This window comes from Ruegeria sp. BH6 (assembly GCF_056538105.1).
In genome coordinates this window covers 55,751-164,581 of the sequence record NZ_JBQFSR010000010.1, presented here as the reverse complement: position 1 = coordinate 164,581, position 108,831 = coordinate 55,751, and the positions used below count along the sequence as shown (strand labels likewise).

The window sequence follows — 108,831 nt, the reverse complement described above, 5'->3', positions numbered from 1 at the left end:
GGTCATACGCTTTGAAGTCACCGAAATACTTGGTGATTGCTGCGGTCAGCGTGGTTTTACCGTGGTCAACGTGCCCAATCGTGCCGATGTTGACGTGCGGTTTTGTACGCTCAAACTTTTCCTTTGCCATGATGGCCTCCTTTTTCGGTAATGAAGGGAGCGCGTTAGCCGCGCTCCCTCAAATCTTCGCTTATGCGTATTTCGCCTGAATCTCGTCCGAGATGTTCTGCGGAACCGGATCGTAGTGGTCGAACTGCATGGTGAACTGGGCACGACCCGACGACATCGAACGCAGAGTGTTGATGTAGCCGAACATGTTGGCCAGCGGAACAAACGCATCGATGGCGATCGCGTTGCCGCGCGGCTCTTGTCCAGACACCTGGCCCCGACGCGAAGTCAGGTCGCCGATGATACCGCCGGTGTATTCTTCCGGGGTGATCACTTCGACCTTCATGATCGGTTCCAGCAGTTTTGCGCCAGCTTTGCGCATGCCTTCACGCATACACATCCGCGATGCGATTTCGAACGCCAGTACGCTCGAGTCAACGTCGTGGAACTTACCGTCCAGCAGGGCAACCTTGAAGTCGATCACGGGGAAGCCAGCCAGCGGGCCGCTATCCATGACCGAATTGATGCCTTTTTCAACACCCGGGATGTATTCCTTCGGAACGGCACCACCAACGATGCGGCTTTCGAAGGAATAGCCTTCGCCCGGCTCGGTCGGCTGGATCTCCAGCTTGACTTCGGCGAACTGACCCGAACCACCCGATTGTTTCTTGTGGGTGTAAGTGTGTTCGACCGGCATCGAGATGGTCTCACGGTATGCCACCTGCGGTGCACCGATGTTCGCCTCGACCTTGAATTCGCGCTTCAGACGGTCCACCAGGATGTCCAGGTGAAGTTCGCCCATGCCCTTCATGATGGTCTGACCCGATTCCAGGTCGGTTTCCACACGGAAGGACGGGTCTTCGGCGGCCAGACGGGCCAGACCCTGGGACATCTTCTCTTGGTCGCCCTTGGTTTTGGGCTCAACCGCGATCTCGATCACCGGATCGGGGAAGGTCATGGTTTCCAGAACCACCGGATCCTTCGCGTCACACAGGGTATCACCGGTGGTGGTGTCTTTCAGACCCGCCAGCGCGATGATGTCGCCTGCAAACGCTTCTTCGATCTCTTCCCGGTTGTTCGAGTGCATCATCATCATACGACCGATGCGCTCTTTCTTACCTTTGGTCGAGTTCAGGATCGAGTCACCCTTGTTCATGGTGCCCGAATAGATCCGAGTGAAGGTCAGCGAGCCAACGAAGGGGTCGTTCATGATTTTGAACGCCAGGCCCGAGAAGGCCATGTCGTCGTCTGCACGACGGGCGATGTCACGAACTTCTTCCTCGTCGCCGGGCTTGAAGCCCATGTAATCAACAACGTCCAGCGGGCTAGGCAGATAGTCGATCACAGCGTTGAGCAGCGGCTGAACGCCTTTGTTCTTGAACGCCGAACCACCCAGAACCGGAACGAACGCGATTTCCAGAGTACCTTTGCGCAGCAGGGCGCGCAGGGTCGGAACGTCGGGCTCATTGCCTTCCAGGTATTCCATCATCGCGTCGTCGTCCATTTCGACGGCCGCTTCGATCATCTTGCCGCGCCATTCGTCAGCCATGTCTTTCAGGCTGTCGCGGATCGGAGCTTTGATCCAGCTTGCGCCCAGATCTTCGCCCTGCCACAGCCACTCTTCCATGGTGACCAGGTCGATCAAGCCTTCCAGCTCGGACTCGGCGCCGATCGGAATACCAACCGGAACAGCACGTGCGCCGGTGCGGTCTTCGATCATGTTGACGCAGTTGAAGAAGTCAGCGCCGATCTTGTCCATCTTGTTGACGAAAACCATACGCGGAACCTTGTAGCGGTCAGCCTGACGCCACACGGTTTCGGTCTGGGGTTCAACACCGGCGTTTGCGTCCAGAACGCAGACGGCACCGTCGAGAACTGCCAGCGAACGTTCAACTTCGATGGTGAAGTCAACGTGGCCGGGAGTGTCGATGATGTTCAGGCGGTGCTTAGGCGTTTCTGCGGTCTGACCGTCCTCGGTGCGTTCCCAAAAAGTGGTGGTCGCAGCCGAAGTGATGGTGATGCCGCGTTCCTGCTCCTGCTCCATCCAGTCCATGGTGGCTGCACCATCGTGCACCTCACCGATGTTGTGGGATTTACCAGTGTAATACAGGATACGCTCCGAGCAGGTGGTCTTACCTGCGTCGATGTGCGCCATGATACCGAAGTTACGGTACAGTTCGAGCGGATATTCGCGTGCCATTGGTCTAAGCCTCTTGGATTACCAACGATAATGGCTGAAGGCTTTGTTCGCCTCGGCCATCTTGTGGGTGTCTTCACGCTTTTTCACGGCAGTACCGCGGGACTGTACAGCGTCCAGCAGTTCACCGGCAAGGCGTTCTTCCATGGTGTTTTCGTTGCGGGCGCGTGCAGCCGAGATCAGCCAACGGATGGCCAGGGCTTCGCGGCGCTCGGGGCGTACTTCGACCGGAACCTGGTAGGTTGCACCACCAACGCGGCGCGAGCGAACCTCGACCGACGGTTTGATGTTGTCGAGCGCTTCGTGGAACACTTCGACCGGTGCGCGCTTGATCTTGCCTTCAACGCGATCAAACGCGTTGTAGACGATGCGCTCTGCGACCGACTTCTTGCCGTCGATCATCAGGTTGTTCATGAATTTGGTCAGTACCTTGTCGCCAAACTTGGCGTCAGGCAGGACTTCGCGTTTTTCGGCGGCGTGACGACGTGACATATCAGCCTCTCCTTCTTACTTGGGACGCTTCGCGCCGTATTTCGAACGACGCTGCTTACGGTCTTTGACGCCCTGAGTATCCAGAACACCGCGCAGGATGTGGTAACGCACACCGGGAAGGTCTTTTACACGGCCGCCACGGATCAGAACAACCGAGTGTTCCTGCAGGTTGTGGCTTTCACCGGGGATGTACGAGATGACCTCGAACCCGTTGGTCAGGCGCACCTTGGCAACCTTACGCATAGCCGAGTTCGGCTTTTTAGGTGTGGTGGTGTACACGCGGGTGCAGACGCCGCGTTTCTGCGGGCACTGCTCCAGGTGCATGGACTTCGAGCGTTTTACTTTGGGCTGTCGCGGTTTGCGGATCAGCTGTTGAATAGTTGGCATTCCGGTTTCTTCCCCGTTTTGCAACACACATGACATGCACGCGCGTTGCGTGCGGTTAAACTTGCTGCACTTATGCGTCCACAAGCGCAAAACCCGCGAGCGTTCCCATTCCGAGGTGAACGTCGCGGTTGGTTATCAGAGGGCGCGAACTGCAAAATTGTTCAGGCCTTGACCAGTCCATTACTGAAATCGGTTATGGGGCGGCCCCCGGTACCGAGATAGCGCGCGTAATAGGGGGAGTCGGAGCAAGTGTCAACAGTGCACCCGTATGGGTGTCTCACCGGTCTGTTTATGCGGGAATATCAGGCCCCTTCCGGGATTTCCAGCACCGCAGCCGTTGCGACACCCTTTTCGGGAAGGCATAGTCTGTGCAACACGCTGCCCCACGGATCAAATATGCAAATCATCGGCCTGTGCCGCTTTTCCTATCCTGCCTATGGTGGCTTTCAAGTCGAACATGAAACGATCGAAGAACGTCGGCGGTACCTTTACAACCCCGCCCGCCTAGAAGAACGCTTTCGCCTGTTCGAAACCACTACACTGCCCTGCCTTCGAGAACAGACCAACGAGGATTTTCAGTTTCTCATCGTGATCGGTGATTGCCTTCCCAAACCCTCTCTGGATCGATTGCGCGATCTAACCGCCGGCATGCCACAGGTTCAGATCATCGCCCGCGCTCCGGGTCGACATCGCAAGGTGATGAAAGAGATTCTGAATGCCGCCCGCAACGACCCCAGCGACCCTTGCGTTCAATTCCGCCATGACGACGATGATGCCGTGTCAGTGGATTTTGTCGAACGTCTGCGCCTTGCCGTCGACGAGAGCAATGGTCTGATGGAGAACAACCGAACGGTCGCCATCGACTACAACAAGGGCTTTCTGGCCGAATTCGGGACAGATGGCATTCAGGCTGCCCAGGTTATGCGCCCCCTGTTGGGGATAGGCTTTGCGATGCATGTACGTGGAAATTGCGAGCAGACAATTATGAATTTCGCCCATCACCGGATCGGGAATTTCATGCCGGTCATCAGTTACCCTGACGCGCCGATGTGGGTGCGCACGCTCAACCAGTTTAACGATTCACGCAATGCGCGTGACACTAAGACTGAGCTGTTGCCTCTGACACCCGAACAAGAAGGTGAATTCATCGCCCGCTTTGCGATAGATCAGAACCTTGTGCGTCAAGTTCACTCGGCGGGCTGCGTCTGACGTTCGCGGAATAATGTGAACAGCCCTGCCCCAACGACCAGCGTTGCCCCGAACATGGTAATCGTGTCCGGCCATTCCCCGAAAATGAGCCACCCCAGCCCCAGAGCCCAGATCAGGCTGGAGTATCGGAAGGGCGCGACGAACCCGACCTCGCCTACGCGCATGACCATGACGCTGAACAAATAGCCCCCAAGTACGAACACCGCTGCCGATGCCACCATTAAACCAGCACCGACCGGCACCGGTTCCCAACCTGTTGCCACCGTGGCAATCCCCGCTGACACGGTAATCGTCAGGGACGTCGCCAAGGTAACCGCCAGCGAGGGCACATGCACCGACATCCGCCGCGTAATCAAATCCCGCGCCGTGACCGAGGCCACCGCAATCAAGGCATAGATCGCGTATATGCTGAACCCATCGGGGCCGGGCCGCACAATCAACAGCATCCCGACAAAGCCCAACACAATCGCCAGAACTCGTCGCCACCCGATCTGTTCGCGGAAAAACAGCACTGCGCCCAGCGTGACCGTCAGCGGCAGGGCCTGCAGCACTGCGGTCACGTTGGCCAGCGGCATATGCAGCAACGCGGTCAGAAAAAAGAACGTGGCCGACAGCTCGGCCAGACACCGGATCACCACCAGCCATTTGTCGTGACGCGGGAAATTCAGATGCAATGCCCCCAGATGACGCGCCAGCAGAAACACCAAAACCGTCGCCAAAAATCCGCGCATTGCTACCATCTGAAACAACGGCACCTCGGCACCTGCCGCCTTGATCAGAGCATCATTGATGGTAAAGGCGGCCATGCTGCCCATCATCAGCAGCGCGCCTTTCACGTTTGGAGTCATGGTTAAAGAATCCGGTCGAAAGTCGATTGCTGCATTGGCTCAATCGATCGACTTATTGTCAACGCAACTTAGTAGGCGAACAGGAAAATTACGTCTCAACTTGCCGGACACAATCTAATCGCCCTCAAAATCCAAAGACGCGCCCGCCGCCGATACCTTCGACGGTCACCCCGGCACTTAGGTTATGCGTCGCGATCAGCCCTCCGGACATGTTTAAAACCCCAAGCCGGTTGCCGTTTTGAAGTGCAACATAGAGCTCACGGCGTTCAGCGTTGATCCCGAGGCCAAAGCGCTCAATCTGCAATGCCGCGCCAACCGAGGGGTTGGTTGGGCGAATGACCCTTTTGGTGGTGCCGTTCAGATCAATCTCGGCAATCAGACGATTACGAATAAACAACACGTAGAGGGTGCCGGTATTTTTGTCGAAGGCCAGCCCGCCTATCGGTCCTTGTGGCTGCGCAAGCCTGATATGGCGCACGAACTGCCCGTCGCGCGTCAATTCTGAAATCATCAGACCGTTTGGATGATCCAGGAAAAGATGACCGTCTGCACCCCGAATAGCGAGCCCGCATTCCTTGATCGGGAAGTCGTCAGGAGTAACCCCTCCGCAACCGGCCGGTACGCGCTGCGCCGAAAAGGTGCGTAGAACGCGGCCATTTCGATCAAGTTCCTGCAACTGTGTACCGGGGAGATTGCGCAGGAAAATCCGCCGCCGCGGCTGGTCATAGGCAAGACCCACTATCGAAGCGGAAACTGGAATAAGCCGTGTGGTACCATCGGGAATTTTTACTTCCCGAGACGGCTGCCCCTGCGGCATCCCGACATAGGCGTAATCACTACATGCCGCCAGCAGGCCAATCCCCAAAACCGATAATGCACGAGACAATTTCAATACAGCTCTCATAATTCAAATCTCCGGTGGATTTGTGCGCGAGACGTAAAAAACCATACCATGAAAAGGGTTTTTCTAGAATAAAACTGCTCATATTTATTTGCGCCGAACCGAGCCGCACAGTCTGCGACCCATCCCTTGCCATTGTCAGCGCTTCAATCCAGGCAAAGGGCACAGGCGGCCACCCAAAGAAAAAGGCCCCGCGAAATCGCGGGGCCTGATCTTTGGATTATCGTAGTCGCTTACTCGCGGCTTTCCGGGGTTTCCACCAGAACGTCCAGCTCGTCTCCAACCATGTCGTCTTCGACAATCGGGGCAGCCAAGGCAGCGGCCGCTTCGGCCTCTTCCCGGCGGGCTTCGATCACGACGTTGTCGCGCGACTGGGCAACCTGACGCACAGCCTGGGTTGCACCACCTGTACCGGCAGGGATCAGGCGACCGACGATGACGTTCTCTTTCAGGCCAACCAGCTTGTCCTTTTTGCCCTGTACTGACGCTTCGGTCAGCACGCGGGTGGTTTCCTGGAACGACGCCGCCGAGATGAACGAACGCGTCTGCAGCGAGGCTTTGGTGATCCCCAAGAGGATCGGTTCGCCCTGAGCCGGACGGCCACCGCGCGAGAGGGTCTTCTCGTTGGCTGCGTCAAACTCCTGCTTGTCGACATGTTCGCCTTTCAGCAAGGTGGTGTCGCCTGAATCCAGGATCTCCCACTTCTGCAGCATCTGGCGCACGATGACCTCGATGTGCTTGTCGTTGATCTTCACGCCCTGCAGACGATAGACGTCCTGCACCTCGTCGATCATGTAATCCGCCAGCGCTTCGACACCCATGATGGACAGGATGTCATGAGGGGCCGGGTTACCATCCATCAGGTATTCGCCTTTCTGGATAAAGTCACCTTCCGCGACCGGGATATGTTTGCCCTTGGGAACCATATATTCGATCGTTTCCATCGACTCATCCGCCGGTTCGATGCTGATGCGGCGCTTGTTCTTGTAGTCGCGGCCAAAGCGCACGTAACCATCGGCTTCTGCGATGATCGCGTGATCTTTCGGACGTCGGGCTTCGAACAGTTCGGCCACACGCGGCAGACCACCTGTGATGTCCTTGGTCTTGGCACCTTCGCGCGGGATACGCGCGACAACGTCACCGGCTTCGATCTGCTGGCCATCTTCGACCGACAGGATCGCATCCACCGACATCGGATAGTGAACCGGGTTGCCAGCATCGTTGCGGACCGGCTCGCCATCTTCACCGACCAGAATGATCTCGGGCTTCAGATCGCTGCCTTTGGGGGCCGCACGCCAGTCGATCACGATCTTCTGAGTCATGCCGGTTGCGTCGTCGGTCTCATCGCGGACAGCGATGCCCGAAACGAGGTCAACGTATTTCGCAGTACCGGCTTTCTCGGCGATGATCGGCAGGGTGTAGGGATCCCACTCGAACAACTTGTCGCCACGGGCCACTTTGGTGCCATCCTTGACGAACAGCTTGGAACCGTAGCCCAGCTTGTGGCTGGCACGCTCTTCGCCATGTTCGTCCTTGATCACCATCTTCATGTTCCGGCCCATGACCAGACTTTCGCCTGCGGCATTGACCAGGATCTGCGGGTTCTCGAAGGAAACGACACCGTCCTGGCTGGCTTCTTGGAACGACTGCTGACCACCTTGCGCAACACCACCAATGTGGAAGGTCCGCATCGTCAGCTGTGTACCGGGCTCACCGATGGACTGGGCGGCGATGATGCCGACAGCCTCACCCGTGTTCACCATGGTACCGCGCGCAAGGTCACGACCGTAGCAGGTCGCACAGACGCCTTCCTCAGACTCACAGGTCAAAGGCGAGCGGATGCGCATGGACGCAACACCGGCTTCGTCAATGGTGTCGGCCATACGTTCGTCGATCAACTGACCAGCGGCCACGATCACCTCATCCGTACCCGGACGCAGAACGTCATCGGCAGAGACTCGGCCCAGCACACGTTCAGCCAGCGAGGCAACAACCTCACCGTCGTTCACCGCAGCTTCGGCGGTGATCGCACGCTCGGTTCCGCAGTCGATCTCACGAACGATGCAATCCTGCGCCACGTCTACCAGACGACGGGTCAGATAACCTGAGTTCGCCGTCTTCAGAGCGGTATCAGACAGACCCTTACGGGCGCCGTGGGTCGAGTTGAAGTATTCAAGAACGGTCAGGCCTTCCTTGAAGTTCGAGATGATCGGCGTCTCGATGATGTCACCGTTCGGTTTGGCCATCAGGCCGCGCATACCGCCCAGCTGTTTCATCTGAGTGACCGAACCACGCGCACCGGAGTGGGCCATCATGTAGACTGAGTTCGGTTCCTGCTCGGAACCGTCCTCTGCCCGATCCGAGGATGAGATCGTGCTCATCATCGCTTCGGTCACGCGGTCGTTACACTTCGACCAGGCATCGACAACCTTGTTGTACTTTTCGCCCTGAGTGATCAGGCCATCCATGTACTGCTGTTCAAAGTCCTTCACCTGACCGCGGGTGTCATCAACGATGCCCCATTTGTCATCCGGAATAACCATGTCGTCCTTGCCGAACGAGATGCCCGCCTTGAACGCTTCTTTGAAGCCCATCGACATGATCTGGTCACAGAAGATAACCGACTCTTTCTGACCGCAGTAGCGATAGACGGTGTCGATGACCTGCTGCACTTCTTTCTTCCGCAGCAAGCGGTTGACCAGCTCGAACGGCGCTTTGTTGTTCATCGGCAGCAACGCACCCAGACGCAGACGGCCCGGAGTGGTTTCATAACGCTTCTGAACTTCGTTGCCTTCGTCGTCGATCTGCGTGATCCGCGCGGTGATTTTCGAGTGCAGATGCACCTCACCCGCGTCCAGCGCGTGCTGGACTTCTTCGATCGAACCAAAGACTTTGCCTTCGCCCGGCATGCCTTCGCGTTCCAGGGTCACATAGTACAGACCCAGGATCATATCCTGCGACGGAACGATGATCGGCGCACCGTTTGCAGGCGACAGAACGTTGTTCGTCGACATCATCAGAACACGGGCTTCCAGCTGGGCCTCAAGGCTCAGCGGGACGTGAACCGCCATCTGGTCACCATCGAAGTCGGCGTTAAAGGCCGAACAGACCAGCGGGTGCAGCTGGATGGCTTTACCTTCGATCAGGACCGGCTCGAACGCCTGAATGCCAAGACGGTGCAGCGTCGGCGCACGGTTCAGCATGACAGGGTGTTCGCGGATCACCTCATCGAGGATATCCCACACTTCGGGACGCTCTTTCTCGACCAGTTTCTTCGCCTGCTTCACGGTCGAAGACAAACCTTTGGCTTCAAGGCGCGAATAGATGAACGGCTTGAACAGCTCTAGCGCCATCTTCTTGGGCAGACCACACTGGTGCAGCTTCAGCTCGGGACCGGTCACAATGACCGAACGGCCCGAGAAGTCGACGCGCTTACCCAGAAGGTTCTGACGGAAGCGGCCCTGCTTACCTTTCAGCATGTCTGACAGCGATTTCAGCGGACGCTTGTTGGCACCGGTGATCACGCGGCCACGACGGCCGTTGTCGAACAGAGCGTCAACGGATTCCTGCAGCATCCGCTTTTCGTTGCGGACGATGATGTCAGGCGCGCGCAGCTCAATCAGACGCTTCAGACGGTTGTTCCGGTTGATGACGCGGCGATACAGATCGTTCAGATCCGAGGTCGCGAAACGGCCACCATCCAGCGGAACCAGCGGACGTAGTTCCGGCGGAATAACCGGGATCACGGTCATCACCATCCACTCAGGCCGGTTGCCCGACTCGAGGAAGGATTCGACAACCTTCAGACGCTTGATGATCTTCTTGGGCTTCAGTTCGCCGGTTGCTTCGGCCAGATCAGCGCGCAGCTGCTCGGCTTCGGCTTCCAGATCGATCTGGGCCAGCATCTCACGGATGGCTTCTGCACCGATATTCGCGGTGAACGCGTCCATGCCATAGGCATCCTGCGCATCCATGTACTCTTCTTCGGTCAGCATCTGGCCGTAGGTCAGGTCGGTCAGACCGGGCTCGATGACGACATAGTTTTCAAAGTACAGAACGCGTTCCAGATCGCGCAGCGTCATGTCCAGCATCAGACCGATGCGGGACGGCAGCGATTTCAGGAACCAGATATGTGCGACGGGCGCGGCCAGTTCGATGTGGCCCATACGCTCGCGGCGGACTTTCTGCAGGGTGACTTCCACGCCACATTTCTCGCAGACAACGCCGCGATATTTCATCCGCTTATATTTGCCGCAAAGACATTCGTAATCTTTGATCGGGCCAAAGATACGCGCGCAGAACAGACCGTCACGCTCGGGCTTGAACGTCCGGTAGTTGATGGTTTCGGGTTTCTTGATCTCACCATAGGACCAAGACAGGATCCGTTCAGGGCTGGCCAGCGAGACCTTGATCTCGTCGAAAACCTTAGGCGGCGTCAGCGGGTTGAACGGGTTATTGGTGATTTCCTGGTTCATTTTGATACCTCAAATTTTGCGGAAGGGGGGACGGGAGGAAGAGCCGAGGCCCTTACTCCTCAACCTCCGCATCCAGGAGTTCCATATTCAGGCCGAGGCCACGGACTTCTTTCACCAGAACGTTGAACGATTCCGGTACGCCCGCTTCAAAGTTATCCTCGCCCTTGACGATCGACTCATAGACCTTGGTCCGGCCGGCGACGTCATCCGATTTCACGGTGAGCATCTCCTGCAGGGTGTAGGCGGCGCCGTAAGCTTCCAGAGCCCAGACTTCCATCTCACCAAAGCGCTGACCACCGAACTGCGCCTTACCACCCAGCGGCTGCTGGGTAACCAGGCTGTACGGCCCGGTCGAACGCGCGTGGATCTTGTCGTCCACCAGGTGGTGCAGTTTCAGCAGGTATTTGATGCCCACGGTCACCGGACGTGCGAATTGCTCACCGGTGCGACCGTCGAACAGGATCGACTGACCGCTTTCCGAGAAGCCCGCACGCACCAGCGCATCGTTGACGTCAGCCTCTTTGGCACCATCAAAGACCGGGGTCGCGATCGGAACACCGCGGGTCACGTTGCCCGCCGCCTCGATCAGGTGACCCTCGTCCATGTTGGCAATGCCTTCTTCATAGACATTCTCGCCATAGGCCAGCTTCATCGCTTCGCGCACCGGGGTCAGGTCGCCGGAACGGCGGTATTCACCCAGAGCTTCGTCGATGTTCAGACCCAGACCGCGCGCGGCCCAACCCATGTGGGTTTCAAGGATCTGACCAACGTTCATACGCGACGGCACGCCCAGCGGGTTCAGACAGAAGTCAACCGGAGTACCATCGGCCAGGAACGGCATGTCTTCCATCGGGACAACCTTGGAGATCACACCTTTGTTCCCGTGACGACCGGCCATCTTGTCGCCCGGCTGCAGCTTACGCTTCACGGCAATAAAGACTTTGACCATCTTCATCACACCCGGCGGCAGGTCGTCGCCACGGCGGACCTTCTCGACCTTGTCTTCGAAACGGGCGTCCAGAGCACGCTTAAGCACTTCGTACTGCTCGTTCAGCGCTTCGACGATCTGTGCGTCCTTCTCGTCTTCCAGCGCCAGTTGCCACCACTGACCACGGGTCAGGGTTTCCAGCAGATCCTCGGTGATTGCCGAGCCTGCCTTGACGCCTTTCGGGCCTTTGACAGCAGTTTTACCCAGGATCAGGCCTTGCAGACGCGCATAGATGTTGCGGTCCAGGATCGCCAGCTCGTCGTCCCGGTCACGGGCCAGACGCTCGACTTCCTCACGCTCGATCTGCAGCGCACGCTCGTCTTTCTCGACGCCGTGACGGTTGAAGACGCGAACTTCGACCACTGTACCGTAATCGCCCGGCTTCACGCGCAGCGAGGTGTCGCGCACGTCAGATGCTTTTTCACCAAAGATGGCGCGCAGCAGCTTTTCTTCCGGGGTCATCGGGCTTTCGCCCTTCGGAGTGATCTTGCCGACCAGAATATCGCCCGGCTCAACATCCGCACCGATGTAAACGATGCCCGCCTCGTCGAGGTTACGCAGCGCTTCTTCACCGACGTTCGGGATGTCGCGGGTGATCTCTTCCGGGCCCAGCTTGGTGTCACGGGCGGCGACTTCAAATTCCTCGATATGGACCGAGGTAAAGACGTCATCGCGCGCGATACGTTCACTGATCAGGATCGAGTCTTCGTAGTTGTAGCCGTTCCACGGCATGAACGCGACGACCACGTTTTTACCAAGCGCCAGTTCACCGATATCGGTGGACGGACCATCGGCAACAACCTCGCCTTTCATGACGGTGTCGCCCACTTTCACCAGCGGACGCTGGTTGATGCAGGTGTTCTGGTTCGATCGCTGGAATTTGCGCAGACGATAGATGTCAACGCCAGCGTCGCCCAGTTCCAGATCTTCGGTGGCACGGATAACGATACGCTGGGCATCGACCTGGTCGATGATGCCGGCGCGTTTCGCCTGGATCGCAGCGCCCGAGTCGATCGCAACCTTTTCCTCGATCCCGGTACCGACCAGCGGTGCCTCGGCCCGCAGCAGCGGAACCGCCTGACGTTGCATGTTCGAGCCCATCAGAGCGCGGTTGGCGTCGTCATTTTCAAGGAACGGAATCAGCGATGCAGCAACCGAAACCAACTGTTTCGGCGACACGTCGATCAGGTCCACATTCTCGCGCGGAGCGAGGGTGTAGTCACCGGCCTGACGGGTCGAGACCAGATCGTTGATGAACTTGCCGTTCTGATCCAGCGTCGCGTTCGCCTGCGCCACGGTGTGACGCATTTCCTCGGTCGCGGACATGTAGTGAACCTCATCGGTCACCTCGGCGTCTTTGACAACGCGGTAGGGTGTTTCGATGAAGCCATACTTGTTCACGCGGGCAAAGGTGGCCAGCGAGTTGATCAGACCGATGTTCGGACCTTCCGGCGTTTCAATCGGGCACATCCGACCATAGTGGGTCGGGTGAACGTCACGCACCTCAAAGCCCGCACGTTCACGCGTCAGACCACCGGGGCCAAGCGCCGAGAGACGGCGTTTGTGGGTGACTTCCGACAGCGGGTTGGTCTGGTCCATGAACTGCGACAGCTGCGACGAGCCGAAGAATTCGCGGACAGCAGCAGCAGCCGGTTTCGCGTTGATCAGGTCCTGCGGCATGACGGTGTCGATCTCGACTGACGACATACGCTCTTTGATCGCGCGCTCCATGCGCAGCAAGCCGACGCGGTACTGGTTTTCCATCAACTCGCCGACCGAACGGACACGGCGGTTGCCGAGGTGGTCGATGTCGTCGATGTCGCCCTTACCGTCACGCAGCTCCACCAGCGCCTTGATGCAGGCCACAATGTCTTCGCGGCGCAGGGTGCGCAGGGTGTCCGGCGCGTCCAGAGCCAAACGCATGTTCATCTTCACACGGCCAACGGCGGACAGGTCATAACGCTCGCTGTCGAAGAACAGCGTGTCGAACAGGGCCGAGGCCGCTTCGACGGTGGGCGGCTCGCCCGGGCGCATGACACGGTAGATGTCCATCAGCGCGCTTTCGCGGCCCATGTTCTTGTCCTGCGCCATGGTATTGCGCATGTAGGGGCCAACATTGACGTTGTCGATGTCCAGAACCGGGATGTCGGTGATACCTGCGTCGATCAGCTCTTTCACTGTGCCGCCGATCAACTCGCCGTCCTTGTCGTATTCCAGGGTCAGCTCATCACCGGCTTCGACATAGATCGCGCCGTTTTCTTCGTTGATGATGTCCTTGGCGACGAACTTGCCGACGATGTGATCAAAAGGAACCAACAGGTTGGTGACGACGCCTTCTTCGATCAGCTTCTTGACCGCGCGAGGAGTGACTTTCTTACCTGCTTCAGCAATCACTTCACCGGATTTGGCGTCGACCAGATCATAGGTCGGGCGGGTGCCGCGCACTCGCTCGGGGAAGAACGGCGCGATCCAGCCCTTTTTCTTGTCCAGCTTGTAGGACACGGTGTTGTAATACGCGTCCATGATCGCTTCTTGATCCAGACCCAGCGCATACAGCAGGGTTGTCACAGGCAGTTTGCGGCGGCGGTCGATACGGGCGAAAACGATGTCCTTGGCGTCGAACTCAAAGTCCAGCCAGCTGCCGCGATACGGGATGATGCGGCAGGCAAACAGCAGCTTGCCCGAGGAATGGGTTTTGCCCTTGTCGTGGTCAAAGAACACACCGGGCGAGCGGTGCATCTGGGACACGATCACACGCTCGGTACCATTCACGATGAAGGTCCCGTTCGGCGTCATCAGGGGCATATCGCCCATGAACACGTCCTGTTCCTTGATGTCTTTTACCGACTTGGCGCCGGTATCTTCGTCGACATCAAACACGATCAGACGCAGAGTGACCTTCAGCGGCGCGCTGTAGGTCATGTCGCGCTGCATGCACTCTTCGACGTCGTATTTGGGTTTTTCCAGATCGTATTTCACGAACTCCAGAACGGAGGTTTCGTTGAAATCCTTGATCGGGAAAACCGACTGGAACACACCTTTGATGCCTTCGCCGTCAGTGGGCTGCTCTGCATCGCCGGAGCGCAGGAAAAGATCATAAGAAGATTTCTGGACCTCAATGAGGTTCGGCATCTCCAGCACTTCGCGGATTTTGCCGTAATATTTCCGAAGACGTTTCTGGCCAAGGAACGTTTGAGCCATGTCAGATGTCACCTTTCGATGTTCTCAGCGGGCAAAGACACCGTCGGGCCCCGGCGCCTTGCACATTCGAGACGACACGTCCGGATCAATTCGTGGCCACCGTCCCGAAGGCAGCCTCCCGATCCGAAAACCGCGTCTTAGAAAACGCCCCCGTTCATGAGGCCCTTTCTAAGACAGGTTCGGCTGGACCCGGATTTCTCCGGGCCCAGCCAAATATTGCGGCGCATCAGCGATGCGCCAGACAACGGGCTTAGGCCAGTTCGACCTCGGCGCCAGCTGCTTCCAGCTTGCCTTTGATCTCTTCGGCTTCGTCTTTCGACACAGCTTCTTTGATCTTGCCGCCAGCTTCGACCAGCTCTTTGGCTTCTTTCAGGCCCAGACCGGTGATGCCGCGAACTTCTTTGATCACGTTGATTTTCGAAGCGCCGGCGTTCTTCAGAACGACGTCGAATTCGGTTTTTTCTTCCTCAGCTGCGCCACCGGCGTCGCCACCAGCTGCGACCATTACGGCGCCGCCAGCTGCGGGCTCGATGCCGTATTCGTCTTTGAGGATGGTTTTCAGTTCTTGTGCTTCCAGCAGGGTCAGACCCACGATGCTTTCTGCGAGTGCTTTCAGATCAGCCATTTTATCAGCTCTTTCCGTTTACAGTGTGTGTTCCAACGTCAGGGTATTCACCCTACGCAGATCATTCAGTGCCAACCGCTTACGCAGCTTCCGCCTTCTCTTCGATGGTGGAAAGGATGCTTGCGATGTTGCTTGCAGGTGCGCCAATCGCGCCGGCGATATTCGAAGCAGGTGCGCCAATGCAGCCCACGATCGAAGCAATGAGCTCCTCGCGAGACGGCATTTTCGAAACTGTTTCGACGCCTTTGCGGTCCAGAGCGTTCTCACCCATTGCACCGCCAAGAATCTCAAAATTCTTGTTATCCTTGGCGAAGTCCTCGGCCACCTTGGCTGCTGCCACGGGGTCCTCGGAATAGGTCAGAACGGTCATCCCTGTCAGCAGGTCGGCCATGCTTGCACACGGCTTACCCTCAAGGGCGATTTTGGCGAGCCTGTTCTTGGCAACACGCACGGCGCCACCCGCGTCACGAGCACGTGCGCGAAGGTCCTGCATCTCGGCAACTGTCAGACCGGCGTAGTGCGAAACCACTACGACGCCAGAGCTTTCGAAGATTTGGCCGAGTTCCTCGACCACTTTCTCTTTCTGGGCTCTATCCACAGTTCTCTCCAAGTTAGGGGTGATACCTCACCCCGGCTCATATTTGCCGAAGGGTTAACCCCGGCGTTCAGGTCCGTTGTTACGGGATTGGCCAAAACTCGCCCGAGGATCGTGACCCTCAGAATTCTTTGGTCTTACCCGTCTCAGGCAGGGAATTAAGGGGCCGAATGGACCCACCCACCGTCTTGGACGAAACAAAATAAAGCGCACGACGAATCGCACGCTTTATTCCGCAGCTCTATTTAGGCCAGATGGCAGGGGTTTCCAAGGGGTAAATTGACCGTTCCAACCGGATTGCTTCACCGCCCAGATCCGTCGTGCAAAACCCAAAGCCAGCCATCACAGCATTGACATGACACCAGCCCTGAGGTCCATTCGATCCGCACAGTGAAAAGCCACATAGAACGACGCATTTGAATGCTGGATCTTTCCGATACTGAACAGACATTCGCTTCAGAGTGTGTGGCCGAGTTTTCACGGCGCAATCCTGTCGGGCCTGTGAAGAAAGTCGAATGCGTCTATCGCTCGCACGCGTTTCCGGATTCGCGTCTGGTCTTGAAAATCACAACCGGAATTGAAAGCTTTGCGCTGAAAATCGACAACAACTCTCCCACCACTGGAAGGCTGCGGGATGAGTTCAGCCTGCTAACCGATCTTCACCAGCATTTTGAAAACAACCCGTCATCGCAGGTTATCCGCCCGATTTACCTGTCGCCATCTGAAACCTTCTTTGTCACCGAATTCATCAACCGGCCAACCGCGGTCGACCTGATCTATAACAGCAAGAACGAAAATCAGGTTGCCCAGATTTTTCGCCGTGCTGGATCATGGTTGAATGATCTTCATGACCGCCACCCCCCGGCGAGCTATGCATTTCGGCCAAAATGGATGACGGACAGCATTCGCGACCTGTCAACTACAGTGCCCTATGATATCGCGGGCACAAGTCGGAAAATGGTAAACGTCATGCTGGCCGAAGCTGCTCGCCTGAAGGGCATTCAGGATATCCGGGTCTTTTCGCATGGAGATTTTCACGGGCAGAACCTGATTGTCGGGCAGGGAAAAACGATTGGCCTGGATTTTACTGAATCCCGCGAAAAGCTGGCCGTGTACGATATTGTCGACTTTCTAAAGGCAGATATTTTTCGCGACGGGGCCGGACCCGATGTGGATCGCAGCGGTATTCTCAGAAAAAACAAGGATATGTTCTTTCGCCGTTATCGGCATCCCATCAACATGGAAATTCTGGATTACTGCATCCGGGGACGGTTGTTGAAGGACTGGCTGGCGTTGTGGCAACCCAACCACGACTGTAGCCCGTTTGAGGAAGACAAACGACAGCGGTTGGGCAATCGCTTGAAAGTTGTGTTTCAAGGATAATGAGACTGTTGCGGTAACCGTCCCAGTTGACAATTATTTGTGCGGTATTTTGAAGAACCCGGTTGACGCATCCACCCAACCAATTTCTTATCTTTCAGCAAAATTTCGCGTGGCCTTCGTCGCCTTTGGCCCAACATAACAAGTACAAAAGAGGAATAATCGCGCAGATGGTTCTCCGCAGTTTTTTCGCTCAGGACAGTGCCAGTCTAATCGCCACATTCGTTCCGGCCGGGGGCGATGCCAATGACATTGTCGTCGGTGGATCTATTATCAACAACTCAGACACACCGGACGGCACCATTTTTGCCTATTCGGGTGGATTTGGCACTACTGTCACACTGGACGACACCAGCGGCAGCCCGGATATATTCGACGACGATCAGGAAACGGGCCACATCATTACTGATGGCGGTGGCATCGTCACAAATGGCACACAGGTTGAATCTGAGTCCGTGATCACCGTGCGGGCTCTGGACATTAACGGAAACCCAACCGGACCCGAGATTGACATCTACGTGTTTTCCCAGAACGGGGTCACGCAGGACGTTTGGGGCTATAGCACGTCGGCCCCCCTGGTGCCGGGAACCTCTTATGTCAAAATCAGCGGCTCAAACGCGGGGTCGTCGCCCTATACGGATTTCATTACGTGCTTTGGCCTGGGAACCCTGATCGAAACCGAAGATGGTGACGTCGAAGTGCAGAACCTGAAAAAGGGTCAGCGCGTCTGGACCCGGGATGGCGGGCTGCAACCGATCCTGTGGATCGGAACGACCGAGGTTCATGGCCATGGCGCGTTCGCTCCGGTCGTGATCGAAGCTGGCGCCATCGGAAACACGCATGAGCTTGTGGTCTCGCAACAGCACAGGGTCCTGATACAGTCACCGGCAACCGACATGCTGTTTGGCTCGTCCGAAGTGTTCGTGGCCGCGAAGCACCTGTGCGGCCTTCCCGGCGTTTCGATCCGTGAGACGGACCGCATCACCTATACGCATTTCATGTTCGACCGGCATCACATTGTGCGATCAAACGGCGCGCTGACGGAAAGCTACTATTACGGCGATACTGCCAAATATTCCCTATCATCCCCGCAAAGGGCGGAAATCCTCGCGCTTTTCCCATCGGTTGAAGAGATCGGAAATGCGTTCCAGCACACGGCCGTCAAGACAATCGGGGCGCATGAAGCCCGCGTATTGCGCACATACCTCTGATCACGCGGACCGCAAAAATGAAAAACCCGGGTCGCATATGCAACCCGGGTTCTTTTTCTAAGCGCTTGGCTGGGGCTTATTCGCCGGCCGCAGCCGCCACATCCAGAGTCACGCCGGGGCCCATGGTCGAGCTCAGCGCGATTTTCTTCATGTAGGTGCCTTTGGCGCCCGACGGCTTGGCCTTGGCCACGGCCGAGATGAAGGCACGGACGTTTTCGACCAGCTTGGCTTCGTCGAACGACGCTTTGCCAACGCCGGCGTGTACAACGCCGCCTTTTTCCGCCTTGAACTGAACTTCACCACCCTTGGCTGCTTCAACGGCCGCTTTCACGTCCATGGTAACAGTGCCGACCTTGGGGTTCGGCATCAGGTTGCGGGGGCCCAGAACTTTACCCAGACGGCCAACGATCGGCATCATGTCCGGGGTGGCAATGCAGCGATCGAATTCGATGGTGCCGCCCTGAATGGTTTCCATCAGGTCCTCTGCGCCGATGATGTCCGCGCCTGCTTCTTTCGCTTCGTCAGCCTTGGGGCCACGTGCGAACACAGCAACGCGCATCGCTTTGCCGGTGCCGTTCGGCAGGCCGACAACGCCACGAACCATTTGGTCCGCGTGACGGGTGTCAACGCCCAGGTTCAGAGCGATTTCGATGGTCTCGTCGAACTTCGAAGTGGCGTTGCCTTTGACCAGGGAAACAGCTTCTTCGACCGACAGGTTTTCCTTGCCAGCGACAGCTTCGCGCGCAGCGCGGGTACGTTTACCAAGTTTTGCCATCTTACTTCACCTCGATGCCCATAGAGCGGGCCGAGCCCAGGATGATCTGCATTGCGCCTTCGACGTCGTTGGCGTTGAGATCTTTCATTTTGGCTTCGGCGATTTCGCGAACCTGCTTACTGGTCACGGTTGCCACGGTCTCGCGACCTGGGTTTTCCGCGCCACGAGGGCGGTTACGCTTGCCGACCGGCTTCAGGCCAGCTGCTTTTTTCAGGTAGTAAGACGCGGGCGGCGTCTTGATGTCCATGGTGAAGGACTTGTCCTGATAATAGGTGATCACGGTCGGGCAAGGTGCGCCCTGCTCCATATCTGCGGTCTTGGCGTTGAACGCCTTGCAGAATTCCATGATGTTGATGCCGCGCTGACCCAGCGCCGGACCAACTGGCGGCGACGGGTTCGCCTGACCTGCAGGAACCTGCAGTTTCATTGTACCAGCAAGCTTCTTGGCCATTTGGTTTTCCTTTCAACGTAGATAGGACGCGTCCTACCCGGTTTATGTTGCGTGGTCCGATCCGGGATCGCGATCCCAGCAACCTCCCACGAGAGAATCTCGCCCGAAGACGATAGAGGCGGCATGTATAGGGGAATTGTGGGGTTGGCAAGAGGTTGGCGTTACAGTTTGGCATCACCGCTTTGGGCCCGAAACACGCGTACTCATCTCTGCCTGTCTCCTCAACTGCAAGACCGATTAGCGCCACAAATTCTTCCTCGGACTGGCGTTCTGTGGCAGACTGGCACTTTCAAGGCGCAGGAGGGATCGGAAAATGAACGGGTTTGGGTCGCCGAAGAAAACACGGGAGTTTCACAACCACCACTTTGACTCCTCCATGTGGAACGATTTCGAATTTCGTAATGACGATATCATCATCGCTACCTATGCAAAGTCTGGAACGACTTGGGTTCAGCAAATCGTCGCTCAGCTGATATTCAACGGCGCTGAAGACCTCGACGTCGCCGAGATGTCGCCGTGGCTTGACCTTCGGGTCCCGCCCAAAGAGGTCAAGTTACCAGCAGTCGCGTCGCAAACGCACCGACGCTTCTTAAAAACGCATTTACCGGTGGATGCGCTCGTTTTCTCAGAACAAGCCAAATACATATACATTGGGCGCGATGGGCGTGACGTAGTATGGAGCTTTCACAACCATCATTCGAACGCGAATGACACTTGGTATGAAACTCTGAATGATACGCCCGGCCGGGTAGGCCCACCGATCGAACGACCAACACGAGATACCGTTCAATACTTCAGGGAATGGCTGGAGAAGGATGGTTACCCGATGTGGCCTTTCTGGGAAAATATTCGAACCTGGTGGGAGATTCGCGATCAGCCCAACGTGCAACTTATCCATTTCGAAGCGCTCAAACGCGACATGCCGGGGGAAATTCGCCGCATCGCAAATTTCCTGGACATCGAGATTGACGAAAGTCGTTGGGATGCGATCCTCACGCACTGTTCCTTTGACTACATGAAAGCACATGCAAGTAAATCCGTCCCTGGAGGCGGTATTTTTTGGGATGGCGGCGCAGAGACATTCATCCACCGCGGCGTGAACGGTCGTTGGCGTGAGATTCTCCCTGAAGAGGACAAAGCCCGCTATGAGGCCAGAGCCTTGGAGGAGCTCGGGCCGGAATGCAGCAGTTGGCTAGCCTTCGGAAAATAAGAGCATCACTGGCACCACCTCGTCGAAACCCACGAAAGGGCCATCATTGACGGAGGCCCAGAGAAGACAAACGATTACCCCTATGTTCCCAATTTCCTGATTGAGGCCCAATAACGCCTCAGCGAAGGTCGAGATTTGCGGAACAAATCAATTAATCCTAATACTTGAGTTGCTTAAGAAACGAAGGCGGGTATCTTGGTGCAACTTGGACACAAATGAGGTGGTCAGGGATGGGGTCATCTCGACTTAACAAAGGACTGCTGATCTGTGTACTGGTCGCTATGCTGCCGGGTTGTGGCAGCAAGGCCGAAGACCAAAAAGCTCTGGACGCCGAAACCAACGCGGTCACAAAATCCAATTCGTCCGTAACGACAGGGATTGATCCAGCCACCTATGCCGGTCGCTTTCAAATCAAGCTAACAAAAGAAGTACCCCTGCGCGACATTCCGGTTCCCTTTACCGTTTACGGCGGTCTAGAAGAATCCAGCCCAACCCGATTGCGGTTGAAGGCCTTCATGGATCTGCGTGGGCTACAGGAAAAGGCCCCTCAAATCCTGACTGGCCCTTTGGAAGAAACCTGCAAACGTCAGATTTACCTTGAGATCCGAGACGTTACCGCCATAGGTGACACCGTAAAGGTCGAAGGTTCCGCCCGCGCGCAGTTTACAAGGTGCAACCGGCGTGAAGAACCGGGCTTTCGTTATTTTGGAGCAACCGTGGACGCGGTCGCTGTCGCCAAGGCTGAGGTGAAAGGCCAATGCCTAACATTCAGCATTGAAAGCGCCGACCTCAGCCCGCGCGGGTTCATCGGCGCTGTTTCCAACCTCTTTGGTTTGACCAACCGCATCAACGACGCAGTTCTGGAAAAGGGTGGTGAGTTTCTGGCAGCCCATCCGGTTTGCCCGCCACTGCCCGACGAATTCTCTGTTCTCGAACCGGTCTACGAATCAGGAGGCACCCGCGAAATCGCTCCGGGCGGGATGGGGGCGGCTGTTGTCGGATCTGCCGATGTCAGCGCCGGGACAATCGTCAAAGTCCTGGGTGGGCTGAAGGAACTTGGCGTATTGGAGTTTGCTGAATGAGACACTGGTTGATTTTCCCGGTCTTAATGGCAGCCGTTCTGGACGCCCGGGCACCAAGCGCGCAACAAGTGGACTTTGTCGTCGACGCGACATTGCCAGTTCGTGATACAGAGCTGCCCTATACGCTTGATCTGAACCTCGCCGCTGTTGCGCCGACACGGATCGGGGTGGGCGCGCTTCTTGATCTGCGTGAAATACAGAAGACTGTGCCTGAGCGACTAGCTGACAACGCAATAGTCGACAATTGCGGCCTGCAAGTCCGGCTGGATGACTTGAGTTTTGGGGCCCAAGGCGATGCGATTGATCTGGATGGGGATGTAACCATCACGATCTTTGAATGCAGCCGAACCAGTGAGCGCAATTTTCAACGGGGTGAGCAAAAAAAGGCTATCCTGGCGAACATGTCCACCGAAGCGACAGTCGAACTGCGTGACAATTGTGCCTATTTCAAACTCATTGATCTTACACTGACGGCCCCCGAAGAACAGCGAGAGCAACTTCTGGATGATGATACGCTGGACTCTGTAAAGGAACTGATGCTGGCCGCTGTAGATCTTGTATTGAACGATACCCCTTTGTGTCCGAAGTTACCGGCAGAACTCGCGTCACTTGACCCGGTTTATGACAATGGCGGACCCAAAGAGATCGGAGAAGGTGGGCTTGGTGTCTTCCTTGAAGGATCGGTGGATGTCAGCCCTTCGACCATTCTCGATATTCTGACGGTCCTTCAACGGCAAGAACTGATCCCCGGCCCGCCGTAACTGCAAGGTGATCCTTGTCGTTGAGAAAACCACCTTGGACTTCTGAACTGACAACTGGTTCGCCAAAACAAAACGCCGCGGTGCTCGTGGCATCGCGGCGCTAAAATCTTGCTGAAGTAGCTATCAGCTCTGCTTTGTAACCTGCGTGAAGTCCAACTCGACCGGGGTCTCCCGACCAAAGATCGAGACCGAAACTTTCAGCTTCTGGGCTTCGTCGTCGACACCCTCGACCATGCCGTCGAAATCCTCGAACGGGCCGTCGTTGACCTTGACCTTCTCGCCCACTTCGAAGGTGATCATCAGCTTGGGCGCTTCTTCACCTTCCTGAACGCGGTTGAGGATTTGATTCACTTCGGCATCGCGCATCGGCATCGGGCGGCCTTGCGGACCCAGAAAGCCGGTGACGCGGTTGATCGAGTTCACAAGGTGATAACCCTGATCGGACATTTCCATATGCACCAGCACATAGCCGGGCATAAAGCGGCGTTCGGTCGTGACCTTCTTGCCCCGGCGCACTTCGATCACCTCTTCGGTGGGCACCAGAACTTCGTCGATATCGTCCTCAAGGCCCTGCTCGGCCACCGACGTGCGGATCTGCTCTGCGATCTTCTTTTCGAAATTCGAAAGAACGCTGACCGAGTACCACCGTTTCGCCATGAACCTGTCGTCCTTGTTTGCCTTCGGTGCGCTGGCAATGCCGCAAGCACCGTCATTGAAATTCTGTCACGTCACCCGGAATAAAAAGCGGCGCGCAGCCCGAATCGCCGCACGCCCATTCCGAATAGTACCGCGTCAACTACTCTGACATTGCGCGCTGTGCAAGGGGGCAGTGGCGTTTCAGCCCGCCCAAACCAGTTTAACTGAATGCACCCAGGATCAGTTGCAATCCGCCGCGAATGCCCAGATCAACCAACGCAAAGAACACGGCAGTCAGCGCCGCCATGATGAACACCATGACCGTGGTCAGCAGCACCTCACGCCGGGTCGGCCAGACGACCTTTGCAACTTCGGCGCGGACCTGCTGAATGAACTGGATCGGATTCATAGTTGCCATTTGGCTTGGTTCTCTCTGCTAGCGGATGAGCCGGACATAACCGGGCATTGCGGCAATTTCAAGAGCGCTTGATTGCCATGTGTCAGGGCTTGGGCTTGTCGTCCCATTCATCACTCAGGATGCGCCGAGAGTCACCCTCGGGGTCGTCATATTGGTTCGAGCGGACGGTATACACAAAGGCCACAAGTCCAACCCCGCCCAAAAACAGGGAAATCGGAATCAGATAGGCCAAAACTTCCATAGCAGCTACCTCAGACGCAGGGCGTTCAGGGACACGGTGATGGACGAGGTCGACATCGCCAGCGCCGCAATCAGAGGCGTGGCAAGCCCAGCCACCGCCAACGGCACCGCGATGATATTGTAAACGGTGGCAATACGAAAGTTCTCGCGAATCCGTTTGGTCGCCTTCACGGCCGTATCACAGGCATCGGCAATTGGGGCCAGATCATTACCCAACAGCACGATATCCGAGGCCACCCGCGCCGCGTCCAGCGCCGATGCGGGCGAGATCGACACATGCGCCGCTGCCAACGCGGCGGTATCGTTCAGACCGTCGCCGACCATTAGAACATGTCGGCCCTGATCGCTCAGCTCCTGCACACGCGCGGCTTTTTCTTGCGGCAAAGCCTGCGCGACCCAGTGTTCGATCCCCAACTTTTCAGCCAGCGCCTGAACCGCGCCTTCTGTGTCACCCGAAATCAGGATGACCTCTTTGCCTGCGTCGCGGAAGGCTTGAACCGCCTCGGCCGCGCCGGGGCGCAGACTGTCCGAATACTGGAAGCACACAGGCGCCTGCCCTGCGACGGACAACCATGCTGCGGTCTGATCACCCTCTTGCGCACCCGTCCACGCTGCCCGGCCCAAACGCACGCGCTGATCTCGATAGGTGCCTTCGGTGCCGTAACCCGGAACTTCGGTGATATCTTTAAGACGGGCCGGTTTGACCCCCGCATCGCGTGCCGCGGTGGTCAATGCAACGGACAGCGGGTGCGAGGAGGCCTCGGACAGCGCCAAGGCCACTTCAAGGTTTGTGCGGGCATGATCGCCCAGGTTGATCAGTTCGGGCGTGCCCGAGGTCAGCGTACCGGTTTTGTCGAACACCACCGTATCCACCTCGGCCAGACGTTCCAGGGCTGTGGAATGTTTGATCAGCATCCCCTTGCGGAACAATCGCCCCGAGGCTGCCGTTGTCACCGCAGGCACCGCCAGTCCCAGCGCACAGGGGCAGGTGATGATCAACACCGCAGCTGCAATGTTCAGCGCGGTGCGGATATCGCCGGAATAGATGTACCAACCGAGAAAGCTGAGTGCCGCTAGGATGTGTACACCCGGCGCATAAAGCTTGGCTGCCTTGTCCGCCAACGAGGTATAGCGCGACCGGCCCGATTCAGCGATGGCGACCAGATCGGCCATACGATGCAGCGACGTATCCTCACCCACCGCTGTCGCCCGAATGGTCAGGGGGCCAGTCAGATTAACCTCACCAGCGCTGACCGCCATACCCACTTGCGCAAAAACAGGCAGGGTTTCCCCGGTCAACAGGGACCGATCAAGCTCTGACTGCCCCGACACAATTTCGCCATCCACCGGCATACGCCCACCGGGCCGGACAAGGATCAGATCGCCAACTGCAAGGGTGGCTACAGCCACTTCTTCCTCGACACCGTCGACCAGGCGGATAGCACGCGGTACTTCTAGTGCGGTCAGTTCTTCGGCCGCGGATCGGGCGGCATCGCGGGTGCGGTAATCCAGATACCGCCCTGCCAGCAGGAAGAAGGTCAGCGTCAGCGCGGCATCGAAATAAGCGTGTTTGCCGCTGAGCGCGGTTTCCCAAAGCGATGTGATCAGCGCCAGCAGGATGGCTAAAACAATCGGAACATCCATGTTCAGGCGTTTGACCCGCAGGGCGCTCCAGGCGTTGGCAAAAAAGGGCTGCGCCGAAAAGGCTATGGCTGGCAACGCAATGGCCGCGGAAATCCAGTGGAACATATCGCGCGTGGCATCCGATGCGCCCGACCAGACCGACACCGACAGCAGCATCACGTTCATCGAAGCGAAACCGGCCACCGCCAGCCGCATCAACAGATCGCGACCGGCCTTATTGGCCCGCGTCGCTGACAACGAACCTGGGTCCAGCTCGTGCGCTTCATAGCCCGCCCGTTCCAATACAGGAATAAGATCGGCTGCACGCAGATCAGGCGACGCTTTGACCATCGCCCGCTTGAGTGTCAGGTTCACCCGCGCGTCCTCGACCCCCGGATAGGCGTTCAGTTCCCGTTCGACCGTGGCAATACAAGCCGAGCAATGAATGCCCGGCAACGATAACGCAATCTGAGCATCCTGTGGGATGGGCCGCGCCGGTTCCGCCGGGCTGGCGATACAACCGGGGCAGGCCGCAGTGCCGGATGTGAACTGCGTCGTCATCCCATCACCCTTTTACGTACAACGGCACACGCTGGGCAAACTCTGCACCCGCGCTATCCTTGGCAACCAGCCGTATGTTCCAGTTGCCTTTGCCCAACGATACCGGCGTTGCATAGGCCTGACCGTCAAAGATAAATTCGGGCGAGAAATCATCTTCGACATGGGTGGCGCGACCCACAACCGCCTGCAACTCGGCCACTTCGACCGGAGCTCCGGTTTTGTCAGTGATATGCAGGATCAACAAGCCGCCAGACATTTCGGCACGAATGGTCCAGCCCAGAGCCTGATGTTCCTTCAGACGGTCGTTGAACTCCTGACTGGCGACATAAGAGTTTTTGACCTCAAGCCCCGGAAAGGTTTTGACCGCGCTATAGGCCAGTACGAGGTTTACGGCGATAATCACGCCAAACGCGGCGACGAAAATGGCCAGAGCGTGCTTACCGGTAAATTGACGCTCGGCCATACTAGTTCCCTCGTCCGTTGAAAGTGGTGTCTTTATAGGCACGTTCACCGCTTTCCAGATCCTCGACCCAGATGCGCACCGAAGTTGCATCCGCAGCCGCCGGCCCGGTGTCGCCCGCAGAAACGATGTAGACGCGGGTCAATTGTGCCGTATCTGCCGTGACATTGACAATCTCACCTTCGACGCCCTCGATCTGAATCTGCAAGGCAGGATCACCCGCCAGGGACAATTGGAACGCCCGGTCCTCACCATGCTTGTTACGCAGGCGCACATCATAGGTATTGCGGATTGTTCCGTCGGACAAAGTGACAAAGGTCGGGTTGCGCACGGGCGCCACGGTCAGATCAATATCGGACCGGATAAACAGTGCAAACAACAGCGCAAGGCCAACCAGGGCCCACAAAGCCGTATACAGGATCGTCCGCGGACGCAGGATGTGTTTCCAGACGTTGATGGGTTGCTCGCCTGCCCGTTCATGAGCTTCGTCGCTCAGCGCCATATAGTCGATCAGGCCACGCGGCTTGCCGATCTTGGCCATCATGTCATCGCAAGCGTCGATGCACAGCGCGCAGGTGATGCATTCCATCTGCTGCCCGTCGCGGATGTCGATCCCAACCGGGCAAACATTCACGCAAGCCATGCAGTCGATGCAGTCGCCCAGCTCGGAATCGGTAGTACGCTTACCCTTGCCGCGCGGTTCACCCCGCCATTCGCGGTACCCGACGACCAGAGTGTCCTCATCCATCATAGCGGCCTGAATACGTGGCCACGGGCAAGCATAAATGCAAATCTGCTCGCGGGCGAAGCCGCCGAAAAAGAACGTCGTACCTGTTAAGATCAGGACCGTTGTATAGGCAACCGGATGAGCGTTTCCAGTGACCAGATCCCGCATCAGCGTAGGGGCATCGGCAAAATAGAACACCCAGGCCCCGCCGGTTGCCAGACCGATCAGAAACCACGCCGTCCATTTCGTGATACGCAGGCGCGCCTTGCGCAAATCCAGCTTTTCCTGCCGGTGCAGTCGCAATCGGGCGTTGCGATCGCCTTCGATCCAGCGCTCAACCAGAATGAACAAGTCCGTCCACACCGTCTGCGGGCAAGCATAGCCACACCACACGCGCCCCAACGCAGAGGTAAACAGAAACAGGCCCAGACCGGCCATGATCAACAGGCCTGCCACGAAATAAAATTCATGCGGCCAGATTTCGATCCAGAAAAAGTAAAAACGCCGGTTCGCCAGATCCAGCAGCACCGCCTGATCCGGCAGGCTTGGGCCGCGGTCCCATCTGATCCAGGGCGTTACATAATAGATGCCAAGCGTAACCGCGAGGATGATCCATTTCAGGTTTCGAAATGGCCCGGACACGCGCCGGGGAAAGATCGGCTCCCTTGCAGCGTAAAGGCTGGGGGCAGGGTCGGAATCGCTCACAAGCAGGCTCCAGATGTGGCTGTCTTTTAGGCGTCTTTTTCCAGATCACAAAAGCAGTCACTTTGACATGGGTCAAAAGCGCATCACGCAGACACCTTTTGTCACACCATACCAGCTTGCCGCCTGAGCCAGCTAACAAAAATTTTGACAGCCGGGCGCAGTGGCGCATCCCCTGTAACAATGTGGTATCCACGCGCGCCAGGTTCGCGAAACAACTCGATGATGCGACCCGCCTGAATATCAGCTTCGACAAAATGTCGCGCCGTGAATGTCACACCCTGACCAGCGCGCAGCCCCTCAAGCACCAGATTGCCGGGCAACAAGATTCGCCCAGCCCGCGGGCCGTGTTCAACCCCGCGGCGGGCCAGCCACGATGTTGCCTCTGTAGTTCCAAGCTCTTCCAACCAAGGCAGTTGGCTAAGCTCATCCGGAGTAATGGTTTCCCGGCCTCCCAGTAGCGACGGCGCAGCAACTATCACGATCGGACTTTGCAACAGAGGCTCTGCATTCACCCCCTGCCAGTATCCATCCCCGTATCGGATCGCCACATCCACACCACCCGGACGCAAACTGGCAAGGTCAGGCGAAGGGTCCAGCGCCAAGGGTATATCAGGATACTCGGCCTGAAACGCCGGCAAGCGGGGCATCAGCCAGGACACGGCAAAAGATGCCGTCAAGGATACATGAACCGGGCGATCTTCGGCGATATGCGTCAGATCCGCTACGGCTGCCCCGATCGCGCCAAAACCCAGATGTAAGGCGCGGGCCAGCCTTTCACCCTCGACCGTCAACGTCATGGACTTACCGCTGCGGTCCAGCAGGGTCACCCCAAGGTGTTTTTCCAAGGCGCGCAATTGCTGGCTGATGGCAGCGTGGCTGACATTTAACAGGACCCCGGCCTGCACCACATTTCCTGCTTCCGCAAAGGCATGAAAAGCCTTCAGCGATGCAAGGGGTGGCATTGTCATCCAATTCATATGTAAGCCTAGGTTACATTACTCAATGGCAATTGAGTCGCATATTCCTCGCAAAACATCAATCCTGAGTGCAATCAGACCCAACTTAAGGAGAGATCAGATGCTATCGATTCTTGCACGTACATTCATGGTCGCCACCCACACGGATGGGCTAACGACACCGCAAAACCGCGAACACCGCCCCGAGGGCAATTGGTGGAGGAGAACCACGCGCGTCACACGTTCCCGTGCGAAATGACGGGCCCTCTGGACCCGATCAAAACAGAGAACTAATCTGAACTTGTAGCACCGGCTGTTCAGGAAACGCGCGAACAGATGGAACAGCCGGTGCCTAACCTTCGGGCGGCGAACCGTCCGAAGGTATTCTTTTGCCGTTACTGACCGCCACCCAATTGGTGGACATAAGCTGTGACCGCGCGAATCTGCGCGTCGGTCAGACGGTTTTCCCAGGATGGCATCACGCCAAAGCGGCTGTTGGTGACCGTTTCGGTCAAAGCCTCTTCGCTGCCGCCATAAAGCCAGATTGCATCGGTCAGGTTCGGTGCGCCCTGAGTGATATCACCGGTGCCGTCTTCGCCATGACATACTGCGCAGTTGTCCTCGAAAACAACTTTGCCCGCCTGCGCCGCCGCATCATCAGTCTGAGCGTTGGTCAGCGACATGACATACTGCACCACCTGAGTGATTTCGTCCTGTTCCAGAATCTCGCCAAAGGCCGGCATCTCAGAATAGCGCGCATCGTCGCTTTCTTCATTGCGAATACCATAGGCAACGGTCATCTCGATATCCTCGAGCGACCCTCCCCACAGCCAGGCATCGTCCAGCAAGTTCGGGAAACCCGGCGCACCCTGCGCGCCCGAGCCGTGACACTGCGCACACCAGGTACGGAACACCGCACCGCCTGCGTTCACCGCGTATTGCTGCAACTCGGCATCTTTCGAGATATCCTCCAGCGGCGTTTCAATCAGCTTAGTATTCCACGGCGCATTGGCCTCCTCGAACGAGATCATCTCTTCCTGCACAAGTGCTCGGGAAGACCATCCCATGACACCAGCCGTTGCAGACCGAACCAACGGCCAAGCCGGATACATGATCGTATAGATCACGCCCCAAACAATGGTTGCGTACAAGACCCACAGCCACCAGCGGGGCATCGGATTGTCAAATTCCTCAATTCCGTCCCAGCTGTGGCCGGTGGTATTCGGATCACCCGGCTGTTTTTCAGGTGTTTTGCTCATTTCCTCGCCTCCTTGACTTCGGCGGGTTTATCTTGATGCCGGAAAGGGATGTTGGCGGTATCCTTGTATTCTTTGCTGGCACCGGGGCGGAAAACCCAGATCACGATGCCTACAAAGAAGGCAAACAGCACAAGTAACATCCAGCTATCCGCGAACTGCCGTAAGAGAGTATATTCTTCCATCACACTCTCCTGTTATCGGCTTGCGTCCGGGGTGAAGGTCGAGAAATCAACCAACGTGCCCAGCATCTGAAGGTAAGCAACGAGCGCATCCATCTCGGTCAACTCAGATTGACCATCGAAATTGCGGACATTGACCTTGTCGCCATAGCGTTCCAGCAATCCGTCATAGTCGCTGTCCGGATCCGCCTGCGCCCGGAAATCCGCCTGTGCCTGCTCGAGCATCTCGTCTGTGTACGGCGTGCCGACCACAGAATTGGCAGCCATGACATCACCGATATACTTACCGTCGATCTTCCGATGCTCGAGGAAGCCATATTTCGGCATCACCGATTCAGGCACCACCGATTGCGGATCACGCAGGTGGTCCACCTGCCACTGGTCCGAATAACGGCCACCGACACGAGCGATATCTGGCCCGGTACGCTTGGAGCCCCACTGGAATGGGTGATCATACATCGATTCAGCCGCCAGCGAGTAGTGACCATAGCGTTCAACTTCGTCCCGCATCGGGCGGATCATCTGACTGTGGCAGACATAGCACCCTTCGCGGATGTAGATGTCACGCCCGGCCAATTCGAGGGGGGTGTATGGGCGCATGCCCTCTACCTTCTCGATGGTGTTCTCAAGATAGAACAGCGGGGTGATTTGTACGATGCCACCGATGGTAACGACCAGAAAGCTGAAGATCAGCAGGAGGGTCGCGTTGGTCTCGAGGATCTTATGTTTGTCGAGAATTGCCATTGCTCCGGCCCTCCTTATTCAGCCGGGACCGCGACGGACAGGCTGGCCTCTTTGGCCGGCGCTTTCCGTACAGTCATCCACAGGTTGTAGCACATGATCAGCGAGCCAGCGACGAACATCACGCCACCCAAAGCACGCACCACATACATCGGGAACTTGGCAGCCACGGTGTCGGCGAACGAGTTCACCAGGAAGCCGTTGGCATCCACTTCGCGCCACATCAGACCTTCCATGATGCCGGTGACCCACATCGACGCGGCGTAAAGCACGATGCCGATGGTAGCGAGCCAGAAGTGCCAGCTGACCATCTGCAGCGAATACAGACGCTCACGCTTCCACAGGACAGGCACCAAGAAGTACAGCGCACCAAAAGTGATCATGCCGTTCCAGCCCAGCGCGCCCGAATGCACGTGACCGATGGTCCAGTCGGTGTAGTGCGACAGCGAGTTCACTGCACGGATCGACATCATCGGGCCTTCAAAGGTGGACATTCCATAGAAGCCGACCGAGATCACCATCATCCGAATAACCGGATCAGTGCGCAGCTTGTCCCATGCACCCGACAGGGTCATCAGACCGTTGATCATTCCACCCCAGGACGGCATCCACAGCACGATCGAGAACACCATGCCCAGCGTCGAGGCCCAGTCAGGCAGCGCGGTATAATGCAGGTGGTGCGGACCGGCCCAGATATACAGGAAGATCAGAGCCCAGAAGTGGATGATTGACAGTTTATAGCTGAATACCGGACGCTCGGCCTGTTTCGGGATGAAGTAATACATCATTCCCAGGAAACCCGCAGTCAAGAAGAAGCCCACAGCATTGTGGCCGTACCACCACTGGATCATGGCATCCTGCACACCAGACCAGACTATAACCGATTTCGAACCCCAGATGCTGACCGGGATGGTCATGTTGTTGACCAGATGCAGCATGGCGACAGTCACGATGAACGCGAGATAGAACCAGTTCGCCACATAGATGTGGGGTTCCTTCCGCCTGACGATCGTTCCAAGGAAAACGGCCAGATAGGCAACCCACACAATGGTCAGCCAAAGGTCAACATACCATTCAGGCTCGGCATATTCTTTGGACTGAGTGCCACCCAGAACGTAGCCGGTCGCTGCCAGTACAATGAACAGCTGATAGCCCCAGAACACGAACCACGCCAGATTGCCGCCCCAAAGGCGCGCGGCGCTGGTGCGCTGTACCACATAGAACGAGGTTGCGATCAAGGCGTTACCGCCAAAGGCAAAGATCACCGCCGATGTGTGCAGCGGACGCAAACGACCAAAGTTCAGATAGCCCTGCGCCCATTCGAAGTTCAGCGCTGGAAAAGCCAGCTGAAACGCGATGAAAGTCCCTGCAAGGAACCCGACCACGCCCCAAAAGGCAGTTGCGATCACGCCATAGCGGATCACGCCATCCATGTATTCACCCGAACGGTCTACAAGAATATCTGGCTCGTCGGTGTTTCTAAGCGTCCAGATGAACAAACCACCGGCGATCAGCATCACCAGAATCGAATGCACCTGATACGCCAAATCGCGTGCATAGTTGGACCCGATCGCAGTGAACACCACAACCAGACCAAGCACGATCAGCTTGATGTAATTTGACATATTGCGTCCCTTTGCCATGCCCCACGTGATTCTTGTATATCGCAGGACCCTTTTGACTGGTTGCCGTTTTGTCGAACGGCGGCCAGAATTACTTTGATCTGTGTCAAGACAATACACTGATTTCTGTGACAATCGTAAACTGACAACTGGGCCATAGGGCCGCAGGTACATGAGCCTGAAAGACAAGAGGTCAAAATGGCATACAAATCTCTTCTCACGGTGATGACAGACACGAACCACAGTGACGCGCCTCTGGCCCAGATGGCCGCTCTGACTGCTTCGCAAGACGCGCATGCCGAGGCTTTGTGTCTGGGCGTCGACCGCAGCCAGACGGGATATTACTACGCCGGCGCAAACGCCCTGATACTTCAGGAAACACTGAGCCGCGCGAATGCCGAAGCCGAAGAGGTACTGGCCTATGCCAAAGACTATCTGGGCAAGACTGGAATCCGCTGGTCCGCCGAAAGCGGTGTTGCCCAGATCTCGGATATCGGGCGCCACGTGGCGCACCGCGCGCGGTTTTCCGATCTTGTCATTCTCCCGCAACCTTACGGACCTGACCGCGACGCCGAGGCCGAACCCATTGTCGAAGCTGCCATGTTCGAAGGTCACGCGCCTGTTCTAGTCGTTCCTGACGATGCAACCCCGTTCGCACGACCGGGCAACATCCTGATCGGCTGGAACGAGAGCGTCGAGGCCATGCGGGCCATCCGCCGCGCCCTGCCGTTTCTGACGCAAGCCGATCTGGTGCGCATCGTCGTGATTGATCCGCCGCGCCACGGCCCCGACCGCTCGGACCCTGGTGGGATGCTGTCGCAGATGCTGGCCCGCCATGGCGTGAAATGCGAAATCGACGTGCTGAGCAAGACCATGACGCGGGTATCCGATATCCTGAACCGCCACGCCGCAGATACCGAGGCAGACATGATCGTGATGGGGGCCTATGGGCACTCGCGGTTCCGCGAAGCCATTTTGGGCGGCGCGACACGGAACATGTTGGAACAAGCCACAGTACCGGTGTTCCTGGCTCACTAGTATAGGCCGTTACAGAAAACCGCCCCCTGGGGCGGTTTTTACTTTTTCACCAATCCGATCAGGAACAGCAGGATGATCGCGCCGATGGTGGCAAAGAAAATAGATGAAAAGACACCACCGCCCACAGCAAAGCCCAGCGCGGGAAAGATCAGACCGGCCAGAAACGCGCCGACGATGCCGACGATGATATTGCCCATCAGGCCAAAGCCGCGGCCTTCCATGATCTTGCCCGACAGCCACCCGGCGATCGCGCCGATGAACAGCATCGCCAGAATGCTACTGAATCCCATGACTTACTCCTGAGGTCTGCTTCAAATGACCCCAGTTAAACATGGCCAGCCGATCCAGTCACGCTGCAAGCGTGTCAGACCAGAAAACCTCCATCCGAGTCGTCGCCTGCCTCTTCCATCAGGCGGCCCATATCCGGAATCGTCACGTGGCGTTTGCCTTCCAACGTGATGACCTGATCCTTTTTCAGGGCCGAGATCTGCCGACTGACTGTTTCCAGCGTCAGCCCAAGGTAGTCCGCCATCGCCTCGCGGGTTAGCGGAAGGTCAAACACGATCGGCCCCGTGTTTCCCTTTTGATTGATCGACGCATCGCGCCGGGCGATAATCGACAGCAGGCTGGCAATCTTTTCTCGCGCAGTCTTGCGCCCCAGCACCAACATCCACTCGCGCGCGGCGTCCAGCTCGTCCAGCGTCATTTGCAACAGCCGGTGTGCAATATGCGGGGTATTGCTCATCAAGTCTTCGAACGGCTTCTTGCGAAAACAACACATGACCAGATCGGTTGTTGCCAGCACATCATATGGCGCAGAATCGCGGCCTGGCCGCCCGACGAAATCACTGGGCAGCAAAAGGCCGACCATTTGGGTGCGACCGTCTTCCATTGTCTGGGTCAGCGAGGCGATGCCTGACACGACAGAGCCCACAAAATTCATCTGATCCCCCGACCAGATGATCGTCTGACCCGCCTCAAAACTGCGATAGTATTTGATGCCTTCAAGCTCTACCAGCTCGTTCGCATCACAGTGGGCGCATACTGCACGATGCCGGATGGGGCAATCTCCGCAGTTTGTATGGTCGAATTTGAGTATCGGTGTCATGCACGTTTCCACTTGATCTCGGTCAAAGCATCTAGACGGTCCGTCCCTTAAAGCTATCGCCATGATAGTGAAACCACAATTGGCCAAGCTTGGACTATTTGACGCGAAAGTCCCGCGTTATACAAGCTATCCCACCGCCCCCCACTTCAGCAATGACGTGGGGTCAAGCCTTTATTCCGACTGGATTTCCGGCCTGAAGCCGGGCAGCGAGGTGTCGTTGTACATCCATGTCCCGTTCTGCCGCAGGCTGTGCTGGTTCTGCGCCTGCCGCACGCAAGGCACCCAAACCGACAACCCGGTGATTGCCTATGTGGACGTTCTGAAAGCCGAGCTTGACCTGCTGGCTGAACGCCTGCCCGAGGGAATTACCCTGTCGCGCCTGCATTGGGGTGGCGGCACGCCAACCCTGTTGAACCCGGATCTGATGCGGGATCTGGCCGCGCGGATTCTGGATGTTGTACCGCTGGGTCCGAATGCCGAGTTCTCGGTCGAGATCGACCCAAACGAGATTGATGAGGCCCGTCTGGACGCATTGGCCGAGGCCGGGATGAACCGCGCCTCAATCGGGGTGCAGGATTTCGACGACGAAATTCAGAAGACCATCGGGCGTATCCAAAGCTATGACGTCACACGCAAAGCCGTGGACATGATCCGCGCCCGTGGGATCAGCAGCCTGAATGCGGATATCCTGTATGGCCTGCCGCACCAGACCAAATTGCGGATGACGGAAAGCGTGCAGAAACTTCTGTCGCTCAGCCCGGATCGTGTCGCGCTATACGGTTATGCCCATGTGCCATGGATGGCCAAGCGGCAGCAACTGATCCCCTCAGATGCCCTGCCGACCCCCGAAGAACGTCTTGATCTGTTCGACACCGCCCGCCGCCTGTTCATGTGGGATGACTATGCCGAGATCGGCATTGACCATTTCGCCACGCAGGATGACGGCCTGACCCATGCGCTCAAGGCCGGGCGGTTAAAGCGGAACTTCCAGGGCTATACCGACGATCAGGCCGAGGTTCTGATCGGGGTTGGTGCCAGCTCTATCTCGCGCTTTCCGCAAGGCTATGCCCAGAATGCGCCCGCAACATCTGCCCATACCAAGGCGATTCGCGAAGGGCGGTTCTCGACCTCACGCGGGCACTTGTTCAAAGGGCAGGACGTTCTGCGCGCCCGGCTGATCGAAGCGTTGATGTGCGATTTCCAGATCAATACAGCCGAGGTTCTGTGCAATCACGACATCACTGGGCCAGAGTTGCAGGCTATGTATCAGGCTGCCAATACAGCCTTTGACGGCCTGCTGCGGATCACCGAAGATGGCTTGTTCATCCCGCCCGAGGCCCGGCCGCTGACCCGCATGATTGCCCGCAGCTTTGACGCCTATGACCTGAGCTTGGCCGGCCACAGTTCGGCAATCTGACATCAAGGCAGGTCAGGGCTTGACGCGGCGGGTCGGTTTTTTCCACACTTGCAGGGCGGGCGGAACCCGCCCGCACCCGAGGCAGGCCCAATACCAGACAGTTCGCGCCAACGCATTTGCGTAAGGCTATCCCTTTCGTGCAGCCGATCTGCAATTTGAAAGAGGGACAGCACCCATGCGCGTTTTCACCGTCCTCGGCCCCAGCCAATCGGGCAAAACCACTCTGGTCGAGGCCATCAGCCGCCTCGACGGCCGGTCCACCACATTCGACGTATCCGGAACCGTGCATTTGCACGGTTTTTCTTATTTAGACGAACCCTGGTGCGCCATTGATGTCGATGGCGGCGGCGATAATCTGGCCTATGTCGGCCCTGCCATGGCAATCTCGGACGCCGCCGTGGTGGTCGTGCCGCCCGACCCGCTGGCCGCCGTTCTGTGCGCCCCATATCTGCGACTGGTCGAAGAGGCTGGCATTCCCTGCTTCTTGTTCATCAACCGTATGGACAACCCCAATGGCCGGATTCGCGACATCATTGCGGCGTTGCAGACCTATTGCACCCACCACATCGCTCTACGTCAGGTGCCGATCCGCGAGGGCGACACGATCGTCGGTGCGGTTGATCTGATCTCGGAGCGGGCCTGGAAATATCAGGAAGGCCAGCCCTCAGCCCTGATCGAATTGCCGCAATCGGTCGAGGACCGCGAACAGGAGGCCCGCACGGAATTGTTGGAAACCTTGTCAGATTTCGACGACAACTTGCTTGAGCAACTGATCGAAGACAAGCAACCGCCCAGCGCCGAGGTTTACGATCTGGCCGCACAAGTGCTGCAGAACCACCAGCTGATACCCGCCTGTTTGGGCGCGGCCAGCCATGGAAACGGGCTGACTCGTTTGATGAAAGCCCTGCGGCACGAGGCCCCGGAGTTTGACATAGCCGCCGGGCGCGACGAAGCGGCAGAAAACGCCCGCGCGATCGCTGGCTTCGCGGATGTAAAAAAACATATCGGCAAGATCGTCGTTCTGCGCGGGCTGGGCGCAGGTGTGAAAGCGCATGAGAATCTGGGCGGCGAAACCGTCGGCAACCTGACTACGCTGGACGCCAAGACACAGATTGCCGAGCTACCAGCTGGGCAAATTGGGCTCGCCGTGAAATCCGATCACCTAAATCCCGGCAATCTCTATGACAGTTCTTCGGCGACCCCTCTGCCCGAATGGGCCGGCTCGCACCCGGCAGCGCATCGTCAGATCGTGTCGCCCACCCATGAGCGAGACGACGTGCGCCTGTCTAACGCACTGACCCGTCTGGTCGAGATCGACCCCGGCCTGCATTTGGAACAGGACGAACTTAGCGGTCATGCAATTCTGGGTTCACAAGGTCCGCAACACATGCGTCGTGTCACCGCCAAACTAGATGAGGATTTCGGGATCGAGATTACTGCCGACGCGGTCGAGACCGCTTATCGCGAAACCATTCGCGCACCCGTCGAACACCGTCACCGCCACCGCAAACAATCTGGTGGGGCTGGACAGTTCGCAGACGTAGTAATCTCGGTTGCGCCAATGCCGCGGGGTTCGGGGTTCCAGTTCGAGGAAATCGTAAAGGGGGGCGCGGTGCCCAAGAACTATATTCCATCGGTCGAGCACGGCGCCAAGGATGCGTTGGTGCAGGGGCCCGAGGGCTTTCCGGTGGTTGATGTGAAAGTTACGCTTAGCGATGGCAAGCACCACAACGTGGACAGCTCGGACTATGCCTTCCGTACCGCAGGCAAGAATGCTGTGCGTGAGGCCCTGCCACAGGCCAAACCAGTGGTCCTGCAGCCGATCCTGAGTGCCGAAATCCACCTGCCGTCGGATTTTGTAGGCGATCTGGTTCCGACCATAAGTTCGCTGCAAGGCCAGGTTCTGGGCTTTGAAGGCAATCCCAACGCCTCAGGCTGGGAGATCTTCAACGCCCAATTGCCCGCCGTGGCCGAGGACGAGTTGCACCGAACCCTCGCCAGTGCCACACGCGGCACCGGTTGGGTCAAGCTGAGCTTTGATCACTATGAAGAGCTGCGCGGACCACTTCCGAAAAGTTCAGCGCGCGAGGCCGCCAACGCACAGTGAAATTCTCAAAAAACCTCTGACCGGCACCCCGGTCAGAGAATACACAGGAGGGCCGCCCCGCATTTCAGGTTTGTTATTTAAAGAGGAGCCGCAGTTATGGCGTATTCAACAACCGTCCTGACGACATTTGTAGTCGCGGCCATTTTTCTGGCTGCCGGGGAAAGCCTTGCCAAGGGGAAACCCAAAGGCGCAAAACGCACTGACCCACAAACGATAGCTCAGCTCTATTCCGGCAAGACAACAAATTGGAGACTTGGAGGGTCGTTCTATTGGGCTCCTAACGGCACCTTACAGGGGATAGGGCAAAAAGAAGGCGCCGTTGGCATTGGGCGATGGTACGTCACAAACAGAGGTAAACTGTGTAACGAGACTGACTGGTACTGGTTCGAAAACGGGGCGAGGCAATACAAACGTTTCGAAGAATGTTGGGAGTTTGTGACAGCCCCGGACGGAACAATCTGGGAGAGGTTTATCCCTGAGAAGTCAAACTGGTATCGCCACAGTATCCGTTCGCAAGTCAGAGGCAACCCGCACCAAAGAAAGTTCAACAAATTGAAGAAAGATCTGGGTCTATAACCCTTTGCCGCGCGGGTAGGAACTCACCCTACCCCGCTGCCGCAATCAGTTCACGGGTATAATCTGTCTGAGCATTTTCGAACAAATCTTCAGCCGCACCCATTTCGATGACATCTCCGTTCCGCATGACAATCACATTGTGAGACATCGCCCGGACCACCTTCAGGTCGTGGCTGATGAACAGATAGGCCAGCCCGTATTTCCGCTGAAGATTGCGCAAAAGATCAACGATCTGCACCTGCACCGTCATGTCCAGCGCGCTGGTCGGTTCGTCCAGTACCAGTAGCTTGGGCCGCAACACCATGGCGCGCGCTATCGCGATACGCTGACGCTGTCCGCCCGAGAATTCATGCGGGTATCGGTCCATTGCCGCCGGGTCCAACCCCACTTCGGTCATCACCTCGGCCACCAATTCGCGCGGGGCACGGTGGGGGTCGACCTTATGGATCGCCAAGCCCTCGGCAATGATCTGCATGCAGGTCATCCGCGGGCTAAGGCTGCCAAACGGGTCCTGGAACACGATCTGCATGTCTTTGCGCAACCGCCGCAACTCTCGCGTGGACCAGCGGCGCACGTCCTGTTCGCGGAAAGTGATGGCGCCTTCGGACGCAATCAGGCGCATGATCGCCAGCGCCAGCGTCGTCTTACCAGACCCGCTTTCACCGACAATGCCTACCGTCTCGCCCGCGCGCACGCTAAGCGTGGCGTCGTTCACTGCCTTCACATGGCCCACGGTCCGTTTCAAAAACCCGCGCTGGATCGGGAACCAGACCTTCAGGTGATCGGTACGGGCGACCTCTTCGGCCTCGGGGGCGACGGGGTCGGGATGACCCGAGGGCTCGGCCCCCAGCAGTTTCTGCGTATAGGGGTGCTGCGGGTTGTTGAAGATCTCGGCAGTGGCGCCGGTCTCGACGATCTCACCATCCTTCATCACGCAAACCCGGTCGGCGATGCGCCGCACAATTCCCAGATCATGGGTGATGAACAGCATCCCCATATTCTCTGACTTTTGCAGCTCGGCCAACAACTCCAGAATCTGAGCCTGAATGGTCACGTCCAGGGCAGTTGTCGGTTCATCCGCGATCAGAATGTCGGGCTTGTTGGCCAGCGCCATTGCGATCATGACCCGCTGCCGCTGCCCGCCGGACAACTGGTGTGGATAGCTGTCCAACCGATCCTGCGGATCACGAATCCCCACCTTGGTCAGCAGTTCGACAATACGTGTGCGTGCCGCATCTCCGCTCAGACCCTGGTGCAGGGCCAGCGATTCTGCCATCTGCTTTTGGATTGTGTGCAGCGGGTTCAACGAGGTCATCGGCTCTTGAAAAATAAAGCTGATATCATTGCCGCGCACGTCCATCAGCTTGTCTTGCGAGGCGCCGATCATCTCATCACCGTCATAGGTGACCGAACCTTCGACGATAGCACTGTCCCCCAGCAACGACACGGTGGACAATGCCGTAACCGACTTGCCTGATCCGGATTCCCCCACAAGTGCGACGGTTTCCCCCCGGTCCACGGTGAACGAAACACCTTTGACCGCCGCGCTCACCTGCCCGTCCTGCTTGAACGAGACCTTGAGATTTTTCACATCCAAAAGGCTCATGAGAAGGTCTTTCTGGGGTCAAACGCATCGCGAACGCCTTCAAAGATGAAGACCAGCAGCGACAACATGATGGCAAAGGTGAAGAACGCAGTGAAGGCCAGCCAAGGTGCCTGCAGGTTCTGTTTCGCCTGCAAGGTCAATTCCCCCAGCGACGGCGCCGAAGACGGCAAGCCAAAGCCCAAGAAATCCAGCGAGGCCAATCCGCCAATGGTGCCAGTGACGATGAAGGGCATGAATGTCAGCGTCGCAACCATCGCGTTGGGCAGCATGTGGCGGAACATGATCGTCATGTTGCCCACGCCCAACGCCCGTGCCGCGCGGACATATTCCAGATTGCGCGCGCGCAGGAATTCGGCCCGGACAACGCCGACTAATCCGGTCCAACTGAACAGGATCATCAACGCCACCAGCAGCCAGAAACTTCGACCCAGAATGGCGAACATGATGATGATCACGTACAGCGAAGGGGTGGCCGACCAGATCTCGATGATGCGCTGAAAGACCAAATCCAACCAGCCGCCGAAAAAGCCCTGAATTGCACCGGCGAAAATGCCAATCAGGCTGGCGGCCCCTGTGACCATCAATGTGAACAGGATCGACAAGCGGAAGCCATAGATGACCCGAGCCAACACATCGCGCTTGGTGTCATCGGTTCCCAACAGGTTCTGCCCATTGGGCGGCAGCGGTGCGGCCCCCGGACGATCCACACTGGTGTTGAAGGAATATGGAATCAGCGGCCAGATCGCCCAACCGCGTTCAAACCCCTCGGCCTGAAAGGTCCCGTCTTTGATTTCGTCAATGATCCCTTCTGGATCGTCGAAACACTCCTCAAGCCCGCCGCTGTCGATCAGACACTGCACCTCGGGATCGCGATAGATTGCTTCGGTTTGGAAATCCCCGCCGAATTCAGTTTCCGGGTAAAAATTGAAGATCGGCGTGTAAAACTCACCCCGGTATTTCACCAGGATCGGCTTGTCGTTCGCGATGAACTCGGCAAACAGCGAGATACCGAACAGTACCGAGAAGATGATCAGCGACCAAAAAGCCCGGCCATTGCGCCGGAAATTACGCCACCGGCGCTGATTGAGGGGGGAAAGCGCCATTTACCCCTCCCGCTTTTCGAAATCGATGCGCGGGTCAACCAGCACATACATCAGATCGCTGACGATACCGACGACAAGACCCATCAGGCCAAAGATGAACAGCGTGCCAAAGATCACCGGGTAGTCGCGTGCGACTGCTGCCTCGAACCCCAGACGGCCCAGACCATCGAGTGAGAAGATCGTCTCGATAATGATCGAACTTCCGAAGAAGACGCCAATGAACACCGCCGGAAAGCCTGCGATCACGATCAGCATGGCATTGCGGAACACGTGGCCATACAGCACCCTGCCCTCGCTCAAACCTTTTGCGCGAGCGGTCATGACATATTGCTTTTTGATCTCATCCAGAAACGAGTTTTTGGTCAGCAGCGTCAGCGTCGCAAAGGCGGAAATCGTCAGGGCAATGACCGGTAGTGTGATGTGCCAGAAATAATCCGCGATCTTGCCGATCAGGCTAAGGCTGTCCCAATTGTCCGAGGTCAGCCCCCGCAGCGGGAAGATTTGCCAGTAGGACCCACCGGCAAACAGCACCAGCAGCAGGATCGCAAACAGGAAGCCGGGAATGGCATAGGCCACAATGATGGTGCCACTGGTCCAGGTATCGAACTTTGAACCATCCTTGACCGCCTTGCGAATACCCAGCGGGATCGACACCAGATAGGCAATCAATGTGGACCACAGGCCCAGCGAGATTGAAACGGGCATTTTTTCCAGCACTAGATCAATCACGCTGATCGAGCGAAAATAACTCTCGCCGAAATCCAACGTCATGTAGTTGCCCAACATGTCAAGGAACCGTTCGACCGGAGGTTTGTCGAATCCAAATTCCTTTTCCAACTCTTCGATAAATTCGGGCGGCAATCCGCGCGCGCCGATATAACGGTCATTCACGCTGCTGGTTTGCTGCTCGATATCGCTGCCGCCGCCTGCGATGCCTTCGAACACGTCACCGCCCCCTTGCATCTGGGCGATCATCTGTTCAATCGGACCACCGGGGACAAACTGAACCAGCGTGAAATTGACGATCATGATCCCAAGCAATGTGGGGATGACCAGCAACAGGCGTCTTAGAATATATGCTCCCATGGGGGCGGATTACCTCAACGCGCCCGAGGATTTCAACTCGGCTTCTTTCTCGGCGTTGATCCACCACAGGTCTTCCACGCCCAACGCATAGGGTGGCAGGTTTTCCGGGTATTCGTACATGTCCCAATACGCGACCCAATATTTGCCCAGATACCATGTTGGAACCATGATCCGCTTAGCCCTCAGAACACGGTCCAACGCGCGGACATTGGCGAAAAGCTCCTCACTTTCGGTGGCGGCAACGATGTTGTCGATCAATGGTTCAATATCGGGACCATGCGCACCCGACGGGTTGAATACGGAATACGAGGCCGCCTCGGTCCCGAATTGCTGATACAGGCCAGTCGAAGGCTGCAGTGATTTCGGATACCCGCCGACGATCATGTCAAAATCCCGATCCCGGCGGCGTAGCGTGAACTGGGCATTGTCCACCCGGTTATACAGCGCGTCGATACCCATTGCCCGCAGGTTGTCGACAAAGGGCTGAACAATGCGGTCCAGCGTCGGCTGGTCCGACAAAAACTCGATCGACAACACTTCACCCTTGTCGTTCCGGCGAATGCCGTCATCACCAACCAGCCAACCGGCCTCGTCCAACAGCTTCATCGCCGCGCGCAGGTTGCGACGGTCGTTCTGACGCGCCGGGCGCGATTCATGGGCGCTGACCGGTTCCTCGGTTAGAACGTCCGGGTCCAACGCATCGCCGAGGCTTTGCAGCACCTCCAATTCACGCCCTTCGGGCAGGCCAGTCGCCTCAAGGTGCGTGCCTTCCCAGAACGAACTGCGCTGTTGGAACAACCCGTACTGCAGGCTTTCGTTGGTCCATTCGAAATTATAACCAAGCTGGATGGCTTCGCGAACACGCGGATCCTGCAACTGTGGGCGATCAAGATTCATGATGAAGCCCGACGCAGATGGCACGTTTCCATTCGCCAACTCGTCCCGAATGACTGAGCCGTTCGCAATGGCCGGAAAATCATAGGCGGTCGCCCAGCTTTTCGAGTTGTTTTCCTGCCGCAACGTGAACGTACCTGCCTTGAATCCCTCCATCGCGGCAATCGAGTCGCTGAAATACTCGATCCTGATGGTGTCATAGTTGTTGCGACCCACGTTTACGTTGACCTGATCGCCCCAATAATCGGGGTTGCGTTTGTAAACGATGCGCCGGTTGATGTCATAGCTGTCCAGAACATAGGGGGCCGAACCAACCCCCTGAACCAAACGCGGTTCATCCAGACGCCGATTTTCCGGGTCTGCTTCGAACCAGGCTTTGGAAAACACCGGCGTTCCGCCCACCTGCGAGATCAATGCCCGGCGCGAGATATCCGGTGCGAAATAGAATTTGACCCTATGTTCATCCAGTGCCTCGGCGCGTGGGATACGTTTGCGCACCGCATCTGCATAAGATTTCAGCCCCTGATCCAGCAGCAGATTGTGGGAAAACACAACATCCTCGGCTGTCACGGGGCTGCCGTCGGAAAACCGGGCCTCGGGCCGCATGTTGAAAATAACCCAATCCTGACTTTCGGGGTATTCTAGGCTTTCGGCCAGCAACCCGTAATAGGCCGCGGGCTCATCATAGGATGGAACCAGCAGGGTTTCATATTGGTCAGCAGACCGCGCACCCGCGCGCCCTTTCCGCGTAAACGGGTTCAAGCTAGAGAACGTGCCCTGCGCCGCATAAGATAGCTCTCCCCCGCGCGGGGCGTCGGGGTTCACATAGTCGAAATGAGCGAAACCTTCGGGGTATTTCAGATCGCCGAATTCCGAGAATCCGTGGCTTTTAATTATCTTTTCTTCCGCAAAAAGTTGAGCCGAGGTCAGCATGACCACAATCAACCCAAACATCAAAGCGTGCGACCAACCCTTAATATCCACCGAGCGCGCCTGTGCAGTAAGTCGATTGGATATCATTTTGCTCATCCTCTGGGTCGTTGTGTCTTTTATCTTGTTCGCGCCAGCTAAATGACCAGCACTGTCAGGTTCAAGTTTAGAATGCGTGAACACTTTGTGAAGTTTTTCTTAGGCAAAAAAAAGCCGCTGCGCGAGGCAGCGGCTTTGAAAATCATGCTTTGATCAAAGGATCAGTTGCCGATGGTCTGCAGATACGCGATCAGATCGGCGCGCTCTTGCGGTTTCTTCAGACCGGCAAAGCTCATCGAAGTACCCGAGATGTAAGCACTTGGGCGCTCGAGGAACGCATCCAGCGCTTCGGGAGTCCAATTGCCGCCATGGGCCTGCATCGAGGCTGAATAGCCGGTGAAGCCGTTGGCAGATGCAACCGGGCGATCTACGACACCGTACAAGTAGGGGCCGGTACCGTTTGCGCCGTCCTCCAGCTTGTGGCAGGCGGTGCATTTACGGAAGACACGGGCGCCTTTTTCCGGATCGGCGGCGGCCAGCATATCTTCGAAGACCACTTCTTCACCGTCGGCGCTTTCACCAGCGCTTTCGGTTTCGATAATGTAAGAGGCTGTCTCGCCATGCCCATCCGCATGGTAAAGAACTTCGGCACCCCATTTGGCCAGAAGAAGCACCAGGAAGGTGCCAAACAGGCCTGCGGCGGCCTTGGTAACTGTCATCGTGTCGAACATTGATCGCGAGTCCATTTCAGCTGTCTGCGGGGTGTCTAAGGCTTCCCCTTGCAAGAGGCAAGGTATAGACACCGCGACTAAACGCCCAATTGTAGAACTTGTTGCACGGAATCGACCAAATGAGCAATCGTATCGCATTTCAGGGAGAACCAGGCGCCTATAGCCACGAGGCCTGCCGCAATGCACGCCCCGATATGGAGGCCCTGCCCTGCCGTACTTTCGAAGATGTGATCGAATCGGTTCGGTCAGGCGAAGCTGATCTGGCGATGCTGCCGGTCGAAAACACCACCTATGGCCGGGTGGCCGATATTCACCGCCTGCTGCCCCATAGTGGGCTGCACATCATTGATGAGGCCTTCGTACGCGTGCATATCAATCTGCTAGCCGTCCCCGGGGCAACGCTTGAAGATATCACCGAGGCGCATTCGCATTTGGTTCTACTGCCGCAATGCGCAGGCTTTCTGAAAGAACACGACATTCGCGGCCGCGTCAGCCCCGACAACGCGCGCGCCGCGCGTGAGGTCTCGGAGCAAGGTGATTTGCATTCTGCGGCACTGGCCAGTGAGCTGGCGGGCGAAATCTATGGGCTGAACGTGCTGGCCCGTCACATCGAAGATCAGGACAACAACACCACGCGGTTCCTGGTTATGTCGCGGCAGGCGGACATGTCCCGACGCGGCCCGCATGGCATGATCACCAGCTTCGTGTTTCAGGTGCGCAACATTCCGGCTGCGCTGTACAAAGCGATGGGCGGCTTTGCCACCAACGGTATCAACATGACAAAGCTGGAAAGCTATATGGTCGACGGGTCATTCACCGCGACCCAGTTTTATGCCGATATCGTCGGGCACCCCGAAGACCGCAACGTGCAGCTGGCCATGGAAGAGCTGGAGCATTTCACCACCAATGTCGAAGTACTGGGCGTCTACCCGGCAGCGCATTCGCGCGGGTAAGCGCCTGGTTTCATCCAACTGTGTAGGCTTTGCACACAGCCCCTTCGTGTGATCTGTAATCGATAAACCCCATTGCGGAGTAATAGGCCAAACCTTCGGCGTTACTCGCCGCAATGGTGGCGTCGATGGCGGGAATGCCCTGCTCTTTGGCAACCTTCAATGTTGCCTGAAACAAGGCCCGCCCCACCCCGCAACGCGCGGCCGAGGGTCGAATGTGGGTACCGATGATTCCCCAGCCGACTTGTACTCCGTAAGGATTGGCTGCGACCGCCCGTTTCATGGACTGGAAACCCAAAATTCGGGTTTCTATGAGTGCCAAGACACATGTCAACTGATCCGGGTGCCCGACATAGTTCGTCAGTACAAAGCCCGGGTCACTCGGTCTTGTGCGTTTTCCGGCAGCAGTGATTTCACGCAACACGTCTGAAATGCCTTGGACGTCGTCCCAACCGGCCTGTCGGATGATCAAATTGTCCATTTGCCTCCTGTCAGGAACCGTGCAGATGGCGTTCTTCCATCTCGCGCGCGAACTCGCTGAGCCGCAGTTGGAATTGTCGTCGGAACCGCGACTGGCCCAGTCTCAGTGACTGCAGCAACAACCGGGCCGGCAGCGTTTTCGCCGCCAGCGCCATCTCGACACTCAAGCGGGTGCGGCGCTGCGACAAGGCCAGAAACTCGACAGTTGTTGTCCCGTTCATGCCCTTGCTTGCTGCCTGAAACCTCATCAAGGCAGGCGGGTCGCATTCAGCCATCTCAATCGCAACATGGCGGGGCTTGCCACGCAGGTTGAACTCGGTTTCCCACTGCGTACCGGGCACAACACCCATATGACCCGACATGCGCCTTACTTCGATCCCCCGGCGCATGGCCATGCGTTCGAACCGCTCAAAGTCAGCGACCATTTCGAACACCGCATTGATCGGGGCTTCGATATCTTCGCGTGCTGTAAACTGCATGATGGTTCGTGGGCCTCTTGTCTATTGGCCTAGTATTTTGTCAGTCCAGCGTATCCGCAAGCCAGTTTTGCAGCAGGAAATGCGCAATGGCCCCCTTGCGAGCTGGCAGCAGGACCGGGTGTTCCCCGGCAAAGGCCTGCATCATCTCGGGCTTGCTGACCCACATTGCATCTTCGATTTCCACCGGATCAATGGTGATCTCGCGCGACAACGCCTCACCCGCGCAACCAAACATCAGCGAGGCCGGGAATGGCCAGGGTTGGCTGGATAGATAGCTGACCGGGCCAACCGGCACGCCTGCCTCTTCCATCACCTCACGTCGAACCGCTGCCTCAAGCGTTTCTCCGGGTTCGACAAATCCAGCCAGCAGGGAATACATCCCTTCGGGCCAGCCCGGTGATCGCCCCATCAAAACCGAATCCCCATGGGTGATCAGCATAATGACCACCGGATCGGTGCGCGGAAAATGCTGCCCACCGCATTCGGCGCAACTGCGCTGCCATCCAGCTTGGGATACTTCGCTGGGTGCCCCACAACGGGCACAGAACCGATGCGTTTCGTGCCAGCCAATAACGGCCTTGGCGGCCGCAGCCAATTCCGCATCGCGGGTAGACAGTCGGGTCATGATCCGGCGCAACTCAGCAAAGACATGGCCTGTTGGCAGGTCCGGGTGCTGCTGTTCCGACGGGTCGATAAAGGCACCGACCTGCGACATGTCCAGCCCCTCGGGGGACCAGCCCGAGATATCCAGCGCAAAAACCGGATCACCGTCTGAAAGTCCCAGAAATACAGGTTCTTCAATACTGCCGCCCGGGCCGTTTTGTACCAGTCCGTGGGTCATGGGAATCAACCCCAGGCGGTCCAGTGCTTCCCCCTGAACCAGCGGCTTACCACGCCACAGCAACAGGCAGGTCGCTTGCGGATGCGCGCGCACCTGCGCCAAATGGTCTGCATTCCCTCGAATATGCGCCGCGCGATCAAGGCCCGAGCTGCCAAATGTCACCAGTTCCGCGTGTTTCATAGGATTTCCCTTGGGTCGTCGGCACAGGGCTGCCACGGCTGCCCTTTTGTTGCAATGCCAATGTTGCAATGCCAATTCGCACCACCCGAAAACTTGAAGTCGTAAATTGACTGAAAGCACGCTATGCAAGTTGCATTTATTATACTTTTTGGAGAAAATGATTAACATATAACCGCCAGAAGTAGAAATTTGACACATCCCCTTCTCCCGCCCCGCGCACCAATGAAGATACGGGTTCTGGCAACATCCGATCTGCATATGAATCTATGCGGCTTCGATTATTATTCGGACACCCCCGACCCCTCAATCGGATTTACCCGCACCGCCAGCCTGATCCGCGCAGCCAGGTCCGAGGCCGAAGCGCAGGGTGCTCTGGTGGTTCTGTGCGACAACGGAGATTCACTGCAAGGCACGCCACTGGGGGAATGGGCGGTTCAATCCGAAAATGCACCGCACATCCTGATGCAAGCATTTTCCGAGCTGGGTTATGACGCAATCGGCCTCGGAAATCATGATTTCGGCTTTGGGCTGGAAACGCTGGACCGTGTAGTTGTAGATGCTGCGTGCCCGGTGATTTGCAGCAATGCACACCGACAAGACGCCCCCTCCTGCTGGCAAGATCATGCGATTTTGAATCGAGAAATAAAATTTTATGATCAACATGTTACACTGAAAATTGGTGCGTTCTCAGTCCTGCCACCGCAGACAGCCAAATGGGAAGCACACTTGCTGCAAGGCAAGGTCGTCATCGAAGATATCCTGACTTGCGCCGCACAAAAAGTGACGAATCTGAAAGCGCAGGGTTGCGATTTGATCCTTGCATTGGCGCATACAGGGATAGGGTCGGCCGAACCGGAAACGGGATTGGAAAACGCCGTCATCCCGCTGGCTGGTATCGAAGGAATTGATGCGCTGATTGCCGGGCATTCACATCTGACACTGCCCGGAAACGCACATGACGGGATTGAGCACGTCGATGCAAATCGGGGTCTGGTTCACGGAAAGCCGGTGGTCATGCCCGGTGCGTCCGGGTCATTTCTGGGGGTGATCGACCTGACATTGGACAGGGCGGGAAATGGCCATTGGACCGTTCAGGATCATCGCGTCAGTCTGCGTTCGATATGCCCAACCAAACCCGACGGCTCACCCAAGCTTATCCAGGAAGACCCTGTTTTGGCGCGCCTTTTCGCCCGGGGCCATTCGGAAACCCGGCGGCGCACGGCGCAACCCGTTGGCCAGACCGATCAGCATTTGCACAGCTATTTCAGTTTTTGCGCCCCGGACAGAGGTTTGGTTCTGACCGCCGCGGCCCAGGCAGCAGCCCTGCGGCCCTATCTGCAGGACACGTCATTTGCGGATTTTCCTGTTCTGTCCGCGACCGCGCCTTCAAAGTTCGGGGGGCGTGCCGGCCCCCGGTTTTTCACCGACGTCCCGCCCGGCCAGATATGCCTGCGCCATGTCAACGACATGTATGCGTTTCCCAATGAGCTGCAGGCGGTAGTTGTCACCGGAGAGCAGATCAGCGACTGGCTTGAGATGTCTGCAGGCGTGTTCAACCAGATTACGCCGGGACATCAGACCACATTGGTCGACATCAACAGGGCGGGGCATAATTTTGATATTATACAGGGGCTTACTTATCAATTTGATCTCTCTCAACCGGCTCGGTTCGACGCTGGCGGTCACTTGATCGACCCCGTCAACCGGCGCATTCGCAACATTCGCTTTGACGGCCAACCGATGGCCGCCGATCAACGGTTCGTCGTCGCACTGAACAATTACCGTGCCAATGGCGGGGGTCACTTTCCCTTTGTTGATCAGGCCGAGCCCATCGCGCTGCCGAACCTGCCTGTTCAGCGCGTCTTGCAGGACTATCTGTCCGGCGCACTGCCGCAAGATCCCTTGCAATATGCGTCCTATCCTTTTGGCTTTGCCTCGATGCAGGGCGCGACTGCGCTATTAAGAACCGGCCCGAAGGCACAAACCCACATTGCCGAGCTTGAAGAATATGACCCCCACGTCGTCGGAGAAGACGATGAGGGCTTTTTGCTGATCCGTTTGACGCTCTGACGGGTTGTGTTTCCTGCGCCCGTTGCCTATATCAGACCCCGAGAGGTTGGCGCGGGCGAGCGCCTCGCCAACCTGGTCAGGTCCGGAAGGAAGCAGCCACAACGAGCCCCGCTTGGGTCGATGTCCAACCTCTCACTTAAACTTCCGACATTGAATTGTTGCGAACAGGCCTAGGCAATCAACCGTGGCCAGACAGCCGAATTGCGCCGGGCAAAGGCACCGATATGGCCAACCTCGGACAGTCCGAACTCGGCCGGAGACAACAAATGGCGGCGTGCGTTGGGCCCGTACAGATCAGCCAGCCGCCAGACCGCGTTCTTTGGAACCAGATCGTCATCCTCAAAGCTGAACAGATCCACTGGTGTGTCTGACTGTGCCCAGCGGGCCTCGGGCAAGGACACGCCGATTTCGGGCAGGTAGTTGCGCGGCGCAGTACACCAGCGGCGCCACTGCCAATAGACGCTGGCAGGCAGGTTCGATCCGAATCCTAGTGCCTTGCCCGGCAGGTAACCCAGCGCTTTTACGGCCAGGGGCGCGTGTCCGTACCAAAACAGCAAAGCCAACGCCCGATAAGGCCAGGGATGGTCCGACACAGTCACCGGCCCGGCGCAGACGCAGATCATACGGTCGATCTGATCAATATCGGGTTGAATCGGCCCCAGCATACCGCCGACGGAATGGCCGATGCTCCAGTGCTGCGCGTCGGGGTATCGCCTGCGCATCTCGGCCCGAGCCGCAGGCATGTCGATCAGCGCCCAATCCGCCATCGTGGCCTGAGCTGACTTCAATGGCCTGCTCTGCGAATGACCGAAATCGCTGTAATCATAGGTCAGACAGGCAATGCCATGTTCCGCAGCCAACCAGCGTGCGAAATGCTGATAATAGTCGCGCGGCACTCCGGTGGCGCTGTGGATCACCACTGCGATCCCAGGTTCGGCCACCGGCAGGTACAGCCGAGCCGACAGTTGGGTCGAACCAGAAGGAAACTGAAAATCCTCGGTTAAAACAGCTTGTGCGGTATCCAGCATGGCGCCCTCAATCTGAACCGATTAGTTCACCACCCCAAACGGCATCTTTTGCCACCCTAAGTCAATCCTGTTTCCGCATGACCACGCGTCCACTTTGCCCCACCAAAAGGCGGCTTGACTCAGGTCACCCCTACCCGCTAGCGATTGGGTGATGGTTCTCGTCCCCGGTCCCCGGGGCGGGATGAAAAGGGAACACGGTGCGGTTCTGCCCGGAATACCGGAACGAACCAAGGCCGCGACTGCCCCCGCAACTGTAAGCGGTGAGCAATGCCGAAACACCACTGGCCGCAAGGCTGGGAAGGTCGGCAACGCAACGACCCGCAAGTCAGGAGACCTGCCATCGAACAAGAAACCGAAACTCGGGCGGGGTGTCCGGGCAGGTCGTCAGCACGCTGTCACACCTGATCCATGCCCCCGTTCCACGCGCGGAGGGCGCAATATGATCTGGAAGACAAAGACACACCAATTTACCGCAACCGTTTGCCAACGCACAGGAAAAACCTGTCCGGCGCTGGCGCAGGTGGCGCGCGCGATCGTACAGGCGATGGACGTGGCCGTTCCTGCGACGACGCCTGATTTTGAGTTCGACGGCAGCACTGAGCTGGCTTATTGCGCGCAAGGATGCAGCGCACGGTTTCGCGCGCAAAAAGACTTGATCCGGGTCTTTTGTGGAACAAGCGAGGATGCGCCCCTCGAGTCGCTGGATGCTTACGCAGATATGATGTTCGGCCAGGATGTGACCATGCGCCCCGCAGGCATGCTAACCACCCCCCCCTGCGCCATGCTTGAGGTCACAGCGATCCCGCCCAACCCGGTGGCACAGGCAGAACGACAGGTGGCGCTCTGATCTAGTCGCGCGTCCGCCCAAGGGCTGCCCATTCCATCTGGCCGTCGGTCTCGACGGCGCAGGACCGCACCGCCCGCAAACGGGTCAACGCTGTCTCGGGGTCTTCGCCATGCTCGACCATAAGGCGCAGCACGATCATCCCGGACCGGCCACAGCCGCCCCGGCAATGCACCAGCACCCGCCCCCCGCAGGACAGGATATCAGTCGCCGCAGGGCTGACACTGCACCACGCCGCGTCAACCTCAGGGGGCGGCGCACCGAAATCCGCAACCGGCAGATGCACCCATGCGATATTGAGTGCGTGCAGGTCTTCGCCAAGCCCACTTGCGCCCTCTTGCAGTATTTCGACCTCGGTTGTCATCGAGATCACAAGATCCGGCTGCCAGTCGCGGATCATTCCCAAGTCCCGCGTATACCCGCCACCGCGCCCCGGAAGGGGCGACAAGGCAACGGTGCCTTTTCCAATCTGAACTGAATGAAGTCCGAACTGGCTCACTACGGACCCTCCCTGATACTCGCTTCTAAGGCGTGCAAATTGTGCTGCAAACCGAAATTCACCCAAGCCTGCTGTGGACGCGGGCGGCGGGGGTCTCTACGCTGCATCGGAACCCGAATCCGACAGAGCAGATATGAACGACACGCCCAGCCCCGCCTATCAGGTTCTTGCCCGCAAATACCGCCCGGAAACTTTTGCCGATCTCGTCGGTCAGGATGCCATGGTGCGCACGCTGAAAAACGCGTTCGAGGCCGACCGCATCGCGCAGGCCTTCATCATGACCGGCATTCGCGGTACCGGCAAAACCACCACGGCCCGGATCATCGCCAAGGGCATGAACTGCATCGGCCCCGATGGCGAGGGTAAGCCGACCACGGAACCCTGCGGCCAATGCGAGCATTGCGTGGCCATCATGGAAGGCCGCCACGTCGATGTGATGGAGATGGACGCCGCCAGCCGCACCGGTGTGAACGATATTCGCGAGATCATCGACAGCGTCCGCTATCGCGCGGCTAGTGCGCGCTACAAGATCTACATTATCGACGAGGTCCACATGCTGTCGACCAGTGCGTTCAACGCGCTGCTCAAGACGCTTGAGGAACCGCCCGAGCATGTGAAGTTCATCTTTGCCACAACCGAGATTCGTAAAGTGCCAGTGACGGTTCTGTCGCGCTGCCAACGGTTCGACCTGCGCCGGATCGAACCCGAGGACATGATCGGCCTGCTCGGCAAGATTGCGGCGGCGGAAAACGCTCAGATCGCGGATGACGCGCTGGCGCTGATCACCCGTGCAGCCGAGGGTTCGGCCCGGGACGCGACCTCGCTGCTGGATCAGGCGATCTCGCACGGTGCGGGTGAAACCAGCGCTGATCAGGTCCGCGCGATGCTGGGCCTGGCTGATCGCGGTCGGGTACTGGATCTGATGGACATGATCCTGCGCGGGGACGCTGCAGGCGCGCTGACCGAGTTGGGCGGGCAATATGCCGAAGGAGCCGATCCGCTGGCCGTGCTACGCGATCTGGCCGAGATCACCCATTGGGTCTCTGTGGTTAAAATCACGCCAGACGCAGCCAATGATCCAACCGTTTCGCCGGACGAGCGCGCGCGTGGTCAACAAATGGCCGAGGCCCTGCCGATGCGCGTCCTGACCCGGATGTGGCAGATGTTGCTTAAAGCGCTCGAAGAGGTCTCGGCGGCCCCAAATGCAATGATGGCAGCTGAAATGGCAGTGATCCGACTGACCCATGTGGCAGACCTGCCCAGCCCGGAAGAGTTGATCAAACGTCTGCAAGACACGCCCCCACCGCCAAATGGCGGACCCGGTGGCGGGATACCGGCACCATCGCATGCCGCGGTTCAGACGCAAGTGCCGGTGTCATCTTCTTACGCAGCTCCCGCCCATGGAGGGGGCGGCGGCGCTCCCAGCGCGGCGTTGGCGCAGGATGTGCAGGCCGCCCTGGCACGCTATCCGACCTTCGATCATGTGGTCGAACTGATCCGCGCAAACCGGGACGGCGTGCTTCTGGATGAGGTCAAGCGGTCTTTGCGGCTTGCAGCCTATCAACCCGGGCGTATCGAATTCCAACCGACCCAGCGTGCCTCGGCCCAGTTGGCGCAACGCCTGGGGACCGCCCTGCAGCGATGGACCGGCAACCGCTGGGCAGTCACTGTCGTCAACGAAGGCGGCGGCGAGACGATCTATGAAAAGGAAAACGCGGCTGAGGAAGCATTGAAGGCAGAAGCCCGCGAACACCCGCTGGTGCAGGCGGTTCTGGCCCAGTTCCCGAAGGCGCGGATCAAAAGCATCGAAACGCCAGAGCAACGCGCAGCCAAGGTCGAAACCGAAGCCCTGCCCGAGGTCGAAGACGAATGGGACCCGTTCGAGGAAGACTGAGCCACTTCAACACACACCCCCGAAATCCTCCCGCGCCCGCTCCGGGCCATCGGCTGACGCCGATCGCCCGGAGCGGCCTTGGGCCCGGCAGCGCGGGCTTTGCCCGCGCTGCCGGGCCCAACGGGAGGAAAGGTCTTTCAAAGACATTGACGACGGGCGGGAGCAACCCCACCCCCTTGTGCCACACGGGTACCGCCCGTATTTAGGCGACAAAGCGATACACAGGAGAATACCGATGCTCAAAGGACTCGGCGGTCTGGGCGACATGGCCAAGATGATGAAATCCGCGCAGGACTTGCAGGCCAAGATGACCGACATGCAGGAAGAGCTGAACAACATGATGGTCGTTGGCGAATCCGGTGCAGGACTGGTCAAGGCCACCGCCACCGCAAAAGGTGAGCTGAAAGGTCTGGACATCGACCCATCGATCTTTAACGGCGACGACAAGGAAGTGGTCGAGGACCTGATCCTGGCCGCCATCAAGGACGCACAAACCAAAGCGACTGAACGCGCACAGGCCGAAATGGCGAAGCTGACCGAAAGCATGGGCCTGCCCGCAGACATCAAGCTGCCGTTCTGATACACCCTCCTGACGGATCATCGGCCGGGCGCCTCTGCCCGGCCCATTTGCAGGAGCACCCTCGGTGAGTTCGAACAGCGATATCGACAACCTGATCGATCTGATGGCCAAGCTGCCGGGCCTAGGCCCCCGCTCGGCCCGCCGCGCGGTTTTGCACTTGATCCGCAAGCGCGCCCTGCTGCTGACACCCCTGTCGGACGCCATGCAGCAAGTTGCCATCACCGCCCGCGAATGCCTGAACTGCGGCAACGTCGGCACCACCGATATCTGTGACATCTGCGACAGCGAGGACCGCGCGACCGGAGAGCTATGCGTGGTCGAAGACGTGGCCGACCTGTGGGCAATGGAACGCGCAGGCGTATTCAAAGGCCGTTATCACGTTCTGGGCGGCACGTTGTCGGCACTGGACGGTGTCGGCCCGGACGAACTTCGCATTCCTCGCCTCAAGGACCGCGTGACAGCCGAGGGGATCACCGAGATCATCCTCGCCCTGAACGCCACCGTCGACGGTCAGACCACCGCGCATTATATTGCCGATCAGTTGGAAGGACAGGTCCGCCTGACCTCGCTGGCGCAAGGCGTGCCGATTGGCGGAGAGCTGGATTATCTGGATGACGGGACGATCACGGCTGCGTTGAGGGCGCGGAAAGAGCTTTGATCTTGTCAGGTGTTCCGTTTGACAAGTGCTCAAGCTAATTTCTGGTGATATTGCATTGCACCAACCATTCATACGGCAGAACATTGACCGCGACGTTGTTCGGCAGTTGATAAAATGACATGCTCCGATAACTCCAAGCATATGGAACGCAGTCTTTTAGGGCTGCTGCATGTAAATAGAACTGAAACTCTCTTGGCGCATTTCGAAGCGTTTGAAAGAACGAATTCCTAAACTCTACGTCCGCACCGAAGGCATTGATTTCTCGGGCACGTAGAAAGCTTGTATACGACCCGACAAACACGCCTGAAAGGCTCATAGCCATGACAATAAACACCGGCAGGGTCACTTGGGACTTGAAACCAAGCTTACTTAAGAACGCACCTACAAAAAAACCAAAAAAACCGCCGAGAAACACAAAAGCCAACCAAAATGGGGCACCCAATCGACCGTTCCAAATCGTAATAAATGCTATTGGCTGAAAAACACCTCCGAACAGGAAAAGAGAAGTCATAGAGTATGCGAAAACGCTGAATAGCGCGGTGAGCAACAGCTTCATCGGCTCCAAGTCACTGTAATTTCTTACAAAGAAGTTATACCTTTGTAATTCAATAAAAAATTAATAACGTCAATAGAACCCTATTAGTTTGAGAGTTGTTTGATGACCCGCCTTCTCGCCCTCACAATCGCCGCCTTCACCGCAACTGCAGCTTGGTCGCAGGAACTCATCGACAAAGGCTTTGTCGAAGGCTGGAACATCATGATGGACCCCGCGCTTGGCAACGGGTGTCTGATCCAGACGATCTATCAGGATCTCTCGGTGGTGCGTATCGGCTATGACGCGTTGGACAATCGCGGGTATTTCGCCGTCTACAACAAGGCCTGGGGCGATATTGAGCAGGGTAAGAGTTACCCAATCCGCTTCGAACTCGATGGTAAAAGCTTTGATGCCACTGCCATCGGCTTCAATCAGCGTGACGTGCCGGGCGCGACAGTGTTCTTTACCGACCGCAGTTTCGTCAACGCCATCGCGCAGAACAAAACCATGACCGTCTATAACCCGGCCGGTGAGGTGGTGATGGCGATTGATCTCAAGGGCACCGCCAAAGCGCTGGACTATGCCCGCGACTGCCAGAACCGGAAGCTCTAACGAATCGGATCGAACAGCGCGTCCTTGGCTGTGCAATCGCGGATAACGTCGCGGCCACAAGGCACTGGATTAAGGTCGCGCGACAAGCACAGACGGACCTCTTCAATATAGCCCTGCTTGCAGGTGATTGTGATCATGTCCCGCTCTAAACCGGGATTGGCCTTTAAAAACGCCTCTTCGACCACCGAGGCGGGTAATTTGACCGATGTCTCCAATTGACGGAACACTTGCGGACGCACGACTCTGTCATAAGCCTCCCGAGACAGCGCGAAATAGTCGGGCGCGGACAGCCCCGAACAGGTTCCGTGCTTTTTCCACTGGTGCCACGCCAAACCCGAAGAGCCCTGAATATCCGTCATTTCGCGTGTCATGCGGCGTGTTGGCGGCGCCTCAGCCGTGCGACAGAATGCCGGCCAGCCCTGGTGATATTGCGGCCACAACCCATGCAATATCCAACCGTGATCATGGCGCGCATCGCATTGGTCTGACCAGCGCGCATCGCCTTCGCGGGCGCACCAGTTGGGCGACCAGCTTAGCGACAGAACGTAGTAGTCGAACTCGCCAGCCTTCTCTCCGTCTGCCAGTGCGGCGACCGCGCTCAAGACCCACAAAATCACCCAGCGCATTCGCCTCTTCCCTTCTTGCCTTGCCGCGACTATATAGGCCCCAAGTTCCCCGACAACGGAAACCTGCCCCAAAGCCACGGGGCCGCCGAATTCCGGCGACGGGATAGATGTATTTATAGGAGACGGGCTGATGGCAAAACCGCTTATGGCCAAGGCAACAGCCGTATGGCTGGTGGACAACACCACGATCAGCTTCAAGCAGATCGCGGATTTCGTGGGCATGCACGAGTTGGAAGTGCAAGGCATCGCCGATGGCGACGTAGCCGCGGGCGTGAAAGGGTTCGACCCCATCGCAAACAACCAGCTGACCCAGGATGAGATCGACTCGGCGCAGGGTAATCCGCTGCATAAGCTGAAGCTCAAGTTCAACCCCGCTGCCAGCGGTGAAGAAAAACGTCGTGGTCCGCGCTATACCCCGCTGTCCAAACGGCAGGACCGTCCGAACTCGATCCTGTGGCTGGTAAAGTTCCACCCCGAGCTTAGCGACGGTCAGATCGCCAAGCTGGTCGGCACCACCAAGCCGACCATACAATCGATCCGCGAGCGCACCCACTGGAACATTTCGAACATGCAACCGATCGACCCGGTTGCGCTGGGCTTGTGCAAGCAATCCGAGCTGGACGCCATCGTTCAGAAAGCCGCGGCCAAGAAGGCAGCCGAAGGTGGCGTCATGAGCGATGACGAACGCCGCAAGCTGGTTTCGACCGAACAGTCGCTGGAAATGGACGCAGCACCCAAGATCCCGACCGCCATCGAAGGTCTGGAAACCTTCTCGCTGTCTGACGAGCCTGTGGAAGAGAAAGAAGAAGAGCCGGTCATCGACGCCGACAGCTTCTTCAACCTGCCCAAAGGCGGGACCGAGGACGAAGACGAAGACGATCTGCGCCCCTAAGGCACAGATGGCCCCGGTCCGAACAGGCCGGGGCTTTTTTCCCGCAGGGATTCCATGCTGACCATCCTGTCCAAAATCTTTGGCCCGCACCGCGCCGTATCGATCTATGCTTTTTTGAAGACATGGGGTTTGTTGGCGGTTGCAATCGTCGGCACCATCTCGATTGCTACCGCATTGCTGGTTTTCAATGACAACGGCGCGCACGAACATGACTCGTACCTGACCGTTTCGGTTCTGTCGGCAACACCCGTGAACGGTGACTTGAAGAACGGTGTCATAGCCTCGATTCAATTGCCGGATGGGTCGGCCACCTCCATCAACGAACCCAAAGAGCATGTCGCACGAACAGTAGGCACCACAGCCTGTGTCGAAAAACGTGTCTACGTAAACAGCGGAGAGGCACGGTACAGGTTCAAATTGCCGAGCCTGTGCGAGGCCAACCAATAAGCAAAACCGCCCGGAGGTATCTCCGGGCGGTTTTTCCTTTAGATCATCTGAAACAGAATACCAGCAATGATCGCCCCGGTAATCCCAAGCCCCAGATAGGTGGCAAAGACCCGTGGTTTGACCAGTGACCACACCGCTGCCATCGCAGGGATCGAGCTGACCGCACCCGCGATCATGAACGACATCGCGGCCCCCGCACTCATCCCCTGCTCCGTCAGCCCCGCCAGCAGTGGCGGCGCGACGTAGGAATTTAGATAGGCGGGCATCCCGACCAGCGCTGCGATAACGATGGGTACAATACCCTCACCCCCAACCACGCGGGCGATCAGATCGGCCGGGACATAGCTGACCAACAGCGCCTCAAGTACATAGGCCAGCGCCAGCCATTTCAGCAGGAACAGCCCGTTGTGAACGAATTCCGACCGGAACCGCTGACGACGCTCAGCTTCCTGCCAGAATCGCCAGACCGGTTTGTCATCCTGTTTTGGGCCACCACAAGCGCTGCATCCGGCCGGTTTGTAGTCGCGCAGCGGCTGGGCAAAGGCGCCCGAGCGCATCAGGCCGCGCACAACGAAACCGCCGAACAGACCCAGCGCCACCGCAGCAACCGCCTTGCCTATCGCAAAGGGCCATCCCAACGCACCGGCGGTGATCAACAGGGTTGGCGGGTCAATCAACGGAGAGCTGAGCCAGAACGCCATCACCGCAGACAGGGGCGCACCCAGCGCCAGCAATCCGGCAATGAACGGGATGACCTCACAGGAACAGAACGGCGCCAATCCACCAAACACCGCAGCAAGGAAGATCATCCGCGTCTCGCGCCCTTCAAAGGCGCGCGCGACCATCACCTCGGCCCCGGTCGCCTTGAGGTAGGACAGCAACAAAACGGCAAACAGGATATACTGGCCGGTATGGATCAGCGCCTTACCAGCAAAAGTCACGACTTCAACCCAATTACCAGGGTCCAGAACAGCCACGGCGGCCAGGATTGCAACGATCAATGCCCAAGGGGTTTTGATCAGATCAAGCGCCTTCACGGGCACTTTGGGATTTTGCGTCAGTTCAGCCATCGTTCGCGGCCTTTCCCACTTCGTCCGCGCAGCATTCGGCAAGGATGAACTGCGCCAGATTTCTCAACTCGTCATAGCAGGCACGGTTGATCGTGCTGCGCCCGACTTTCTCTTGTTCCACGACACCGCCAGCGGCCAAAAACCGAAGGTGATGCGCCAAGGTTGACGGTGCTATTCCCGTCCGCTCCTGAATTTCACCAACCGTCAGGCCCGCCTGCCCGGCGCGGACCAAAGTTCTCAGAACCTTCAACCGGGCCTCGGACCCCATGGCCGAAAATCCTGCTGCAGCAGTTTCCCACATATTCAATTCTCCATTAAACTAGATTTCTAGTTATTTAGGTTAATTGAAACCCACCGTCAAGCACGGCAACGCGGGAATTTTTGGAAAAGTCATAAGTCCAGATTGCTCATCTTTTAGGTCCACCCTATAAGACCTCATGGCAATATCGGTCGACACATTCTTTCTTGAGCTGAACGGGCAAGGTACGCTGCAGGCGCAGATCCAGCAGATGATTGCCGAAGGCATATTGTCCGGCAGGTTTCATGTCGGGGAAAAGCTGCCCTCATCACGCAAACTGGCCGCCCATCTGGGTGTCAGCCGAATTACGGTGACGCTGGCCTATACCGAACTGCTGGCCAATGATTATCTGACGGCAAAGGGGCGTTCGGGCTATTTCGTCTCGCAAAACGCACCGGTGCCGCCGAAATACACCCCCCTTCAGCGCGGTGCCGAAACCGTGGATTGGGATGCTGCGCTGGCCCGCCGATTCTCGGGCGGGGACATGCTGTCGAAACCACGGGACTGGCGCAGCTATCGCTATCCCTTCATTTACGGGCAGGCGGATCGCAATCTTTTTGACCACGCCAACTGGCGCCTGTGTGCCGTGCGCGCCCTCGGGCACAAGGATTTCGAATCCCTCACCACCGATTACGTGGATCAGGATGATCCGCTGCTGGTCGAATTCATTGCCCGTCACACCCTGCCCCGCCGCGGCATCGCCGCTCGCCCCGAAGAGATTCTGATCACCATGGGCGCGCAGAACGCACTGTGGCTGGCCTCACGCATTTTGCTGACCCACAATCGCACCGCGGTGATCGAAGACCCATGCTATTACTCTCTGCGCAGCCTGCTAGAGCATTGGGATTGCGACGTGACTCCGATACCCGTCGACCGCGACGGGCTGCCCCCTGAGACATTGCCTGACACCGCCGACGTTATCTTTACGACGCCCAGTCACCAAAGCCCAACCACTGCAACTATGCCCGTTGAGCGTAGGCACAAATTGCTGGAACGCGCGCATGACCTGGACGCGATGGTGGTCGAAGACGATTATGAATTCGAAATGGCCTTTCTGGGCGCGCCCTCTCCGGCGTTGAAGTCGATGGACCGCGATGGCCGCGTGATCTATGTTGGCAGCTTTTCAAAATCGCTGTTTCCGGGATTGCGCCTGGGATACATGGTCGGCTCGGAACCTTTCATCCGCGAGGCGCGGGCGCTGCGTTCGTTGGTGTTGCGCCACCCGCCGGGACACATCCAGCGCACCGCCGCCTATTTCCTGTCATTGGGCCATTACGACGCGCAGATCCGGCGCATGTCCAAGGCATTGGCGCGCAGGCGCGAGGCCTTGGACCAAGCGATCGACAAACACGGGCTGACAGTGGCCGGGCGTGGCATCATGGGCGGATCATCCCTGTGGATGTCTGCCCCTGAACACGTCGACACAACGCAACTGGCCCACACGCTGCAGGGCCAGAGCGTTCATATCGAGCCCGGCGCGCCGTTCTTTTCGGGGCCGGATCAGCCGAAGAATTTCTACCGTATCGGCTATTCCTCGATCCGGCAGGACCGAATTGAACCGGGTGTGAAATTGATCGCCGACGCCATCCGCGCCTGTTAGCGCCACACTGGACCTATTCCGCGAAGCGTTCTGGCCCTAACGCAGCCCTGCCCCATGGGTCAAAACCGTATCCAAGGGCGGGGCACCGGGCCCGGCCATTCCACACATGCGCGGAGATCACACACATGAAAATGACGACTGAAGAGGCTTTTGTTAAAGTCCTGCAAATGCACGGTATCGAACATGCATTCGGTATCATTGGCTCGGCGATGATGCCGATCTCGGATTTGTTCCCGAAAGCCGGGATCATGTTCTGGGACTGCGCCCACGAAGGTTCGGGCGGCATGATGGCCGACGGTTACACTCGCGCCACCGGCAAAATGTCGATGATGATTGCGCAGAACGGCCCCGGCATCACCAACTTTGTCACTGCTGTAAAAACCGCCTATTGGAACCACACGCCGGTTCTGCTGGTCACCCCGCAGGCGGCCAACAAGACCATCGGTCAGGGTGGCTTCCAAGAGATGGAGCAGATGCGCATGTTCGCAGACTGCGTAGCCTATCAGGAAGAAGTACGTGATCCGTCGCGCGTTGCCGAAGTTCTGAACCGCGTGATCATGAACGCCAAGCGCGCCAGCGCTCCGGCTCAGCTGAACATCCCGCGTGACATGTGGACCCAGGTGGTCGACATCGAACTACCCAAAATTGTTGATTTCGAACGTCCCTCGGGCGGCGAAGATGCAGTTGCCGCAGCTGCCGAAATGCTGTCGAACGCCAAAAACCCTGTCATCCTGAACGGCGCGGGCGTTGTTCTGGCCGAAGGCGGCATCGAAGCATCGAAAGCCTTGGCCGAGCGTCTGGACGCCCCGGTCTGCGTTGGCTACCAGCACAATGACGCGTTCCCCGGTTCGCACCCACTGTTTGCTGGCCCTCTGGGCTATAACGGTTCGAAAGCCGGTATGGAGCTGATCTCGGAGGCCGACGTTGTTCTGGCCCTCGGCACCCGTCTGAACCCGTTCTCGACCCTGCCCGGTTACGGCATCAACTACTGGCCTGCGGATGCAAAGATCATTCAGGTCGACATCAACCCTGACCGCATCGGCCTGACCAAGGACGTCAGCGTCGGCATCATCGGCGACGCCGCCAAAGTGGCCAATGGCATCCTGTCTCGTTTGAGCGACACCGCCGGCGACGAAGGCCGTCAGGCGCGTAAGGACCGCATCGCCCAGAAGAAATCGGCATGGGCACAGGAACTGACCTCGATGACTCACGAGGACGACGATCCGGGCACCTCCTGGAACGAGCGTGCACGTGCAGCCAAGCCCGACTGGATGAGCCCCCGCATGGCATGGCGCGCAATCCAGGCCGCGCTGCCGAAAGAGGCGATCATCTCGTCCGACATCGGCAACAACTGCGCCATCGGTAACGCCTATCCGGCGTTCGAAGAAGGCCGCAAGTACCTGGCACCTGGCCTGTTCGGCCCCTGTGGTTACGGCCTGCCCGCCATCGTTGGTGCGAAAATCGGTCAGCCTGACGTTCCGGTTGTCGGCTTTGCCGGTGACGGTGCATTCGGTATCGCCGTGAACGAACTGACAGCGATCGGCCGCGAAGAATGGCCCGCCGTAACTCAAATCGTTTTCCGCAACTACCAGTGGGGCGCGGAAAAGCGTAACTCGACCCTGTGGTTCGACGACAACTTCGTCGGCACCGAGCTGGACACCAAAGTGTCCTATGCCGGTATCGCGACTGCATGCGGCCTGAAGGGCGTCGTTGCACGCACCCAGGAAGAGCTGACCGAAGCGCTGAACCAGGCGATTGAGGACCAGAAGAACGGCATCACCACCCTGATCGAAGCTCTGATCAACCAGGAACTGGGTGAGCCTTTCCGCCGCGACGCCATGAAAAAGCCGGTCGCTGTTGCAGGCGTCGAAGCTGGCGACATGACACCGCAAGCCGGGGCCTGATCACTGTGAAGCCCCTGCGTCAAATACTTGGGGCTGCGACCAGTTCCAAAAAGATCATCGCCCTTGCTGAGGGCGATGATCCACGTGTGGTGGAAGGTGCGCTGAAAGCGCGTGCCGAAAATGCCGCCGATATCATCCTTGTGGGCGATCACGCCAAGATCACCGCCTTGCTGGCGGAAAAAGGCGGATCCGATGTGGACGGGATTACCATCCATGACCCCGCGACATCCCCCCATACGGATCGGTTCGCCACGACCTATTATGAGCTGCGCAAGCACAAGGGCATGACGCCCGAGAACGCGCAGAAACTGATCAGAAGCCGCCTGAACTATGCCGCTATGCTGGTCCACCTGGGATTGGCTGATGGCACCGTCGGCGGGGCGGTCGAAACCACCTCGGACACTGTGCGCGCCGCTTTGCAGATCATTGGCAAAGCCCCCGACGCCCATATGGTGTCCAGCTTCTTTTTGATGATCTATGACCGCGACCACCACGCGGTTCAGGGTGTTCACATCTTTGCCGATTGCGGTCTGGTTGTTGATCCCGACGAACGGGAACTGGCCGAAATCGCGCAGGCATCGGCGGCGTCGTACCACGCACTGACCGGCCAAGAACCCCGTGTTGCCATGCTGTCCTTTTCCACAGGCGGCAGCGCCAACCATCCCAAAGTTTCCAAGGTGGTCGAAGCCACCCGGATCGCCAAAGCCGCAAGCCCGCATCTGCTGATCGACGGAGAGCTGCAGTTCGATGCCGCCTACGTGCCCGAAGTTGCCAGCAAAAAGGCCAAGGATTCGCCGTTGAAAGGGCAAGCCAACGTGTTTGTCTTCCCGAATCTCGATGCCGGGAACCTTGGCTACAAGATCGCACAGCGTATTGGCGGGGCCGAGGCCGTCGGGCCGGTTCTGCAAGGACTGGCGAAACCAGCAAATGACCTGTCACGCGGCTGTTCGGCAGATGATGTTCTGCACATGATTGCAGTGACCGCTGTTCAGGCCCAGCACGACGATGCCGAGCCCGAGACATGCTGATCCGGAACCAGCATAACTTCGGCGGCATACTCGCCGATGACGCCGCTGCGTCAGGAAGGACCGTCGAATAAATGCTGGCCATGACCCAGATTTCAAATCTTGTCGGTGTAAATGCCACCCAAAAGGCCCGCACCCTTTTCCCGGGCATTCTGGTGGCGATCATCGTTGCCGTATCTGCCAAATTCCTGTCTGAGCATTACGCGACGCCAGCCATGCTGATGGCTCTACTTTTGGGCATTGCGCTTAGCTTTTTGGGGGAAGAGGGTAAAACCGTCCCTGGTATTGGCTTTGCCGCAAAATCGCTGCTACGCCTGGGTGTGGCGCTGTTGGGTGTTCGGGTTTCAATGACGCTGATGATGGGGCTAGGCTGGGACCTGATCGCTCTGGTCGTGGGCGGGGTTCTAGCAACAATTGGCTTTGGCCTTCTGGTTGCCCGATTCTTTGGCCACAAATGGCGCTTTGCCTTTCTGACCGCCGGTTCTGTCGCGATTTGCGGGGCCTCTGCCGCGATGGCCATCAGCGCCATTCTACCCAAGGATGAACGATCCGAAGAGCGCCTGATTTTTACCGTTCTGGGCGTCACCGTTCTATCGACCATTGCGATGATCGCCTATCCGATCTTAGTGCGCATTCTGGGCATGAGCGATGTCGCAGGGGGCGTGTTTCTGGGCGGTACGATCCACGATGTGGCACAGGTGGTTGGCGCAGGATTTTCGATCTCGGAACAGACCGGCGATACCGCAACGCTGGTGAAACTGATCCGTGTGGCGATGCTGGCCCCGGTGGTTCTGGTCGCGTCGCTGATCATCCGCGGCGTTGCTGAAATGGATGAAACCGGCAAACGGCCCCCGATCCTTCCGGGCTTTGTCCTTGGATTTCTTGTTCTGGCTGCCGCCAGCTCATTCGGCCTGATCCCGCCTTTCATCACTGAACTGCTTAGTCAGGCATCGCGGTGGCTGCTGCTGATCGCCATCGCGGCGGTCGGCATGAAGACCAACCTGAAACAAATCTTGTCGGTCGGCGGCGCAGCCATTGCCTTGATCGTCTTAGAAACTCTTTTCATTGCAGGAATTATCCTAGCCGGAATAACTTTCCTGACCTGATCCGCCCCGACAGAAGGACGCCAGATGACCATCCAGCAACCGAAGATAGACACCAGCCCTAAAGTCTCGGACGAGGTTCGGCGCACCACCTGTTACATGTGTGCCTGCCGCTGTGGCATCAACGTTCATATGAAAGACGGCAAGGTCGCCTATATCGAAGGCAACCGCGACCATCCGGTGAACAAGGGCGTTTTGTGCGCCAAGGGCTCGGCCGGGATCATGCAGGTCAACGCGCCGTCGCGGTTGCGCAAGCCGCTGCGCCGGGTTGGCCCGCGCGGCTCGGGTGAGTTTCGCGAGATCGAATGGGACGAAGCGATCAGCACTGCCGTTGGCTGGCTGAACGAGCTGCACGAAACTGCGCCGCAGAAACTGGCCTTCTTTACCGGTCGCGACCAAAGCCAAAGCTTCACCAGCTTCTGGGCGCAGAATTTTGGCACCCCCAACTATGCGGCCCATGGCGGGTTCTGTTCCGTCAACATGGCGGCGGGTGGCATCTACACCATGGGTGGCGCGTTCTGGGAATTCGGTCAGCCCGACTGGGATCACACCAAGCTGTTCATGCTGTTCGGCGTGGCCGAGGACCATGACAGCAACCCGATCAAGATGGGCATCGGCAAGATCAAAAAGCGCGGCGCGCGGGTGATCGGGGTGAACCCGATCCGTTCGGGCTATAACGCTGTGGCCGATGATTGGGTCGGGATCACGCCGGGCACCGACGGGCTGTTCATCCTGTCGCTGATCCACGTACTGATGAAGGCGGGCAAGATCGACCTTGATTACCTCAGCCGCTACACCAACGCGCCGGTTCTGGTGAATGCCGCCGAAGGCCCCGAGAAAGGCCTGTTCCTCCGCGACGCCGATGGAAAACCGCTGGTGATCGACCGCACCACAGGCGAGCTGACCGCCTTTGACAAGCCGGGTGTGCGACCTGACCTGTCGGCGACTTACGAAAAAGATGGCGTCACCCACCGCCCGGTCTTCCACCTGATGGCGGACAAATACCTCAGCGACGACAACGCGCCCGAGGCCGTGGCCGAACGCTGTGGCATCCCGGCGCAACGCATCCGCGCCATCGCGGCCGAAATCGCCCGCGTTGCCTTTGACGAAGCGATCGAGCTGGACCACGAATGGACCGATTTCCGGGGTGAGAAGCATTCCAAGATGATCGGTCGTCCGGTCAGCTTCCACTCGATGCGCGGAGTTTCGGCCCATGCCAATGGGTTCCAGACCTGCCGCGCGCTGCACGTGCTGCAAATCCTGCTGGGCACTGTCGAAGTGCCCGGAGGTTTCCGTTTCAAACCGCCCTATCCCAAACCGGTCGAGGCGCACCCGACACCGCATGGCGACCGCCGTCCGGGCCGACCGCTGAATGGGCCGCATCTGGGCTTTCCACGCGGTCCCGACGATCTGCTGCTGGACGATGACGGCAGCCCCATTCGCATCGACAAGGCGTTCACCTGGGAAAACCCGATGTCGGCCCACGGGCTGATGCATATGGTGATCTCGAACGCCGCTGCGGGTGATCCCTACAAGATCGACACGCTGTTCATGTACATGGCAAACATGTCGTGGAACTCGTCCATGAACACCAAAGGCGTGATGGAAATGCTGACCGCCAAGGATGATGACGGAAATTACGTCATTCCGAACATCATCTATTCCGATGCCTATTCCTCGGAAATGGTGGCCTATGCCGATCTGGTCTTGCCCGACACTACTTATCTGGAACGGCACGACTGTATTTCGCTGCTGGACCGCCCGATCTGCGAGGCTGATGCCGCCGCCGATGCGATCCGCTGGCCGGTGATCGAACCCGACCGCGATGTGCGGGGGTTCCAGTCGGTGCTGATCGAACTGGCCAACCGCATGAACCTGCCCGGCTTCACCAACGAAGATGGCAGCCCGAAATGGAAAGATTACGCTGACTATATCGTAAACCACGAACGCCGCCCGGGCATTGGCCCGCTGGCCGGTTTCCGTGGCCCTGATGGCGACAAGGAAGGGCGTGGCGAGGTCAACCCGGAACAGCTGAACCGCTATATCGACAACGGTGGCTTCTATGTCGCGCATATTCCCGAAGGTGCGGATTACTACAAACCTTGGAACGCAGCCTATCAGGACTGGGCCGTGGGCATGGGTATCTATGACAGCCCGCAACCTTACCTGTTTCAGCTTTACTCGGAACCGATGCGTAAATTCCAACTGGCAGCCGAAGGCCATGGTGAAAGGCAACCACCTGAGCATCTGCGCCAGCGTATCAAGGACACGATGGACCCGCTGCCGATCTGGTACGAGACCGATCAACAGGGCAACGAAGGCTTCACGGTCAACGCCCTGACCCAACGCCCGATGGCAATGTACCATAGCTGGGGCACCCAGAACGCCTGGCTGCGCCAGTTGCATGGGCGCAACCCGCTTTATGTCCCAACCAAACTGATGCGCGAGCACGGGCTGCGGGATGGTGACTGGGCCAAGGTCAGCTCGCCGCACGGCGCCATCACGGTGCCGGTCATGGAAATGGCGGCGCTGAATGAAAACACCGTCTGGACCTGGAACGCCATCGGCAAGCGCAAAGGCGCCTGGGCCCTGCAAGTGGACGCGCCCGAGGCCACCAAGGGCTTCCTGCTGAACCATCTGATTCACGAGCTGATGCCGCCGAAAGGCGATGGCATGCGGTGGGCCAACTCCGACCCCATTACCGGTCAGGCCGCCTGGTTCGACCTGAAGGTCAAAATCGAAAAAGCCGAAGCCCCGGGTGACGCCGAAAGCCAACCGGAATTCGATCCTATTAAATCGCCGGTGGGAACCGGCCCGAAAGATCTGGCGTGGAAGGTAGGCAAATGACCCAACTCCCCCAATCCACCGAACGTAAGATGGGTCTGGTTATCGACCTGGACACCTGCGTTGGCTGCCATGCCTGCGTGATTTCCTGCAAAGGCTGGAACACCGAAAACTATGGCGCGCCGCTGTCGGATCAGGATGCCTATGGCGCCAATCCGTCGGGCACCTTCCTGAACCGTGTGCATTCCTACGAGGTGACACCGGATGAGGGTCACGCACAGCTGATCCATTTCCCCAAATCCTGCCTGCATTGCGAAGACGCGCCCTGCGTCACCGTGTGCCCCACCGGGGCCAGCTATAAGCGGGTCGAGGATGGCATCGTTCTGGTCAATGAAAGCGACTGCATCGGCTGTGGCCTATGCGCGTGGTCCTGCCCTTATGGCGCGCGCGAGCTGGATCAGGCGGAAGGTGTGATGAAGAAATGCACCTTGTGCGTTGATCGCATCTACAACGAGAACCTGCCCGAGGTGGATCGTGTCCCCTCTTGCGTGCGCACTTGCCCCGCCGGGGCCCGGCATTTCGGTGATCTTGGCGATCCTGACAGCGACGTCAGCAAACTGGTGGCTGAGCGTGAGGGCATGGACCTGATGCCGGAAATGGGCACCAAACCCGTCAACAAATATCTGCCACCCCGGCCCAAGGATCAGATCGAGGATCAGATCGACATTCTGGCCCCGCTGCTGGCCCCGGTCGCCGAAGAACCCAAAGGATTCCTTGGCTGGCTCGACAAAACTCTGGAGAAGCTCTGATGCATCCCGCACCTTCCGTCATCGTCTTCACCACCCTCTCGGGCCTGGGTTTTGGCCTGCTGTTTTTCCTCGGCCTCGGCTTGCCCGTCGTCACCGGCTGGGTCGCCTTTGCGCTTTTTGCCATCGGCTTTGGTCTTTCCGTCGGCGGCTTGCTGGCCTCGACCTTCCACCTGGGCCACCCGGAACGCGCGATGAAGGCCTTCACGCAATGGCGGTCAAGCTGGCTCAGCCGTGAAGGCTGGTGCGCAGTCATCGCCCTGGTCCTGATGGGGCTTTACGCCATCGGCGCGGTGTTTTTTGGGCAGCGCTGGGGCGCTCTGGGCGTTCTCGGTTCCTTGTTCTCACTCGCAACAGTGTTCACGACATCGATGATCTATACCCAGCTCAAGACCATCCCGCGCTGGAACATTAAGCTGACACCCGCCATGTTCCTCAGCTTCAGCCTTGCGGGCGGGGCGCTTCTGTCCGGGCAACTTGCTTGGGCGATGCCGTTGTTGTTGATCGCCGGCGCGGTGCAACTGATGTACTGGCGGCAAGGGGACAAGGCCTTTGCCCAATCCGGCACTGATCTGGGCACCGCTACAGGCCTGGGCGGCCGCGGTTCGGTTCGGGCGTTTGAACCACCCCATACCGGCACCAACTATCTGCTGCGCGAGTTCGTCCACGTGGTCGGGCGCAAACACGCCGAAAAGCTGCGGATCATCTCGTTCACGTTGGCCATTTTCGTACCGCTGATCCTGTTGATGCTGCCATTCCATCACATACTGGCATTGCTCGCCGTCCTATCCCATCTGACCGGCGTTGCAATTTCCCGATGGCTATTCTTTGCACAGGCCGAACACGTCGTCGGGCTGTACTACGGAAAACGATAATAAAAGGGGGCTCTCAGCCCCCTTCTTTTTTAGCCTGACAGGCCAATCCATCTTTTCCAAGGGATTGCCAACCGGGTGAAAACATCCGGCCAAGCCGGGCTCAAATCAGACCGGCATAGGCCATTGCGGCATCAATGGCGGCCTTGGTGCTGTTTTCCAGCGGTGTCAGAGGCGAGCGGACCTCGTCACTGCACAGACCCAGTTTGCTAAGCGCGTATTTTGCCCCGACCAGACCCGGCTCGAGGAAAATCGCCTCGTGCAAGGGCATCAGGCGATCCTGATATTCCAGCGCCTTGGCAAAATCGCCTGCCAACGTCGCCTGCTGGAACTCGGCGCAAAGCTTCGGTGCGACATTCGCGGTCACCGAGATGCAGCCAACACCGCCATGCGCGTTAAAGCCCAGCGCGGTCGCGTCTTCGCCGGACAGCTGGCAGAACGCGGGCCCACAGGCCGCACGCTGCTGGCTGACGCGCGCCAGATCACCAGTGGCGTCCTTGACGCCCACGATGCGCGGCAGTTCAGCCAGTTCACCCATGGTTGCCGGGGTCATGTCGACGACCGACCGACCGGGGATGTTGTAGATGATGATCGGAATATCGGCGCAATCATGCAGCGCACGGAAATGTGCCACCAGACCCTTTTGGGTCGGCTTGTTGTAATACGGCGTCACCACCAGTGCTGCATCGGCGCCGATCCGTTCTGCGAATCGCACAAAGCGGATTGCCTCAACCGTGTTATTCGACCCCGCCCCGGCGATAACCGGAACACGACCGGCGGCCGCTTTGACCACCTCTTCCACAACGGTTTCATGCTCTTCATGACTAAGGGTCGGGCTTTCACCGGTGGTGCCCACAGGAACCAGCCCGGTCGAGCCTTCCTGAATCTGCCATTCCACCAAGTGTTTGAGCGTCTTCAGGTCCAACTCGCCGTTTGAAAACGGTGTGACGAGGGCTGGCATTGAGCCTTTGAACATGACACGCTCCTTAGTGTGCAGTTTGTGTTTTTTGTGCCCAAGGATCGTCACAATCATGGCGATGTGAGTTGATACCGTCGGCACAAGGTTTATCCTGAATGGCTCTATCCTTGGTTGGTTGGGAAATGCAAGGCATGACACGCGTTCTAGCGCTTTTGATAGCAATGATTCTTGGGTCAATGGGGCAAGCGCAGGCCGACTCGGTCGGTGATCTGCGGGCCGGGATGAACGAAATGCGTAAGGGCGACTGGAATGCCGCCCTGCGGGTTTCGGGCAATCGGGGGTCGGTCAGCCGCGATATCATTGTCTGGCACTGGCTGCGCGAAGGCTATGGCAGCTCTGGCGATGTGCTGGTGTTTCTGGAACGCCGACCGGATTGGCCGGGTCTGGCCTGGCTGAGGCGCAAAAGCGAGCCGGTCTTTACCGGTGCTGATCCCGATCGGGTCTTGAAATTCTACGCCCACGTACCGCCGCAAACCGCCGAAGGGGCGCTGAACTATGCTGTCGCCTTGATGGCCAAGGGGCGCGAAGGTGATGCCGAGGCTGACATTGTAGCTGCATGGCGCACTATGCCGATGGGTAAGGGTCTGCAGAAGAATTACCTTGAGAATTTCAGCAAGCTGCTGAAACCCCACCACGCTGCGCGGCTAGACCGGATGCTGTGGGACAACCACTTGGTCAGCGCGGGGCAGATGCTGCCCTTGGTCAGTGCCGATCAGCGCAAGCTGGCCGAAGCGCGGATTGCCCTGCAAAAACGCCTGCCCGGCGTCGATGGCAAGGTTGCAGCCGTTCCAAAATCCCTGGCCGACGCGCCGGGGTTGGCCTTTGACCGTTTTGTCTGGCGCGACCGGAAAGAGCTGGACGACAGCGCAATTGACCTGATGTTGGCACGCTCGACCGGGCCTGAGGCGCTGGGTGAACCTGACAAATGGGCCGAGGGCCGCCGCCGTCTGGCCCGGCTTGAGATGCGCAATGGCGACGTGAATCGCGCCTATCAGATCGCTGCGAACCATCACATGACGCCGGAAATGGGCTATGCCTATGCCGATCTGGAATGGCTGGCGGGGTTCTTGGCCCTGCGCAAGCTGAACGATCCGGCCACGGCCGTGCTGCATTTCCAGAACTTTTCAGGCGCGGTGCAGTCTCCGATCTCGAAAGGGCGCGGCGGATACTGGCTGGGTCGGGCCTATAGCGCGCAAGGCGATGCCGACAAAGCCTATGAAGCTTATGCGATGGGCGCGGATTATCAGACGTCGTTCTATGGCCTGTTGGCAGCTGAACGCATTGGACGACCGTTTGACAGCGAATTGGCCAACCCTCGCCGCGCGCCGCACTGGAAACAGGCCGAGTTTGCCGACTCCAGCGTGTTGGAAGCCGGGCTGCTGCTGTTGCGTGCGGGCGAAGATAACCTGTCCGAACGCTTCCTAACCCATCTGGTAGAAGAACTGGATCCGGTGCAGGCGACGCAATTGGGCGATCTGGTGATCGAACTCAAGGAGCCGCATCTGGCGGTGATGATCGCTAAACGGGCGGCGAAAACGGGCGTTGTTCTGCCCGCCGCCTATTACCCGGTGCATCCGGTGGCCGATATGGGCCTGCCCATGGCGAAAGAGATGACCTTGGCCATCGCCCGCCGCGAAAGCGAGTTCGATCCGGTTGTGATCAGCGGCGCGGGCGCGCGCGGGCTGATGCAGGTGATGCCCGCCACCGCACAGCTGGTAGCTAAGGAGCTGGGCATTCTCAGCGGTCATAAGACAATCAAGCTGACCTCGGACTGGCAATACAACGCCAAGCTGGGCGCCAATTACCTGTCCGGGCTGGCAGAGGATTTCAACGGCAATGTGGTGATGATGGCCGCAGGCTATAATGCCGGGCCGCGCCGTCCGATATCGTGGATGGATCGATATGGCGATCCCCGCGCCGGTGAGATTGACGTGGTCGACTGGATCGAGACGATCCCGTTCAGCGAGACGCGCAACTACGTGATGCGTGTGGCCGAAAGCCTGCCGGTCTATCGCGCGCGCCTGGGCCAGCCCGCTCTGCCGATCCCCTTTACGCAGGAATTGGTCGGCTCAACCCTGGCGTCGTTCGCGCCATAGGGTGAACAGACCCGCCGCCACGACCAGAGCTGCGCCCAGAACGACCTCTGGCCGCAGCGCCTCGCCAAAGACCGTGATGCCCAAAATCGTACCCCAGACCAGGTGGAAATAGGCAAAGGGCTGCACCGCGCTGGCTTCGGCCATCTCATAGCATTTGATCAGCAGCCAGTGGCCTAACACGCCGCTGACACACAACACCGCCATCCAGACCCAGTCCGGGCGGGCCATCGGTTCCCAGAACCACATTCCCACCGAAGTCATCGCAACAGCACCCGCAATTCCAGTCCAGAAAAAGCTGGTGGCCGCACTGTCCTTACGGGCAGCGAACCGGGTCAGTAGACCATAGAGTGCAAACATCAGCGCGGATATGAGCGGAACGATGGCCCACGGATTGAACACCCCGACCCCGGGTTGCAGGATAATCAGCACTCCGATGCAACCGACACCAATAGCGGACCAGCGTCTCCAACCTACTTTCTCACCAAGCACCGGTCCGCTTAAGGCTGCGACCAGCAATGGATAACAGATAAACACAGCCATCGTGTCGATCAGGCCAAGAACGGTGAACGCAAACACGGCCACGCAAATCTCTGCCGCCAGCAAGACGCCACGAAACACCTGTAGCCCAAGCTGGCTCGTCTGCGCTGCGGCCCGTAACCCGCCCGGCGCGCGCGCTGCCAGCGCAATGACAAACGCGGCGAAGAACCAGTAGCGGATCATCACAACCATGTAGGTGTTGTAGGTCCCGGCCAGATGGCGCGAGATACCGTCCTGCAAGGCAAACACGATGGTGGCCGCGATCATCAGGCCAATTCCGGCCCGCACGTTATTCTGCTGCGTCATGGCTTGCGCGCCCGGGTCATATGACGCTTGCGGCCATAGCCGGGGGTTCGGGCGACGGTAAAGCCCGCCTTTTCCAGCCCGCGCCGCACAAATCCGGCGGCAGTGTAGGTGGCTGCCGTGCCCTCGGCTGCCGTATGAACCGCCACCTGCTGCATCAGATCAGCCCCCCACAATTCAGGGTTCTTTGCCGGGGAAAACCCGTCCAGAAACCATGCATCTGCCCGACCAGCCCAGTCAGGCAATGTCTGACGAGCGTCGCCCTCGATCACTTCAAGGCGCAGGGTCCCCAGATCGCACCCGCCACTCTGCCACTGCGCCAGAAAACGGTCGCTCCACGGTGTCAATTCGGGGAACGATGCCATTGCGCGGGACATGTCCTCGGGCGTCATCGGAAAGGCTTCGAAACTGGTGAAGGTCAGGGGCGTGGTTTGGCCAGATTTCTCCCATTCGGACCACACAGTCAGCATGTTTAGACCCGTGCCAAAACCTAGCTCGGCGATACGAAACCCCGGCGCAAATCGCGCGGGCAGATCATTACCCGCCAGAAAGACATGCCGCGTTTCCTCCAACCCGTTCTGCAGCGAATAATAAGGATCGTCGAAACGGTCCGAGACCGGGATCTGATCCTCGGTCCATGTCAGTTCGGCGCGCTGGTCTGCCATCGGGGAATCCTGTAGCTAAGCGGCGCGACACTGAACAAGGATAAGGGGAATGGCAATGGTCGATGTAACGGTGCGTGGCGCGGGCATCTTTGGCCTGTCCATTGCCTGGACCTGCGCCCGGCGCGGCGCCAAGGTGCAGGTTGTCGATCCGTTCGGTCCCGGATCAGGCTCCAGCGGTGGTTTGGTCGGCGCGTTGGCCCCGCATGTGCCCGAAAACTGGAACGCCAAGAAGGCCTTTCAATTCGACAGCCTGATCCTGGCCGAACCCTTCTGGAAACAGGTCGAAGCCACCGGCGGGGTTTCCGCCGGGTATGCGCGTCTGGGCCGGTTGCAACCCGTCACTGACGCCCGCACCTTGGAGCTTGCCCATGCCCGCGCGGCTACGGCGGACAAGCTGTGGCAGGGTCACGCCGAATGGCGTGTTGTTGCGACTGATACGCTTGGGTCATGGTGCCCACCCAGCCCAACCGGTTTCGTGATCCACGATACGCTAAGTGCCCGGATGCACCCCCGCCGCGCCTGCGCTGCGCTGGTTTCTGCGCTTGCGGTGATGGGTGTCGAGGTGGTGACAGACGCGCCGAACAAGGGGCAGGTTGTCCATGCCACTGGTCTGGCCGGATTACTGGAACTTAGCCAAGCCTTCGGCAAAACCGTCGGCAATGGCGTCAAGGGACAGGCTGCGCTGTTGCGGTTCGATGCTGGGGAAGTGCCACAGCTGTTTGCGGATGCGATCCATATCGTCCCCCATGCGGATGGCACACTGGCGATCGGCTCGACCTCGGAACGCGAATATGGTGACCCGGCCAGTACGGATGCCGCGCTGGATGATGTGCTGGATCGCGCCACCCGCGCGGTGCCTGTATTGCATGGGGCAGAGGTCATCGACCGCTGGGCCGGTGTGCGCCCCCGCAGCAAAAGTCGTGCCCCGATGCTGGGGGAACACCCGCTACATCAGGGGCAGTTCATCGCCAATGGAGGCTTCAAGATCGGCTTTGGCATGGCACCCAAAGTGGCCGAGGCCATGGCCGATCTGGTTCTGGACGGACGCGATAACATCCCCGACGATTTCCGGCCCGAAGCCTCACTCTGACCGGGCAACAGCTTCGGCGATCATACATTGCCGCCCATCGGGGCCGCTCACCCACAGGGTTTGCCCTTCCCGGCACAAGGTCGCGGTTTCAAAATGCATCAACGGCGCGGTTGCACGGAACGAGAACCGCGCCAAAGGCCCCATCAATTCTTTGGCAAACAACATCAGCAGCTGCGCCAGCAGCGGGCCATGCACGACCAGTCCGGCATAACCTTCGACATCGCGGGCATAATCCAGATCGTAATGGATACGGTGGCCATTGAAGGTCAGCGCCGAATAGCGAAACAGCAAGGTGGAATCGAACGTGACCTCGTGCCGGTCTGTTTCATCGGTGCGCGCCGTGGGTGGGGCGGGCTGGACCTGATCTGGCGAAGGGTCCTGACGGTACACCAGATCCTGCCATTCGGTCAGACAATGGGTATCCCCCTGCCAGATTTCATGCCGTAAAGTCACAAATCCCAGCGGCCCACTGCGCCCTTTTTTTGAGGTTGCACTGTCGCAGATCGACCGACGCTTGGCACTGCGGCCCGCAATCAATGGCGCATTGAATTCCAATCGCCCTCCGGCCCACATCCGGCGTGGCAGTCCCATATCGGGGATCAGCCCGCCAACCTTGGGGTGACCATCACGGCCCAATTGGGACGGCGGGCGCGGCGACCAGAAATAGAGCTGATGGAAAAACGGTGGCAGCGGCGTTCCGTCGGTCACTGTCCCCTCCTGCCCCAGCGCCACCTGAAATGCTGCGGCGCGGGTCGGGTCGATCACATCGGTCTGAATTTCCTCTGCCATGGCCGTAGATTAGGCAGCCCGACCTGTGTGAACAAGCGTTAGAACCCCGCCTCGACCCGCAGCTTCTCCATCAGGGTTCGCAAGCTGCTTTCATAGCGGTCGCTGGTCAGTTTTCCATGTTCATCAAACTCGTTGGAACTGTTGGCCAGATGGATCTCGGGCCCTTGCAGGATGCGCGGCTGGAACGGCACCATATAGCCACGCAACACCATCTGCGCGCGCTCACCCCCGGCACGACCCGCCGCCGCCGACATCACCGCGACCGGCTTGTCAGCCCAGGGGCGGCCCTCGGTTCGGCTGACCCAGTCCAACGCGTTTTTCAGCACGCCTGACGGGCCTTTGTTGTATTCGGGTGTGGAAATGATCACCGCATGCGCCTGCGCGATCTGATCGGCCAGAGTTTGAACAGGCGCGGGAATGCCTTCACCATCCTCCAGATCGCCATCATAGAGCGGCAGGTTCAGGTCGGCTTCGATATGGGTGCCGGGATCGAACAGCCGCGCCGCCTCGCGCAGAAGTTTGCGGTTGGTGGCGCTTTGACGCAGCGAACCAGACAGGCTCAGAAGGATTGGTGCGGACATTGGGGAACTCCGGTTTTGGTTTCCCAATAGCTAGCCCAAAGCACGCGCGCACCAAAGCCCATGTGACGCGCAGTCAATGTGCGAAAAAGGGGCACCCGCAGGTGCCCCGTTTCGTCAGGTTTGGCCGCTGGGGACAATCTCGATATCAACCCGGCGGTTGCGGGCCTTGCCTTCGGGCGTCAGGTTCGACGCAGCGGGGCGGTTTTCCCCCAGCCCGATAGTCGTGAGACGGGCGCTGCTCACCCCATTGGCCTGCAGAATATCTGCCACGGACCGTGCACGGCGTTCGGACAGGGCCTGATTATAGGACGCCTCGCCATCGCTGTCGGTATGGCCGATGACCTGAATGTTCGAGTTCGGATACCGCGTCAGGTTCTGCCCTACCCGCACCAGATCGGCACGCAGCGCCGGGCGCACGGTCGCGCTGTCAGTGTCAAAGCTGATATCATTCGGCACGGTGACGATCAGGCGATCTCCGGCATTGGTGACGGTAATGCCCTGATTGGCCAGCTGCTGACGCAGTTCCGCCGCCTGCTTGTCCAGTTGGTTGCCGACCAGACCACCACCTGCAGCACCGATGGCACCACCTGCCAGCGCGCCCAACAGCGGGTCCGAGTCGTTTGCAATGGCGCCAACTCCGGCCCCGACCAGACCGCCCAGAATCGCACCTTGTCTGGTGTTCTGATTGGGGTCGGATGGCAGGTTCAGCGTGCCAGGGTCCGTACAGGCCGCCAAGACCAGAGCCGAGGATAGCCCGGCAGACAAAACAAATTTGGAAATCGTCATGATATCACCTTCTGCTCCGGCGCCCGTTCTTCGGGCGCGTATTGTTTGGCGCAGTATATCGCGTTGCCCGCAGGTGGGCTCAAGCAACAATCAAGTGAAATCGGCAAATACCTGCCAATTACGACGTACCTGTGGGGACATCCCAGTGATTCTGTTCCTGCCAGATCGCGCGCAACGGCTCACCCTGCCCGCAAAAGTGATCGTCAATCAACTCGCAGGCCCAGATACGGTCGGTACGGAAGTGGCGGAACCCGTTCCGCAACTCGCACCACGCGGCCAGCATGGTGCACTCGATATGATAGATCAGCGCAACGGGCCGGACGATCCGTTCGGTCCGATCTTCGTTGGCGTTGACATAGGTGATGCGGATTTTGCGCTCGTTCCGTATGGCCTCGCGATAGTTCACAACCGGTACGCAACCCTTTTCAGGATCGTCCATCGGCGCGCCCCATGGGGCAACCTGCAACCAGTCTGTCGGCACGCGCAACGCCTCGATCTTGCGGCACACACGGTCGGCGGCCTGCTGCAGCGTGCTATCCCCGGTCCGCGCCAGCATCGACAGGCCGACCCACAGGGCCTCGACCTCTTCGGCATCAAAATTCAGCGGTGGCAGGTCATAGCCGCGCCGCATCAGATAGCCGACACCAGCCTCTCCCTCGATCGGGGTACGTTGCGCCTGAAGGGCCGCAATGTCGCGATAGACGGTGCGCGCGGACACCTCCAGCTTTTCTGCCAACATCTCGGCCGTCACCGGCGTTTCGGCTGAACGCAAAATCTGGATGATTTCAAACAGGCGTGTCGAACGGCGCATGGGGGTCTCCGATTGATCTGCTGACACACTAGCACACCCCCCTGACAGGGTGGTGTCAGGAGTGATGGGCCAGACTTGGGATCAGTTGAAAGGAGAATTCCCATGCCAAGCCGCGACAATCACGTGATGATGACCCTGAAATTGGACCGCTGGGCGCAGGATCACACCCTGCGTGCCTTTGAAATCGAACGCGAAATCATGGCCGCTCGCCGACCTTGCGTCCCTAAGAAACGAGCGAAGCGGTTTTCACTGGGCAATCTGAAACTGTTCTGGACCAGCACGGCTTAGGATCAGAAATCCGCCTTGGCGCGGAATTTCATGGCAACCCCGCCTTCGGGGCTTTTCAGGCGTAGCTCTTCGGAATGCAGCATCAGGCGCGGGAATTGCCGCGCCGCACCTTCGGCATAGAACGGGTCACCCAGGATCGGGTGACCCAGCGCCTGCATATGTACCCGAAGTTGGTGCGACCGACCGGTCTTTGGAAACAACCGCATGCGGGTTGTTTCGCCTTCATGCTTGACCACGCGCCAGTCGGTGACGGCCGCTTTGCCGGTCTCATGACACACCATCTGAAGCGGGCGGTTGGGCCAGTCCACGATCAGCGGCAGATCGACGGTTCCGGTCTTGTCCTCGACCCGCCCCCAGACGCGCGCCACATAGGTCTTGCGGGACTGACGATTTTCGAACTGCATGCTCAGATGCCGCTGAGCGTGGGGTGTCTGAGCAAAGACCATGACGCCGGAAGTGTCCCGATCCAGCCGATGCACCAACAGCGCTTGCGGAAACGTCGCCTGAACCCGCGTCAGCAAGCAATCGGCCAGATGCTCGCCCCGCCCCGGCACGGACAATAAGCCCGAGGGCTTGTTCACCACAATTAGCTGCGCATCCTCGTGCAACACGTCCAAGGGGGTCATCGGGGGATCATAGGTCTCGCTCATGCGCGCCTGCCTATCGCAGCGCGCGACCTCCCGCAACGTCGCGCTTGCCTGAACGGAACGGTTCAGCAACTCTCGCTCCAATACGGAAGGAGAGACCATGCACCCCACGATCAAACACATGCAAGAAGTGGTGGCCAAGGGCGATGAAAGCCTGATCCACGAGTTGCTGGCCGAGGATGTGCGGTTTTCACCGCCCACCTATTACAGCACCTGGACAGGGCGCGCACCGGTGGCGGCGGTACTAGGGCACGTGGGGCAAGTGTTCTCGGACTTCCGCTATCGCCGTGTGATGGGTGCGGGCAAGGATTGGGCGTTGGAGTTTCAGTGCAAGGTCGGTGACCTGGATGCGGTGGGTGTCGATCTGATCACCCTGAACGATGATGGTCTGATCCAGGAATTCGAGGTCGTCATGCGCCCCCACAAAACCATCGGTGCCCTGCGCGAGGCGATGATGGCGCGGATCATGACCGATGCGCGGTTCCTAGAATTCAAGAACGCGCTCAACTGACCATGCCTTTTGCCCCGGATCAGCTGTTGCGCGTGCCCTTACTGCCGGTTCTGGCGATGCAGGGCCTGTCGGTGCGCCGCAACGCCCAATTGCTGCCGGAACCAATTGGCCCGCGCGAAGGGCGCGAAGGGCGTGGGCCCCGGTTGCGGTTGCTGATCACGGGCGACAGCTCGGCCGCCGGGGTCGGTGCGGGGACGCAGGCGCAAGCGCTATCCGGGCATCTCGTGTCCCGACTGGCCAGTCACTACACGGTCGAATGGCGGCTTGAGGCCACCACTGGACACACAACTCAGGATACGATTGACCGATTGCGCGGCCTGAGCGGCCAGTTCGACATGGCAGTGACAGCTCTCGGTGTAAATGACGTGACGCGCGGCGTGACGTACAAGCGCTTCGTGGACCGCCAGACCCAATTGTTGAAGCTTTTGACCGGCCCTCTGGGCGTAAAACGATTGGCCGTCACAGCGGTACCGCAGATGAACCGGTTCCCGGCCCTGCCACAGCCGCTGGCCTGGGTTTTAGGCCATCAGGCAAGGCGGTTGGATCAGGGCCTACGGCATGTTACGGCCAGCTTCGCGCAGGCGCGGTATCTGGCGATGGATCTGCCCGACGATCCGGCACTGGTCGCGCCGGACGGATATCACCCAAGTCCAAAAACCTATGCGATCTGGGCCGAAGAGGCGGCCCGTCTTCTACGTCAAGCCTGAGTCCGCATCTGCCGGATCATCGGAATCGAATACACCACCAGAGCCGTCCAGATCAGAGGAAATGCAATCATGCGTCCTCGGTCAATCTGTTCACCAAACACGGTAATGGCGGTGATGAAAATCATGGTCGGAGCGATATATTGCAGAATACCCATGGTCGACAACCGTACCAGCTTGGCCCCATTGGCATAAACCAGCAGGGGCACCGCCGTCACCACCCCGGCCGCAGCCAGCAGCAAGGTGTCTGATGCACCCACCCCAAAATTGCCAGTACCTTTCACACCCAACCACGTGACGTACATCAACGCCGGGATCAGCAGGATCAGGACCTCAAGCAAAAAGCCTTGGTTGGGGCCAATGGGCAGTGATCGCTTGAAAAAGGCATAAAATCCCCACGTTACCATCAACCCCAGTGCTGGCCACGGCAGGCTACCCGCCTCGATGATCAAAGCCAGCACTCCAAGGGCCGCAATCGCCACTGCCATCAGCTGCGTTTTTGTCAACGGCTCGCGCAGCAGAACCGCGCCCAGCGCAATGCTGAACAACGGGTTGATGTAATATCCCAGCGCAGCATCCAAAGCCCGGTCATTGGCAATCGACCAGACATAGATTGCCCAATTCACCGAGATCAGCGCTGCCGTCAGGCAAGCCATCCCTAACATCTTTGGGTTTACCAGCGCCGCCTTCAGATCCCGCGTACGCCCCAGCGCCACAAGCAACAACCCGGCCACAGGCACCGACCAGATGACGCGATGCGCAACAATCTCAACCGGGCCAACGTGCGACAGTGCCTTCATATACAGGGGCAAAAATCCCCACAGGACATAGGCCGTCACAGCCAGCGCAAGCCCTTTGGGCGTGTCTGCATTGTTCGATGGTAGGGGGGCGTCTGCCACGGCGGGTCTCCGACTGATACCGTATTTCTCTACGGCAAATCAGACTAGCTTGGAAACCGCGAAAACTGTGAAGAGGGTCATCAGGAAATCTGATACGTCGTGCCAATACAGGCAGGCACCAAAATCGAGCGGGGCGCCGCAGCGCCCCGACAATTTGATTACACCTTAGCGCGTTCGGATTTCGGGTCATACATCGGCTTCAGCGAAGCCTCTGCCTTGACCTTCACACCGCACACGTCGATCTCGTAGGTCGAGGCCAGCACATCTGCTGCCTTCTCACCCTCACACGGGACATAGCCCAGACCGATGGCACCACCCAACGTGTGGCCATAGTTGCCTGAACTCAGATAACCCACATATTCGCCATCCCGGATGATCGGTTCGTTGTGGAACAGCAGCGGTTCGGCATCGGTCAGTTTGAACTGGACCAGACGGTTCTTCGGCCCGCTTTCCTTACGTGCAATCACCGCCTCGCGGCCGATAAAGTCGCTGCCCTTGTCGACCTTCACGGCAAAGCCCAGGCCCGCATCGACCACGTGATCCTCACAGGTGATGTCATGGCCGAAATGGCGGAAGCCCTTCTCGATCCGGCAGCTGTCCATCATATGCATGCCACACAGTTTCAGACCCATGTCCTGCCCGGCCTCATGCAGGGTTTCAAACACGTGCCCTGCCATGTCGGATGAAACATAGATTTCCCAACCAAGCTCACCCACATAGGTCACGCGATGCGCGCGGGCCAGACCCATCCCGATCTCAATCTCCTGCGCGGTGCCAAACGGGTTGATTGCGTTCGAGAAGTCACTGGGTGAGACTTTCTCCAGCAGCGTACGCGCATTCGGCCCCATAACGGCCAGAACGCCCTCGCCCGCGGTGACATCGGTGATGACCACGTTGAAATTGCCTGCGTGACGCATCATCCAGGTCTGGTCCGCCAGACGGGTCGCCGCCGGAGTGACCACCAGATAGGAGGTTTCCGTCAGGCGGGTGACGGTCACGTCCGCCTCAATCCCGCCGGTGCGGTTCAAAAACTGAGTATAGACGATCTTGCCATTCGGCACCGAATAGTCGCCGCCGCCGACATAGTTCATGAACTTCTCAGCATCCGGTCCTTCGACGCGGATTTTACCGAACGAGGACATATCGTACATGCCCACATTCTCACGCACGGCGTGGTGTTCGGTGGCCGAGTTCTCGAACCAGTTCTGGCGCTTCCAGCTGTAGTGGTATTCACGCTCTTGCCCTTCATTGGCATACCAGTTGGCGCGCTCCCAACCAGCCAATTCGCCCATCACGGCGCCCTGTTCCAGCAGATGATGGTGGAACGGGGTCCGCCGCACACCCCGCGCGGAGGCTTTCTGGCGATAGGGATAGTGGTCGGCATAAAGCAGGCCCAGCGTTTCCTTAGAGCGTTCAAACAGATACTGCTTATTGCCCTGGAAAGGTTGCATCCGGCTGATGTCCACATCGCCCAGATCAAACGGCTTCTCGCCCGTATCCATCCATTCAGCCAGCGCCATACCCGCGCCACCGGCGGACTGGATACCGATCGAGTTGAACCCCGCCGCAACCCAGACATTGTCCATCTCGGGCGCGAGGCCCAGATGGTATGCATCATCGGGTGTGAAAGACTCCGGTCCGTTAAAGAAGGTATGGATACCGGCCTCGGCCAACATCGGCACCCGTTCACAGGCAGCTTCGAGGATCGGTTCGAAGTGATCAAAATCTTCAGGCAGCTGGTCAAACTCGAACGTGTCAGGGATGCCGTTCATCGCCCAAGGCTTGGCGTTGGGCTCAAAGGCCCCTAGCAGGATTTTTCCTGCATCTTCCTTGTAATAGGCGCATTCATCCGGCACCCGCAGCACCGGCAACTGGGTCAACCCGTCAATACTCTCGGTGACGATATAGAAGTGTTCGCACGCGTGCAGCGGAACATTGACGCCCGCCATGCGACCGACCTCATGCCCCCACATTCCCGCACAGTTCACCACCATGTCACATTCGATATGACCCGAGGCACTGCCGTCATCCGCAACCCAATCGACACCGGTCACCTTGCGGCCCTGCTTGACGATATCGGCAACCTTCACCCGCTCTTTGACAACCGCACCGCGTTGGCGTGCGCCCTTGGCCAAAGCCAGCGCAATGTTCGCCGGATCGCCCTGCCCGTCCAGCGGCAGGTAAACCGCGCCCGTCACACCTTCGAGGTTGATATGCGGATACAGTTCCTGAACGCGTTCGTTGGAAATCTCTTCGACTTCCACCCCAAAAGCGCGAGCCATGGCGGCCTGGCGATAGATTTCTTCCTTGCGCTCTTCGGTCAACGCCACGGTGATCGACCCGCAGCGTTTGAAACCGGTGGCCACACCGGTCTCTTCCTCAAGCGAGCCGTAAAGCTCCTGACTGTATTTCGCCAACTTGGTCATGTTCGCCGTGGCGCGCAGCTGCGCGATCAGACCGGCGGCATGCCATGTGGTGCCGCTGGTCAGTTGCTTGCGCTCCAGCAGCACAACGTCATTCCAGCCCTTCTTGGTCAAATGATATGCGACCGAGCATCCGATGACGCCGCCGCCGATGATGACCACTTTGGCCTTGCTGGGAAGATCAACCATCCTGAGAATCTCCGATGTGTCAGGTTTGCGCCAAAATGCCACGGAAGATCGACAATAAATGCGCCAAAACCGTCACTGTATTGGCGATTTTCACCGTTGTATCGCGGCCCGTTTTTCCCGCCTTACAACAAAGGGCGTAACCCCGAAGAAGCTTTTGTAGACCGAGGAAAAACCGTTGGGAAAACCGCAGGCAAGCCCGATTTCACGAACGCTCATTGTGGTGTTCAGCAGCAGGTTATTTGCCTTGGCCAGTCGCATTTCACGATAGAATCCATTGGGCGTGGTACCGAAAAAGGTTTTGAACTTCCGCTCTAGCGAACGGTTCGACAGGTGCAGCGACTCGACGATCTGATGGATTGGCATCGGGTCTTCAATGTTGGCCTGCATCAGCTTGATGCACTGATCCAGTCTGGCGTCGCCCGTCGCGGTCAGTTTCGCCCCGGAAAACGGCTGCATTGATGAAAAATCGCGGATGTTTTCATGCAGCATGATATCGGCCACCGTCATCTTGGCAGGTCCCGAGATATGGCGACCGATCACCGCCAGCGCCACATCTGTTGTCGCCTCCATCCCGGCACAGGTCACCACCGCGCCCTGTTCGGTGGCAATGGACAGCTTGGCCTCGAACCGGGCGCCGCGCTCACGCAGGAACGAGGCGTTCTCCCAATGGGTCGCCATGTCGCCCGTGCCGTGTTCGTTGATATAGCGGCTGGCGGCCTCGGCCAGAAGGAACACCTTGGCCCCGCGGAACGTATAGCTCGACACGACACGCCCCAGCGAAAGGTCGGGGTGATCCGGGTCAGAATTGCCGATCACGAACAGGTAATCCGCCTTGGGCTGCGCCGGGACAGGATCAGTTTGAACCATCGCCTCGCTGCTGCTGGAAATCGGGCCGCCTTTCAGTGACCGATAGGCATAGGTGAACGGAGGGGTCGGACAGACGCGGTTGGCCAGTCGCAGAACTTCAACCAGCGAGGCCAGTTCCAACAACACATAGCCGGGTGCCACCAGGATATCGAAGTGCTGCTGTGTCTGCGGTAGGTTGTCCGAACGTGTCCGCATCGCCTTTTCCTCAGACAATCCGGTGGCCGGCTGCGCGCAGCCGGCCGGCCAGCGTTTCGATGTGATCCGGGCCAACTTCGCAACAGCCACCCACAATCGTCGCCCCCTGCGCCACCCAGGCCATGGCGTGATCGGCATAGGCATCAGGTCCAAGATCCTGACGTTGCTCCAATGCATCGACTGTGGGTGCGTCTTTCAGAAATCCTTCTGATATTCCGGTGAACCCGTTGGCATAGGCCCCGAACGGGCGGCCCATCTGCGCAATGATCGGAAGCGCCGCGGGAATCGCCTCGGGACGCGAACAGTTGATCAAGATGGCGTCGGGCGCAAAGCGTGCCACAACCGGTTCGATATCCCTCAACAGCTCGCCCGAGCGTAGGCGGGTTCCGTCCTCATCCATCACCGACAGCCCCAGCCAGACAGGTTTGCCGCAGCCCTCTGTCCCGCGCAAAGCGCCTTGGGCTTCCCGCACCGAACACACCGTTTCAATCAGGAAAAGATCGACGCGCGTGGCCATCAGCGACACTAGCTCCCGAAACTTATTCGCGGCATCTGTCGGGTCAGGGTTCAGGTCGGGTCGGTACGAAGCCAATAGCGGCCCTAGCGATCCGGCAATCCGCCCTCTGGTTCCTGCACATGCTCGTTCTGCCTGGGTCAGGGCAGTGTCGATCAGATTTGCGACCTGATCCTCCATCCCCACGCGCACCAGACGCGAGCGGTGGACGGCATAGGTGTTTGTGGTGGCGACAGTCGCACCACGACGAAAGTAGTCGTCATGTACGTCACCCACCAGTTCGGGATAGTCGATCATCACCCGCGTCGACCACAGTGGCGTGGCCCGGTCCCCGCTGCGCTTGACCAGTTCCTGTCCGATTGAGCCATCCAGAAGAGTGATATACGCCATATCTCATCCTATTCAGGGAATCAGCACAAGTTTGCCCGCAAACGCCTTGGATTGAAAATCAGCCTGCGCGGTTGCGATGTCCTTTAGCGGATAAGTCTTTGCGATCAAGGGCATGATGCGTCCGCCATTGATCATCTCAACCAGCCGTCCGAACACCTCGAACGCCTGATGCGTACAGCCGTGAATGGTGATGTCGCGCAAATAGATATCTCGTAGGTCGGCCTTTACGATCGGGCCGGCGATGGCACCTGAAACCGCGTAGTGGCCACCCGGTTTCAACGCCAGGATCAGGCCGGGCCATGCCGGGCCGCCCACAACGTCGATCACCACGTCGAACATATCGGCTGGCAGTGCCGCATCACGGTCGAACGTATCCGCGGCGCCCTGCAATTTGACCACTTCGGCCTTGGACGGGCTGGTCACGCCCCAGACGGTTGCCCCCCGCAACACCGCCAGCTGTACGGCCGCCAGACCGACACCACCTGACGCGCCGGTGATCAGCACCTTTTGCCCCGAGGTCACACCTGCGCGGGCCAGCAGGTTCTCGGCCGTGCCAAAGGCGCAGGGGATGGCGGCGATTTCCACGTCAGACAGGGGCGAGGCGCTGACGTCGTACAGATCATCCGCCTCAACCAGACAGTATTGCGCAAATGCGCCGTCCAACTCCGAGCCCAGCGCAACGAAACCGGTCGGGTGACCGGGTCTGGGGCGGGGCAGGTTGATCGGGCAGGTCACGCGTTGGCCCGGTTGGAACGCCACCCCTGAACCCACTTGTTCAACGACACCACACAGATCACCACCCTGAATGCGTGGAAACTGCAGCGCACCGCCCCAACCTCCGGCATCGACGTCCTGATCAACAGAATCCGTCGCGCCTGTCACATCCGAGGAATACCAGCCGACCCGTGTATTGATATCCGTGTTGTTCACCCCGGCGGCCATTACCCGAACCAGCGCCTGCCCCGGACCCGGTTGCGGTACCGGAAGGTTGTCGCGCCATTCCAACGCCTCGGGTCCGCCGTGTTGGGTCAGATAAACGCCGGACATGACTGTGGGTGTCGTCATCAGATACTGCCTTTATGCCTGATCGTCTGGATGCGACGGAACGGGACCCATCGGGATGATGTCATAGCGGGCGTTTAGTGCTGCCATCTTAGCCTCATCAGCGAAATCGGCGTTGGTCATAGTCGAAAGTTCTGCAAGGAAACCGTCAAACCCCGAAGGCTGAAAAATCATCAGCATCCGCGCCGGTGCCCCATCGGCCACGCGACAAGCATGCGGAACCCCTGGCGGGACATGCATCGTGATACCCGGACCGCATCGATGCCAGTCACCGTCGACATAGAAATCCACTTCACCTTCCAAGAAATAAAAGGTCTCGGCATGGGTATCGTGACGATGAAGGCCAAGCGCGAAGCTGGCCTTCAGATTGTCTTCCATGAGCGTATAGGCGCCATTCGTATCCCGGGCCGAAACCTTTACGAACGTATGGTCGCTTTCCCAGTCATAGTTGGGACCCTCACCGGGCCCCAATTTGGAATATCGCTTGCTCATGGCTCCTCCGACAGGGGTTAGGCGCGCAGCCGCTCGTTCTGAGGATCCCACAGCGGTTGATCCTCTTCTACCACGGCGCGGCATTTCCGGCCGTAAATTTCGACCTCAAGTTCGGTGCCGGGGTTGGCAAGCTCGGCCTTGATCATGCCCAGCGCAATGGATTTGCCAACACGGTAGCCCCATGCGCCCGAGGTGGTTTCGCCAACGATCTCACCATTCTGCCATATGCAAGACATGTACGGTGCGTCGCAATCGCCTGCGTCCACAGTCAGGGTGACAAAGGATTTCTTCACGCCCTGCTGTTTTTCGTTCTGGATCGCGGCCTTGCCGGGGAAGTCCTGCGGCTTGTCCAGCTTGACGAACCGCCCCAGTCCACCTTCCAGCAGCGAATAGTCGGTCGACAGGTCGCCTTTCCAGGCGCGATATCCCTTTTCGATACGCAGCGAGTTCAAGGCATACATACCGAACGGCTTGGCCCCGGCATCAATGATCGCGTCATAGATGGCAGGCATATGCTCGTTCAGGGCATGCACTTCCCAGCCCAGCTCGCCGGCAAAGGACACTCGGATCAAATAGGCGGGTTGCCCGGCGACGGTGGCCGCTTGGTGGGTCAGCCAACCTGTGGTCAGATCGGCATCCGTCAAACCCGACAGGATATCCCGCGATTTCGGGCCGGTGACGATCAGTGTATCGCGTGTGGTGGTGACATCCTCGACCGAAACACCAGCAGGCATCGCATTCACCAGAATATCGCGGTCATGCCATTGCGCCGTTGCGGCCGTTATCATGACGAACTCATCCTCGCCCAAACGCAGGCAGGACATCTCGGTCAGGATCCGGCCCCGATCGTCCGAGATATAAACCAGATTGATGCGGCCGACCTTGGGCAGACCACCCGCGACCAGCCCGCGCAACGCCTCGGCCGCGCCCTCGCCTTTGACCATAAAACGCGAAAAGCCCGGCAGATCCAACACACCGCAATGGTCGCGTACAGCCTCGCATTCTTCTTTGACGCGCTGCTCCCACGGGCCCGAGCGGCCCCAGGTATGGGTGGCTTCAAGCGAGGTGTCGTCACCCGGTTGTGCGAACCAGTTGGCCCGTTCCCAGCCGTTGTAGACCCCCATGACGCCGCCCAGTTCCTTCACCTTGGCGTGAACCGGCGACAGCTTCTTGTCACGTGCTGCGGGCCATTCATGATGCGGGAAGTGCATGGCGTATTCGTTGCCGTAAACTTCCATGCCCTTCTGGTTACAGTAATCCTGATCGGTGTAATCGGTATAGCGGCGCGGATCGACGGCCCACATATCCCATTCGGTGTGACCATCGACGATCCACTCTGCCAGTACCTTGCCTGCACCACCGCCTTGCGCGATGCCGAAGGTAAAGGTGTGCGCCTCGAACGCGTTTTTGACGCCCGGCATTGGGCCAATCAGTGGCAGACCGTCCGGCGCGTAAGGAATCGGGCCGTTGATCACGCGACCAACGCCCGAGGTTGCCATCAGCGGCACCCGCTCCATCGCGTCGGTGACGATGTCCTCAATCCGATCCAGATCGTCATTCCAAAGCTGGAACGAGAAATCCTCGGGCATCGGGTCGTCTTCGCTCATCCAGTGGCCCTTGCAGTTGGGCTCATACGGGCCAAGGTTGAAGCCGTGCTTCTCTTGCCGCAGGTAGTACGAGATATCTACGTCGCGCAGCAGCGGCAGCTTCTTGCCGCCGTTTTCCTTGGACCAGTCTTCAACCTCGGGGATTTCGTCGGTCAGCAGGTACTGGTGACTCATGACCATCGCGGGCACAGTGCGGCCACCGTAAGGCTTGAACCACTCACCCACGCGCTGCGCGTAATATCCAGCAGCGTTGACCACATAATCACAGGCGATATCGCCCTTGTCAGTGTGTACGGTCCAAGTGCCGTCGTCGTGCTGGGTCACGCCGGTTGCCGGGCAGAACCGGATGATCTTTTGCCCCATGTCGCGGGCACCCTTGGCCAACGCCTGTGTCAACTGCGCCGGGTCAATGTCACCATCGGTCGGATCATACAGCACGCCCTCAAGATCATGCGTTTCAAGGAAGGGATAGCGTTCCTTGGCCTCTTCTGGGGTCCACATCTCCATCGGGATGCCCTGGTACAGGCCCATCGACATGGCACGCTCAAACTCCTGCATCCGCTCTTTGCTGTGCGCCAAACGGATCGAGCCGGACTGATGATAGTTCATCGGATAGTCGACTTCTTCACCCAGCCGCGCATACAGCTCGGTAGAGTACCGCTGCATGTTCATGATCGCCCATGAGGTCGAGAAGGTCGGTACGTTACCCGCCGCGTGCCAGGTCGAGCCTGCGGTCAGCTCGTTCTTTTCCAGCAGAACGCAGTCGGTCCAGCCTTTCTTGGCCAGATGGTACAGCGAGGAGGCTCCCACCACACCGCCACCGATAACAACCACGCGGGCTTTTGTCGGAAAATCGCTCATTGGTCTTGATCCTTGTTACTGTGCCCGTTGGGGCAGATCGTCTGTGATGTCGTAGTAATCGCCCTTGTCAGCGACAAAGATATGCCGGGCGAGGTGCAGTCCTGTGGGCTCATCCAGTGCGCCCATGGAAATCGAAATCGTGTCTTCGTCATTGTGCTGCCAAAACAGAAACGAACCGCAGGCGTTGCAAAAGCCACGCCGAGCAATGTCCGAGGCACGGAACCAGTTCAGCGTATCGCTGGCAGCGAAGCTGAGGTTGTCCTGATGGGTCGAGGTCGAAGACCAATAATGCCCTGATTGCTTGCGGCACTGACCGCAATGGCAGGCCGAGGGTGGCGACAACTCTCCGTCAATCGTGAACGCGACCGCGCCGCACAGGCAGGAACCGGCTTGCATGTCATTACCCCCTTGTTGCGGGCGTGGAGCTGGCCCCCAGCAACACGCCATAGATGATGAAACAGGTTGCCATGACCCGGCGCACCCAGATGTTGAACACCGCCCCCAGTGCCGCCTTGCCCATCAGCGCACCTAGCAAGGTGAACCCGGTATAGCTGAGCGTGGTGATGACCAGCGCGGTGGGCATGATCACCCCCATCTGCTGCCAGATCGGCACCTCGGGCTGCACAAATTGCGAAAAGGCCGCCAGATATCCCGCCACGCTTTTGGGGTTGATCGTCGCCACGGCCAGCGCGTGCAGATAGACATGACGTGCAGGCCGTTCCGAAGCTGGCGCAGGTTTCGTTGCATTCATCCAGCCACGAAAACCCACCCAGATCAGGAAACCCGCGCCCACCAGCTTTGCGATGAAGAACCCGGTTGGAGAGGCCGCGATCAGCGCGGTCACACCCAGCGCCGACAGGATCAGAAACGCGCCGGCCTGCGTCAGGATTGCCAGAACGCCAAGCATCGCCTTTGGAAACGGCAGGCTCATCCCATTCGAAATACAATTGACCGCATTCGGCCCCGGCGTAGTTACGAACACTACCCAAAACAGCGCGAATATGGTCCAGGCCTCGAAACTCATCAGTACACCGGCGGGGCGATGACCCAGATGGCCACGGCGGGCTCATCATAGGGGTTGGCCCATTGATAGGATTCATGCCTGATGCGGAAACTGTCACCCGGCCCCACCGTGAACTGGTTGGAGCCTATGGTCAGATCCAATCGGCCAGAGATCATGTAACCAACCTCTTGCGTCGGCCGATTGGCTGGTTTCTGCATTCTGGAGCGGGGCTCGAATGTGGAATGTACCATCTCGAAGTCATCAGTCAGATCGGGCGAAAGCAATTCTTCGATCAACCCTTCCTCACCCGAGCCCATCGGACGGCGCGATCCGGCGCGCACCACGTAACCCTGTTCGGCCACCGGCACCGAGGAATGCGCAAACAGCATCGACATCGGCACACCCAGACACTCAGCAATCTGGCGCAGGTCCGAGATCGAGGGATCAGACATGTCGCGCTCAACCTGGCTGAGCCATCCGACCGACCGGTTCAACCGCGCTGCAATCTCGGTCAAGGTCAACCCGCGCGCCTTGCGCAGGGCGCGGATATCCGCACCAAGTGTCGCGCTGTGGGGGGCTTGGGTATTCACCAGGGGCGTTCCGATTCTTGTGAAAATTTCCTCTCCTTTTTCACGATGGCTGAGAATCGTGAAATTTCCAAGAGTTTTTTCATTTCACTTGATCAGTTTGCTTGGTATGCCTTTCGCATGTGGATTGCAGTGATCTATTTATGGGGGATCAACACCCTGACACTATTGGCCTTTGGCTGGGACAAGGCCCGCGCACGACGGCGCAAAAACCGGGTGCCGGAGCGCCGCCTATTATGGCTGGCCGCACTTGGTGGCAGCCCCGGCGCAGTGGTCGGGCGATGGATTTTCAGGCACAAAACCCGCAAACGCGGGTTCTCAGTCTGGCTGTTCGCGATAACTGGCGTTCAAATGGTTCTAATATTCTTGGTGGTGACCGAAGCCTCGGAAAAACTACTCTAAAAATATTATATTCACCTAAAACAATATCTAACCATATCGCCAACTGTCTGTTACAAATAGGTGTCTCTGTGCGCAGAGATTTCTATTTTTTATGCAAAGGGTTGGATGAATATGGAAAATGGGATCGGTTTCTTCGATATAGTCTGGTCAATCTTCTGGTTGTTCCTGATGGTTGCCTGGTTCTGGGTGATGATTTCGGTTGTTGCCGATGTCTTCCGCTCAAAGGACCTGAGCGGCGGAGGCAAAGCGTTGTGGATCGCCTTTGTGATCCTGATCCCCTGGTTGGGCGTGCTGTGCTATCTCATCGTGCGCGGGGATAAGATGCACCAGCACAATGTCGAGACCATGAATCAGATAGAAGAGGCGCAGAAGGATTACATCCGCTCGGTCGCGAGCGTATCCGCCGCGGATGAATTGGAACGGCTAGCCAAGCTCAAGGAGAGCGGCCACCTGACGGAAGAGGAATTCGCCGCGCAAAAGGCTAAGATCCTGGCAAGCTGATAAATCGCGACCCTTTTTGAACATCAATCAGCCGGGACATGTCCCGGCTGAACTCATCTTGCAAAGACGTCGGTCAGAATGGCGCCAAACACTGTGGCGTCCTGATCGGTAAATGCGTCCGGCTGATTGCTGTCGATGTCGAACACCGCTATCACCTTTCCCGATGCGTCCCGCACTGGCAGCACCAATTCTGACCGGGTGGACGTCGCACAGGCGATGTGACCCGGAAAGGCTTCAACATCCGGCACAAGCTGCACTTCGCCAGTCCGTGCGGCAGCACCACAGACGCCCCGGTCGAACGGGATGACCAAACAGCCGTGCCCACCCTGATAGGGACCGATCTTTAACAAACCGGGCTGGGTCACGCGGTAAAAGCCAGTCCAGTCGAACCGGTCATCGGCGTGATGCACCTCGCAGGTAATTGTCGCCATTAGGGCAACCTGATCCGTTTCACCTTCGGTCAGGGCGGCGATGGTTTTAGCAAGCGTGTCGTAATCGGCGGTCATGATTGAGCTCTTTGGAAAAGGTTTATCCCGCAGTATGTGGAATAAACCCAAGCGTCAAACGCGTTCGATGGCGATGGCCGTGCCTTCGCCGCCACCGATGCAGATGGCAGCCACGCCGCGTTTGAGGTTCCGCTTTTCCAGCGCGTTGAGCAGAGTGACCATGATCCGAGCGCCCGAGGCGCCGATTGGATGCCCCAAAGCGCAGGCCCCGCCATTTACGTTCACCTTGTCGCGCGACAGGCCCATTTCGTGCATGAAGGCCATGGGTACAACGGCAAAGGCCTCGTTCACCTCCCACAGGTCGACGTCATCTTTGGACCAGCCGATATTCGACAGTAGTTTCTGTGCGGCCGGAATCGGCGCGGTCGTGAACAAACCCGGGGCCTGCGCGTGGCTGGCATGACCAATGATCCGGGCACGCACAGTCAGGCCCTGCGCTTCGGCCGCCTCAGCCGAAGCCAGTAGCAACGCGGCTGCCCCGTCAGAAATCGATGACGAATTGGCTGCCGTGACCGTCCCATCCTTACGAAAGGCAGGTTTCAGCGTCGGGATTTTAGCTGGCCGGGCGGATTGCGGCTGTTCATCTTGGGCAAAAGTGACCTCGCCCTTGCGGGTCTTGGAGGTAACAGGTGTGATCTCACCCTCGAAGGCACCACTTTCCTGTGCAGACAGGGCGTTGGAAAGCGACTGCAGCGCGTATTCGTCCTGCGATTCTCGCGTGAATTGATAGGCTTCGGCGCAATCCTCGGCGAAGGTACCCATCAGGCGGCCTTTGTCATAGGCGTCCTCGAGGCCATCCAGAAACATATGGTCAACCACCTGACCATGCCCGATGCGCGCACCGCCGCGCATTTTCGGCAACAGGTAAGGGGCGTTGGTCATACTCTCCATGCCACCTGCGATCATCGTATCAGCGTGACCCAGAGTAATCTGGTCAAAGGCGATCATGGCAGCCTTCATTCCCGACCCACACATCTTGTTCAGGGTTGTTGCGGGCACCTCTTCACCCAATCCCGCCGCAAATCCGGCCTGTCGTGCCGGGGCCTGGCCCTGGCCGGCGGGCAGAACACAGCCCATCAGCACTTCGTCGACCGTATCAGCGCCCGCGCTGTGCAGCGCAGCACGAATGGCGCTCCCGCCCAATTCAGCAGCGGCAATACCGTCGAACATACCCTGAAACCCGCCCATGGGCGTCCGCGCCGCCCCCGCGATAACAACCTGTTTCATCGCGATGATCCTCCTCTTTCAGCTTTGATGGATACCGAATGGTAAGAATTGTCGTCTAGCGTATTTCTACTAGCGAGTTTCATATTAGAGGACCGTCGCGCATGGCCTTGACCAGCACAACGACCGACGCAACCCAAATTATCAAAGTGCATTCCGACCGGATTGATGCGGCCATGGCCATCCAGTTCAAGGAAGATATGCGCAATCAGGCCGAAGGCGGGGCCACACGCGTGGTGCTGGACCTGACCAGTGTCGAGTTCATAGATTCAAGTGGCTTAGGTGCAATCGTCGCCTCGATGAAACAGCTTGGAAATGAGCGCAGGCTGGACCTGGCAGGGCTGCACCCTTTTGTTGAAAAGGTTTTCCGCCTGACCCGTATGGACACGGTGTTCAAACTATATCCAACCCTGGATGATGCCCTGTCGACCTCCGCGGATTGACCTAATTGACTATCTGAATAGGCGCGACGCCCATGTACAACGGCAAGTGTTTAGATCTGAGCTTCGCAGCAACTGAGACTGAGGCCAGTGACGGGATCGCGCAACTCAGCCGGGGGTTGGCGACGCATGGGCTTCCGGCGCACAAGGCGGGTGATGTAAAAATCGCGCTGGCCGAAGCAATCAATAATGTGGTCGAACACGCCTATGCCGACATAACTCCGGCCAAGGTGAAGGTTCGGTGCCGCCTGCATCAGAACTGGCTTGAGATTTTGATCTCGGACACCGGCAACCCGTTACCCGGATTTCGGGTACCTGACGGCATCCCGGCATCATTGGGATCGACCATCGAAGACCTGCCCGAAGGTGGGTTCGGCTGGTTTCTAATCCATGAACTGACCAGCGATATCCGCTATGAACGAAGCAATGGTTGTAACCGTTTGTCGCTGCGCTTTGACTTTCCAGAACCTGTCTGACGGCAAGAAAACGTCACAATAAGGCCCAGATCGAACCATTGTAACGCCCCAAACAAAGGGCAAAACAGTACCTGTAGCTCAGATAGCTTCCCTCGGCGCCACGTGTCACAGCCCCCACCCAGTGAACGGCGCCGAGGAACTTCCCTTTGATTTGACTGGACAACCCCGGACTGCGCGATACCTTCGGCGCGTTCAATCGGGGAATAATGTCATGCGGGATTTTCACTCACCGGGTCGATCCGAAGTTCTGGCGACCGAAGGGATGTGCGCCACGTCGCATCCCTTGGCCGCAAAGGTCGCTGTGGACATTCTTACCCAGGGTGGCAACGCAATGGATGCCGCCATCGCCGGGGCGGTGCTGTTGGGTATTTGTGAACCTCAGATGACCGGGCTGGGCGGCGATTGTTTCGTGCTGTACAACCGGGCGGGTGAGGATCAGATACGCGCCCTGAATGGTTCGGGCCGCGCGCCTGCAGCAGCTAACGCAGAAAAACTGCGGTCGCAGGGGCTGACAAAAGTGCCTTTGAACACAGCAGACGCTGTAACCGTTCCCGGCGCCGTCGATGCGTTCTGTCATCTGGCGCAAACCGAAGGCAAACTGGGGCTTGAGGCCATTTTGCAACCCGCCATTCACTATGCCGAAGCTGGGGTGCCGGTTGCCCCAAGGGTGGCGTTTGATTGGGAAACGGGGGCAGCCACTCTACAGGGGGCCGCGCGGACGCAATACCTGATTAATGACAGTGCTCCTAAGACTGGGCAGGTGTTTCACTCTCGCGGGCAAGCCGAAGTCTTGCGCCAGATTGCTCGTACCGGGCGGGATGCGTTTTACTCCGGTGACATCGCCGAGGACATGGTCGCTGCACTCACCCAACTGGGCGGCGTTCACACGATTGAGGATTTTCTGGCCACCGCATGCACTGAAACACAGCCTGTCAGCGGCGACTACAATGGGTTGGATTTGGTTGAACATCCACCAAATGGCCAGGGCGCCACGGCCATTCTTTTGCTGAATATCCTCAAGAACTTCGACCTTGTCAGCATGGACCCGTTCGAGGCGCAGCGTCTGCATATCGAGGCAGAAGCCTCGAAACTCGCCTATGACGCGCGCAACCGCTTTATCGCCGATCCCGATCATACAACACATGCGGATCGGTTCACGGATCAGGATGTGGCCGACAGGCTGGCTGCGCTAATCGACCCGAAACGCGCCATGCCCGCCGCCGCCCCACTGACCGAGGCTATTCACAAGGACACCGTCTATATCACCGTTGTGGATCGGGACAGAATGGCGGTTTCGCTGATCTATTCCATCTTTCACAGCTTCGGCTCGGGGATCGCATCCGAAAAATACGGCATTCTGCTGCAAAACCGAGGCGCAGGCTTTACCCTGCAATCGGGTCATCCGAATGAACTGGGCGGCGGCAAACGCCCCATGCACACAATCATTCCGGGGCTGTTGACGCAAAATGGTCGTGTGCTGATGCCGTTCGGCGTGATGGGTGGCGCCTATCAACCCACCGGCCACGCCCGGTTTGTGTCAAATTTGACGGACCACGGGTTGGGCCTTCAGGCCAGCATCGAGGCGCCGCGCGCCTTTGCCGACAATGGCGTATTAAAGCTGGAACGCGGAATTTCGCCCAGCACCATCCAACAATTACGTGATTTAGGGCACACTGTAGAGGTTCCAGAAACGCCGTTGGGCGGCGCACAAGCCATTCGAATCTGTGAGGATGGCGTTCTTCAAGGCGCAAGCGACCCGCGAAAAGACGGGTGCGCCCTTGGGTACTGACGGGCCGACACCCGGCCAAGCACCCTTAGTTCAGATGGAAGTGGAGCGGATAGGCGCCGTTTTCGAACGGACCGAACATATCGGGAATATCGGGGTGTTCAACCGGCTCACCCGATTGGTCGGCGACCAGATTTTGTTCAGAAACATAAGCCACATAGAAGGATTGATCGTTTTCCGCCAACAAGTGGTAAAACGGTTGGTCCTTGATCGGGCGGCTGTCTTCGGGGATGGCCTGATACCATTCTTCCGTGTTCGCAAACTCCGGGTCCACGTCAAAAATCACCCCTCGGAAGGGATGTTTTTTATGACGGACGATCTGTCCCAGGCCGTACTTGGCGTGTGTCTTCAGCATAGTTTATGCCCCCATTGAACTTACTACCTCTTTCCGGGCCGAAATGCCAATCATTGATCCGTAAATAAGGGAAACAGTCTGTGAACCTCTTGCTGACAGTATTCGAAATCGTGGCCCCGGTGTTTATTCTGGCGGGCATCGGTTTTGCTTGGGTCAAGCTGGGATTCGAGTATCGCCTGCAATTCGTCACACGCTTTGCCATGACCCTTGCTGTGCCCAGCCTGATCTTTGTGGCGCTGATGCAAACCGACATTCCGGGCGGCGATCTTTCCCGTTTTACCGTTGCGACAATCGTTGCCAATCTGGTGATGGCAGCGGTCTTCTGGCTGATCGTCCGGGGGCTGAAACTTGAACAGCGCACCTATCTTTCGCCGCTGATATTCGGAAATACCGGAAATTTGGGTCTTCCTTTGTGCATTTTCGCCTTTGGCCAGGCCGGGTTGGGCTATGCGGTCATTTTTCTGTCAGTAACAGCGTTGTTTTCGTTTACTTACGGCATCTACCTTGTTGCCGGAAAAGGCGCGTTCGGCAAAGTCGTGCGCGAACCGATGGTCTGGGCAACCCTATTGGGGGCGCTGTTTTTGTGGCGCGGTTGGCAGACGCCCCTGTTTCTGACTAACACATTGGAATTGTTGGGCCAGATGGCAGTGCCCCTGATGCTGATAACGCTGGGCGTGGCGGTCGCGCGGCTGACAACGCACCGGCTGGGTCAGGCGGTCTGGCTGTCATTTCTTAAACTGGCTGTCTGTTTCGCCGTGGGCTGGTCTGTTGCGCTGATCTTCAAACTCGAAGCCGTGGCCTTTGGCGTTCTGGTGCTGCAGATGTGTACTCCGGTGGCAGTAACCTCATACCTGCTGGCCGAGCGGTTCGATGCCGATTCCGACGCGGTTGCCGGGATGGTCATGGTCTCAACAGCGTTGTCCGTGGGCGCATTACCTATAATTCTCGCGATTATTCTGTAACGATTGTGATTCCCTAAACGCTCAATCTGCGCTAGAATAAAGAAAAAAGGCACGAGGCACATGAGCAGAATTCTAATCGTACTCTTCGGGGTGCTGCTTTTGGCATCCTGTGGTGGTGGGTCCAAGCAACCACCCAGCAAATTGAATGACGCGTGCAGCATTGCGCGCGAACGGCCCGATTATATGAAGGCCTTTAAGAGCACCGAGCGCAAATGGGGCGTCCCGGTTCATGTACAAATGGCGACGATCTATCAGGAAAGCCGCTATAAGCATGACGCACGCACGCCGCATAATTACGTTCTGGGTGTGATTCCGATGGGCCGGCAGAGCAGCGCATATGGCTTCAGCCAAGCGTTGGATGGCACCTGGGATGAATACCAGCGCGAGACCGGCAAGCGTCGGGCCAAGCGTGACCGTATCCGCGATGCGTCTGACTTTATCGGCTGGTATATGAACAAAAGTTATCAGCGGAACGGCATTCACCCCAGCGACACCCGCAACCAGTATCTAGCCTATCACGAAGGCCACACCGGCTATGCCCGGGGCAGCCACTATAGCAAGACCTGGTTGCTGAATGTCGCCAATGATGTTGATGCGCGCGCCAAACTTTACCAAGCGCAACTGTCCGGTTGCCGCTATTGACCAGAACGCGGGTCAGCGATTGCCTGACCCGCTTCTTTTCGCTTTGGTAAACAAATCTCGGCTCAGGCTGCTGTCTGTATCCAGTTGACCCAACAGCACAGTTGTTTTCGTGCCCGCATTGTCATGGATCACCCATTTGCGCAGCTCAACCGGGTTGTCGGTGAACATCAGCTCGATCCGTCCGCTATCGGGGTTTTTCGGGTCTTGGGCGGTGACAACTGTGGCGGTGCCGTCGAAGTCATGAGCCACAACCATATTTGCCTGCCCCAAGTTCACGTTACGCGCCAGCACCAGTGACAGCGGTGTCCGATTCAGCGGGTATTGCTCGGGCGGCTGGTTCGACTTGGGGTCGAAGATTTGCACCGTGCCCGTATTGGCCAGAACAACGGCACTGTTGGGCGGATCATATTCGAACCGCATCTTGCCCGGCCGCTGCATCCATAGCTTGCCGGTACTCAACGAGCCGTCATCATTGACCTGAGTGAATGTCGTCTCAACGGTATCTAGACCGTTCAGATAATTGGATATCTGCGACAATGGCAGTTTGTCGGCCGCCCAGGCGGCAGGTGCGGCCAGGGTCAGAGCAAGGGCAAAAGCAATCTGTTTCATAAAACCCAGATAAGCGCTTTGCCCTTGTTATTAAATATCCTACTGCTCGGGGACGAGGATTTCCCGCTTACCGACGTGATTTGCAGAAGAAACAACGCCTTCGTCCTCCATCTGCTCAACCAACCGCGCGGCCTTGTTGTAGCCAATGGCAAGTTTCCGCTGGATGTATGAGGTCGAACATTTGCGATCCTTGATCACAATCGCCACGGCCTGATCATAGAGGGCATCTTCGCCGTTCGTATTGCCACCCGTGTTCAGACCCAGAACGGCATCGATATTGTCAGCCTTCTCATCTGCCGGTCCATCGACAACGCCGCTCATGTAATCCGGCGGGCCGAACTGTTTCAGGTGATTGACGATTTCTTCGACCTCTTCGTCCGAGACAAATGGCCCGTGGCAGCGGGTGATCTTGGCCCCACCGGCCATATACAGCATATCGCCCTGCCCCAGCAGTTGTTCAGCACCCATTTCGCCCAGAATGGTGCGGCTGTCGACTTTCGAGGTCACCTGGAACGAAATCCGGGTCGGGAAGTTCGCCTTGATCGTACCGGTGATCACATCGACCGAGGGACGCTGCGTAGCCATGATCAAGTGAATGCCCGAGGCCCGCGCCATTTGCGCCAGACGCTGAATGCAAGCTTCGATCTCTTTGCCCGCGACCATCATCAGGTCGGCCATCTCGTCGACGATGACAACGATATAGGGCATCGACTCGGGGGCGAATTCTTCGGTCTCGAACATCGGTTCGCCGGTTTCGTCATCGAACCCGGTCTGGACCGTGCGGCTGAACAACTCGCCCTTGGCCAACGCGTCCTTCACACGGCCGTTGTAGCCCGCGATATTACGCACGCCCATCTTGGACATCTTGCGATAGCGGTCCTCCATCTCGCCCACGACCCATTTCAGGGCCACAACCGCCTTTTTCGGGTCGGTTACAACGGGCGACAGCAGATGCGGGATGCCGTCATAAACTGACAGTTCCAACATCTTCGGATCGATCATGATCAGGCGGCATTCGTCCGGTGACAACTTGTACAACAGCGACAGGATCATGGTGTTGATCGCTACCGACTTACCGGACCCGGTGGTCCCCGCGATCAGCAAGTGAGGCATCTTGGCCAGGTTTGCCACAACGGACTCGCCACCGATATCCTTGCCCAACGCCAGAGGCAGCGCATGGTTACCGTCACCAAAATCTCGGCTGGCCAGAATTTCGCGCAGAACCACCATCTCACGGTTTTCATTCGGCAGTTCGATCCCGATCACCGAGCGGCCCGGCAGAGTCGAAACCCGAGCCGACAACGCCGACATCGAACGGGCAATGTCGTCGGCCAGACCGATCACACGGCTGGCTTTCAGGCCCGGCGCCGGTTCCAGTTCGTACATGGTGACAACCGGGCCGGGGCGGACGCTGGTGATCTCACCCTTGACGCCGTAGTCATCCAGCACGTTTTCAAGCATCCGCGCGTTTTCTTCCAACGCCTCGTCGCTAAGGTGATGGCGCTGAATGCTGGCGGGGTTGGACAACAGGCTCAGCGGCGGCAATTCGAAATCGGAATGCCGCTCCTCAAATGACAGGGTCGGCTGCGCCTCGGCCTGCGCGCGTCGCGAGGGCGGCGGGGTCCGGCGCACAGGCTGCGCCACCACCGGTTTGCGCGGCTCGGCCACCGGGATTTTCATCGCGGGTCGCTGCTGCGGCGCGGGTTCGGGCGCGTCCTCGAACACGGCTTCGTCTTCGAAATCCGGCTCGGGCGCAAAGTCCTGATGCAGCGGTTCTTGCTGCCACTCTGGCGCGGGTTCTGCTGTCAGCATCGGTTCCGGCGGCAGTCCAGCCGAGGTCATCGGCGGTTCGGGCGGTAGCTCGTCGCCACCTCTGGGGTTCAGGATCAGCGGATCGGGCCCCCGGCCCCGCCCCTTGGTCAGCGGCAGGTTCGGATCAGGCTCGGGGGTCACTTCGCCGATCGCGACCTTGCGGTTGCGCACAGCGGCAGAGATCTTGGATCGGATACGATCCTCACCCGGCATTTCGTCAAACCCAGCAACGGGTTCAGGATCGACCAGCTCGGGCTCGATCATCGGATCGGGACGGCGGATCAGGCTGGGCATCCGCGCCAACAAGCCCGGCTTTGCGGGCTCGGGTTCTTCATAGTCCGGCTCTTCGAACACGGGATCGGCATAGGCCAGATTATCTTCAAACACAGCTTCCGCCACTTCCGTACGGGCGGCCTTGCGTTCCTCCCACTGCGTGCGACGGTCGCGAGCGGCCTGCGCGGTGGCAGTGGCCCCACGGCCCAGCAGGTTCATCAGCATGTCATAGGACATGACCAAGCCCAGCAAGAAGGCGCGGAAGCCCTTGCGCACATCCGCTTTGGTGAAACCCAGCACAAAAACACCCAGCGCCAACATCCCGGCAGCCATGGCCAGTGACATCAGCTTGACCATGAAATGCGAGGAAATCGGCAGCAGCGTCAGAAGCGCGCCCATTACGGTATCGCCGAACAGACCACCCAGACCAAAGCTGTGGGTCGCACGCCACGCCTCCCCCGGCACCAGCGTCGCGGCATAGACCGAGACTATGGCGATCCAGATCGGCGCAAAGATCAGGCGGCCAACCGCGCGCTCCTCGCCGAAATGCCCAGCAAAGCGCACGCCCCAGCCGATCAGCACCAGCGCGATACTCCAGCTGCCCCAACCTACGATCATGAACAACGGTGCGGCGATTGAGGCACCAATCCGCCCCATCCAGTTTTGCACCGGCGCGTCCGTTGAAACCATCCAATTCGGATCATCCGGCGTGTAGGACCAGATCATCGCAGCGGCGGCCAGGCCCAGCAGGATCAGGGCGATCCCGATCAGCTCTTTGCTGCGCCGCTCAATCGCGGCCTGAGTCGTGCTGTCCAGCAATGGATCGCGGTTGCGCGCGTTATAAGATGCCATTTTGCCCTCGTACCTCACGAATAGATGCAGTCGCGGAGCGTGATCAGCCCGCGCTTCATCTCTGTTTTTGGGGCCACCATGGCGACCCGGATAAATTGTTCGCCCGGGTTTTGCCCCGGATAGCCTTGAGAAAGATATGCGCCCGGCAGCACCCGTACCCCGGTCTGCTGCCAAAGCTTCAATGCGGTTTCTTCACCGTTTTCGACCGGTAGCCACAGGAAAAACCCCGCCTCTGGCGGCATATAACCCTGAACATTGGCAAATACCTCATCGGCAATCGCGTATTTTTCCTGATACAGCGCGCGGTTCTCAGCGACATGCGCCTCATCCGCCCAAACCCGTGCCGCTGCGGCCTGCAAGGGGGCTGGTAAGGGCGCGCCCGCGTAACTGCGCAACTGCTTGACCCGTTTGATCGTCTCAGGCCCGCCCGCAATCAGGCCGGACCGCAGCCCTGCCAGATTGGACCGTTTTGACAGCGAGTTGAACAGGGTGACCCGTTCGGGATCGGCCCCCAGTTCCTGCGCTATGGTCAGAGCTCCGGCGGGGGCATCATTGCGATAAATCTCGGAATAGCACTCATCCGCGAAAATGCGGAAATCGTATTTCTCGGCCAATTGGATCAGCTCGGCCCAATAATCGCGCGAGGCAACGGCCCCCTGCGGGTTGGCGGGTGAGCAGATATAGGCCACAGCGGTGCGGTTCAGCACGTCCTCGGGCAATCCAGCGTAATCGGGCAGATGACCCGTTGCGGCGGTTGCGGGCACAAAGACCGGCTCGGCCGCAACCGAGATCGAGGCGACCATATAAACCTGATAAAACGGATTCGGGCACAGGACGACCGGTTTTTGGCCGTTCTTCTGTTCCGGGCACAGCGCCATGGCGGCGTTATACAACCCTTCACGCGTGCCGTTCAGCGCCATCACGTTGGTTTCGGGGTCCATCGCCACGCCATAGCGGCGCTTGATCCAGTCGGTGATCGCGCCGCGCAGCTCGGGCGAGCCTTCGTTTTCCGGATAGCCCTGAAACCCAGCAGCGTTTTCCATGATCACATCCGTCACCCAAGCCGGGAAGTCATGCATCGGGGCGCCGATGGTCATGTGAATCACATCTCCGCCCGGCTGGTGGTGGTCCAGCAGGGTGCGCAGACGCGGAAATGCGTATTCCGGTAGGTTCGAAAACCGCTCGGGGAAATTCATAACTGCTGCCTCAATATCGGGATCATTTTCGCCCCGTTTTTTTAGCAGATTACAGGCCGCACCCCGCTTCGTCCAGACAAAGAGGTGCCGAATCAGGGGATTGTGGCATTCAGGCCAATGCTGCTTCGGCTGCTGATCCAAGTCGCAAAAGCACTTCTTCCGAGCCCGGATAACCCAACATCATCAGCCCACAACCGGGGGTGCCGGTGGGCAGGGTCAGGGCTGCAAGCCCCATCAGGTTGCCAATCCGCGTATTGCGCAGAGCCAGCAGGTTTTCGGTGACGTAATAGTCGTGATCCGTCATCAACCGCTCCAGATTCGGTGGCAGAATGGGGGCTGTCGGGGCCAGAACGGCGTCAAAGCCAGAGGTTGCCGCATCCCAAGCGGCCCGGCAGGCTTTCAGTTTGGACCATGCGGCGACGTAATCGGGGCCAGAGGTATCCTTGCCTGCACGGAACCGAGCCAGAATTTCGGGATACATGGCGTCAGGGTTCGCCTCGATCACGTCGCGCCACAAGCCATAGGCTTCGGTGGTGTAGAGAATGCCCGAAAGCCCCATCGCCTCATCCAGTTCGGGCACTTCCAATGGCACGATTTCCGCGCCAGCATCGCGCAACCGGTCAACAGCGTCGTCAAAAGCTTTGCGGGGCGCATCGCGCAGGTCGTCCTTGGCGACGTTCTGCAGATCAGCAAAGCGCCGACCTTTCAGGCTGGCCCCCCGCAGGTCCGCCGGTGTACCTCCTTCCAACAGCGCCAGCATATGCGCGGCATCCTCAACCGACCGGGTCAGCGGACCGGCGGTGTCGAATCGCAGGCACAAGGGCACTACACCTTCCAGGTTGATCCGTCCGGCGGTGGTTTTCAGCCCCACCAAGTTGTTCCAGGCCGCGGGGATGCGGACCGATCCGCCGGTGTCCGAGCCGATCCCGCCAGCCGCCAATCCCCAGGCCACCGATGCCCCGGCACCAGACGAGGATCCACCCGGCACCGCCTCTACATCATCGACGCAGGGCGGCGTGCCAGTAATTGGGTTCAGGCCAAGGCCGGAAAAAGCCAGCTCGCTCATATGGGTTTTGCCCAGACAGACCGCCCCCAATGCGGTGGCGTTGCGCACCACGACCGCGTCAGTTTCCGGCACCCGACCTTTCAGCAAGGCCGACCCGGACTCGGTTCCGATACCGGCAGTGTCGAACAGGTCTTTCCAACTGATCGGCACCCCATCCAAAAGCGACAGACGCTGCCCCTGCTTGGCGCGGGCTTGCGCCGCTGCCGCCTCAGACCGGGCGCGATCATGGGTGACACGGGCATAGATTCGGTCGCTGTGGGGATGTTCGTCGATGGCCGACAGGTATGTTTCGGTCAATTCCACCGGGTCAATCCGCCCCATACCGATGCCCCGACCCAGATCACACGCCGTCATGGTCAACCAATCCTGCATCACCGCCCCCTTGAAAAAATTGCGCTTTGACGGACGGTAGCGACAGGACCGCACATGGACAATCCCGAATGGGCGCGCATATTGCGGGGCATGGAACAAACCTCGGATATCCTGATCGTGGGCGGCGGCCTGAACGGCCCGGCATTGGCTTTGGCGCTGGCGCAGACCGGCCATTCGGTCACCGTGATTGACGCGCTGGCGGAAAAAGTGCGCAAGAACGCAGCCTTTGATGGGCGTGCCTATGCGCTGGCGCTGGCCTCGCAAAGGTTGTTGGATGCGATCGGGGTCTGGGATCGCGTGGCCGAACACGCCCAGCCGATGTTGGAAATCAAGGTCACCGATGGGCATGCGGGCGTTGGCCCATCCCCTTTCTTCATGCATTTCGACCATGCCGAGATCGAAGAAGGTCCGATGGGCTATATGGTCGAAGACCGTCACCTGCGCCGCGCCTTTATGAGCGCCATGGCCGAGGAAAAAGGCATCACAGAAATCAGCGGCAGAACCGTTGTCGCGCAGGATTGCGATGCGACCGGCGTGACGCTGACCTTGGACGATGGCACCACACTGACCGGTTCAATGCTGGTCGGTTGCGACGGTCGCCGCAGCGGGACCGCCACGCGGGCGGGCATCAATCGTACTGGCTGGGATTACGGCCAGACCGCACTGGTCTGCGCCATCGAACATGACCTGCCCCACCACGGCGTTGCCCACCAGTTCTTCATGCCACCCGGCCCACTAGCCATTCTGCCCCTGACCGGCAATCGCAGTTCGATCGTCTGGAGCGAACGGACCGAGACGGCCCAGCACATCAACGCTCTGCCCGAGGACGAGTACCTGCAGGTCCTTCGCCCCCGGTTCGGAGATTTTCTGGGCGATATCCGCCTGCAGGGCGACCGGTTCACCTATCCGCTGAACCTGACCATCGCCAATTCCTTCATTGGCGACCGAATGGCCCTGGTCGGAGACGCCGCCCACGGCATGCACCCCATCGCGGGGCAAGGCCTGAACGCGGGTCTGCGCGATGTCGGGGCTCTGGCCGAGGTGCTAACACTGGCCGGACGGCGCGGCGAGGATATCGGATCTGTCCTGGTGCTGGAACGCTATCAGGAATGGCGGCGGTTCGACACGGCGGCGCTGGCTATGGCGACAGACGTGTTCAACAAGCTGTTTTCCAACGACAACCCGCTGCTGCGGATCGGACGCGACATAGGAATGGGAATTGTGGGATCGCTGCCCGGCCTGCGCCGTGGCTTCGTGCGTGAGGCCGCCGGGCTGACCGGAGACCTGCCAAAACTGCTGCAGGGTCGCGCGATCTAGTCTAGTTCTCGCGCCTCATCGACCAACATCACCGGAATCCCATTTCGGATCGGAAAGGCCAGATTGGCCGCCTTGGACACCAGTTCCTGCTTGTCGGCATCGTAATGCAAAGTCGTGTGCGTCTGCGGACAAATCAGAGCCTCAAGCATATGCCGGTCGAAAGGGTGTTGGGGCTCGGTCATTGCAGTTTTTCCTCATTCGTGCCGCCGCGCATGGCGAATTCTATCAGTGTCGTTAGTGTCTCGCGCCGGGTGCGCAGACAGGGGGCCTCAAGCAGCGCTTGTTTTTCCTCGGGATCAAAATCCAGCAGCATCGACAGTGAATTCACCAGCAACTCATCATCTGCATCTTTCAACGTATCCCAATCGGTCGAAAGCTGGCGCGAGGCGAAAAACCGTTCCAACAAGCCCAAAAATGCGCTGCGGTCGAAACTATCGTCCATCTCGGCCCGGCCCAAATCCCGATCAAACCCACCCCACGACACGGCACAGCGCCGGTAAGGCGTAAAGGCGTCCAACTCGGATTGGACGCGGAACCGTGAAATCCCGGTCAGGGTAATCAGGTAACGGCCATCTTCGGTTTCCGAAAATTGCGTCACACGCCCAGCACAGCCGATCTGGTGCAGCTTATCTTCGTTGCTGTGACATGGGTTCGGCTGCACCATGCCGATCAGCCGCTCCTGCGTTTTCAGTGCGTCGTCCAGCATCTGCAGATAGCGCGGCTCGAAAATATGCAGCGGCAGGCGCGAGCGGGGCAACAACAGCGCCCCCGGCAATGGAAAAACGGATACCGTTTCCGGCAGATCAGCGGGATGCATCATGTATCCGAGTGTAGCTCTGATCCCGAATTAGGCAAATATCATCGAGCTGAGCTTGCGCCGTCCGTTCAGAACGATCGGATCATTGGGTTTTAGCGCGTCGAAGATGGTGAACAGCTGCGCCTTGGCGGCACCGTCATTCCATTCGCGATCACGGCGGAACAGGTCCAGCAACTGCGCCACGGCCTCCTCCACATTGCCATTGGCGTGCAGTGCCTGCGCCAGATCGAACCGGGCCTGAAGGTTGTCGGGATCAGCCTCGACCGCAGCGGTCAGTTCGGCCACCGGACCGGCATCAGCGGCCTGCTTGGCCAGTTCCAGCTGCGCATGCGCCGCCTCCACCTCGGCCGAGGTAGAAATCTCGGCAGGTGCGCCGTTCAGAATGGCTTCGGCCTGTTCCAAATCGCCTGACGCGATGTGTGCGCGAACCAGCCCGCCGTAAGCCCCGGCATGGTTCGGATCTTCGCCCAAAATCGCAGCAAAGGTTTGGGCCGCATCAACAGCGGCGCCATCGGCCAGCATATCTTCGGCAGCTTCGACTGCGTCATCCAGCTGCCCACCGGGGCTTTCGCCGCCCGCGGCTTCGATCACACGATCAACAAAAGCCTTGAT

Annotated in this window: 107 protein-coding genes, 1 other RNA gene and 1 riboswitch (1 of these 109 running past the window's edge); of the genes, 41 read left to right on the top strand and 67 right to left on the bottom strand. The window is 58.4% G+C overall.

What is annotated here, in order from left to right; all coding sequences use genetic code 11:
• The 4 genes from ACR0B8_RS18345 to rpsL form a co-directional block, all read right to left on the bottom strand.
• Positions 1-130: GTP-binding protein (locus tag ACR0B8_RS18345; protein WP_254443686.1), on the bottom strand; the 130-nt coding region annotated here is incomplete at its 3' end.
• 60 nt (positions 131-190) lie between these two features.
• The gene (gene fusA, locus ACR0B8_RS18340; RefSeq protein WP_170350956.1) at positions 191-2,308 is read right to left on the bottom strand and encodes an elongation factor G; all 2,118 of its coding nucleotides are present in this window, start codon (positions 2,306-2,308) and stop codon (positions 191-193) included.
• Between the two features lie 18 nt (positions 2,309-2,326).
• Positions 2,327-2,797 (bottom strand): 30S ribosomal protein S7, encoded by a 471-nt coding sequence (gene rpsG / locus ACR0B8_RS18335; RefSeq protein WP_058283017.1) that lies wholly within the window; start codon positions 2,795-2,797, stop codon positions 2,327-2,329.
• Positions 2,798-2,812: 15 nt separating this feature from the next.
• The gene (rpsL, locus tag ACR0B8_RS18330) at positions 2,813-3,184 is read right to left on the bottom strand and encodes a 30S ribosomal protein S12 (RefSeq protein ID WP_005621086.1); all 372 of its coding nucleotides are present in this window, start codon (positions 3,182-3,184) and stop codon (positions 2,813-2,815) included.
• Between the two features lie 396 nt (positions 3,185-3,580).
• Here rpsL and ACR0B8_RS18325 point away from each other — a divergent pair, with 396 nt between their 5' ends.
• A complete protein-coding gene (locus ACR0B8_RS18325) occupies positions 3,581-4,393 on the top strand; it encodes a putative rhamnosyl transferase (protein ID WP_170362283.1) in 813 nt (270 codons plus the stop codon).
• On the opposite strand, the gene ACR0B8_RS18320 is transcribed toward ACR0B8_RS18325, so the two are convergent.
• From ACR0B8_RS18320 to rplJ, 6 genes are all read right to left on the bottom strand, one after another.
• Positions 4,372-5,241 carry a DMT family transporter gene (locus tag ACR0B8_RS18320; protein ID WP_226689201.1) on the bottom strand — a complete coding sequence of 290 codons (870 nt, stop codon included), beginning with the start codon at positions 5,239-5,241 and terminating at the stop codon, positions 4,372-4,374. The two genes, ACR0B8_RS18325 and ACR0B8_RS18320, sit on opposite strands and share 22 nt — an antisense overlap.
• Before the next feature lie 124 nt (positions 5,242-5,365).
• Positions 5,366-6,145 (bottom strand): hypothetical protein, encoded by a 780-nt coding sequence (locus ACR0B8_RS18315; protein ID WP_170350959.1) that lies wholly within the window; start codon positions 6,143-6,145, stop codon positions 5,366-5,368.
• Between the two features lie 230 nt (positions 6,146-6,375).
• Entirely contained in the window at positions 6,376-10,617 is a 4,242-nt protein-coding gene (gene rpoC / locus ACR0B8_RS18310) for a DNA-directed RNA polymerase subunit beta' (protein ID WP_226689202.1), read from the bottom strand.
• Between the two features lie 52 nt (positions 10,618-10,669).
• Positions 10,670-14,806: a DNA-directed RNA polymerase subunit beta gene (rpoB, locus tag ACR0B8_RS18305; RefSeq protein WP_170350961.1), complete on the bottom strand. Its 4,137-nt coding sequence runs from the start codon at positions 14,804-14,806 to the stop codon at positions 10,670-10,672.
• Positions 14,807-15,056: 250 nt separating this feature from the next.
• Complete coding sequence (gene rplL / locus ACR0B8_RS18300; RefSeq protein WP_170350962.1) at positions 15,057-15,431, bottom strand: 50S ribosomal protein L7/L12; 375 nt, start codon at positions 15,429-15,431, stop codon at positions 15,057-15,059.
• A gap of 79 nt (positions 15,432-15,510) precedes the next feature.
• On the bottom strand, positions 15,511-16,029 hold the full coding sequence (rplJ, locus tag ACR0B8_RS18295) for a 50S ribosomal protein L10 (protein ID WP_058283024.1): 519 nt from the start codon (positions 16,027-16,029) through the stop codon (positions 15,511-15,513).
• A 417-nt stretch (positions 16,030-16,446) separates the two neighbouring features.
• Here rplJ and ACR0B8_RS18290 point away from each other — a divergent pair, with 417 nt between their 5' ends.
• Positions 16,447-17,409 carry a phosphotransferase gene (locus ACR0B8_RS18290; RefSeq protein WP_170362285.1) on the top strand — a complete coding sequence of 321 codons (963 nt, stop codon included), beginning with the start codon at positions 16,447-16,449 and terminating at the stop codon, positions 17,407-17,409.
• Between the two features lie 167 nt (positions 17,410-17,576).
• Positions 17,577-18,617 carry a Hint domain-containing protein gene (locus tag ACR0B8_RS18285; RefSeq protein ID WP_170362286.1) on the top strand — a complete coding sequence of 347 codons (1,041 nt, stop codon included), beginning with the start codon at positions 17,577-17,579 and terminating at the stop codon, positions 18,615-18,617.
• Between the two features lie 76 nt (positions 18,618-18,693).
• Here the strand turns inward: ACR0B8_RS18285 and rplA are convergent, their stop codons facing one another.
• A complete protein-coding gene (rplA, locus tag ACR0B8_RS18280; RefSeq protein WP_170350965.1) occupies positions 18,694-19,392 on the bottom strand; it encodes a 50S ribosomal protein L1 in 699 nt (232 codons plus the stop codon).
• A 1-nt stretch (position 19,393) separates the two neighbouring features.
• Positions 19,394-19,843: a 50S ribosomal protein L11 gene (gene rplK, locus ACR0B8_RS18275; RefSeq protein WP_037314971.1), complete on the bottom strand. Its 450-nt coding sequence runs from the start codon at positions 19,841-19,843 to the stop codon at positions 19,394-19,396.
• 313 nt (positions 19,844-20,156) lie between these two features.
• Here rplK and ACR0B8_RS18270 point away from each other — a divergent pair, with 313 nt between their 5' ends.
• The 3 genes from ACR0B8_RS18270 (at position 20,157) to ACR0B8_RS18260 (ending at position 22,896) form a co-directional block, all read left to right on the top strand.
• A complete protein-coding gene (locus ACR0B8_RS18270) occupies positions 20,157-21,053 on the top strand; it encodes a sulfotransferase domain-containing protein (RefSeq protein ID WP_170553010.1) in 897 nt (298 codons plus the stop codon).
• A 230-nt stretch (positions 21,054-21,283) separates the two neighbouring features.
• Complete coding sequence (locus ACR0B8_RS18265; RefSeq protein WP_170362288.1) at positions 21,284-22,135, top strand: hypothetical protein; 852 nt, start codon at positions 21,284-21,286, stop codon at positions 22,133-22,135.
• The gene (locus ACR0B8_RS18260; protein WP_170350968.1) at positions 22,132-22,896 is read left to right on the top strand and encodes a hypothetical protein; all 765 of its coding nucleotides are present in this window, start codon (positions 22,132-22,134) and stop codon (positions 22,894-22,896) included. The genes ACR0B8_RS18265 and ACR0B8_RS18260 overlap by 4 nt, the downstream gene beginning before the upstream one ends.
• Positions 22,897-23,019: 123 nt before the next feature.
• Here ACR0B8_RS18260 and nusG read toward each other — a convergent pair whose 3' ends face one another.
• The 7 genes from nusG to ACR0B8_RS18225 form a co-directional block, all read right to left on the bottom strand.
• A complete protein-coding gene (nusG, locus tag ACR0B8_RS18255; protein ID WP_010440977.1) occupies positions 23,020-23,553 on the bottom strand; it encodes a transcription termination/antitermination protein NusG in 534 nt (177 codons plus the stop codon).
• Positions 23,554-23,752: 199 nt separating this feature from the next.
• The gene (secE, locus tag ACR0B8_RS18250; protein ID WP_170350969.1) at positions 23,753-23,950 is read right to left on the bottom strand and encodes a preprotein translocase subunit SecE; all 198 of its coding nucleotides are present in this window, start codon (positions 23,948-23,950) and stop codon (positions 23,753-23,755) included.
• Between the two features lie 82 nt (positions 23,951-24,032).
• Positions 24,033-24,191, bottom strand: coding sequence for a cbb3-type cytochrome oxidase assembly protein CcoS (gene ccoS / locus ACR0B8_RS18245; protein ID WP_170350970.1), 159 nt, complete (start codon positions 24,189-24,191; stop codon positions 24,033-24,035).
• A 5-nt stretch (positions 24,192-24,196) separates the two neighbouring features.
• The gene (locus tag ACR0B8_RS18240) at positions 24,197-26,374 is read right to left on the bottom strand and encodes a cation-translocating P-type ATPase (RefSeq protein ID WP_226689203.1); all 2,178 of its coding nucleotides are present in this window, start codon (positions 26,372-26,374) and stop codon (positions 24,197-24,199) included.
• Positions 26,375-26,378: 4 nt separating this feature from the next.
• A complete protein-coding gene (locus tag ACR0B8_RS18235; protein ID WP_170350972.1) occupies positions 26,379-26,837 on the bottom strand; it encodes a FixH family protein in 459 nt (152 codons plus the stop codon).
• 1 nt (position 26,838) lies between these two features.
• Complete coding sequence (ccoG, locus tag ACR0B8_RS18230; protein ID WP_170362291.1) at positions 26,839-28,266, bottom strand: cytochrome c oxidase accessory protein CcoG; 1,428 nt, start codon at positions 28,264-28,266, stop codon at positions 26,839-26,841.
• A gap of 101 nt (positions 28,267-28,367) precedes the next feature.
• Complete coding sequence (locus tag ACR0B8_RS18225; RefSeq protein ID WP_226689204.1) at positions 28,368-29,243, bottom strand: LysR family transcriptional regulator; 876 nt, start codon at positions 29,241-29,243, stop codon at positions 28,368-28,370.
• Positions 29,244-29,343: 100 nt separating this feature from the next.
• Here ACR0B8_RS18225 and ACR0B8_RS18220 point away from each other — a divergent pair, with 100 nt between their 5' ends.
• The gene (locus ACR0B8_RS18220; protein ID WP_480659262.1) at positions 29,344-29,481 is read left to right on the top strand and encodes a hypothetical protein; all 138 of its coding nucleotides are present in this window, start codon (positions 29,344-29,346) and stop codon (positions 29,479-29,481) included.
• 136 nt (positions 29,482-29,617) lie between these two features.
• Here the strand turns inward: ACR0B8_RS18220 and ccoP are convergent, their stop codons facing one another.
• From ccoP to ccoN, 4 genes are read right to left on the bottom strand one after another with little or no spacing between them, the layout of a single operon-like run.
• Positions 29,618-30,481 carry a cytochrome-c oxidase, cbb3-type subunit III gene (gene ccoP / locus ACR0B8_RS18215; RefSeq protein WP_480659260.1) on the bottom strand — a complete coding sequence of 288 codons (864 nt, stop codon included), beginning with the start codon at positions 30,479-30,481 and terminating at the stop codon, positions 29,618-29,620.
• A complete protein-coding gene (locus ACR0B8_RS18210; RefSeq protein ID WP_170350977.1) occupies positions 30,478-30,663 on the bottom strand; it encodes a cbb3-type cytochrome c oxidase subunit 3 in 186 nt (61 codons plus the stop codon). Before ACR0B8_RS18210 ends, ccoP begins: the two co-directional genes overlap by 4 nt.
• Positions 30,664-30,675: 12 nt before the next feature.
• On the bottom strand, positions 30,676-31,404 hold the full coding sequence (gene ccoO / locus ACR0B8_RS18205; RefSeq protein ID WP_170350978.1) for a cytochrome-c oxidase, cbb3-type subunit II: 729 nt from the start codon (positions 31,402-31,404) through the stop codon (positions 30,676-30,678).
• A 14-nt stretch (positions 31,405-31,418) separates the two neighbouring features.
• Entirely contained in the window at positions 31,419-33,026 is a 1,608-nt protein-coding gene (gene ccoN, locus ACR0B8_RS18200; protein WP_170398376.1) for a cytochrome-c oxidase, cbb3-type subunit I, read from the bottom strand.
• Positions 33,027-33,221: 195 nt separating this feature from the next.
• Here ccoN and ACR0B8_RS18195 point away from each other — a divergent pair, with 195 nt between their 5' ends.
• Positions 33,222-34,061: a universal stress protein gene (locus ACR0B8_RS18195; protein WP_170350980.1), complete on the top strand. Its 840-nt coding sequence runs from the start codon at positions 33,222-33,224 to the stop codon at positions 34,059-34,061.
• Positions 34,062-34,099: 38 nt separating this feature from the next.
• On the opposite strand, the gene ACR0B8_RS18190 is transcribed toward ACR0B8_RS18195, so the two are convergent.
• Positions 34,100-34,351 (bottom strand): GlsB/YeaQ/YmgE family stress response membrane protein, encoded by a 252-nt coding sequence (locus ACR0B8_RS18190; RefSeq protein ID WP_170350981.1) that lies wholly within the window; start codon positions 34,349-34,351, stop codon positions 34,100-34,102.
• Between the two features lie 74 nt (positions 34,352-34,425).
• Positions 34,426-35,169, bottom strand: coding sequence for a transcriptional regulator FnrL (gene fnrL, locus ACR0B8_RS18185; protein WP_170350982.1), 744 nt, complete (start codon positions 35,167-35,169; stop codon positions 34,426-34,428).
• A gap of 61 nt (positions 35,170-35,230) precedes the next feature.
• On the opposite strand from fnrL, the gene hemN reads away from it, so the two are divergent.
• The 3 genes from hemN (at position 35,231) to ACR0B8_RS18170 (ending at position 39,269) form a co-directional block, all read left to right on the top strand.
• On the top strand, positions 35,231-36,586 hold the full coding sequence (hemN, locus tag ACR0B8_RS18180; protein WP_170362294.1) for an oxygen-independent coproporphyrinogen III oxidase: 1,356 nt from the start codon (positions 35,231-35,233) through the stop codon (positions 36,584-36,586).
• 175 nt (positions 36,587-36,761) lie between these two features.
• On the top strand, positions 36,762-38,693 hold the full coding sequence (locus ACR0B8_RS18175) for an elongation factor G (RefSeq protein WP_226689205.1): 1,932 nt from the start codon (positions 36,762-36,764) through the stop codon (positions 38,691-38,693).
• 96 nt (positions 38,694-38,789) lie between these two features.
• Complete coding sequence (locus tag ACR0B8_RS18170; protein WP_170350985.1) at positions 38,790-39,269, top strand: DUF995 domain-containing protein; 480 nt, start codon at positions 38,790-38,792, stop codon at positions 39,267-39,269.
• Positions 39,270-39,297: 28 nt separating this feature from the next.
• On the opposite strand, the gene ACR0B8_RS18165 is transcribed toward ACR0B8_RS18170, so the two are convergent.
• From ACR0B8_RS18165 to ACR0B8_RS18145, 5 genes are all read right to left on the bottom strand, one after another.
• Positions 39,298-40,875: an ABC transporter ATP-binding protein gene (locus tag ACR0B8_RS18165; protein ID WP_226689207.1), complete on the bottom strand. Its 1,578-nt coding sequence runs from the start codon at positions 40,873-40,875 to the stop codon at positions 39,298-39,300.
• Entirely contained in the window at positions 40,872-41,978 is a 1,107-nt protein-coding gene (locus tag ACR0B8_RS18160; protein WP_170350987.1) for an ABC transporter permease, read from the bottom strand. Before ACR0B8_RS18160 ends, ACR0B8_RS18165 begins: the two co-directional genes overlap by 4 nt.
• A complete protein-coding gene (locus ACR0B8_RS18155; RefSeq protein ID WP_170350988.1) occupies positions 41,979-43,064 on the bottom strand; it encodes a microcin C ABC transporter permease YejB in 1,086 nt (361 codons plus the stop codon).
• 9 nt (positions 43,065-43,073) lie between these two features.
• Entirely contained in the window at positions 43,074-44,912 is a 1,839-nt protein-coding gene (locus ACR0B8_RS18150; RefSeq protein WP_413247487.1) for an extracellular solute-binding protein, read from the bottom strand.
• A gap of 236 nt (positions 44,913-45,148) precedes the next feature.
• On the bottom strand, positions 45,149-45,658 hold the full coding sequence (locus ACR0B8_RS18145) for a c-type cytochrome (RefSeq protein ID WP_170351131.1): 510 nt from the start codon (positions 45,656-45,658) through the stop codon (positions 45,149-45,151).
• 119 nt (positions 45,659-45,777) lie between these two features.
• On the opposite strand from ACR0B8_RS18145, the gene ACR0B8_RS18140 reads away from it, so the two are divergent.
• Positions 45,778-46,611 carry a prephenate dehydratase gene (locus tag ACR0B8_RS18140; RefSeq protein ID WP_170350990.1) on the top strand — a complete coding sequence of 278 codons (834 nt, stop codon included), beginning with the start codon at positions 45,778-45,780 and terminating at the stop codon, positions 46,609-46,611.
• Between the two features lie 10 nt (positions 46,612-46,621).
• Here the strand turns inward: ACR0B8_RS18140 and ACR0B8_RS18135 are convergent, their stop codons facing one another.
• From ACR0B8_RS18135 to nudC, 3 genes are read right to left on the bottom strand one after another with little or no spacing between them, the layout of a single operon-like run.
• On the bottom strand, positions 46,622-47,089 hold the full coding sequence (locus tag ACR0B8_RS18135; RefSeq protein WP_480659258.1) for an N-acetyltransferase family protein: 468 nt from the start codon (positions 47,087-47,089) through the stop codon (positions 46,622-46,624).
• 10 nt (positions 47,090-47,099) lie between these two features.
• Complete coding sequence (locus ACR0B8_RS18130; protein ID WP_170350991.1) at positions 47,100-47,567, bottom strand: SRPBCC family protein; 468 nt, start codon at positions 47,565-47,567, stop codon at positions 47,100-47,102.
• Positions 47,568-47,607: 40 nt separating this feature from the next.
• Positions 47,608-48,588 (bottom strand): NAD(+) diphosphatase, encoded by a 981-nt coding sequence (gene nudC / locus ACR0B8_RS18125; protein WP_226689211.1) that lies wholly within the window; start codon positions 48,586-48,588, stop codon positions 47,608-47,610.
• A gap of 189 nt (positions 48,589-48,777) precedes the next feature.
• Here nudC and ACR0B8_RS18120 point away from each other — a divergent pair, with 189 nt between their 5' ends.
• The gene (locus tag ACR0B8_RS18120) at positions 48,778-50,658 is read left to right on the top strand and encodes a bifunctional 2',3'-cyclic-nucleotide 2'-phosphodiesterase/3'-nucleotidase (protein WP_480659256.1); all 1,881 of its coding nucleotides are present in this window, start codon (positions 48,778-48,780) and stop codon (positions 50,656-50,658) included.
• Between the two features lie 39 nt (positions 50,659-50,697).
• Positions 50,698-50,796, top strand: an RNA gene (ffs, locus tag ACR0B8_RS18115) — signal recognition particle sRNA small type.
• Between the two features lie 32 nt (positions 50,797-50,828).
• Here the strand turns inward: ffs and ACR0B8_RS18110 are convergent.
• Positions 50,829-51,686 (bottom strand): alpha/beta hydrolase family protein, encoded by an 858-nt coding sequence (locus tag ACR0B8_RS18110; protein ID WP_425081839.1) that lies wholly within the window; start codon positions 51,684-51,686, stop codon positions 50,829-50,831.
• 135 nt (positions 51,687-51,821) lie between these two features.
• Positions 51,822-52,042: riboswitch (cobalamin riboswitch) on the top strand.
• A gap of 83 nt (positions 52,043-52,125) precedes the next feature.
• On the opposite strand from ACR0B8_RS18110, the gene ACR0B8_RS18105 reads away from it, so the two are divergent.
• On the top strand, positions 52,126-52,533 hold the full coding sequence (locus ACR0B8_RS18105; protein WP_480659254.1) for a hypothetical protein: 408 nt from the start codon (positions 52,126-52,128) through the stop codon (positions 52,531-52,533).
• A gap of 1 nt (position 52,534) precedes the next feature.
• On the opposite strand, the gene ACR0B8_RS18100 is transcribed toward ACR0B8_RS18105, so the two are convergent.
• A complete protein-coding gene (locus tag ACR0B8_RS18100) occupies positions 52,535-53,029 on the bottom strand; it encodes a protein-tyrosine phosphatase family protein (RefSeq protein WP_480659252.1) in 495 nt (164 codons plus the stop codon).
• A gap of 133 nt (positions 53,030-53,162) precedes the next feature.
• Between ACR0B8_RS18100 and ACR0B8_RS18095 the strand changes: the two genes are divergently transcribed.
• From ACR0B8_RS18095 to recR, 3 genes are all read left to right on the top strand, one after another.
• Positions 53,163-54,923: a DNA polymerase III subunit gamma/tau gene (locus tag ACR0B8_RS18095; protein WP_480659250.1), complete on the top strand. Its 1,761-nt coding sequence runs from the start codon at positions 53,163-53,165 to the stop codon at positions 54,921-54,923.
• 235 nt (positions 54,924-55,158) lie between these two features.
• On the top strand, positions 55,159-55,503 hold the full coding sequence (locus ACR0B8_RS18090) for a YbaB/EbfC family nucleoid-associated protein (RefSeq protein WP_170350997.1): 345 nt from the start codon (positions 55,159-55,161) through the stop codon (positions 55,501-55,503).
• A gap of 64 nt (positions 55,504-55,567) precedes the next feature.
• A complete protein-coding gene (gene recR / locus ACR0B8_RS18085; RefSeq protein WP_170350998.1) occupies positions 55,568-56,161 on the top strand; it encodes a recombination mediator RecR in 594 nt (197 codons plus the stop codon).
• 34 nt (positions 56,162-56,195) lie between these two features.
• On the opposite strand, the gene ACR0B8_RS18080 is transcribed toward recR, so the two are convergent.
• The gene (locus tag ACR0B8_RS18080; protein WP_170362305.1) at positions 56,196-56,717 is read right to left on the bottom strand and encodes a hypothetical protein; all 522 of its coding nucleotides are present in this window, start codon (positions 56,715-56,717) and stop codon (positions 56,196-56,198) included.
• Positions 56,718-56,819: 102 nt separating this feature from the next.
• On the opposite strand from ACR0B8_RS18080, the gene ACR0B8_RS18075 reads away from it, so the two are divergent.
• On the top strand, positions 56,820-57,308 hold the full coding sequence (locus ACR0B8_RS18075) for a hypothetical protein (RefSeq protein WP_170351000.1): 489 nt from the start codon (positions 56,820-56,822) through the stop codon (positions 57,306-57,308).
• On the opposite strand, the gene ACR0B8_RS18070 is transcribed toward ACR0B8_RS18075, so the two are convergent.
• Entirely contained in the window at positions 57,305-57,934 is a 630-nt protein-coding gene (locus tag ACR0B8_RS18070; RefSeq protein ID WP_226689216.1) for a ribonuclease T2 family protein, read from the bottom strand. The genes ACR0B8_RS18075 and ACR0B8_RS18070 overlap by 4 nt on opposite strands.
• A gap of 130 nt (positions 57,935-58,064) precedes the next feature.
• Here ACR0B8_RS18070 and ACR0B8_RS18065 point away from each other — a divergent pair, with 130 nt between their 5' ends.
• Both ACR0B8_RS18065 and ACR0B8_RS18060 read left to right on the top strand, forming a co-directional pair.
• Positions 58,065-58,826, top strand: a complete 762-nt coding sequence (locus ACR0B8_RS18065) for a DUF1013 domain-containing protein (RefSeq protein WP_170351002.1) — start codon at positions 58,065-58,067, stop codon at positions 58,824-58,826.
• A gap of 54 nt (positions 58,827-58,880) precedes the next feature.
• Positions 58,881-59,273 carry a hypothetical protein gene (locus ACR0B8_RS18060; RefSeq protein ID WP_170362307.1) on the top strand — a complete coding sequence of 131 codons (393 nt, stop codon included), beginning with the start codon at positions 58,881-58,883 and terminating at the stop codon, positions 59,271-59,273.
• A 38-nt stretch (positions 59,274-59,311) separates the two neighbouring features.
• Here ACR0B8_RS18060 and ACR0B8_RS18055 read toward each other — a convergent pair whose 3' ends face one another.
• Entirely contained in the window at positions 59,312-60,343 is a 1,032-nt protein-coding gene (locus ACR0B8_RS18055) for a permease (RefSeq protein ID WP_170362308.1), read from the bottom strand.
• Positions 60,336-60,644 carry an ArsR/SmtB family transcription factor gene (locus ACR0B8_RS18050; protein ID WP_058283064.1) on the bottom strand — a complete coding sequence of 103 codons (309 nt, stop codon included), beginning with the start codon at positions 60,642-60,644 and terminating at the stop codon, positions 60,336-60,338. Before ACR0B8_RS18050 ends, ACR0B8_RS18055 begins: the two co-directional genes overlap by 8 nt.
• 136 nt (positions 60,645-60,780) lie before the next feature.
• Here ACR0B8_RS18050 and pdxR point away from each other — a divergent pair, with 136 nt between their 5' ends.
• From pdxR to ACR0B8_RS18015, 7 genes are all read left to right on the top strand, one after another.
• Positions 60,781-62,241, top strand: coding sequence for a MocR-like pyridoxine biosynthesis transcription factor PdxR (gene pdxR, locus ACR0B8_RS18045; protein ID WP_170351005.1), 1,461 nt, complete (start codon positions 60,781-60,783; stop codon positions 62,239-62,241).
• Between the two features lie 125 nt (positions 62,242-62,366).
• Positions 62,367-64,145: a sulfoacetaldehyde acetyltransferase gene (gene xsc, locus ACR0B8_RS18040; RefSeq protein WP_170362309.1), complete on the top strand. Its 1,779-nt coding sequence runs from the start codon at positions 62,367-62,369 to the stop codon at positions 64,143-64,145.
• 5 nt (positions 64,146-64,150) lie between these two features.
• A complete protein-coding gene (gene pta / locus ACR0B8_RS18035; RefSeq protein WP_170362310.1) occupies positions 64,151-65,173 on the top strand; it encodes a phosphate acetyltransferase in 1,023 nt (340 codons plus the stop codon).
• 80 nt (positions 65,174-65,253) lie between these two features.
• Complete coding sequence (locus tag ACR0B8_RS18030; protein ID WP_217354111.1) at positions 65,254-66,276, top strand: YeiH family protein; 1,023 nt, start codon at positions 65,254-65,256, stop codon at positions 66,274-66,276.
• A 24-nt stretch (positions 66,277-66,300) separates the two neighbouring features.
• The gene (locus tag ACR0B8_RS18025; RefSeq protein ID WP_480659246.1) at positions 66,301-69,120 is read left to right on the top strand and encodes a molybdopterin oxidoreductase family protein; all 2,820 of its coding nucleotides are present in this window, start codon (positions 66,301-66,303) and stop codon (positions 69,118-69,120) included.
• Entirely contained in the window at positions 69,117-69,866 is a 750-nt protein-coding gene (locus tag ACR0B8_RS18020) for a 4Fe-4S dicluster domain-containing protein (protein ID WP_170362313.1), read from the top strand. Before ACR0B8_RS18025 ends, ACR0B8_RS18020 begins: the two co-directional genes overlap by 4 nt.
• Positions 69,866-70,738, top strand: coding sequence for a dimethyl sulfoxide reductase anchor subunit family protein (locus ACR0B8_RS18015; RefSeq protein ID WP_170362314.1), 873 nt, complete (start codon positions 69,866-69,868; stop codon positions 70,736-70,738). Before ACR0B8_RS18020 ends, ACR0B8_RS18015 begins: the two co-directional genes overlap by 1 nt.
• Before the next feature lie 100 nt (positions 70,739-70,838).
• On the opposite strand, the gene dapA is transcribed toward ACR0B8_RS18015, so the two are convergent.
• A complete protein-coding gene (dapA, locus tag ACR0B8_RS18010; RefSeq protein WP_170362315.1) occupies positions 70,839-71,711 on the bottom strand; it encodes a 4-hydroxy-tetrahydrodipicolinate synthase in 873 nt (290 codons plus the stop codon).
• A 134-nt stretch (positions 71,712-71,845) separates the two neighbouring features.
• Between dapA and ACR0B8_RS18005 the strand changes: the two genes are divergently transcribed.
• Positions 71,846-73,810 carry a lytic transglycosylase domain-containing protein gene (locus tag ACR0B8_RS18005; protein WP_480659244.1) on the top strand — a complete coding sequence of 655 codons (1,965 nt, stop codon included), beginning with the start codon at positions 71,846-71,848 and terminating at the stop codon, positions 73,808-73,810.
• Here ACR0B8_RS18005 and ACR0B8_RS18000 read toward each other — a convergent pair.
• Positions 73,784-74,653, bottom strand: a complete 870-nt coding sequence (locus ACR0B8_RS18000) for a DMT family transporter (protein ID WP_170362317.1) — start codon at positions 74,651-74,653, stop codon at positions 73,784-73,786. The genes ACR0B8_RS18005 and ACR0B8_RS18000 overlap by 27 nt on opposite strands.
• The gene (gene mnmC2 / locus ACR0B8_RS17995) at positions 74,650-75,315 is read right to left on the bottom strand and encodes a tRNA (5-methylaminomethyl-2-thiouridine)(34)-methyltransferase MnmC2 (RefSeq protein ID WP_170362318.1); all 666 of its coding nucleotides are present in this window, start codon (positions 75,313-75,315) and stop codon (positions 74,650-74,652) included. The genes ACR0B8_RS18000 and mnmC2 overlap by 4 nt, the downstream gene beginning before the upstream one ends.
• Before the next feature lie 49 nt (positions 75,316-75,364).
• Between mnmC2 and ACR0B8_RS17990 the strand changes: the two genes are divergently transcribed.
• Positions 75,365-76,405 carry an NAD(P)/FAD-dependent oxidoreductase gene (locus ACR0B8_RS17990; protein ID WP_226689217.1) on the top strand — a complete coding sequence of 347 codons (1,041 nt, stop codon included), beginning with the start codon at positions 75,365-75,367 and terminating at the stop codon, positions 76,403-76,405.
• On the opposite strand, the gene ACR0B8_RS17985 is transcribed toward ACR0B8_RS17990, so the two are convergent.
• The 4 genes from ACR0B8_RS17985 to ACR0B8_RS17970 all read right to left on the bottom strand — a co-directional run bounded on the left by ACR0B8_RS17985 (position 76,397) and on the right by ACR0B8_RS17970 (position 79,372).
• Entirely contained in the window at positions 76,397-77,194 is a 798-nt protein-coding gene (locus ACR0B8_RS17985; RefSeq protein ID WP_170362320.1) for an HTD2 family dehydratase, read from the bottom strand. The genes ACR0B8_RS17990 and ACR0B8_RS17985 overlap by 9 nt on opposite strands.
• A 38-nt stretch (positions 77,195-77,232) precedes the next feature.
• A complete protein-coding gene (locus tag ACR0B8_RS17980) occupies positions 77,233-77,775 on the bottom strand; it encodes an NADPH-dependent FMN reductase (RefSeq protein ID WP_226689218.1) in 543 nt (180 codons plus the stop codon).
• Between the two features lie 114 nt (positions 77,776-77,889).
• Complete coding sequence (locus ACR0B8_RS17975) at positions 77,890-78,561, bottom strand: YiaD family glycine zipper/OmpA-like lipoprotein (protein WP_170351018.1); 672 nt, start codon at positions 78,559-78,561, stop codon at positions 77,890-77,892.
• Between the two features lie 118 nt (positions 78,562-78,679).
• The gene (locus tag ACR0B8_RS17970) at positions 78,680-79,372 is read right to left on the bottom strand and encodes a helix-turn-helix transcriptional regulator (RefSeq protein ID WP_170351019.1); all 693 of its coding nucleotides are present in this window, start codon (positions 79,370-79,372) and stop codon (positions 78,680-78,682) included.
• A 102-nt stretch (positions 79,373-79,474) separates the two neighbouring features.
• On the opposite strand from ACR0B8_RS17970, the gene ACR0B8_RS17965 reads away from it, so the two are divergent.
• Positions 79,475-79,660: a hypothetical protein gene (locus ACR0B8_RS17965; protein WP_170351020.1), complete on the top strand. Its 186-nt coding sequence runs from the start codon at positions 79,475-79,477 to the stop codon at positions 79,658-79,660.
• A 2-nt stretch (positions 79,661-79,662) separates the two neighbouring features.
• Here ACR0B8_RS17965 and ACR0B8_RS17960 read toward each other — a convergent pair whose 3' ends face one another.
• The gene (locus ACR0B8_RS17960) at positions 79,663-80,310 is read right to left on the bottom strand and encodes an RluA family pseudouridine synthase (protein WP_170553091.1); all 648 of its coding nucleotides are present in this window, start codon (positions 80,308-80,310) and stop codon (positions 79,663-79,665) included.
• 97 nt (positions 80,311-80,407) lie between these two features.
• Between ACR0B8_RS17960 and ACR0B8_RS17955 the strand changes: the two genes are divergently transcribed.
• The gene (locus ACR0B8_RS17955; protein ID WP_170398292.1) at positions 80,408-80,818 is read left to right on the top strand and encodes a nuclear transport factor 2 family protein; all 411 of its coding nucleotides are present in this window, start codon (positions 80,408-80,410) and stop codon (positions 80,816-80,818) included.
• Positions 80,819-80,820: 2 nt separating this feature from the next.
• Positions 80,821-81,525 carry an SGNH/GDSL hydrolase family protein gene (locus ACR0B8_RS17950; RefSeq protein WP_170578110.1) on the top strand — a complete coding sequence of 235 codons (705 nt, stop codon included), beginning with the start codon at positions 80,821-80,823 and terminating at the stop codon, positions 81,523-81,525.
• Here ACR0B8_RS17950 and rarD read toward each other — a convergent pair.
• From rarD to ACR0B8_RS17900, 10 genes are all read right to left on the bottom strand, one after another.
• Complete coding sequence (gene rarD / locus ACR0B8_RS17945; RefSeq protein WP_170553097.1) at positions 81,516-82,421, bottom strand: EamA family transporter RarD; 906 nt, start codon at positions 82,419-82,421, stop codon at positions 81,516-81,518. The genes ACR0B8_RS17950 and rarD overlap by 10 nt on opposite strands.
• A gap of 158 nt (positions 82,422-82,579) precedes the next feature.
• Positions 82,580-85,033, bottom strand: coding sequence for a GcvT family protein (locus ACR0B8_RS17940; RefSeq protein WP_226689223.1), 2,454 nt, complete (start codon positions 85,031-85,033; stop codon positions 82,580-82,582).
• A gap of 90 nt (positions 85,034-85,123) precedes the next feature.
• On the bottom strand, positions 85,124-86,095 hold the full coding sequence (locus ACR0B8_RS17935) for a GlxA family transcriptional regulator (protein WP_170362328.1): 972 nt from the start codon (positions 86,093-86,095) through the stop codon (positions 85,124-85,126).
• Between the two features lie 10 nt (positions 86,096-86,105).
• A complete protein-coding gene (locus ACR0B8_RS17930) occupies positions 86,106-86,999 on the bottom strand; it encodes a homocysteine S-methyltransferase family protein (RefSeq protein ID WP_170362329.1) in 894 nt (297 codons plus the stop codon).
• 12 nt (positions 87,000-87,011) lie between these two features.
• Positions 87,012-88,064 carry an alcohol dehydrogenase catalytic domain-containing protein gene (locus ACR0B8_RS17925; RefSeq protein WP_170362330.1) on the bottom strand — a complete coding sequence of 351 codons (1,053 nt, stop codon included), beginning with the start codon at positions 88,062-88,064 and terminating at the stop codon, positions 87,012-87,014.
• Positions 88,065-88,076: 12 nt separating this feature from the next.
• Positions 88,077-88,553 carry a cupin domain-containing protein gene (locus tag ACR0B8_RS17920; protein WP_226689224.1) on the bottom strand — a complete coding sequence of 159 codons (477 nt, stop codon included), beginning with the start codon at positions 88,551-88,553 and terminating at the stop codon, positions 88,077-88,079.
• Positions 88,554-88,570: 17 nt separating this feature from the next.
• Positions 88,571-91,021, bottom strand: a complete 2,451-nt coding sequence (locus ACR0B8_RS17915) for a GcvT family protein (protein WP_226689225.1) — start codon at positions 91,019-91,021, stop codon at positions 88,571-88,573.
• A 15-nt stretch (positions 91,022-91,036) separates the two neighbouring features.
• Positions 91,037-91,417: a GFA family protein gene (locus tag ACR0B8_RS17910; RefSeq protein ID WP_170362333.1), complete on the bottom strand. Its 381-nt coding sequence runs from the start codon at positions 91,415-91,417 to the stop codon at positions 91,037-91,039.
• A gap of 4 nt (positions 91,418-91,421) precedes the next feature.
• Positions 91,422-92,045: a LysE family translocator gene (locus ACR0B8_RS17905; RefSeq protein WP_226689226.1), complete on the bottom strand. Its 624-nt coding sequence runs from the start codon at positions 92,043-92,045 to the stop codon at positions 91,422-91,424.
• Entirely contained in the window at positions 92,045-92,614 is a 570-nt protein-coding gene (locus tag ACR0B8_RS17900; protein WP_226689227.1) for a helix-turn-helix domain-containing protein, read from the bottom strand. The genes ACR0B8_RS17905 and ACR0B8_RS17900 overlap by 1 nt, the downstream gene beginning before the upstream one ends.
• Between ACR0B8_RS17900 and ACR0B8_RS17895 the strand changes: the two genes are divergently transcribed.
• Both ACR0B8_RS17895 and ACR0B8_RS17890 read left to right on the top strand, forming a co-directional pair.
• Complete coding sequence (locus tag ACR0B8_RS17895) at positions 92,603-93,013, top strand: DUF1294 domain-containing protein (RefSeq protein WP_226689228.1); 411 nt, start codon at positions 92,603-92,605, stop codon at positions 93,011-93,013. The genes ACR0B8_RS17900 and ACR0B8_RS17895 overlap by 12 nt on opposite strands.
• A gap of 105 nt (positions 93,014-93,118) precedes the next feature.
• A complete protein-coding gene (locus ACR0B8_RS17890; RefSeq protein ID WP_170378302.1) occupies positions 93,119-93,514 on the top strand; it encodes an SHOCT domain-containing protein in 396 nt (131 codons plus the stop codon).
• 53 nt (positions 93,515-93,567) lie between these two features.
• On the opposite strand, the gene ACR0B8_RS17885 is transcribed toward ACR0B8_RS17890, so the two are convergent.
• Both ACR0B8_RS17885 and ACR0B8_RS17880 read right to left on the bottom strand, forming a co-directional pair.
• Positions 93,568-94,020 carry a GAF domain-containing protein gene (locus ACR0B8_RS17885; RefSeq protein ID WP_226689229.1) on the bottom strand — a complete coding sequence of 151 codons (453 nt, stop codon included), beginning with the start codon at positions 94,018-94,020 and terminating at the stop codon, positions 93,568-93,570.
• Between the two features lie 54 nt (positions 94,021-94,074).
• Complete coding sequence (locus ACR0B8_RS17880; protein WP_226689230.1) at positions 94,075-95,247, bottom strand: acetyl-CoA C-acyltransferase; 1,173 nt, start codon at positions 95,245-95,247, stop codon at positions 94,075-94,077.
• A gap of 101 nt (positions 95,248-95,348) precedes the next feature.
• On the opposite strand from ACR0B8_RS17880, the gene ACR0B8_RS17875 reads away from it, so the two are divergent.
• From ACR0B8_RS17875 to ACR0B8_RS17865, 3 genes are all read left to right on the top strand, one after another.
• The gene (locus ACR0B8_RS17875; protein ID WP_170362337.1) at positions 95,349-95,687 is read left to right on the top strand and encodes an STAS domain-containing protein; all 339 of its coding nucleotides are present in this window, start codon (positions 95,349-95,351) and stop codon (positions 95,685-95,687) included.
• A 32-nt stretch (positions 95,688-95,719) separates the two neighbouring features.
• A complete protein-coding gene (locus tag ACR0B8_RS17870) occupies positions 95,720-96,160 on the top strand; it encodes an ATP-binding protein (protein ID WP_170362338.1) in 441 nt (146 codons plus the stop codon).
• 211 nt (positions 96,161-96,371) lie between these two features.
• Entirely contained in the window at positions 96,372-97,949 is a 1,578-nt protein-coding gene (locus ACR0B8_RS17865) for a gamma-glutamyltransferase family protein (protein ID WP_226689231.1), read from the top strand.
• Positions 97,950-97,974: 25 nt separating this feature from the next.
• Here ACR0B8_RS17865 and hspQ read toward each other — a convergent pair whose 3' ends face one another.
• Positions 97,975-98,301, bottom strand: coding sequence for a heat shock protein HspQ (gene hspQ / locus ACR0B8_RS17860; protein ID WP_170362340.1), 327 nt, complete (start codon positions 98,299-98,301; stop codon positions 97,975-97,977).
• 80 nt (positions 98,302-98,381) lie between these two features.
• Between hspQ and ACR0B8_RS17855 the strand changes: the two genes are divergently transcribed.
• Positions 98,382-99,263, top strand: a complete 882-nt coding sequence (locus ACR0B8_RS17855; protein ID WP_170362341.1) for an AEC family transporter — start codon at positions 98,382-98,384, stop codon at positions 99,261-99,263.
• 60 nt (positions 99,264-99,323) lie between these two features.
• Positions 99,324-99,905 carry a transglycosylase SLT domain-containing protein gene (locus ACR0B8_RS17850; RefSeq protein ID WP_170351042.1) on the top strand — a complete coding sequence of 194 codons (582 nt, stop codon included), beginning with the start codon at positions 99,324-99,326 and terminating at the stop codon, positions 99,903-99,905.
• Positions 99,906-99,917: 12 nt separating this feature from the next.
• On the opposite strand, the gene ACR0B8_RS17845 is transcribed toward ACR0B8_RS17850, so the two are convergent.
• From ACR0B8_RS17845 to ACR0B8_RS17830, 4 genes are all read right to left on the bottom strand, one after another.
• Entirely contained in the window at positions 99,918-100,514 is a 597-nt protein-coding gene (locus tag ACR0B8_RS17845; protein WP_480659234.1) for a LolA family protein, read from the bottom strand.
• 39 nt (positions 100,515-100,553) lie between these two features.
• Positions 100,554-103,451 (bottom strand): DNA translocase FtsK, encoded by a 2,898-nt coding sequence (locus tag ACR0B8_RS17840; RefSeq protein WP_480659232.1) that lies wholly within the window; start codon positions 103,449-103,451, stop codon positions 100,554-100,556.
• Between the two features lie 14 nt (positions 103,452-103,465).
• Positions 103,466-104,647 (bottom strand): aminotransferase class I/II-fold pyridoxal phosphate-dependent enzyme, encoded by a 1,182-nt coding sequence (locus ACR0B8_RS17835; protein ID WP_480659230.1) that lies wholly within the window; start codon positions 104,645-104,647, stop codon positions 103,466-103,468.
• A gap of 109 nt (positions 104,648-104,756) precedes the next feature.
• Complete coding sequence (locus ACR0B8_RS17830; protein ID WP_226689234.1) at positions 104,757-106,085, bottom strand: amidase; 1,329 nt, start codon at positions 106,083-106,085, stop codon at positions 104,757-104,759.
• A gap of 54 nt (positions 106,086-106,139) precedes the next feature.
• Here ACR0B8_RS17830 and ACR0B8_RS17825 point away from each other — a divergent pair, with 54 nt between their 5' ends.
• A complete protein-coding gene (locus ACR0B8_RS17825; RefSeq protein WP_226689235.1) occupies positions 106,140-107,402 on the top strand; it encodes an FAD-dependent monooxygenase in 1,263 nt (420 codons plus the stop codon).
• Here ACR0B8_RS17825 and ACR0B8_RS17820 read toward each other — a convergent pair.
• The 3 genes in view from ACR0B8_RS17820 to trxA are tightly spaced (at most 27 nt apart) and all read right to left on the bottom strand, a layout consistent with a single transcriptional unit that may run on beyond the window.
• Positions 107,399-107,584 (bottom strand): Trm112 family protein, encoded by a 186-nt coding sequence (locus ACR0B8_RS17820; RefSeq protein WP_170351047.1) that lies wholly within the window; start codon positions 107,582-107,584, stop codon positions 107,399-107,401. The two genes, ACR0B8_RS17825 and ACR0B8_RS17820, sit on opposite strands and share 4 nt — an antisense overlap.
• Complete coding sequence (locus tag ACR0B8_RS17815; protein WP_170362347.1) at positions 107,581-108,222, bottom strand: LON peptidase substrate-binding domain-containing protein; 642 nt, start codon at positions 108,220-108,222, stop codon at positions 107,581-107,583. Before ACR0B8_RS17815 ends, ACR0B8_RS17820 begins: the two co-directional genes overlap by 4 nt.
• A gap of 27 nt (positions 108,223-108,249) precedes the next feature.
• Positions 108,250-108,831 carry the 3' portion of a thioredoxin gene (gene trxA / locus ACR0B8_RS17810; RefSeq protein ID WP_170378292.1) on the bottom strand. It continues 336 nt past the right edge of the window, so 582 of the gene's 918 nt are visible here — the last part of the coding sequence; its start codon lies off the right edge, out of view — the gene reads right to left on this strand; its stop codon occupies positions 108,250-108,252.

Coding starts and splice junctions, on each gene's coding strand:
- fusA (WP_170350956.1), bottom strand. CDS start 2,308: ATGGCACGCGAATATCCGCTCGAACTGTACCGTAACTTCGGTATCATG.
- rpsG (WP_058283017.1), bottom strand. CDS start 2,797: ATGTCACGTCGTCACGCCGCCGAAAAACGCGAAGTCCTGCCTGACGCC.
- rpsL (WP_005621086.1), bottom strand. CDS start 3,184: ATGCCAACTATTCAACAGCTGATCCGCAAACCGCGACAGCCCAAAGTA.
- ACR0B8_RS18325 (WP_170362283.1), top strand. CDS start 3,581: ATGCAAATCATCGGCCTGTGCCGCTTTTCCTATCCTGCCTATGGTGGC.
- ACR0B8_RS18320 (WP_226689201.1), bottom strand. CDS start 5,241: ATGACTCCAAACGTGAAAGGCGCGCTGCTGATGATGGGCAGCATGGCC.
- ACR0B8_RS18315 (WP_170350959.1), bottom strand. CDS start 6,145: ATGAGAGCTGTATTGAAATTGTCTCGTGCATTATCGGTTTTGGGGATT.
- rpoC (WP_226689202.1), bottom strand. CDS start 10,617: ATGAACCAGGAAATCACCAATAACCCGTTCAACCCGCTGACGCCGCCT.
- rpoB (WP_170350961.1), bottom strand. CDS start 14,806: ATGGCTCAAACGTTCCTTGGCCAGAAACGTCTTCGGAAATATTACGGC.
- rplL (WP_170350962.1), bottom strand. CDS start 15,431: ATGGCTGATCTGAAAGCACTCGCAGAAAGCATCGTGGGTCTGACCCTG.
- ACR0B8_RS18290 (WP_170362285.1), top strand. CDS start 16,447: ATGCTGGATCTTTCCGATACTGAACAGACATTCGCTTCAGAGTGTGTG.
- ACR0B8_RS18285 (WP_170362286.1), top strand. CDS start 17,577: ATGGTTCTCCGCAGTTTTTTCGCTCAGGACAGTGCCAGTCTAATCGCC.
- rplA (WP_170350965.1), bottom strand. CDS start 19,392: ATGGCAAAACTTGGTAAACGTACCCGCGCTGCGCGCGAAGCTGTCGCT.
- rplK (WP_037314971.1), bottom strand. CDS start 19,843: ATGGCCAAGAAGCTTGCTGGTACAATGAAACTGCAGGTTCCTGCAGGT.
- ACR0B8_RS18270 (WP_170553010.1), top strand. CDS start 20,157: ATGAACGGGTTTGGGTCGCCGAAGAAAACACGGGAGTTTCACAACCAC.
- ACR0B8_RS18265 (WP_170362288.1), top strand. CDS start 21,284: ATGGGGTCATCTCGACTTAACAAAGGACTGCTGATCTGTGTACTGGTC.
- ACR0B8_RS18260 (WP_170350968.1), top strand. CDS start 22,132: ATGAGACACTGGTTGATTTTCCCGGTCTTAATGGCAGCCGTTCTGGAC.
- nusG (WP_010440977.1), bottom strand. CDS start 23,553: ATGGCGAAACGGTGGTACTCGGTCAGCGTTCTTTCGAATTTCGAAAAG.
- secE (WP_170350969.1), bottom strand. CDS start 23,950: ATGGCAACTATGAATCCGATCCAGTTCATTCAGCAGGTCCGCGCCGAA.
- ccoS (WP_170350970.1), bottom strand. CDS start 24,191: ATGGAAGTTTTGGCCTATCTGATTCCGATTTCCCTGTTTTTGGGCGGG.
- ACR0B8_RS18240 (WP_226689203.1), bottom strand. CDS start 26,374: ATGACGACGCAGTTCACATCCGGCACTGCGGCCTGCCCCGGTTGTATC.
- ACR0B8_RS18235 (WP_170350972.1), bottom strand. CDS start 26,837: ATGGCCGAGCGTCAATTTACCGGTAAGCACGCTCTGGCCATTTTCGTC.
- ACR0B8_RS18225 (WP_226689204.1), bottom strand. CDS start 29,243: ATGAATTGGATGACAATGCCACCCCTTGCATCGCTGAAGGCTTTTCAT.
- ACR0B8_RS18220 (WP_480659262.1), top strand. CDS start 29,344: ATGCTATCGATTCTTGCACGTACATTCATGGTCGCCACCCACACGGAT.
- ccoP (WP_480659260.1), bottom strand. CDS start 30,481: ATGAGCAAAACACCTGAAAAACAGCCGGGTGATCCGAATACCACCGGC.
- ACR0B8_RS18210 (WP_170350977.1), bottom strand. CDS start 30,663: ATGGAAGAATATACTCTCTTACGGCAGTTCGCGGATAGCTGGATGTTA.
- ccoO (WP_170350978.1), bottom strand. CDS start 31,404: ATGGCAATTCTCGACAAACATAAGATCCTCGAGACCAACGCGACCCTC.
- ccoN (WP_170398376.1), bottom strand. CDS start 33,026: ATGTCAAATTACATCAAGCTGATCGTGCTTGGTCTGGTTGTGGTGTTC.
- ACR0B8_RS18195 (WP_170350980.1), top strand. CDS start 33,222: ATGGCATACAAATCTCTTCTCACGGTGATGACAGACACGAACCACAGT.
- ACR0B8_RS18190 (WP_170350981.1), bottom strand. CDS start 34,351: ATGGGATTCAGTAGCATTCTGGCGATGCTGTTCATCGGCGCGATCGCC.
- fnrL (WP_170350982.1), bottom strand. CDS start 35,169: ATGACACCGATACTCAAATTCGACCATACAAACTGCGGAGATTGCCCC.
- hemN (WP_170362294.1), top strand. CDS start 35,231: ATGATAGTGAAACCACAATTGGCCAAGCTTGGACTATTTGACGCGAAA.
- ACR0B8_RS18175 (WP_226689205.1), top strand. CDS start 36,762: ATGCGCGTTTTCACCGTCCTCGGCCCCAGCCAATCGGGCAAAACCACT.
- ACR0B8_RS18170 (WP_170350985.1), top strand. CDS start 38,790: ATGGCGTATTCAACAACCGTCCTGACGACATTTGTAGTCGCGGCCATT.
- ACR0B8_RS18165 (WP_226689207.1), bottom strand. CDS start 40,875: ATGAGCCTTTTGGATGTGAAAAATCTCAAGGTCTCGTTCAAGCAGGAC.
- ACR0B8_RS18160 (WP_170350987.1), bottom strand. CDS start 41,978: ATGGCGCTTTCCCCCCTCAATCAGCGCCGGTGGCGTAATTTCCGGCGC.
- ACR0B8_RS18155 (WP_170350988.1), bottom strand. CDS start 43,064: ATGGGAGCATATATTCTAAGACGCCTGTTGCTGGTCATCCCCACATTG.
- ACR0B8_RS18150 (WP_413247487.1), bottom strand. CDS start 44,912: ATGTTTGGGTTGATTGTGGTCATGCTGACCTCGGCTCAACTTTTTGCG.
- ACR0B8_RS18145 (WP_170351131.1), bottom strand. CDS start 45,658: ATGTTCGACACGATGACAGTTACCAAGGCCGCCGCAGGCCTGTTTGGC.
- ACR0B8_RS18140 (WP_170350990.1), top strand. CDS start 45,778: ATGAGCAATCGTATCGCATTTCAGGGAGAACCAGGCGCCTATAGCCAC.
- ACR0B8_RS18135 (WP_480659258.1), bottom strand. CDS start 47,089: ATGGACAATTTGATCATCCGACAGGCCGGTTGGGACGACGTCCAAGGC.
- ACR0B8_RS18130 (WP_170350991.1), bottom strand. CDS start 47,567: ATGCAGTTTACAGCACGCGAAGATATCGAAGCCCCGATCAATGCGGTG.
- nudC (WP_226689211.1), bottom strand. CDS start 48,588: ATGAAACACGCGGAACTGGTGACATTTGGCAGCTCGGGCCTTGATCGC.
- ACR0B8_RS18110 (WP_425081839.1), bottom strand. CDS start 51,686: ATGCTGGATACCGCACAAGCTGTTTTAACCGAGGATTTTCAGTTTCCT.
- ACR0B8_RS18105 (WP_480659254.1), top strand. CDS start 52,126: ATGATCTGGAAGACAAAGACACACCAATTTACCGCAACCGTTTGCCAA.
- ACR0B8_RS18095 (WP_480659250.1), top strand. CDS start 53,163: ATGAACGACACGCCCAGCCCCGCCTATCAGGTTCTTGCCCGCAAATAC.
- ACR0B8_RS18090 (WP_170350997.1), top strand. CDS start 55,159: ATGCTCAAAGGACTCGGCGGTCTGGGCGACATGGCCAAGATGATGAAA.
- ACR0B8_RS18080 (WP_170362305.1), bottom strand. CDS start 56,717: ATGAAGCTGTTGCTCACCGCGCTATTCAGCGTTTTCGCATACTCTATG.
- ACR0B8_RS18075 (WP_170351000.1), top strand. CDS start 56,820: ATGACCCGCCTTCTCGCCCTCACAATCGCCGCCTTCACCGCAACTGCA.
- ACR0B8_RS18070 (WP_226689216.1), bottom strand. CDS start 57,934: ATGCGCTGGGTGATTTTGTGGGTCTTGAGCGCGGTCGCCGCACTGGCA.
- ACR0B8_RS18065 (WP_170351002.1), top strand. CDS start 58,065: ATGGCAAAACCGCTTATGGCCAAGGCAACAGCCGTATGGCTGGTGGAC.
- ACR0B8_RS18060 (WP_170362307.1), top strand. CDS start 58,881: ATGCTGACCATCCTGTCCAAAATCTTTGGCCCGCACCGCGCCGTATCG.
- ACR0B8_RS18055 (WP_170362308.1), bottom strand. CDS start 60,343: ATGGCTGAACTGACGCAAAATCCCAAAGTGCCCGTGAAGGCGCTTGAT.
- ACR0B8_RS18050 (WP_058283064.1), bottom strand. CDS start 60,644: ATGTGGGAAACTGCTGCAGCAGGATTTTCGGCCATGGGGTCCGAGGCC.
- pdxR (WP_170351005.1), top strand. CDS start 60,781: ATGGCAATATCGGTCGACACATTCTTTCTTGAGCTGAACGGGCAAGGT.
- xsc (WP_170362309.1), top strand. CDS start 62,367: ATGAAAATGACGACTGAAGAGGCTTTTGTTAAAGTCCTGCAAATGCAC.
- ACR0B8_RS18030 (WP_217354111.1), top strand. CDS start 65,254: ATGACCCAGATTTCAAATCTTGTCGGTGTAAATGCCACCCAAAAGGCC.
- ACR0B8_RS18025 (WP_480659246.1), top strand. CDS start 66,301: ATGACCATCCAGCAACCGAAGATAGACACCAGCCCTAAAGTCTCGGAC.
- ACR0B8_RS18020 (WP_170362313.1), top strand. CDS start 69,117: ATGACCCAACTCCCCCAATCCACCGAACGTAAGATGGGTCTGGTTATC.
- ACR0B8_RS18015 (WP_170362314.1), top strand. CDS start 69,866: ATGCATCCCGCACCTTCCGTCATCGTCTTCACCACCCTCTCGGGCCTG.
- dapA (WP_170362315.1), bottom strand. CDS start 71,711: ATGTTCAAAGGCTCAATGCCAGCCCTCGTCACACCGTTTTCAAACGGC.
- ACR0B8_RS18005 (WP_480659244.1), top strand. CDS start 71,846: ATGACACGCGTTCTAGCGCTTTTGATAGCAATGATTCTTGGGTCAATG.
- ACR0B8_RS18000 (WP_170362317.1), bottom strand. CDS start 74,653: ATGACGCAGCAGAATAACGTGCGGGCCGGAATTGGCCTGATGATCGCG.
- mnmC2 (WP_170362318.1), bottom strand. CDS start 75,315: ATGGCAGACCAGCGCGCCGAACTGACATGGACCGAGGATCAGATCCCG.
- ACR0B8_RS17990 (WP_226689217.1), top strand. CDS start 75,365: ATGGCAATGGTCGATGTAACGGTGCGTGGCGCGGGCATCTTTGGCCTG.
- ACR0B8_RS17985 (WP_170362320.1), bottom strand. CDS start 77,194: ATGGCAGAGGAAATTCAGACCGATGTGATCGACCCGACCCGCGCCGCA.
- ACR0B8_RS17980 (WP_226689218.1), bottom strand. CDS start 77,775: ATGTCCGCACCAATCCTTCTGAGCCTGTCTGGTTCGCTGCGTCAAAGC.
- ACR0B8_RS17975 (WP_170351018.1), bottom strand. CDS start 78,561: ATGACGATTTCCAAATTTGTTTTGTCTGCCGGGCTATCCTCGGCTCTG.
- ACR0B8_RS17970 (WP_170351019.1), bottom strand. CDS start 79,372: ATGCGCCGTTCGACACGCCTGTTTGAAATCATCCAGATTTTGCGTTCA.
- ACR0B8_RS17965 (WP_170351020.1), top strand. CDS start 79,475: ATGCCAAGCCGCGACAATCACGTGATGATGACCCTGAAATTGGACCGC.
- ACR0B8_RS17960 (WP_170553091.1), bottom strand. CDS start 80,310: ATGAGCGAGACCTATGATCCCCCGATGACCCCCTTGGACGTGTTGCAC.
- ACR0B8_RS17955 (WP_170398292.1), top strand. CDS start 80,408: ATGCACCCCACGATCAAACACATGCAAGAAGTGGTGGCCAAGGGCGAT.
- ACR0B8_RS17950 (WP_170578110.1), top strand. CDS start 80,821: ATGCCTTTTGCCCCGGATCAGCTGTTGCGCGTGCCCTTACTGCCGGTT.
- ACR0B8_RS17940 (WP_226689223.1), bottom strand. CDS start 85,033: ATGGTTGATCTTCCCAGCAAGGCCAAAGTGGTCATCATCGGCGGCGGC.
- ACR0B8_RS17935 (WP_170362328.1), bottom strand. CDS start 86,095: ATGCGGACACGTTCGGACAACCTACCGCAGACACAGCAGCACTTCGAT.
- ACR0B8_RS17930 (WP_170362329.1), bottom strand. CDS start 86,999: ATGGCGTATATCACTCTTCTGGATGGCTCAATCGGACAGGAACTGGTC.
- ACR0B8_RS17925 (WP_170362330.1), bottom strand. CDS start 88,064: ATGACGACACCCACAGTCATGTCCGGCGTTTATCTGACCCAACACGGC.
- ACR0B8_RS17920 (WP_226689224.1), bottom strand. CDS start 88,553: ATGAGCAAGCGATATTCCAAATTGGGGCCCGGTGAGGGTCCCAACTAT.
- ACR0B8_RS17915 (WP_226689225.1), bottom strand. CDS start 91,021: ATGAGCGATTTTCCGACAAAAGCCCGCGTGGTTGTTATCGGTGGCGGT.
- ACR0B8_RS17910 (WP_170362333.1), bottom strand. CDS start 91,417: ATGCAAGCCGGTTCCTGCCTGTGCGGCGCGGTCGCGTTCACGATTGAC.
- ACR0B8_RS17905 (WP_226689226.1), bottom strand. CDS start 92,045: ATGAGTTTCGAGGCCTGGACCATATTCGCGCTGTTTTGGGTAGTGTTC.
- ACR0B8_RS17890 (WP_170378302.1), top strand. CDS start 93,119: ATGAATATGGAAAATGGGATCGGTTTCTTCGATATAGTCTGGTCAATC.
- ACR0B8_RS17885 (WP_226689229.1), bottom strand. CDS start 94,020: ATGACCGCCGATTACGACACGCTTGCTAAAACCATCGCCGCCCTGACC.
- ACR0B8_RS17880 (WP_226689230.1), bottom strand. CDS start 95,247: ATGAAACAGGTTGTTATCGCGGGGGCGGCGCGGACGCCCATGGGCGGG.
- ACR0B8_RS17875 (WP_170362337.1), top strand. CDS start 95,349: ATGGCCTTGACCAGCACAACGACCGACGCAACCCAAATTATCAAAGTG.
- ACR0B8_RS17870 (WP_170362338.1), top strand. CDS start 95,720: ATGTACAACGGCAAGTGTTTAGATCTGAGCTTCGCAGCAACTGAGACT.
- ACR0B8_RS17865 (WP_226689231.1), top strand. CDS start 96,372: ATGCGGGATTTTCACTCACCGGGTCGATCCGAAGTTCTGGCGACCGAA.
- hspQ (WP_170362340.1), bottom strand. CDS start 98,301: ATGCTGAAGACACACGCCAAGTACGGCCTGGGACAGATCGTCCGTCAT.
- ACR0B8_RS17850 (WP_170351042.1), top strand. CDS start 99,324: ATGAGCAGAATTCTAATCGTACTCTTCGGGGTGCTGCTTTTGGCATCC.
- ACR0B8_RS17845 (WP_480659234.1), bottom strand. CDS start 100,514: ATGAAACAGATTGCTTTTGCCCTTGCTCTGACCCTGGCCGCACCTGCC.
- ACR0B8_RS17840 (WP_480659232.1), bottom strand. CDS start 103,451: ATGGCATCTTATAACGCGCGCAACCGCGATCCATTGCTGGACAGCACG.
- ACR0B8_RS17835 (WP_480659230.1), bottom strand. CDS start 104,647: ATGAATTTCCCCGAGCGGTTTTCGAACCTACCGGAATACGCATTTCCG.
- ACR0B8_RS17830 (WP_226689234.1), bottom strand. CDS start 106,085: ATGCAGGATTGGTTGACCATGACGGCGTGTGATCTGGGTCGGGGCATC.
- ACR0B8_RS17825 (WP_226689235.1), top strand. CDS start 106,140: ATGGACAATCCCGAATGGGCGCGCATATTGCGGGGCATGGAACAAACC.
- ACR0B8_RS17820 (WP_170351047.1), bottom strand. CDS start 107,584: ATGACCGAGCCCCAACACCCTTTCGACCGGCATATGCTTGAGGCTCTG.
- ACR0B8_RS17815 (WP_170362347.1), bottom strand. CDS start 108,222: ATGATGCATCCCGCTGATCTGCCGGAAACGGTATCCGTTTTTCCATTG.